The organism is Streptomyces lunaelactis (assembly GCF_003054555.1).
GTDB classification, from domain to species: domain Bacteria; phylum Actinomycetota; class Actinomycetes; order Streptomycetales; family Streptomycetaceae; genus Streptomyces; species Streptomyces lunaelactis.
In genome coordinates this window covers 2,398,628-2,509,840 of record NZ_CP026304.1, presented here as the reverse complement: position 1 = coordinate 2,509,840, position 111,213 = coordinate 2,398,628, and the positions used below count along the sequence as shown (strand labels likewise).

General features: G+C 70.2%; 102 protein-coding genes and 4 pseudogenes (1 of these 106 running past the window's edge). 51 read left to right on the top strand and 55 right to left on the bottom strand.

Translation table 11 applies throughout. The features are described from left to right. Positions 1-1,255 carry the 3' portion of an alkaline phosphatase D family protein gene (locus tag SLUN_RS11315; RefSeq protein ID WP_108148371.1) on the top strand. It extends 380 nt beyond the left edge of the window, so 1,255 of the gene's 1,635 nt are visible here — the last part of the coding sequence; the start codon falls outside the window, past its left edge; the stop codon is at positions 1,253-1,255. Between the two features lie 139 nt (positions 1,256-1,394). Further along, on the top strand, positions 1,395-2,768 hold the full coding sequence (locus SLUN_RS11310) for a Bcr/CflA family multidrug efflux MFS transporter (RefSeq protein WP_108148370.1): 1,374 nt from the start codon (positions 1,395-1,397) through the stop codon (positions 2,766-2,768). 33 nt (positions 2,769-2,801) lie between these two features. On the opposite strand, the gene SLUN_RS11305 is transcribed toward SLUN_RS11310, so the two are convergent. Then, on the bottom strand, positions 2,802-4,124 hold the full coding sequence (locus SLUN_RS11305; protein ID WP_175313533.1) for a hypothetical protein: 1,323 nt from the start codon (positions 4,122-4,124) through the stop codon (positions 2,802-2,804). A 411-nt stretch (positions 4,125-4,535) separates the two neighbouring features. On the opposite strand from SLUN_RS11305, the gene SLUN_RS11300 reads away from it, so the two are divergent. After that, the gene (locus SLUN_RS11300; RefSeq protein WP_108148369.1) at positions 4,536-5,549 is read left to right on the top strand and encodes a small ribosomal subunit Rsm22 family protein; all 1,014 of its coding nucleotides are present in this window, start codon (positions 4,536-4,538) and stop codon (positions 5,547-5,549) included. A 3-nt stretch (positions 5,550-5,552) separates the two neighbouring features. Here SLUN_RS11300 and ddaH read toward each other — a convergent pair whose 3' ends face one another. Continuing rightward, entirely contained in the window at positions 5,553-6,377 is an 825-nt protein-coding gene (gene ddaH, locus SLUN_RS11295) for a dimethylargininase (RefSeq protein WP_371413821.1), read from the bottom strand. Positions 6,378-6,596: 219 nt separating this feature from the next. Here ddaH and SLUN_RS11290 point away from each other — a divergent pair, with 219 nt between their 5' ends. Both SLUN_RS11290 and SLUN_RS11285 read left to right on the top strand, forming a co-directional pair. Then, a complete protein-coding gene (locus tag SLUN_RS11290) occupies positions 6,597-7,202 on the top strand; it encodes a TetR/AcrR family transcriptional regulator (RefSeq protein ID WP_108148367.1) in 606 nt (201 codons plus the stop codon). A gap of 105 nt (positions 7,203-7,307) precedes the next feature. Continuing rightward, a complete protein-coding gene (locus SLUN_RS11285) occupies positions 7,308-8,060 on the top strand; it encodes a bifunctional DNA primase/polymerase (RefSeq protein WP_108148366.1) in 753 nt (250 codons plus the stop codon). Between the two features lie 69 nt (positions 8,061-8,129). Here SLUN_RS11285 and SLUN_RS11280 read toward each other — a convergent pair whose 3' ends face one another. The 5 genes from SLUN_RS11280 to SLUN_RS11260 all read right to left on the bottom strand — a co-directional run bounded on the left by SLUN_RS11280 (position 8,130) and on the right by SLUN_RS11260 (position 13,982). Further along, a complete protein-coding gene (locus SLUN_RS11280; RefSeq protein WP_108148365.1) occupies positions 8,130-9,083 on the bottom strand; it encodes an SCO2278 family lipoprotein in 954 nt (317 codons plus the stop codon). Continuing rightward, positions 9,001-9,978 carry an iron uptake transporter permease EfeU gene (gene efeU / locus SLUN_RS11275; RefSeq protein WP_108148364.1) on the bottom strand — a complete coding sequence of 326 codons (978 nt, stop codon included), beginning with the start codon at positions 9,976-9,978 and terminating at the stop codon, positions 9,001-9,003. Before efeU ends, SLUN_RS11280 begins: the two co-directional genes overlap by 83 nt. A 52-nt stretch (positions 9,979-10,030) precedes the next feature. Then, positions 10,031-11,314, bottom strand: a complete 1,284-nt coding sequence (gene efeB / locus SLUN_RS11270; protein ID WP_175313535.1) for an iron uptake transporter deferrochelatase/peroxidase subunit — start codon at positions 11,312-11,314, stop codon at positions 10,031-10,033. A 14-nt stretch (positions 11,315-11,328) separates the two neighbouring features. Continuing rightward, a complete protein-coding gene (gene efeO, locus SLUN_RS11265; protein WP_108148363.1) occupies positions 11,329-12,471 on the bottom strand; it encodes an iron uptake system protein EfeO in 1,143 nt (380 codons plus the stop codon). 197 nt (positions 12,472-12,668) lie between these two features. Continuing rightward, positions 12,669-13,982, bottom strand: a complete 1,314-nt coding sequence (locus tag SLUN_RS11260) for an NsdA family TPR-like regulatory protein (protein WP_108148362.1) — start codon at positions 13,980-13,982, stop codon at positions 12,669-12,671. Between the two features lie 304 nt (positions 13,983-14,286). On the opposite strand from SLUN_RS11260, the gene SLUN_RS11255 reads away from it, so the two are divergent. The 5 genes and pseudogenes from SLUN_RS11255 to SLUN_RS11235 all read left to right on the top strand — a co-directional run bounded on the left by SLUN_RS11255 (position 14,287) and on the right by SLUN_RS11235 (position 19,642). Continuing rightward, complete coding sequence (locus tag SLUN_RS11255; RefSeq protein ID WP_108148361.1) at positions 14,287-14,592, top strand: hypothetical protein; 306 nt, start codon at positions 14,287-14,289, stop codon at positions 14,590-14,592. 53 nt (positions 14,593-14,645) lie between these two features. Further along, positions 14,646-14,807 (top strand): annotated as a pseudogene (locus SLUN_RS11250) (transposase); the annotation flags it as partial. A 744-nt stretch (positions 14,808-15,551) separates the two neighbouring features. Then, the gene (locus SLUN_RS11245) at positions 15,552-16,961 is read left to right on the top strand and encodes a family 2B encapsulin nanocompartment shell protein (protein WP_108148360.1); all 1,410 of its coding nucleotides are present in this window, start codon (positions 15,552-15,554) and stop codon (positions 16,959-16,961) included. Then, entirely contained in the window at positions 16,948-18,468 is a 1,521-nt protein-coding gene (locus SLUN_RS11240) for a SufS family cysteine desulfurase (RefSeq protein WP_108148359.1), read from the top strand. The genes SLUN_RS11245 and SLUN_RS11240 overlap by 14 nt, the downstream gene beginning before the upstream one ends. A gap of 667 nt (positions 18,469-19,135) precedes the next feature. Beyond that, positions 19,136-19,642, top strand: a complete 507-nt coding sequence (locus SLUN_RS11235) for a hypothetical protein (RefSeq protein WP_108148358.1) — start codon at positions 19,136-19,138, stop codon at positions 19,640-19,642. A 28-nt stretch (positions 19,643-19,670) separates the two neighbouring features. On the opposite strand, the gene SLUN_RS11230 is transcribed toward SLUN_RS11235, so the two are convergent. Continuing rightward, the gene (locus tag SLUN_RS11230; RefSeq protein WP_108148357.1) at positions 19,671-20,081 is read right to left on the bottom strand and encodes a hypothetical protein; all 411 of its coding nucleotides are present in this window, start codon (positions 20,079-20,081) and stop codon (positions 19,671-19,673) included. A 344-nt stretch (positions 20,082-20,425) separates the two neighbouring features. Here SLUN_RS11230 and SLUN_RS11225 point away from each other — a divergent pair, with 344 nt between their 5' ends. Beyond that, positions 20,426-21,100, top strand: a complete 675-nt coding sequence (locus SLUN_RS11225) for a PhzF family phenazine biosynthesis protein (RefSeq protein ID WP_108148356.1) — start codon at positions 20,426-20,428, stop codon at positions 21,098-21,100. Here the strand turns inward: SLUN_RS11225 and SLUN_RS11220 are convergent. Continuing rightward, positions 21,087-21,773, bottom strand: coding sequence for a biliverdin-producing heme oxygenase (locus tag SLUN_RS11220; RefSeq protein ID WP_108148355.1), 687 nt, complete (start codon positions 21,771-21,773; stop codon positions 21,087-21,089). The genes SLUN_RS11225 and SLUN_RS11220 overlap by 14 nt on opposite strands. A gap of 153 nt (positions 21,774-21,926) precedes the next feature. Further along, positions 21,927-22,784, bottom strand: coding sequence for a type I methionyl aminopeptidase (gene map / locus SLUN_RS11215; RefSeq protein ID WP_108148354.1), 858 nt, complete (start codon positions 22,782-22,784; stop codon positions 21,927-21,929). 58 nt (positions 22,785-22,842) lie between these two features. On the opposite strand from map, the gene SLUN_RS11210 reads away from it, so the two are divergent. Further along, positions 22,843-23,076 (top strand): hypothetical protein, encoded by a 234-nt coding sequence (locus SLUN_RS11210; protein ID WP_108148353.1) that lies wholly within the window; start codon positions 22,843-22,845, stop codon positions 23,074-23,076. Positions 23,077-23,188: 112 nt separating this feature from the next. Here SLUN_RS11210 and SLUN_RS11205 read toward each other — a convergent pair whose 3' ends face one another. After that, positions 23,189-23,824 carry a hypothetical protein gene (locus SLUN_RS11205; RefSeq protein WP_108148352.1) on the bottom strand — a complete coding sequence of 212 codons (636 nt, stop codon included), beginning with the start codon at positions 23,822-23,824 and terminating at the stop codon, positions 23,189-23,191. A 95-nt stretch (positions 23,825-23,919) separates the two neighbouring features. Between SLUN_RS11205 and npdG the strand changes: the two genes are divergently transcribed. Both npdG and SLUN_RS11195 read left to right on the top strand, forming a co-directional pair. Then, positions 23,920-24,633, top strand: coding sequence for an NADPH-dependent F420 reductase (gene npdG / locus SLUN_RS11200; protein ID WP_108148351.1), 714 nt, complete (start codon positions 23,920-23,922; stop codon positions 24,631-24,633). Between the two features lie 180 nt (positions 24,634-24,813). Continuing rightward, entirely contained in the window at positions 24,814-25,002 is a 189-nt protein-coding gene (locus SLUN_RS11195) for a hypothetical protein (protein WP_108148350.1), read from the top strand. Here the strand turns inward: SLUN_RS11195 and SLUN_RS11190 are convergent. After that, the gene (locus tag SLUN_RS11190) at positions 24,992-25,795 is read right to left on the bottom strand and encodes a site-2 protease family protein (RefSeq protein WP_108148349.1); all 804 of its coding nucleotides are present in this window, start codon (positions 25,793-25,795) and stop codon (positions 24,992-24,994) included. The two genes, SLUN_RS11195 and SLUN_RS11190, sit on opposite strands and share 11 nt — an antisense overlap. 128 nt (positions 25,796-25,923) lie before the next feature. Here SLUN_RS11190 and SLUN_RS11185 point away from each other — a divergent pair, with 128 nt between their 5' ends. Further along, positions 25,924-29,289 (top strand): AfsR/SARP family transcriptional regulator, encoded by a 3,366-nt coding sequence (locus tag SLUN_RS11185; RefSeq protein ID WP_108148348.1) that lies wholly within the window; start codon positions 25,924-25,926, stop codon positions 29,287-29,289. A gap of 25 nt (positions 29,290-29,314) precedes the next feature. On the opposite strand, the gene SLUN_RS11180 is transcribed toward SLUN_RS11185, so the two are convergent. From SLUN_RS11180 to panB, 4 genes are all read right to left on the bottom strand, one after another. Then, the gene (locus SLUN_RS11180; RefSeq protein ID WP_108148347.1) at positions 29,315-30,163 is read right to left on the bottom strand and encodes an ABC transporter permease; all 849 of its coding nucleotides are present in this window, start codon (positions 30,161-30,163) and stop codon (positions 29,315-29,317) included. Continuing rightward, a complete protein-coding gene (locus tag SLUN_RS11175) occupies positions 30,160-31,152 on the bottom strand; it encodes an ATP-binding cassette domain-containing protein (protein WP_108148346.1) in 993 nt (330 codons plus the stop codon). The genes SLUN_RS11180 and SLUN_RS11175 overlap by 4 nt, the downstream gene beginning before the upstream one ends. Before the next feature lie 122 nt (positions 31,153-31,274). Then, positions 31,275-31,640, bottom strand: a complete 366-nt coding sequence (locus SLUN_RS11170; RefSeq protein ID WP_108154668.1) for a cupin domain-containing protein — start codon at positions 31,638-31,640, stop codon at positions 31,275-31,277. A 136-nt stretch (positions 31,641-31,776) separates the two neighbouring features. Continuing rightward, positions 31,777-32,637, bottom strand: coding sequence for a 3-methyl-2-oxobutanoate hydroxymethyltransferase (gene panB, locus SLUN_RS11165; RefSeq protein ID WP_108148345.1), 861 nt, complete (start codon positions 32,635-32,637; stop codon positions 31,777-31,779). 162 nt (positions 32,638-32,799) lie between these two features. On the opposite strand from panB, the gene SLUN_RS11160 reads away from it, so the two are divergent. The 4 genes and pseudogenes from SLUN_RS11160 to SLUN_RS11145 all read left to right on the top strand — a co-directional run bounded on the left by SLUN_RS11160 (position 32,800) and on the right by SLUN_RS11145 (position 37,835). After that, entirely contained in the window at positions 32,800-34,395 is a 1,596-nt protein-coding gene (locus SLUN_RS11160; protein ID WP_108148344.1) for an MFS transporter, read from the top strand. A 194-nt stretch (positions 34,396-34,589) separates the two neighbouring features. Continuing rightward, positions 34,590-35,207 carry a TetR/AcrR family transcriptional regulator gene (locus tag SLUN_RS11155; RefSeq protein ID WP_257153911.1) on the top strand — a complete coding sequence of 206 codons (618 nt, stop codon included), beginning with the start codon at positions 34,590-34,592 and terminating at the stop codon, positions 35,205-35,207. Positions 35,208-35,489: 282 nt separating this feature from the next. Beyond that, positions 35,490-36,440 (top strand): endonuclease/exonuclease/phosphatase family protein, encoded by a 951-nt coding sequence (locus SLUN_RS11150; RefSeq protein WP_371413907.1) that lies wholly within the window; start codon positions 35,490-35,492, stop codon positions 36,438-36,440. Positions 36,441-36,594: 154 nt separating this feature from the next. Then, a pseudogene (locus tag SLUN_RS11145) lies at positions 36,595-37,835 on the top strand (MFS transporter). On the opposite strand, the gene SLUN_RS11140 reads toward SLUN_RS11145, so the two are convergent. The 3 genes from SLUN_RS11140 to SLUN_RS11130 all read right to left on the bottom strand — a co-directional run bounded on the left by SLUN_RS11140 (position 37,804) and on the right by SLUN_RS11130 (position 41,836). Then, entirely contained in the window at positions 37,804-39,558 is a 1,755-nt protein-coding gene (locus tag SLUN_RS11140; RefSeq protein WP_108148342.1) for an NAD+ synthase, read from the bottom strand. The pseudogene SLUN_RS11145 and the gene SLUN_RS11140 sit on opposite strands and share 32 nt — an antisense overlap. 109 nt (positions 39,559-39,667) lie before the next feature. After that, entirely contained in the window at positions 39,668-41,254 is a 1,587-nt protein-coding gene (locus tag SLUN_RS11135) for a multicopper oxidase family protein (protein WP_108154666.1), read from the bottom strand. A 129-nt stretch (positions 41,255-41,383) separates the two neighbouring features. Next, complete coding sequence (locus tag SLUN_RS11130) at positions 41,384-41,836, bottom strand: DUF6153 family protein (RefSeq protein WP_108148341.1); 453 nt, start codon at positions 41,834-41,836, stop codon at positions 41,384-41,386. A 150-nt stretch (positions 41,837-41,986) separates the two neighbouring features. Here SLUN_RS11130 and SLUN_RS11125 point away from each other — a divergent pair, with 150 nt between their 5' ends. Next, positions 41,987-42,862, top strand: a complete 876-nt coding sequence (locus SLUN_RS11125; protein WP_108148340.1) for an alpha/beta fold hydrolase — start codon at positions 41,987-41,989, stop codon at positions 42,860-42,862. On the opposite strand, the gene SLUN_RS11120 is transcribed toward SLUN_RS11125, so the two are convergent. Beyond that, entirely contained in the window at positions 42,847-43,266 is a 420-nt protein-coding gene (locus SLUN_RS11120; protein WP_108148339.1) for a CBS domain-containing protein, read from the bottom strand. The genes SLUN_RS11125 and SLUN_RS11120 overlap by 16 nt on opposite strands. 108 nt (positions 43,267-43,374) lie before the next feature. Between SLUN_RS11120 and SLUN_RS11115 the strand changes: the two genes are divergently transcribed. Continuing rightward, positions 43,375-43,575 (top strand): DUF5990 family protein, encoded by a 201-nt coding sequence (locus SLUN_RS11115; RefSeq protein ID WP_108148338.1) that lies wholly within the window; start codon positions 43,375-43,377, stop codon positions 43,573-43,575. A gap of 367 nt (positions 43,576-43,942) precedes the next feature. On the opposite strand, the gene SLUN_RS11110 is transcribed toward SLUN_RS11115, so the two are convergent. The 3 genes from SLUN_RS11110 to SLUN_RS11100 are packed head-to-tail and all read right to left on the bottom strand — an operon-like array spanning position 43,943 to position 45,675. After that, on the bottom strand, positions 43,943-44,614 hold the full coding sequence (locus SLUN_RS11110) for a DUF305 domain-containing protein (RefSeq protein ID WP_108154665.1): 672 nt from the start codon (positions 44,612-44,614) through the stop codon (positions 43,943-43,945). Positions 44,615-44,619: 5 nt separating this feature from the next. Continuing rightward, entirely contained in the window at positions 44,620-45,261 is a 642-nt protein-coding gene (locus tag SLUN_RS11105; protein WP_108148337.1) for a thioredoxin-like domain-containing protein, read from the bottom strand. Positions 45,262-45,321: 60 nt separating this feature from the next. Then, on the bottom strand, positions 45,322-45,675 hold the full coding sequence (locus tag SLUN_RS11100; RefSeq protein WP_108148336.1) for a hypothetical protein: 354 nt from the start codon (positions 45,673-45,675) through the stop codon (positions 45,322-45,324). A 288-nt stretch (positions 45,676-45,963) separates the two neighbouring features. Between SLUN_RS11100 and glnA2 the strand changes: the two genes are divergently transcribed. Further along, positions 45,964-47,325: a gamma-glutamylpolyamine synthetase GlnA2 gene (glnA2, locus tag SLUN_RS11095; protein WP_108148335.1), complete on the top strand. Its 1,362-nt coding sequence runs from the start codon at positions 45,964-45,966 to the stop codon at positions 47,323-47,325. Positions 47,326-47,392: 67 nt separating this feature from the next. Here the strand turns inward: glnA2 and SLUN_RS11090 are convergent, their stop codons facing one another. Next, complete coding sequence (locus SLUN_RS11090) at positions 47,393-47,848, bottom strand: carboxymuconolactone decarboxylase family protein (RefSeq protein ID WP_108154664.1); 456 nt, start codon at positions 47,846-47,848, stop codon at positions 47,393-47,395. A 93-nt stretch (positions 47,849-47,941) separates the two neighbouring features. Between SLUN_RS11090 and sigJ the strand changes: the two genes are divergently transcribed. Both sigJ and SLUN_RS11080 read left to right on the top strand, forming a co-directional pair. Then, positions 47,942-48,826 (top strand): RNA polymerase sigma factor SigJ, encoded by an 885-nt coding sequence (sigJ, locus tag SLUN_RS11085; RefSeq protein ID WP_108148334.1) that lies wholly within the window; start codon positions 47,942-47,944, stop codon positions 48,824-48,826. Positions 48,827-49,044: 218 nt separating this feature from the next. After that, positions 49,045-49,386 (top strand): hypothetical protein, encoded by a 342-nt coding sequence (locus SLUN_RS11080; protein WP_108148333.1) that lies wholly within the window; start codon positions 49,045-49,047, stop codon positions 49,384-49,386. A gap of 10 nt (positions 49,387-49,396) precedes the next feature. Here SLUN_RS11080 and SLUN_RS11075 read toward each other — a convergent pair whose 3' ends face one another. From SLUN_RS11075 to SLUN_RS11065, 3 genes are read right to left on the bottom strand one after another with little or no spacing between them, the layout of a single operon-like run. Then, a complete protein-coding gene (locus SLUN_RS11075; RefSeq protein ID WP_108148332.1) occupies positions 49,397-49,834 on the bottom strand; it encodes a VOC family protein in 438 nt (145 codons plus the stop codon). Between the two features lie 12 nt (positions 49,835-49,846). Continuing rightward, positions 49,847-50,278 carry a VOC family protein gene (locus tag SLUN_RS11070; RefSeq protein WP_108148331.1) on the bottom strand — a complete coding sequence of 144 codons (432 nt, stop codon included), beginning with the start codon at positions 50,276-50,278 and terminating at the stop codon, positions 49,847-49,849. A 13-nt stretch (positions 50,279-50,291) separates the two neighbouring features. Then, complete coding sequence (locus tag SLUN_RS11065) at positions 50,292-50,807, bottom strand: pyridoxamine 5'-phosphate oxidase family protein (RefSeq protein WP_108148330.1); 516 nt, start codon at positions 50,805-50,807, stop codon at positions 50,292-50,294. Positions 50,808-51,122: 315 nt separating this feature from the next. Here SLUN_RS11065 and SLUN_RS11060 point away from each other — a divergent pair, with 315 nt between their 5' ends. After that, a complete protein-coding gene (locus SLUN_RS11060) occupies positions 51,123-54,110 on the top strand; it encodes a bifunctional [glutamine synthetase] adenylyltransferase/[glutamine synthetase]-adenylyl-L-tyrosine phosphorylase (protein ID WP_108148329.1) in 2,988 nt (995 codons plus the stop codon). Between the two features lies 1 nt (position 54,111). Here SLUN_RS11060 and SLUN_RS42315 read toward each other — a convergent pair. The 4 genes and pseudogenes from SLUN_RS42315 to SLUN_RS11040 form a co-directional block, all read right to left on the bottom strand. Then, positions 54,112-54,249 (bottom strand): annotated as a pseudogene (locus SLUN_RS42315) (dihydrofolate reductase family protein); the annotation flags it as partial. A 19-nt stretch (positions 54,250-54,268) separates the two neighbouring features. Next, complete coding sequence (locus SLUN_RS11050) at positions 54,269-55,177, bottom strand: phosphatase PAP2 family protein (RefSeq protein WP_108148328.1); 909 nt, start codon at positions 55,175-55,177, stop codon at positions 54,269-54,271. Positions 55,178-55,262: 85 nt separating this feature from the next. Then, entirely contained in the window at positions 55,263-56,294 is a 1,032-nt protein-coding gene (locus SLUN_RS11045) for a LacI family DNA-binding transcriptional regulator (RefSeq protein ID WP_175258334.1), read from the bottom strand. A 25-nt stretch (positions 56,295-56,319) separates the two neighbouring features. Then, positions 56,320-57,984, bottom strand: coding sequence for a glycoside hydrolase family 13 protein (locus SLUN_RS11040; protein ID WP_108148327.1), 1,665 nt, complete (start codon positions 57,982-57,984; stop codon positions 56,320-56,322). A 363-nt stretch (positions 57,985-58,347) separates the two neighbouring features. Between SLUN_RS11040 and SLUN_RS11035 the strand changes: the two genes are divergently transcribed. From SLUN_RS11035 to SLUN_RS11015, 5 genes are all read left to right on the top strand, one after another. After that, a complete protein-coding gene (locus tag SLUN_RS11035; RefSeq protein WP_108148326.1) occupies positions 58,348-59,619 on the top strand; it encodes an extracellular solute-binding protein in 1,272 nt (423 codons plus the stop codon). A 92-nt stretch (positions 59,620-59,711) separates the two neighbouring features. After that, the gene (locus SLUN_RS11030; protein WP_108148325.1) at positions 59,712-60,722 is read left to right on the top strand and encodes a carbohydrate ABC transporter permease; all 1,011 of its coding nucleotides are present in this window, start codon (positions 59,712-59,714) and stop codon (positions 60,720-60,722) included. Positions 60,723-60,783: 61 nt separating this feature from the next. Continuing rightward, positions 60,784-61,710, top strand: a complete 927-nt coding sequence (locus tag SLUN_RS11025) for a sugar ABC transporter permease (protein ID WP_108148324.1) — start codon at positions 60,784-60,786, stop codon at positions 61,708-61,710. Positions 61,711-61,798: 88 nt separating this feature from the next. Then, positions 61,799-63,469, top strand: a complete 1,671-nt coding sequence (locus SLUN_RS11020; RefSeq protein ID WP_108148323.1) for a glycoside hydrolase family 13 protein — start codon at positions 61,799-61,801, stop codon at positions 63,467-63,469. Continuing rightward, the gene (locus SLUN_RS11015) at positions 63,454-64,527 is read left to right on the top strand and encodes a LacI family DNA-binding transcriptional regulator (protein ID WP_108148322.1); all 1,074 of its coding nucleotides are present in this window, start codon (positions 63,454-63,456) and stop codon (positions 64,525-64,527) included. The genes SLUN_RS11020 and SLUN_RS11015 overlap by 16 nt, the downstream gene beginning before the upstream one ends. Positions 64,528-64,752: 225 nt before the next feature. On the opposite strand, the gene SLUN_RS11010 is transcribed toward SLUN_RS11015, so the two are convergent. Beyond that, positions 64,753-64,968, bottom strand: a complete 216-nt coding sequence (locus SLUN_RS11010) for a DUF397 domain-containing protein (protein ID WP_108148321.1) — start codon at positions 64,966-64,968, stop codon at positions 64,753-64,755. Beyond that, positions 64,965-65,339: a Scr1 family TA system antitoxin-like transcriptional regulator gene (locus SLUN_RS41075; RefSeq protein WP_257153910.1), complete on the bottom strand. Its 375-nt coding sequence runs from the start codon at positions 65,337-65,339 to the stop codon at positions 64,965-64,967. Before SLUN_RS41075 ends, SLUN_RS11010 begins: the two co-directional genes overlap by 4 nt. On the opposite strand from SLUN_RS41075, the gene SLUN_RS42580 reads away from it, so the two are divergent. After that, complete coding sequence (locus SLUN_RS42580) at positions 65,309-65,575, top strand: DUF7848 domain-containing protein (protein WP_442759032.1); 267 nt, start codon at positions 65,309-65,311, stop codon at positions 65,573-65,575. The genes SLUN_RS41075 and SLUN_RS42580 overlap by 31 nt on opposite strands. A gap of 127 nt (positions 65,576-65,702) precedes the next feature. Further along, positions 65,703-66,176: a hypothetical protein gene (locus SLUN_RS10995; RefSeq protein WP_108148318.1), complete on the top strand. Its 474-nt coding sequence runs from the start codon at positions 65,703-65,705 to the stop codon at positions 66,174-66,176. A 536-nt stretch (positions 66,177-66,712) separates the two neighbouring features. Here the strand turns inward: SLUN_RS10995 and SLUN_RS10990 are convergent. Next, positions 66,713-67,051, bottom strand: coding sequence for a DUF5958 family protein (locus SLUN_RS10990; RefSeq protein WP_108148317.1), 339 nt, complete (start codon positions 67,049-67,051; stop codon positions 66,713-66,715). A 501-nt stretch (positions 67,052-67,552) separates the two neighbouring features. On the opposite strand from SLUN_RS10990, the pseudogene SLUN_RS10985 reads away from it, so the two are divergent. Together SLUN_RS10985 and pulA are read left to right on the top strand one after the other, a co-directional pair. Next, a pseudogene (locus tag SLUN_RS10985) lies at positions 67,553-68,932 on the top strand (alpha-amylase); the annotation flags it as partial. Between the two features lie 121 nt (positions 68,933-69,053). Next, positions 69,054-74,372 (top strand): pullulanase-type alpha-1,6-glucosidase, encoded by a 5,319-nt coding sequence (gene pulA, locus SLUN_RS10980; RefSeq protein WP_108154662.1) that lies wholly within the window; start codon positions 69,054-69,056, stop codon positions 74,370-74,372. Here pulA and SLUN_RS10975 read toward each other — a convergent pair. Next, entirely contained in the window at positions 74,365-74,874 is a 510-nt protein-coding gene (locus SLUN_RS10975; RefSeq protein WP_108148315.1) for a GNAT family N-acetyltransferase, read from the bottom strand. The genes pulA and SLUN_RS10975 overlap by 8 nt on opposite strands. 91 nt (positions 74,875-74,965) lie before the next feature. On the opposite strand from SLUN_RS10975, the gene SLUN_RS10970 reads away from it, so the two are divergent. After that, entirely contained in the window at positions 74,966-75,316 is a 351-nt protein-coding gene (locus SLUN_RS10970; protein ID WP_108148314.1) for a 5-carboxymethyl-2-hydroxymuconate Delta-isomerase, read from the top strand. Here SLUN_RS10970 and SLUN_RS10965 read toward each other — a convergent pair. The 4 genes from SLUN_RS10965 to SLUN_RS10950 form a co-directional block, all read right to left on the bottom strand. Next, on the bottom strand, positions 75,301-76,041 hold the full coding sequence (locus SLUN_RS10965; RefSeq protein WP_108148313.1) for a TetR/AcrR family transcriptional regulator: 741 nt from the start codon (positions 76,039-76,041) through the stop codon (positions 75,301-75,303). The genes SLUN_RS10970 and SLUN_RS10965 overlap by 16 nt on opposite strands. 139 nt (positions 76,042-76,180) lie before the next feature. Further along, entirely contained in the window at positions 76,181-78,103 is a 1,923-nt protein-coding gene (locus SLUN_RS10960; protein ID WP_108154661.1) for a hypothetical protein, read from the bottom strand. Positions 78,104-78,217: 114 nt separating this feature from the next. Then, the gene (locus tag SLUN_RS10955) at positions 78,218-79,012 is read right to left on the bottom strand and encodes a tyrosine-protein phosphatase (protein WP_108148312.1); all 795 of its coding nucleotides are present in this window, start codon (positions 79,010-79,012) and stop codon (positions 78,218-78,220) included. 151 nt (positions 79,013-79,163) lie between these two features. Next, entirely contained in the window at positions 79,164-82,295 is a 3,132-nt protein-coding gene (locus SLUN_RS10950) for an alpha-N-acetylglucosaminidase (protein WP_108148311.1), read from the bottom strand. Between the two features lie 103 nt (positions 82,296-82,398). On the opposite strand from SLUN_RS10950, the gene SLUN_RS10945 reads away from it, so the two are divergent. Continuing rightward, positions 82,399-82,899 carry a hypothetical protein gene (locus SLUN_RS10945; RefSeq protein WP_175314226.1) on the top strand — a complete coding sequence of 167 codons (501 nt, stop codon included), beginning with the start codon at positions 82,399-82,401 and terminating at the stop codon, positions 82,897-82,899. Between the two features lie 90 nt (positions 82,900-82,989). Here SLUN_RS10945 and SLUN_RS10940 read toward each other — a convergent pair whose 3' ends face one another. Next, the gene (locus SLUN_RS10940; protein ID WP_108148310.1) at positions 82,990-84,528 is read right to left on the bottom strand and encodes a DUF1996 domain-containing protein; all 1,539 of its coding nucleotides are present in this window, start codon (positions 84,526-84,528) and stop codon (positions 82,990-82,992) included. Between the two features lie 213 nt (positions 84,529-84,741). Here SLUN_RS10940 and SLUN_RS10935 point away from each other — a divergent pair, with 213 nt between their 5' ends. After that, positions 84,742-85,275, top strand: a complete 534-nt coding sequence (locus SLUN_RS10935) for a GNAT family N-acetyltransferase (protein ID WP_108148309.1) — start codon at positions 84,742-84,744, stop codon at positions 85,273-85,275. Positions 85,276-85,335: 60 nt separating this feature from the next. Here the strand turns inward: SLUN_RS10935 and SLUN_RS10930 are convergent, their stop codons facing one another. Both SLUN_RS10930 and SLUN_RS10925 read right to left on the bottom strand, forming a co-directional pair. Further along, positions 85,336-85,983 carry a response regulator transcription factor gene (locus tag SLUN_RS10930; protein ID WP_108148308.1) on the bottom strand — a complete coding sequence of 216 codons (648 nt, stop codon included), beginning with the start codon at positions 85,981-85,983 and terminating at the stop codon, positions 85,336-85,338. After that, a complete protein-coding gene (locus SLUN_RS10925; RefSeq protein WP_108148307.1) occupies positions 85,968-87,236 on the bottom strand; it encodes a sensor histidine kinase in 1,269 nt (422 codons plus the stop codon). Before SLUN_RS10925 ends, SLUN_RS10930 begins: the two co-directional genes overlap by 16 nt. Positions 87,237-87,455: 219 nt before the next feature. Here SLUN_RS10925 and SLUN_RS10920 point away from each other — a divergent pair, with 219 nt between their 5' ends. Then, on the top strand, positions 87,456-89,606 hold the full coding sequence (locus SLUN_RS10920; RefSeq protein WP_175314228.1) for an MMPL family transporter: 2,151 nt from the start codon (positions 87,456-87,458) through the stop codon (positions 89,604-89,606). Between the two features lie 122 nt (positions 89,607-89,728). On the opposite strand, the gene SLUN_RS10915 is transcribed toward SLUN_RS10920, so the two are convergent. Then, positions 89,729-90,724 carry an NAD-dependent epimerase/dehydratase family protein gene (locus SLUN_RS10915; protein WP_108148306.1) on the bottom strand — a complete coding sequence of 332 codons (996 nt, stop codon included), beginning with the start codon at positions 90,722-90,724 and terminating at the stop codon, positions 89,729-89,731. 205 nt (positions 90,725-90,929) lie between these two features. On the opposite strand from SLUN_RS10915, the gene SLUN_RS10910 reads away from it, so the two are divergent. Next, positions 90,930-91,463, top strand: a complete 534-nt coding sequence (locus SLUN_RS10910; RefSeq protein ID WP_108148305.1) for a hypothetical protein — start codon at positions 90,930-90,932, stop codon at positions 91,461-91,463. Between the two features lie 45 nt (positions 91,464-91,508). Then, complete coding sequence (locus tag SLUN_RS10905; RefSeq protein WP_108148304.1) at positions 91,509-92,939, top strand: PepSY-associated TM helix domain-containing protein; 1,431 nt, start codon at positions 91,509-91,511, stop codon at positions 92,937-92,939. Positions 92,940-92,959: 20 nt separating this feature from the next. Here SLUN_RS10905 and SLUN_RS10900 read toward each other — a convergent pair whose 3' ends face one another. Next, a complete protein-coding gene (locus SLUN_RS10900) occupies positions 92,960-93,553 on the bottom strand; it encodes a winged helix-turn-helix domain-containing protein (protein ID WP_108148303.1) in 594 nt (197 codons plus the stop codon). 375 nt (positions 93,554-93,928) lie between these two features. Next, positions 93,929-94,948 carry a glutamine synthetase gene (gene glnII / locus SLUN_RS10895; protein ID WP_108148302.1) on the bottom strand — a complete coding sequence of 340 codons (1,020 nt, stop codon included), beginning with the start codon at positions 94,946-94,948 and terminating at the stop codon, positions 93,929-93,931. A gap of 288 nt (positions 94,949-95,236) precedes the next feature. On the opposite strand from glnII, the gene SLUN_RS10890 reads away from it, so the two are divergent. Then, entirely contained in the window at positions 95,237-96,151 is a 915-nt protein-coding gene (locus tag SLUN_RS10890) for a Gfo/Idh/MocA family protein (RefSeq protein ID WP_108148301.1), read from the top strand. A 98-nt stretch (positions 96,152-96,249) separates the two neighbouring features. Here the strand turns inward: SLUN_RS10890 and SLUN_RS10885 are convergent, their stop codons facing one another. Together SLUN_RS10885 and pdxR are read right to left on the bottom strand one after the other, a co-directional pair. Further along, the gene (locus tag SLUN_RS10885; RefSeq protein ID WP_108148300.1) at positions 96,250-96,921 is read right to left on the bottom strand and encodes an SCO2207 family protein; all 672 of its coding nucleotides are present in this window, start codon (positions 96,919-96,921) and stop codon (positions 96,250-96,252) included. Between the two features lie 94 nt (positions 96,922-97,015). Further along, positions 97,016-98,446, bottom strand: coding sequence for a MocR-like pyridoxine biosynthesis transcription factor PdxR (gene pdxR / locus SLUN_RS10880; protein ID WP_257153702.1), 1,431 nt, complete (start codon positions 98,444-98,446; stop codon positions 97,016-97,018). 47 nt (positions 98,447-98,493) lie between these two features. Here pdxR and SLUN_RS10875 point away from each other — a divergent pair, with 47 nt between their 5' ends. Further along, positions 98,494-98,967 carry a carboxymuconolactone decarboxylase family protein gene (locus SLUN_RS10875; RefSeq protein WP_175260259.1) on the top strand — a complete coding sequence of 158 codons (474 nt, stop codon included), beginning with the start codon at positions 98,494-98,496 and terminating at the stop codon, positions 98,965-98,967. 89 nt (positions 98,968-99,056) lie between these two features. Here SLUN_RS10875 and SLUN_RS10870 read toward each other — a convergent pair whose 3' ends face one another. Continuing rightward, positions 99,057-99,419: an arsenate reductase family protein gene (locus SLUN_RS10870; protein ID WP_108148297.1), complete on the bottom strand. Its 363-nt coding sequence runs from the start codon at positions 99,417-99,419 to the stop codon at positions 99,057-99,059. Positions 99,420-99,540: 121 nt separating this feature from the next. On the opposite strand from SLUN_RS10870, the gene SLUN_RS10865 reads away from it, so the two are divergent. Next, on the top strand, positions 99,541-99,822 hold the full coding sequence (locus SLUN_RS10865) for a hypothetical protein (RefSeq protein ID WP_108148296.1): 282 nt from the start codon (positions 99,541-99,543) through the stop codon (positions 99,820-99,822). Between the two features lie 160 nt (positions 99,823-99,982). Beyond that, positions 99,983-101,353, top strand: coding sequence for a glycoside hydrolase domain-containing protein (locus tag SLUN_RS10860; protein ID WP_108148295.1), 1,371 nt, complete (start codon positions 99,983-99,985; stop codon positions 101,351-101,353). Positions 101,354-101,455: 102 nt separating this feature from the next. Here SLUN_RS10860 and SLUN_RS10855 read toward each other — a convergent pair whose 3' ends face one another. After that, the gene (locus tag SLUN_RS10855) at positions 101,456-102,049 is read right to left on the bottom strand and encodes a GNAT family N-acetyltransferase (protein ID WP_108148294.1); all 594 of its coding nucleotides are present in this window, start codon (positions 102,047-102,049) and stop codon (positions 101,456-101,458) included. A 63-nt stretch (positions 102,050-102,112) separates the two neighbouring features. Then, entirely contained in the window at positions 102,113-102,466 is a 354-nt protein-coding gene (locus tag SLUN_RS10850) for a DUF8108 domain-containing protein (protein WP_108148293.1), read from the bottom strand. Positions 102,467-102,704: 238 nt separating this feature from the next. Here SLUN_RS10850 and SLUN_RS10845 point away from each other — a divergent pair, with 238 nt between their 5' ends. Both SLUN_RS10845 and SLUN_RS10840 read left to right on the top strand, forming a co-directional pair. Next, a complete protein-coding gene (locus SLUN_RS10845; protein ID WP_108148292.1) occupies positions 102,705-103,574 on the top strand; it encodes a HalD/BesD family halogenase in 870 nt (289 codons plus the stop codon). A 169-nt stretch (positions 103,575-103,743) separates the two neighbouring features. Then, on the top strand, positions 103,744-105,567 hold the full coding sequence (locus SLUN_RS10840; protein ID WP_175313468.1) for a choline/carnitine O-acyltransferase: 1,824 nt from the start codon (positions 103,744-103,746) through the stop codon (positions 105,565-105,567). A gap of 132 nt (positions 105,568-105,699) precedes the next feature. On the opposite strand, the gene SLUN_RS10835 is transcribed toward SLUN_RS10840, so the two are convergent. Beyond that, positions 105,700-106,200, bottom strand: a complete 501-nt coding sequence (locus SLUN_RS10835) for a hypothetical protein (RefSeq protein ID WP_246339650.1) — start codon at positions 106,198-106,200, stop codon at positions 105,700-105,702. A 218-nt stretch (positions 106,201-106,418) separates the two neighbouring features. On the opposite strand from SLUN_RS10835, the gene SLUN_RS10830 reads away from it, so the two are divergent. The 4 genes from SLUN_RS10830 (at position 106,419) to SLUN_RS10820 (ending at position 107,957) form a co-directional block, all read left to right on the top strand. Then, positions 106,419-106,805 carry a hypothetical protein gene (locus SLUN_RS10830; RefSeq protein ID WP_175313464.1) on the top strand — a complete coding sequence of 129 codons (387 nt, stop codon included), beginning with the start codon at positions 106,419-106,421 and terminating at the stop codon, positions 106,803-106,805. Between the two features lie 23 nt (positions 106,806-106,828). Next, the gene (locus SLUN_RS41070; RefSeq protein ID WP_254708427.1) at positions 106,829-107,053 is read left to right on the top strand and encodes a hypothetical protein; all 225 of its coding nucleotides are present in this window, start codon (positions 106,829-106,831) and stop codon (positions 107,051-107,053) included. Next, positions 107,010-107,306 carry a peptide deformylase gene (locus SLUN_RS41065; protein ID WP_257153909.1) on the top strand — a complete coding sequence of 99 codons (297 nt, stop codon included), beginning with the start codon at positions 107,010-107,012 and terminating at the stop codon, positions 107,304-107,306. The genes SLUN_RS41070 and SLUN_RS41065 overlap by 44 nt, the downstream gene beginning before the upstream one ends. 81 nt (positions 107,307-107,387) lie before the next feature. After that, the gene (locus SLUN_RS10820) at positions 107,388-107,957 is read left to right on the top strand and encodes a peptide deformylase (RefSeq protein WP_254709987.1); all 570 of its coding nucleotides are present in this window, start codon (positions 107,388-107,390) and stop codon (positions 107,955-107,957) included. A 247-nt stretch (positions 107,958-108,204) separates the two neighbouring features. Here the strand turns inward: SLUN_RS10820 and SLUN_RS10815 are convergent, their stop codons facing one another. The 3 genes from SLUN_RS10815 to SLUN_RS41060 form a co-directional block, all read right to left on the bottom strand. Next, entirely contained in the window at positions 108,205-109,701 is a 1,497-nt protein-coding gene (locus SLUN_RS10815) for an IMP dehydrogenase (protein ID WP_108148289.1), read from the bottom strand. Positions 109,702-109,992: 291 nt separating this feature from the next. Then, positions 109,993-110,343, bottom strand: coding sequence for a DUF3846 domain-containing protein (locus tag SLUN_RS39405; protein ID WP_159100222.1), 351 nt, complete (start codon positions 110,341-110,343; stop codon positions 109,993-109,995). Beyond that, entirely contained in the window at positions 110,340-110,468 is a 129-nt protein-coding gene (locus SLUN_RS41060; protein ID WP_257153701.1) for a hypothetical protein, read from the bottom strand. Before SLUN_RS41060 ends, SLUN_RS39405 begins: the two co-directional genes overlap by 4 nt. A gap of 25 nt (positions 110,469-110,493) precedes the next feature. On the opposite strand from SLUN_RS41060, the gene SLUN_RS41055 reads away from it, so the two are divergent. Next, positions 110,494-110,616 (top strand): hypothetical protein, encoded by a 123-nt coding sequence (locus SLUN_RS41055; protein WP_257153700.1) that lies wholly within the window; start codon positions 110,494-110,496, stop codon positions 110,614-110,616. A 255-nt stretch (positions 110,617-110,871) separates the two neighbouring features. Here SLUN_RS41055 and SLUN_RS10800 read toward each other — a convergent pair whose 3' ends face one another. Beyond that, positions 110,872-111,147: a DUF6000 family protein gene (locus SLUN_RS10800; RefSeq protein ID WP_257153699.1), complete on the bottom strand. Its 276-nt coding sequence runs from the start codon at positions 111,145-111,147 to the stop codon at positions 110,872-110,874. Positions 111,148-111,213 lie beyond the last annotated feature (66 nt).

Below are 111,213 nucleotides of genomic sequence, written 5' to 3'. Positions count from 1 at the left end.
CGTCCACGTCGACGTCACCGGCCTCGACAACGACCGGCCCTACTTCTACCGCTTCCGCGCCGGCAGCTGGATCAGCCCGGCCGGACGGACCCGCACCGCGCCCGCCCGCAACGCCCGCATCAGCGAGCTGCGCCTCGGCGCCGTGTCCTGCCAGGCGTACCACGACGGCTACTTCACCGCGTACAAGCACCTCGCCGAGGAAGACCTCGACGCCGTGTTCCATCTCGGCGACTACCTCTACGAGTACGCCGTCAACGCCGTCGGCGGCGCGCGCAACTACCCCGACCGCGTCCTGCCCGCCCACTTCAACCGCGAGACGGTCACGCTCGAGGACTACCGGCTGCGCTACGGCCTCTACAAGTCGGACCCCGACCTCAGGGCCGCGCACGCCGCGCACGCCTTCATCCTCACGTGGGACGACCACGAGACCGAGAACAACTACGCGGGCGACATCCCCGAGAACGGCGTCCCGCCGGAGGAGTTCCTGCTGCGCAGGGCCGCCGCCTACCGCGCGTACTGGGAGAACCAGCCGCTGCGCAGGCCCCAGCGGCCCGCGGGAGCCGATATGCACCTCTACCGCCGGCTGCACTTCGGGCGGCTCGCGCAGTTCGACATCCTCGACACCCGCCAGTACCGCTCGGACCAGGCGTACGGCGACGGCTGGAAGGTGCCGGGCCCGGAGTCCCAGGACCCGGCACGCACCCTGACCGGCGCCACGCAGGAGCGCTGGCTGCTGAGCGGGTGGAAGAGCTCCCGCGCGCGGTGGAACGTCGTCCCGCAGCAGGTCACCTTCGCGCAGCGGCGCGATGTCCCCACGGCCGCGTACAAGGTGAGCATGGACGCCTGGGACGGCTACTCCGCATCCCGCGACCGGGTGCTCGCCGGCGCGGAAGCGGCGGGCATCGAGAACCTCATGGTCCTCACCGGCGATGTGCACGTCGGTTACGCCTTCGACCTGAAGCGGGACTTCAACGACCCGGCGTCCCCCACCGTCGGCACCGAACTCGTCGCCACCTCGATCAGCAGCGGCAAGGACGGCGCCGACAAGCCCGGCAACTGGGACAACCTCACCAAGGCCAACCCGCACATGAAGTTCTACAACGGCCGCCGCGGCTATGTGAACATCACGCTCGGCGAGCAGCAGGCGCGCGCCGACTTCAGGACGGTCAGCGCCGTCACCACACCGGGCGCGCCCATCACCACGGCCGCGTCCTTCGTCACGGAAGCGGGCAGCCCGGGCCTCAAGCCCGCGTAGCCTCCCCCGGGCAGCGGACGCCGATGCGGTCCCGTACCGCGTCGAGCGTCCGCTTCTCGCCCCCGGCCGCCGCGAAAAGGACTCGACCACTCCGGCTGAGCTGAGAGCATGGGGAGGGATTCAAGGACATGGAGACCTGATGCGGAAGCCGGACAGCGGCCAGAGAAACACAGCAGGACACATACCGGCCGCCGACCCGGCATCCGCCGCGGCACCCGCCCTCAGCGTGGAGGCATCCGCTCCCAGCGGGCGGGGCCCCGCCGACCGGGTGGCCGCCGAACAGGTACCCGCACCCCTGGCGGCAGCACGCCGCGCCGGCTTCCTGGTCACCCTCGTCCTCGGCGGCCTCACCGCACTGCCGCCGCTCTCCATGGACATGTACCTCCCGGCTCTTCCCGCGGTCACCAGCTCGCTCGGCTCACCCGCCGCCACCGTCCAGCTCACGCTGACCGCCTGCCTGCTGGGCATGGCGCTGGGCCAGCTCGTCGTCGGTCCGATGAGTGACAAGTGGGGCCGCCGCCGCCCGCTGCTCATCGGCATGATCGTGTACGTCGCCGCCACCGCGATCTGCGCGTTCGCCCCCACCGTCGAGTTGCTGATCGGCTTCCGGCTGCTGCAGGGACTGGCGGGCGCGGCCGGAATCGTCATCGCGCGCGCCGTGGTCCGTGACCTGTACGACGGTGTGGAGATGGCCCGGTTCTTCTCCACCCTGATGCTGATCTCCGGCGTCGCGCCGATCATCGCGCCGCTGATCGGCGGCCAGGTGCTGCGGATCACCGACTGGCGCGGCATCTTCGTCGTTCTCACCGCCATCGGGATTCTGCTCACCCTCGTCGTCGTGAAGTGGCTGCACGAGACCCTGCCCGAGGAGAAGCGGCACAGCGGCGGCGTCGTCCAGGCCCTGCGCACCATGCGCGGACTGCTCGCCGACCGGGCCTTCACCGGCTACATGCTCACCGGCGGCCTCGCCTTCGCCGCGCTCTTCGCCTACATCTCCGCCTCGCCCTTCGTCGTGCAGGAGATCTACGGCGCATCGCCGCAGACCTTCAGCCTGCTCTTCGGCGTCAACTCCATCGGCCTGATCGCGGTCGGCCAGATCAACGGCAAGCTGCTGGTGGGCCGGGTCAGCCTGGACAAGGCGCTCGGCTTCGGCCTTGCCGTGATCACGCTGGCCGCGACCGCTCTGCTGCTGATGACAGCAGGTGTCTTCGGGAAGGTGGGGCTGCTCCCGATCGCGGCCGGTCTGTTCGTACTGATGTCGGCGATGGGTCTGGCGATGCCCAACACCAACGCCCTCGCGCTGATGCGCACCCCGCACGCCGCGGGCTCCGCGTCGGCGCTGATCGGCACGGCCTCGTTCCTCATCGGTGCCGTCGCGTCCCCGCTCGTCGGGATCGCGGGCGAGGCGACGGCCGTCCCGATGGCCGTGGTCCAACTGGTGTGCGCGCTGGCCTCGGTGGGCTTCTTCCTCGGCCTGTGCCGCCCCTGGCAGCGCCGCGCCGAGGCCATCTGATCCAGCTGCCCAGCTACGGTTCGCGGCCCTGGGTCACTCCTCGCGGCGCGGGTACCCGATCAGATGCAGCCGGTCCTTCGCATCCGTCCAGCTGAAGATCCCGACGCCCGCGGCCTCCGCGCCCGGCAGCCGGACATTGGGGGAGAGCGCCTGGGGCACCGCGGTCGCCAGGTCCAGCTCGATCGGGTCGCCGCCGCCGGCCAGGGCGTCCGCCGGGCTGCGCGCGCTCGTCGCGCCGTACGCCGTACCCGCGTCGGTCACCGTGGTCAGGGTCAGCGGCTTGGAGCCGTCCGACTCCTCGAAGCAGTGCGCTTTGCGCTGCTCCAGGTCGAACGCGAGATTCCCGGCGACCAGATAGGCGCCCTCGGGCGAGAGCATCGCCTGCGGATACTCGCCCGGCTCGATCGCCGGCTTGTGGCACCGCGCCTGGACCAGCGGCTTCCCGGTGGTCACCTCGTGCACCGCCCAGATGTCGTACGTGCCGGCGTCCTTGCTCCCTTTCGCGGGCTGCCACTTGGCGAGTACGAACCCGGGGGCCACCGAGGTCGGCACGCCGGAGGCGGGGTCGGTACGGGAGGGGGCGACGTTCGCGCTGTACCAGCCGCCGCGCACCCAGAAGCCGGTGTCCCCGCTCAGCAGCAGCCCCTTCGCGGTCACCCCGCGCACCTCGGTCAGCCGGCGGCAGCCCCTGCAGTCCTTGGGGTGCCCGAGCGAGGCCGGCGGGATCTCGGTCACCTCACCGGAGACCGGGTCGACGACCGCGCTCCTGGTGCCGCCGTCGGAGACGAGGATGCCGGGGCCGGTGCCCGACACGGTCGGGGCGGTGGGCCAGGCGATCTCGAACCGCTGCCGGGTGCCGTCCACCGCGTCGTACACATCGAGGGCGACGAACGTGCCCGCCGTGTTCAGCGCGTCCTCGCCCGCCGTACCGAACGACCAGGTCACGAAGTACTCCCGGCCCTCCTTGGCGACCGCGAGCAGCCGCGGGAACCGGCCGGCGCCGGCCGGCGGGTGCCAGGGCGCGCCGGTCCACCCGGGCCTGCCGGTCGCGGCGTCCAGGGTGCGCAGCCGGAACCGCGACTCCTCGACCCGTTCCAGGTGGGCGATACGGCCGCTCTCCCGCGCGATGGCGTACTCGGGGGAGACGTTGGAGATCTCCCAGCCCTGCCCGGTGTCGTACGCGGAGGGGACGCTGAGCCGGGCCGGCGGAGCCGCGCTGTCCCGTACCGGCTTCTCGGGCCTGTCGTCGGCCGCCTTGCCGCCGCCCTCGCCACCGCCGCACATGCTCAGCAGGAGAAGCAGCGCCAGGGCGGCCACGCAGGCCACCAGTGTCACGCGCACCACCCTCTGTCTCATGGTTCCCCCGTGAGTGACGTGCGTGGCGTGTGCGCAGAGCGTGGTGTGTGCGTGCGGTAGGCAGCGTGGGCGTGCGGTACGCAGCGTGTGCGGCGAAGGCCGTCAGCGTAGCAACTGCCCCCGCACCCCCAGCAGTTCGATTCCGTCGCCGTTCCGTCCCGGTTCCGTGCCACCGCGCGGAGCCCGCCTGCGCCGGCGGCATGCCTGAGCGGCCCCGGGGAAGTCCGGGCGGCGTCGCGGGCCGATGGCTGTCGCCTGGCTGCGTTGTCGTCAGTCGCCGACGCTCCGCGTGGACTCCTTCCTCCGCCTTGCCAGACTCGGCCCTCGACCCTCCCCCGTAGCCCTACGGGCACGGGAGGTACCCCCACCTTCACCCACCCGGACTTCCCCGACACCGCTTAGAATCTGTTGGTGAACGCCACCCTCCCCACCGCGGAAGCCCTGCGCAGCGCCCTCGCCGGGCTCCTGGACGGGCTGCCGCCCACGCAGGCGGCGCAGGCCGTCGAGCGGCTGATCGCCAACTACCGGGGGACCACCCCGACCGACGCCCCGGTGCTCCGCGACCGCTCCGACGTGGCCGCGTACGCCGCGTACCGGATGCCCGCGACCTTCGAGGCCGTACGGTCCGCGCTCGCCGCTCTGCGCGCCGCGGCCCCCGAGTGGTCCCCGGCCACGCACACCGACATCGGCGGCGGTACGGGTGCGGCGAGCTGGGCGGTCGCAGAGGCGTGGGACGAGGACGGTCCGCGCACCACCGTCATCGACTGGGCCGAGCCCGCCCTGGCGCTGGGCCGTGAACTGGCCGTCGCCTCCGGGGTGCCGGCCCTGCGCGCCGTCGAGTGGCAGCGCTCGCGGATCAGCACGGCGCTCCGTATCGAGAGCACTGATCTCGTCACGGTCTCGTACGTACTCAACGAGCTCACCGCCAAGGACCGGGCCGCCATCGTCACCGAGGCCGCCCGCGCCGCCCGGGCCGTGGTGATCGTCGAACCCGGCACCCCCGACGGCTACGCCCGCATCATCGAGGCCCGCGACCAACTCGTCGAAGCGGGCCTGAAGATCGCCGCCCCCTGCCCGCACAGCGCCCGCTGCCCCATCACCGCGCTCAATGAAACGGGCGGCTCGGACTGGTGCCACTTCGCGGCCCGGGTCAGCCGTTCCTCGCTGCACCGCCAGGTGAAGGGCGGCTCGCTGCCGTACGAGGACGAGAAGTTCAGCTACGTCGCGGCGGTCCGCTTCCCGGCCGAGCCGGTGCCCGCCCGCGTCACCCGCAAGCCCCAGATCCGCAAGGGCCTGGTCCTGATCGAGCTGTGCACGGACGCGGAGGAGCTGCGCCGCGAGACGGTCACCAAGCGCCACGGCGCGCTGTACAAGGAGGCGCGTGATGTGGCGTGGGGCGACGAGTGGCCGCCCCACGCCGGGTGATCCTCAGCCGCGGAGCTCCTGCGTGCAGCACTTCACGCTGCCGCCGCCCTTGAGCAGCTCACCGAGGTCCATGCCGATCGGCTCGAACCCCCGCTCCCGCAGCGGCTCGAAGAGCCCGACCGCCGCCTGCGGCAGCAGCACATGGCGGCCGTCGCTCACCGCGTTCAGACCGAGAGCCGCGGCAGCCGGCTCCTCGGCGATCAGCGCGTCGGGGAAGAGCCGGGCCAGTACGGAACGGCTGCCCGGGGAGAACGCGCCCGGGTAGTACATGATCTCGTCGGCCGTGTCGTCCAGAACGCTGAGCGCGGTGTCCAGGTGGTAGTAGCGCGGGTCCACCAGATCGAGACCGATGACCGGCCGGCCGAAGAACTCCTGCGCCTCGGCGTGCGAGAGCGGACTGGACCGGAAGCCGCGCCCCGCCAGGATGTACGTGGCGGTGACGGCGAAGTCGCCCTCGCCCTCGTTGATGTGCCCGGGCTCGAGCACCTCGGTGAAGCCGTGGGCACGGAACCAGTCGAGATGGACCTCGGCCTCGGCGGTGCGCTCCGGATACGCGAAGCGGGCACCGAGCACACGGCCGTCGACGACGGTGGCGCCGTTCGCCGCGAAGACCATGTCGGGCAGCCCTTCCCGCGGGTCCAGCAGCTCGACGGTGTGGCCGAGCGAGCGGTAGCGGTCGCGCAGGTCCTCCCACTGGGCGAGGGCCAGCGGCAGATCCACCGGTTTCGCGGGATCCATCCAGGGATTGATCGAGTACGTGACCCGGTAATGGGCCGGCGGACACATCAGGTAGCGGCGTGGCGAGGCGTCACGAGGGGATGTGCGCAATGAGGGCTCCTCACGTACGACACGTACGGCAATGGGCACGCGGTCTGCGTGAGCCCATGGTGAGGCCTGGGGTGCCCTCGCGCATGAACCGATCGGGTGGTTCATCGTGTTGTACGGGTGGTTCATCGTTTCGTAGGTGACGCGCCCGGTGCCGTATGCCGGTACTTCACAGAAGTCGAGACGATACGTCTCGGTTCTCCCCGTTGGTAGATTGACGCCATGACCGACACCAGGGCGCCCGACTCCAGCCGCCGCAGTGAACGCTCCCGCCGCGCCATCTACGACGCCTCCCTCGCCCTCGTCGGCGAGGTCGGCTACGCCAGGACGACCATCGAGGCAATCGCCGCCCGCGCCGGTGTCGGCAAGCAGACGATCTACCGCTGGTGGCCGTCCAAGGCCGCCGTCCTCCTGGAGGCATTCCTCGACGTCGCCGCGCAGGCCGCCGACGGCGAGGCCGAGATCCCCGACACCGGTGATCTCGAGGCCGACCTCAAACTCGTGCTGCGCGCCACCGTCGACGAGATGAACAGTCCCGTCTACGACGCACCCGCCCGCGCGCTCACCGCCGAGGGTGTGGTCAGCCCGGAGCTCGGCGCCCAGTTCGTCGAGAAACTCCTCGAACCGCAGCTCCAGCTGTATGTGAGGCGGCTGCGAGCGGCCCAGGAGGCCGGGGAGGTGCGCGCCGGGATCGACCCCCGCATCGCCCTGGAACTGTTCACGGGACCGCTCGCCCACCGCTGGCTGCTGCGCACGCTGCCGCTCACCCACGAGTACGCGGACGCCATCGTCGAGTACGCACTCCACGGCATCGCCGCGAGGCGCTGAGCGTACCGACGGGTACCCCGGTTGGGGACTGTGGCCACCCGAGGAGCAGGATGGTGGGACCATGGCAGAGTCCGCCGGGGGCGAGCGTGAGGTGTGAGGGGATAGATGGGCGACGGTAACGGCCGCTACCGCGGCACGGAGAACAGGCTCTCCCGGGAGAGCAGGCTGCCCCAGTGGCTGCGCCGGCGCCCGAAGAACACCGACGCCGATGACTCCCGCCGTGTGACCCTGCTGCTGGCCGCCGCTGCCGCCGGACTGCCGCTCTCGCCCGCCGCGTACCCCGTGGCCTACCGATGTTCCTGCGAGCGCATCGGCTGTCCGACGCCCGGCAGGCACCCTGTCTCCTTCGCCTGGCAGACGCAGTCCACGACCGACCCCGCGCAGATCGAGCGCTGGGCGGTGGGGCAACCGCAGGCGAACTTCATCACCGCGACCGGCATGGTCCACGACGTGCTCGACGTCCCGCTGGAAGCCGGCCGCAGCGCTCTCGACCGTCTCCTCGAGCTGGACATCGAGGTCGGCCCGGTCGCGGAGTCCGGCGGGGACCGGATGCTGTTCTTCACCGCCACCCGAGGCACCCCCGAGGACGAGGACGAGTGGTGGCCGTGCGAGCTCGACTGCCATCCCGAGACGATGGACGAGCACCCGGGGCTGCGCTGGCACTGCCGCGGCAGCTACGTCCCCGTACCGCCGGCGCGGCTGCCCGGTGATCTCGAGGTCAGCTGGCTGCGCGGTCTTGAGTATCAGCTGCCGGATCCGCTGACGCTGCTGGAGACCCTGACGGACGCGTGCGCGAAGTATGCGGGCGAGAACGAGCAGCTGGACCAGCATGAGGTGGCCTGGCCGATAGGCCGCTGATTCCTGTGAGCCCCGCCGGCGTTCGAGGCGCGGGGTCCGGGGTGGAGCCCGGCTCGAAGTCCCTTACCGCTACGAGCCCTTCGCTGCGGTCAGGCCCGTCAGGCGGCCCAGCACCGTGACCTTCCCCGCCTCCGCGCCGCCCGCCGGCGGCACCGCCACCGCCTGCCCGGCGATCCGCTCCTTGGTGATCGTGGACTTCACCTCGCCCGTCAGCAGCGCCTTCACATCCGGGTGGACCTTCGGCCGCAGACCCTTCGCGGCCGTCTGCCGCTCGTAGTTGCGTACGGTGAAGAAGACCAGCGCACCGCCGTCCTCGGTGGCGAGAGCGAGTGGCGCGAAGTCGTCGGTTTCCAGCGGCTGGTCGATGTACTGCGTGGACATTCCCGGCACGTTCGCGTTCTTCTTGCGGTCGGCGCGCCAACCCGAGGTGTGCAGGCCGTCCTTGAAGTGCTCCGGCTTCCCGGTCTGGATGTACGAGGCGTACTCCTCGCTCAGATTGCGGGGAGCGACCGCCAGCGTCGCGCTGTCCGGGGCGACGGGCTCGGCCCAGCCGTCCTTGTCGGTCCTGAAGGCCGGGATCCTGGTGGGGGAGAGGATCGTCAGATACGCCGCCTCCCACAGCTGGTCCGCGCCGTTGCGCAGGAAGACGAGCACCCAGCGGTTGTCCGCGGTGCCGTTGTCCCGGTCGCGGTTGGAGTCGACGTCGGCGACGAACCAGCGCGGCCAGCCGGCCTTCTTCGGGATGGTGTACTTCGCGTCCGTCAGCTCCAGCGGCACATGCTGCGGGTTGCCGTCCGGGTAGTTGACGCTCCGTGCCCTCAGCCCGGCCTGGTTGATCGCACCGAGCGCACCGGTGACCCGGCCCGCGTCCAGGGCCGGGTCATAGGCCTTGTCGGCCGCGTTGTACGCCTCGGTGAACTCCTTGAGCGCCTCGGCGGCTTCAGCCTTCGTCGCCGCCGGTACGACTTCCCGCTCCCCGTGCACCGTCACGCACGCGCTCGCCGTCAAGGACAGCACCGTCATCGCCGCGAACCCCGTCGCCGCCCGGCGCGGACTTCCCACCCGACTCAGCCTTCTCATCGGTTGCCTTCTGCTCCTTGACCCCCACTGACCGTCCGAACCCTACCGGGGCGAGAAACAGCCCGAGCGTCGGGATCAGATACAGCGCCCACACCGTGACCTGGAGGACGGTCGGATCGGGCTGGAAGTTGAAGACGCCCTTCAGCAGCGTGCCGTACCAACTGTCCGGCGGGATCGTCGCGGTGATGTTGAAGGCCTTGTCCGCCAGACCGCCGAGGAAGCGGGCCTCCTGCAGGTCATGGACGCCGTACGCCAGCACGCCGGCCGCCACGATCACCAGCATTCCGCCGGTCCAGGTGAAGAACTTCGCCAGGTTGATCCTCAACGCGCCCCGGTAGAACAGCCAGCCCAGCAGCATCGCGGTGGCGATACCGAGCAGCACACCGACCAGCGGCGCGGACGAGCCGTCGCTGCTGGCCCGTACCGAGGCCCACACGAACAGCGCAGTCTCCAGGCCCTCGCGGCCCACCGCCAGGAACGCGGTGGCGACCAGGGCGCCCGTGCCCATCTGCAGCGCGGCGTCCAGCTTGCCGTGCAGCTCGGACCTCAGATGCCGCGCCGTGCGCCGCATCCAGAAGACCATCCAGGTCACCAGGCACACCGCGACGATCGACAGCGAGCCGCCGAGCAGCTCCTGCGCCTCGAACGTCAGCTCCTGCGAGCCGAATTCGAGCGCGAAGCCGAAGCCCAGCGAGATCGCGACCGCGACCCCGATGCCGATCCAGATCGGACGCAGCGCGTCACGCCGCTCCGTCTTCACCAGATACGCGATCAGGATGCAGACGACCAGGCTGGCCTCCAGACCCTCGCGCAGGCCGATCAGATAGTTTCCGAACACGTCGGGGGTCCTTCCGTTTCCTGGTCCGTCTACCAGTCGTCCACGAGTCCGGCTACGAGAACAGCGCCCGGCCCCACCAGTCGTCCTTGTCCCGGACGCCCGGCGGCACCGCGAACAGCGCGGAACCCACGTGCTGGATGTACTCGTTGAGGACGTCGGCGCGCGCCAGGCTGTTCTGCACCGGGATGAATCCGGTGCGCACATCGCGCTGGTACGCCAGGAAGAACAGGCCCGCGTCGAGGCGGCCGAGCCCGTCCGTGCCGTCCGTGAAGGAATAGCCGCGGCGCAGCAGCTTCGCGCCGTCGTTGGTGTCCGGGTGGGCGAGCCGCACATGCGCGGTCGGCAGCATGGCCTTCAGGAACGGCTCGTCGCGCTCCTTGGCCTTGCCGACCGGGGCACCCTCGCCCTTGTCGCGGCCGAAGATGTCCTCCTGCTCCTTGAGCGGGGTCCGGTCCCAGGTCTCGATGTTCATCCGGATCCGGCGGGCGACGAGATAGGAGCCGCCGGCCAGCCAGCCGGCGCCGTCCTTCGAGGCCACCCAGACATGCCTGTCGAGCGCCGCGTTGTCGGTGCCGGCGATGTTCCTGGTGCCGTCCTTGAAGCCCATCATGTTGCGCGGGGTCTGCGCCTCGGGCGTCGTCGACGACGTCTTGCCGAAGCCGAGCTGCGACCAGCGCACCGCGACCTTGCCGAAACCGATCCGGGCGAGGTTGCGGATCGCGTGCACCGCGACCTGCGGGTCGTCCGCGCACGCCTGGACACACAAGTCGCCGCCGCTGCGCGCCGGATCGAGATTGTCGCCGGGGAACGCCGGCAGCTCGAGCAGCGCCCCGGGGCGCTTGCCCTCAAGACCGAAGCGGCCCTTGGCGAAGAGGGACGGGCCGAAGCCGATGGTCAGCGTGAGCCGCGACGGCTTGAGTCCGAGCGCCTCGCCGGTGTCGTCCGGCGGGGCCTCCTCGAGACCGCCGAAGGCGCCTTCGCCGACCGCGTGGCCCGCTGCCATCCGCTCGGCCGCGCGCGTCCAGTCCTTGAGCAACTGGACCAGCTCGGCGCGGTCCTTGGTCTTCACGTCGAAGGCGGCGAAGTGCAGCCGGTCCTGGACGGCGCTGGCGATACCGGCCTGGTGCGTGCCGTGGAAGGGAATGGCCGCACCGCTGTCGGCGGCGGGCACGGCCTGGTCCCCGGTGCGTACGGCGGCCACCGCGCCGCCGGCCGCTGCCGCGCCGAGCGCGAGCCCGGCACCGCCCCAGCCGAGCAGCGAACGACGCGACGGCGCCCGGCCGCCGGTCTCCGCGGTCACCTGTGTTTCCTCGGCCACCTGTGTCTCCTCGGACATCTGCGGTGCCCCCCTTACTTCGTGACCGCGGCGGCGAGCTTGGAGAGCGGCTCGGCGAGCGCGTTGACCGCGTCGCTGAGCTCCTTGCGCTCCGCCTTGCCGACCTTGTCGTACGAGGTGAACTCGTACGAGCTGGTGTCCTTGCGGTACTTGTCGAGCAGCGTGTTCAGCGCCGCGAACTGCTTGTCCAGCTCGGCGACGAGCTTCGGGTCGTTCTTGGACGCGACCGGCTTGAGCAGCTCGTGCGACATCTGCGCACCCTCGACGTTCGCCTTGAAGTCGACGAGGTCGGTGTGGCTGTAGCGCTCCTCCTCACCGGTGACCTTGCCGGTGGCGACCTCGTCCAGGAGCTCCTTGGCGCCGTTGGCCACGGAGGTCGGGGAGATCTCGGCCGTACCGACCTTCTTCTGCCAGACGGTCAGGTCCTTGATGAGGGTGTCGGCGAGTGCCTTCTCCTCGGCGCCGAGCTTCTTGTCCTGCCACAGCGCCTTCTCGAGTGTGTGCCAGCCGGTCCACTTCTGGCCCTTCTCCACGCCGTCCTCGCGCAGGTCGACCTTCGGGTCGATGTCACCGAAGGACTCGGCGACCGGCTCGGTGCGCTCCCAGCCGATACGGGAGTCGGCGTACGCCTTCTTGGCCGCCTCGATGTCGCCCGCCTTGACGGCGTCCGCGAACACCTGGGCCTTCGGCAGCGTCTCGTCGGCCTGCGTCTGCACGTACTTGCGGTACGCGGCGACGGCGGCGTCCATCTCCGGGCTGCGCTTGGCGGCCTTGCCGGCGCCGGTGACGGTGACCTTCTGGCGGATGCCGTCGCCCTTCATGCCGGGCTTGCAGGCGATCTCGTAGTCACCGGCCTTCACTTCGGCGGTGAGCTTCTGCTTCGTGCCGGGGCCGATGTTCTCGCGCTCGGACACGATGCGGTCGTCCGGGAAGAGGATGTAGACCTCGGTGACCTTGGAGCCCTTGTTCTCGATGTCGAGCTGGACGTGCCCGGCCGGGAACTCCTTCTTCGACACCTCGCAGGCGTCGTCCTTCGCGGTGACCTGAACGGCACCGGCGGAGCCCTTGGCATCGCTCTTCTCGGCGCAGCCCGTGACGGCGGTCAGGGCAGCGGCGGTTGCGGCGGCGGTGACGACGGACAGACGGACGGCTCGCATACGGGCTCCACAAGGACGAGTACGGGGGGTACGGAGGTGAGGCGGACCTAACTTAACCGAGGCTTACCTCACCAATACCCACGGGTCCAGTGATGTAGCTCTCACATCCGGAGTTCGGCCACGGCGCCGTCACAGCAAGGTCAAGCGAACGTCACATTGCCGGACGACCCCTTCTGCCGGGAGCGGGAACGACAGGGCTACATGCCGAGTGAGCGAGGTCCGGTCCGGGCGAAGTGTTCGATCTGCTCCTGCAGAGAGCGACCGGCTCCAGGCGTGCGCCGGCCCGCATCGGCGAGTTGGCGGTGCGCCCGCATCACGCTGACGACAACGTCCTGGTTCCGGCAGCCGGCCGGGAGTTCAAGAACGGGGGCCAGGGCCTCCTGCGCCCCGTCGAGGTCCCCCGTCGCGATCCTCGTCACCGCTTGGTGGGCACGCGCACTCGCCTCGTTCGCGAAGTACCTGTCCCTGGGGGACGCCGCCGTCATCGCGGCAACCGCATAGTCCGCCGATCTCACGGCGTCGGCTGAAGCCGGGTCGAGCAGTACATGGGTCTCGGCGCGGAAGTACGCCTGCCGGCAGTGGGGGAAGTCGAACAGCCCACCCAAGCCGTCGAGGTCGGTCGTCTCATGCCGGTGGGCGGCCTCCTCTGCCGCCGCCAGCGCAGTCACGGCGGACTCGCGGTCGCCCAGTTCGGCATGGGCGCGGGCCTCGACGGCGGGCAAGAAGATGCTGACACGGCCCCCGGTGCCGAGCGAGGCGCCCTGCCGGGCGAAGTCAACGGCCTGCCGTGACCAGCCTGCCCAGTACGCGGTGAGGGCCTGCCAGGAAATTATCTTCGCGGCGAGTTCGTGGTGGCCGGCCCTCTCTGCACAGAGCAAGGCGACCTTGGCCTGGGTCAACGCGGCGCGGGGGTTGCCCAAATCCAAGCTGGCCTTGGCCATCAGCCCGGAGGCCACACCCGCCAGGAAGTGCAACTCCCGCGACCGGTCCGGCCGATGGCGGCCCTCAGTCAGTGTGAAGGTGATGTCCTGGAGGTCGAGAAGGTCCGCGATCAGATTCGGCGCGGGATCGACGGCGTAGGCCAGAGATATCCTCGTGGCTTCGTCGTGGAGTGTCCCGATGGTGTCCGAGGACAGCTCATCACTCAACACCAGAGTCGAGAATCGCAGGGCACGCTGAGCTGCCATGTGGATCTGCCTCTCTGCAGAAGGCCCGTTCGTCTCGCCAGGGGGAAGACCGGGCGCGGTCTCGCGCACCCCTTGGAACAACACGCTGATGGGCTGGTCGAATAGCGCTTCCAGGACGCGGACGACGTCCGGTCGGGGCTGAGTCCGCACCTGACCGGTAAGCCATCGCTTGAACGTCTTCTCCGAGATGGTCAAGGAGGCCAGCCGGGGATCGAAGTCACGCTCGGCGACGACTCGCGCGGCCCGGTGGAATTGGGCGAGGAACGCCGGGTAGGTGGTCCACCGGCGCGCCTGCACCAATTGGCGCAACTTGGTCTCCTGCATCGCCTCTCCTGACCTGTCCGTCGCCCTGTGATCAAACGTAGCCATCAGCTCCGCCACGGGAACCCCGGAGAGGGATATGCCCCCTGGGTGACCCCGGAATGTCCCGCCGGCGGGATATCCGTGGTCCAGGCAGTACCCGCACTCTGGAGTTCCGGGCGGACGCCACCACATGGCCGCACGGGAAGGCAGTCGCCCGTCACACGTGACGGCGGCAGGAATCACGCGCCCCGAGCACCCTCGGCGCCGGGCAGAACCGGTAGCTCAGACCACGGCCGTCTTCACGTGAACTGTCGAAGGAGAACTCATGGCAAGTGAAGCCCAGTTCACGCGTATGGCGGCCGCGATGCATGTCTTTTCGCTCGGGGTCGCAGTGTTCCTCTCGTCGGCCGACCACTCCGTGTTCGTGATCGCGCTGGCGATCCTTTCGAGCCCTCTGTCGATGTCGGTTTCATCGTTATGGACGCGCGGTAGCGGAAACGCCCACGGCGCTGGTCGCGCGGCCGGGCAGTGCCCGGAAGAACGGCAGTCCTGCGAAGCACGATGTGCGCATTGCGGTGATCGCGGTGAGGAGCGGAACGACTTCGCCGCACAGATCCTCGAGGCCGAGTAGGAACAAAGCAGAGGGCACCCATGCCAGGGTCTCGAAATGAAGCCGCCTTGACCCTGATGCCGCAGATGAGGGCGTTCATCGAAGCGAACGAGGACTGGCTGACGGTCTTCCAGTTTCCCTCCTACGCACCCGACCTCAACCCCCAGGAAGGCATCTGGTCGCTGGTCAAGCGGACCATCGGAAACCTTGCTGCCGCGAACCTCTCCCGCATGTCATAGGCGCCCTCGTGGCCGCTGACCGAGGGATGCCGTGCCTTCCACGCGGTGATGACCGGCCGCCCGATAGCGAGCCAGCACCAGGGCCGGCTCGGGCAGTCCAGGATGCGCGAAGCGCATCGCTTCAGCGATGCCGAAGGCGCCCTTGACGGAGCGATCCGGCCCGCACACTGATCGGGGTCCAGCCAAGGTGAGCCCCAAAGGGGCAGTGATCCGACGCCGACCGGCGGGCCCCGTGCCCGCTGTTCTGGACCCACCTGAACCCCTACGGCCGGTTCGAGCTGGACTTGGCCTCCCACCTCGAAATCTCGCTGCCCGTCGTGCCCGGCGCCCGCGCTGCGGGGACGCCGGCCTCAGACAGCCCCGGGGCGAAGACCGCATCGGAAGTAAATACGGGGTCGGTGACGCGGATCTGGCGCGCGGGATCCTCACCGATCAAACGGGGCCTTCGGGCGCTGGTGTGTGGTCCGCGGGTTCCGCCCCGTCACCGGCGACGGATTGGTCACGTCAGGCTTTCGAACGCCTCGTGCGCTGATCCAACTCTTTGAGTGAGTTTCACGGGTACGTGCCCGACTAGGCCCATGGTCCGCGCCGGAGGTGCGATCGAACGGGCCGACGCCTCCGCCATGTTGCCGCAACAATCCTTCCTGGTGAACGCACGAAGAGCGGATGTTCTGCCTGTCGTACGTACTGTTTCGTCTCCTGCGTTCTCCGGATCAAGGACAAGGACCAAGGGGAGCAGCCATGACCACCGAGAGTGTTCAGCACGGTCAGCAGAGCCTGAGTACCTCCGCCGCGAGGAACCTGGCCACGACCACCAAGACAGTGCCGCAGATGATGGGGATCACCCCTCGCTACCTGCTGCGCGCCCTGCCGTGGGTGGAGTTGGAGGCGGCTGTCTACCGGGTCAACCGCCGTCGGCACTTCCTCCTCGGCGACGGATTGATCGCCACCTACACCGACGGCGACGGCGAAGCCCGGGTGATCGCCGAGGACCTCCGCGAGATCGTCTTCCTCCGCGACCTGGACAGCCCGGTGCTGAGCGCCCTCGCCGGCGGTTTCGTGCAGCGCGAGGTCGCTCCCGGCGAGGTCATCGCCGGCGCGGATGCTCCCGCTGGGCAGTTGCACGTCATCGCGTTCGGCCGCGCTGAGAAGCGCGCCACCGGCCAGTACGGCGAGGACGCTCTGATCGGCGTCCTCGGGGATGGAGACTTCTTCGACGCCCGCGCCTGGGCGCGCGGCGAGACGCAGTCGTATCAGGTCAAAGCCGTCACACCGTGTACGGTGCTCTCCCTCGACCACCGGATGCTCTCCGAACTCGCCGACCAAGAGCCTGTCCTGCGCGCCCAGCTGGACGCGTACGCCGCCAACGGCCAGGGCCCCACCGAGCGTGAGCTTCCGATCGAGATGACTTCCGGCCACAGCGGCGAGCTCGACCTGCCGCAGACCTTCGTGGACTACGAGGAGAGCCCACGCGAGTACGAGCTGAGCATCGCGCAGACCGTGCTGAAGGTGCACACCCGCGTATCCGACATCTACAACTCCTCGATCGACCAGGTCCAGGCACAGCTGCGGCTGACATCGGAGGCCCTGCGCGAGCGCCAGGAATGGGAGATGCTCAACAACCCCGGCTACGGGCTGCTCCACAACGTTGTGCCCAGCCAGCGCGTGCACACCCGCAAGGGCGCGCCGACACCCGACGACCTGGACGAGCTCCTTACCCGGGTCTGGAAGCAGCCCGCGTTCTTCCTGGCCCACCCCAGGGCGATCGCTGCGTTCGGACGCGAATGCACCCGGCGCGGGGTACCGCCTCAGATCGTGGAACTCTTCGGCAGCCCGTTTTTGACCTGGCGCGGCGTGCCGCTGCTGCCCTGTGACAAGCTCGACCTCAGGGGCTCGGGCAACTCGGTGCCCGGAACCACCAACATCCTCCTGATGCGGGTCGGCGAGGCCGAGCAGGGTGTGGTGGGCCTGCGTCCGGCGAAGGTACCTGACGAGGTGGAGCCCGGCTTGTCCGTGCGTGCGATGGGTGTCGACCGCCAGGCCATCACCTCCTACCTGATGACCAGCTACTTCTCCGCCGCCGCGCTGGTTGACGACGCCATCGCCGTGCTCCAGAACGTCGAGGTGGCCAACTACTATGACTACTCCTGACGGCTGGCGGCGCAGCGCCGAAGCCAGCCGCGCCCCAGCTCCTCCGGTCGGTCCGACAACTGAGGACCCGGCCCAGGCAGCGGTGCCCACTGCAGGCGCGCCCACGGCAGCTGGTCTCCTCGCGGCACTCCCGCAGGGCGCACTCACGCAGCCTGGTGCCTTTCCGTTGCCGGCGGCGCTGGCCCATGCGGCCGCCGGCTCCCGGTACTGGCTGCCGCGGCAGAACGAGGCCCCCAGGACGCCTCCTTCAGCTCCACCCGCATCGCCACCGGGCGGCTTCGACGTCGAGGCCGTCAGGCGGGACTTCCCGCAACTGCACCGGGACGTGCACGGCCACCCGCTCATCTGGCTGGACAACGGTGCCACCACACTCAAGCCCCGCCAGGTCGTCGAAGCGGTCGCCGAGCACTACGCGAGGGAGACCTCCAACGTCCACCGCGGCGCCCACACCCTGGCCGAGCAGGCCACCCAGGTCTACGAGGAAGGACGCCAGGCAGCCGCCGAACTCCTCGGCACACCCGACCCCGACGAGATCGTCTTCGTCCGCGGAACCACCGAAGCCGTCAACCTCGTGGCGCAGAGTTGGGGTCGCGCCAACCTCGGCGTCGGCGACGAGATCGTGGTCTCCGCCGCCGAACACCACTCCAACCTGGTGCCTTGGCAGCTGATCGCCGAAGAACGCCGAGCACGGGTCCGCCCCATCCCGCTGCTGGCCGACGGACAGCTCGACCAGGACGCCTACCGCGACCTCCTCGGCTCCCGCACCAAACTGGTCGCAATCACCCACGCATCCAACGTGCTGGGAACTGTCCCACCGGTCGCCGAGATGACCGCGCTCGCCCACCGCTACGGCGCCAAAGTCCTCATCGACGGAGCCCAAGCGGTCAGCCACTTCCCCGTAGACGTCACCGCCCTCGACGCCGACTTCTACGCCTTCTCCGGACACAAGATCTTCGCTCCCACCGGCATCGGCGTGCTCTTCGGCAAGCGCGAACTGCTGGAAGCCATGCCCCCATGGCAAGGTGGCGGCAACATGATCGACTCGGTGAGCTTCCAGGAGACCACCTACGCCCCCATCCCGCACCGCCTCGAAGCCGGCACCGGCCACATCGCCGGAGTCGCAGGCCTCAGAGCAGCCCTGGACTACCTGGCTGGACTCGACCGCAAGAGCGCCACCGCATACGAGGAACAACTCACCCACTACGCGACGGGCGCACTCGCGACAGTCCCCGGGCTGCGGCTGATCGGGCAGGCACCCGGAAAGATCGGCGTCCTGACCTTCCTCCTCGAAGGAACCGACCCGACCGCACTGGCCGCCGCCCTCGACCAACAAGGCATCGCCCTCCGCGCCGGACACCACTGCGCACAGCCCGCGCTGGCTTCCTTCGGCCTGAGCAGCGCCGTCCGCGCCTCGCTGGCCCTTTACAACACGGTCCAGGACGTGGACGCCCTGGTAGCTGCCCTCCACAGCATCAAAGCCCCACCCTCCCCGAGCTCGAAGAGCTGAGCCTCGCTGCGGAACAAGGCTGGCTGACTTCGGGCACGAAGTCAGCGGTGTTCGGCCCGGCCAGCGGCGGCGGCGGCGTCATGCTGATCAATTGGTAGCCGTGACTCCCGGGCTGGCGTTGACCTCGTCACGGTCATGGCTACCGCGCCTGACGAGGCAATCTCGGAGGTAGTCGAGGGGGCGGGGAGCTGACCTCGCCACCAGCCAACCTGCGGTCCTCCGGCTGAGAGATCGCCTCTGACGAACCCCAGCCCGGGCCGCCACCACACCCGGTGGCGGCCCGAGCTGTCGTGTGTCCGGGGCCGGCCCCGGACACCCCGCAGGGGTGAATTTACCCCTCGTGTACGCGAGCGCGGATCTGGCGATGCGCCCCGAACTCGCCAAAAACAGGAGCTATTGATAAGAACCGGAATGCTCCGGGATGTTTCCGGCGTGTCCCGGTGGTCGGGCCGCGTACGGGGGCGTGACCGTGGTCCCGCTGTACTCCGCCGTCGACGTCGCCCTGCTGTCGCTGGTGCGCCCTCTGTCCGACAGGCCGCCACGCTCGCCCACGCTTCCCAGCAGACCGCATCCACGCCCGACCGCAAGACCCCGAACCGGACAACAATCCATCAACCCTCTCCAGGGCGCTGAAACTCGCAGAACGCCCTCTGACACCATCGTGGGTATGGAGCACTACCGGTACCCGCCGGTCGAGGCGGACCGCATCGACCCGTTCGACAGCGAGCAGGCCGGGCCGCAGTACGTGATCTTCGGCGGCCCTCGATCCACCTATGCGTTCGCCGACCCGGCGAAGAAGTACGACGGGCATCTGGCGGAATGGATCCCGATGGGCTACATGATCCTTCGGCATGCGCAGAAGGTGGCTGTCTTCAGCCACGGCGAGGTGGCGCGCGAATGGCCGGGGCTCCACCGCGCCCCGCGCGTCGATCCGCCGGAGACGCCGGCGCGCGCGGCGTCGCCCCACGCCGCGACGCTTCGTGAGCTGGCGTCGTCGCACGCCACGTGGCTGCGCAGCGTATGCGGATATCTGGTCAAGACCCCATCTGGTCCGGCGACGAGCTCTGAAGATGCCTACGATCGCGCTGCCGCGTTCGAGCTGGCGGCCGAGGCCTCCCGGAACGAGGGACGGGCGGCACTCTGGTTCGTCCACACGGCCGAGAACTGGCACTGACCCGGCCGGCGGCGACGGCGACCGGTGATCAGGACGGTGGGGTTGCCGGGTGAGCAGGGGTGTCGACGCCGGCGGCTGCGAACGGCTCGATCAGCACGCGGTAGTGCGCCTCGGCACACTTTGCGCGTGTGCGGATCGCCCTTGCCGCGATGCAGCACACAGCTTTGGCGTCCGAGTGCAGCCCGGTGCGGAACGCATCGAGCTGATCCGCGCGCGGAAGCAGCGTCGAACGGACCGCGTGGTCGATCTCGGAGAACTCCGATGCGGACAGCCGGAGCGCGCGGCTCGCCTCACGGCCGCCGCTGCGGTGCAGCCGCAGTGCGTGATCGAACACTGCGACGAGCGTGTCGGGCGGCAGCTTCCCGACAGCCTCGATGAACTGCGCGGTAGCGGAATCCAGCACGAACGTCTCCTCAAGCGGGCCGAGGAAGCAGCGCATCCGCGGGGTTGGACGGCAGGGCGCGACTACTCCCGCGCTTCCGGCCGCGAAGTCCACGGCTGGTACTCCAGCCGGACTTTGATGTCCTGCCTGGTCAGCCGCCGGGTGGTGGGGAGTGTACTGGGGTGGTGCCGAGTGCGCGGTGGGGGTCGCCCGGCCCGTCCGCGAACGAGTGCCCGCGCGGTGTGTTGGGACGGCGCGGAGGAGCGGATCCGCATTAGCCGGCGTCTCCTGTGTCGCCCAGGGGCGGTGGGCCCGGTCCCGTCGTCGCTAGTAGCTGCGGTGGGTTCGGCCGATGCCCAAGGGTGCCGCGGGCCGGGACACCTTGATGCTTGAATGCCGGGGTGAACGAACTCGACGTGCTCCACGTCTTCTGCGGTGGCGACGGCCGCCACGGCAACGCCCTCGGTGTCGTACGCGACCCCCGCGCCTTCCCCGACCAGGCGTCCCGCCAGGCCCTCGCCGCCGAACTCGGCTTCAGCGAGACCGTGTTCGTCGACGACCCCGAGCGCGGCGTCGTCGACATCTACACCCCCGGCCTCCGGCTGCCCTTCGCCGGGCATCCGCTCGTAGGCGCCGCCTGGCTGCTCGATCTGGAGGCGGTGAACCCTCCCGCGGGCGAGGTGTGGGTCCGGCAGGACGGCGAGTTCACCTGGATCACCGCGCGCGCCGAGTGGGCGCCACCGCGGCGGCTCGAGCAGTACGCATCCGTGGCCGAGGTCGACGCGCTGCCCGCCCCGCCGCCCGGCGAGGGCTGGCTCTACGCCTGGGCCTGGCAGGACGAGGCCGCCGGGCGCGTACGGGCCAGGGCCTTTCCGCGCCGGGACGACGGCATCGTCGAGGACGAGGCGACCGGGGCGGCGGCGCTGCTGCTCACCGAGCGGCTCGGCCGGGCGCTGAACATCACGCAGGGCCGGGGGTCACAGATCCTGACCGCCCCCGGCCCCGACGGCACGATCGAGATCGGCGGCCGCGTGCGGCTCGCTATTCCCGTCCCGGTCGCCTCTACGCGGCGCTGAGCGGGCCCCCTTGATCTGACGCAGTGGCCGCGCCCAGCTCCCGGAACACCGCCCCGTTGAGGTCGAACGCCCGCTTGCACTCTTCGATGATCCGCTGCTTCTCCAGATCGTCGGCGTTCACCGCGTCCAGCAGCTCGCGGTAACCGCGCTTGAACGCCGCCGGGTTGGCGATCCCCTCGAAGACGTAGAACCGCACCCCGTCGCCCTTGCGCGCGAAGCCCCAGGTCCGCTCCGCCTTGTCGCGGATGATCTGGCCGCCGGAGAGGTCCCCGAGGTACCGGGTGTAGTGGTGCGCCACATACCCCGCGGGCCAGCTGCGGGCGCACTCGGCGACCCGTGCGGCGTACGCGGCGGTGGCGGGCAGCGGCTCGAGACGCTCGCGCCAGTGGGCACCGCGCAGATGCGCGAGGTCGCGCTCCAGCTCGGCGGTGCGCATCAGCTCCGGCTGGATGAACGGCCCGGCCACCGGGTCGTCCCGCAACGACCCGGCCGCCTCCTCGAGCGCCCGGTACACGAACCACAGCTGCTCGGTGTAGCGCGCGTACGCAGCCACACCGAGCCGGCCACCGAGCAGATCGCTCATGAAGGTCGAGGTCTCCGCCTCGGTGTGCTGCTCGTGCGAGGCGACACGGATGAGCGTCGAGAACGGCGTTCCGGTGGCGGTGGCATCCAAGGCGGGCCTCCAGGGACCAGGGACCAGGGACCGATGGGACGGGAAAGGAAACGGCGACGGCACTCACATGCCAGCACCGATCTTCCTGGTTAGGCTTACCTAAGTCAATGCGTTCCCGACGGCCTGTCGGTAAAAACCTACCCCGTTCGACGCTCAGGGCAACGTGAGAATCTCGGCCCCGCTCTCCGTCACCAGCAGCGTGTGCTCGAACTGTGCGGTCCGCTTCCGGTCCTTGGTCACCACGGTCCAGCCGTCGTCCCACATGTCGTACTCATGCGTGCCGAGCGTGAGCATCGGCTCGATCGTGAAGGTCATACCCGGCTGGATCACGGTGGTCGCGTGCGCGGCGTCATAGTGCGGGATGATCAGCCCGGAGTGGAACGACGAGTTGATCCCGTGCCCGGTGAAGTCACGGACGACGCCGTAGCCGAAGCGCTTGGCGTACGACTCGATGACCCGCCCGATGACATTGACCTGGCGGCCCGGCCTGACCGCCTTGATGGCGCGGTTGAGGGACTCCCGGGTCCGCTCCACCAGCAGCCGCGACTCCTCGTCGACGTCGCCGCAGAGGTAGGTGGCGTTGTTGTCGCCGTGCACGCCGTTGATGTACGCGGTGACGTCGAGGTTCACGATGTCCCCGTCCTTGAGGACGGTGGAGTCCGGAATCCCGTGACAGATGACCTCGTTCACCGAGGAGCAGAGCGACTTGGGGAAACCGCGGTAGCCGAGTGTGGAGGGATAGGCGCCGTGGTCACACATGAACTCGTGCGCGACCCGGTCCAGTTCGTCCGTGGTCACGCCGGGCGAGATGTGCTTGGCGGCTTCCTCCATCGCCTGCGCGGCGATGCGCCCGGCGATGCGCATCCGCTCGACGGTGTCGGAGTCCTGGACCTCCGGCCCGGTGTACGGGGTCGGGGCGGGCTTCCCGACGTACTCGGGGCGCCGGATGTTTCCCGGGACTGAGCGGATGGGAGAGAGCTCCCCTGGTACGAGCAGCGACTGGCCAGACATGTCAGCGAGTCTAACCAGGGGCGATGGGGCAGCATGGCGGGAGAGGAAGGAGCCGACGATGGCCCTGTTCAAGAAGCGCACGGTCGGAAAGCCGGGCGAATGGTACTACTGCCTGGAGCACAAGAAGGTCGAGGAGGGCCCGGAGTGCCCGGCGAAGGACCGCTTCGGCCCGTACGCGTCGCGCGGGGAGGCGGAGCACGCGATGGAGACGGCGCAGGAGCGGAATCTGGAGTGGGAGACGGACCCGAAGTGGCACGACACGTCGGGCGCGACTGACGACGGCCCTGCGTAGGCGGCCCGCACGGCCTTCGGCCGGGTCCTCAATCGCCGGACGGGCTGGATACTCGAGCCTCGCGGCGGCGGTGGTGGCCCGCAGTAACCGTATTTCCGGGCGACAGGCGGCGCTACCAGCGCATCTGCGGCGGGGAAGTCAGCTGGTCCGCCAGGCGCGAGAGCCGGTCGCGGAAGCGGCGGGGGCCGCGCGGCGCGGGCAGGCTGTTCTCGCCGGCCGCCGCGCTGACCAGATGCTGCACGGTGTCCAGGTCCACATCCGCCGACTCCACCCCCGCGGGCACGGTGAGCGCCTCGTGCGCGAGTCCGTGCACCTCCGGGTCCCCGCCGTCCAGCGCCAGCACTGTCACCCCCGCCCGCCGCGCGTCGTGCACCCGCTCGAGCAGACCCGCGTCCGGCCGCTGCGGCGCCACCACCAGCAGCGTCTCGCCGCGTCGCGCCGCCTGCAGCCGGCCCAGGCCGACGGCCAGATGGGCGCCCGCGGCGGAGCCGCTGCCGGACACGGTGCCGGGGCGCGGCCGGTGCCGTACGAGCGTGGGGTTCAGCTCCGGCTGCCCGGACCACGCGGCCTCGTCCACGAGATGCGCGGCGAGATGCCACGGCTCGTACTCCTCGGTCCCCACCAGCAGCAGCCCGCCGCCCTGCGGCACCACGGAGGACCGCAGCACGCCGGCGAACCGCCGGGTCGCCGCCGGCCACTGCGTACCGGCCAGGACTTCGCGGAGCAGGGCGACGCGTACGGCATCCATGGCCCCGCATCCTGCCCCACGGCGGGGCCCGGCGTCGGCCGTTGGCACCGGCTCACCCGTTCAGGGCGCCCATACCAGCAAGTAAGGTCGAGCGCATGACTTCTACTGACAGTGCAGGCACCGCGCCGAAGGCTCCGGCGAAGGATCCCTGGGATCTCCCCGACGTCTCGGGCCTGGTCGTCGGTGTCCTCGGCGGCACCGGGGACCAGGGGCGCGGGCTCGCGTACCGGCTGGCCAGGGCCGGGCAGAAGGTGATCATCGGGTCCCGCGCCGTGGAGCGTGCCGAGACGGCGGCCGGGGAGCTCGGTCTCGGTATCGAGGGCGCCGACAACGCCGAGTGCGCGCGGCGCAGCGACATCGTGATCGTGGCCGTGCCGTGGGACGGTCACGCCAAGACCCTTGAGACGCTGCAGAAGGAGCTCGCGGGCAAGCTCGTCGTCGACTGTGTCAACCCGCTCGGCTTCGACAAGCAGGGCGCGTACGCGCTGAAGCCGGAGGAGGGCAGCGCCGCCGAGCAGGCCGCCGCCCTGCTGCCGGACTCGCGGGTGACCGCGGCCTTCCACCATCTGTCGGCCGTGCTGCTGCAGGACGAGTCGATCGAGGAGATCGACACGGATGTGATGGTGCTGGGCGAGGTGCGCGCGGACACCGATGTCGTGCAGGCGCTGGCGGGCCGTATCCCCGGCATGCGCGGAGTCTTCGCGGGGCGGCTGCGCAATGCCCACCAGGTGGAGTCGCTGGTCGCGAATCTGATCTCGGTGAACCGGCGCTACAAGGCGCACGCGGGTCTGCGCGTCACCGACGTGTAGGAACCGACGTGTAGGAACCGACGTGTAGGAACCGACGTGTAGGAACCGACGTGTAGGAACCGACGTGTAGGAACCGACGTGTAGGAACCGACGTGTAGGAACCGCCGTGCGGGACCGGCGGGGGGATGGGGGACACTGGACGGCGTACGTCATCAGTACCCCCGACAGGAGCCGTACCCCATGCCCCGCCTCGCTCTGTACTCCCTCACCGTCTGCGCCCTCGCCGTCGTCGCGGCCGTGGTCTCCTTCGCGCAGGGCAGCTGGCTCGGGGTCGTCTGGGTGCTTCTCGCCGGGCTCACGTCGAACATGGCCTGGTACTACCTGCGCCGGGCGAAGGCGGAGCGCCGGGCCGTCGGTCCTACTGGTTGAGGACCGACTCGCACGGACCGCCCGTCTGCCAGAAGCGGTAGAAGTCCTGGCCGCAGTACGTCTCCGCCTCACTGACGCCCAGCCCCCGGAGAATCGCGTTGATCGCGTCGAAGAACGCGTAGTTCACCTCCGGGATGAACAGCACGCCGAAGACCGCGAGCAGCCCGAAGGGCGCGTACGGCTCCACCTGCCGGCGGATCTTGTGCGAGAGCCAGGGCTCGATCACGCCGTAGCCGTCCAGTCCCGGCACCGGCAGGAAGTTCAGGATCGCGGCGGTGACCTGGAGCAGCGCGAGGAAGGCGAGCGCGAACCGGAAGCCGAGCGGCACCCCGTCCAGTGCGTTCAGCCAGAACGGCGCGGTGCACACGACCGCGAACAGGACGTTCGCCAGAGGCCCGGCCGCCGAGATCAGGCTGTGCTTCCAACGGCCCCTGATGCGGCCGCGCTCGATGAAGACCGCGCCGCCGGGCAGGCCGATGCCGCCCAGGATCACGAACACCACGGGAAGCACGATGCTCAGCAGGGCGTGTGTGTACTTGAGCGGATTGAGGGTCAGGTAGCCCTTCTCGCCGACCGAGATGTCGCCGCCGTGGAGTGCGGTGCGGGCGTGCGCGTACTCGTGCAGACAGAGCGAGACGACCCACGCCGAGGTGACGAAGAGGAACACCGCCACGCCCAGGCCGGCCGAGAAGTCGCTCCAGACCGCCCAGCCGGTCACCGCCATGACGGCGACGATCCCGAGGAAGACGGGACTGATCCGCCGATCGGCGTGGCGGGTGGTGTCGGTGGTCATGGGCGCGGCTCCTGACGGGGTGGCGGAACGTGCGGATCGACCGTACCGGTGACGTGGGGGGAACGTCCCACGGTTGCGCCTTGGTTCCTGCTGCGCGGGCCGGGCTCGGCACCAGGGACAATGGGCCGGTGCGCTATCAGGTACTCGGCACCACTTCGGCACTTCACGACGACGGCACGCCCGTCGCGCTCGGCGGCGCGCGGCTGCGTGCGCTGCTGGCCGTGCTGGCGCTGCGCCCAGGGCGTACGGTCCCGGTCGGCGTCCTGGTCGACGAGGTGTGGGACGGCGACCCGCCGGCCTACGCGGTGGGCGCGGTGCAGGCGCTCGTCGGCCGGCTGCGGCGGGCGCTGGGGCACGCGGCGGTGGCCTCGGCGGACGGCGGCTACCGGCTGTGCGCGGACGCCGAGGACGTGGACCTGCACCGGTTCGACCGGCTGGCGGGGGAGGGGGCGCGGGCGCTGGAGGAGGGCGACGCGGTGAAGGCGGCGACGCTCCTCGACGACGCGCTCGCGCTCTGGCAGGGCCCGGTGCTGGCGGACCTGCCGGACCGTACGACCGAGACGGCACGCTGGGACACCCGCCGCCTGGATGCCCGCCGTTCGCGCCTCGGGGCGGCGCTCGCGCTGGGCAGGGCGGAGGAGGCCCTGCCGGAACTCGTCGCGCTCTGCGAGGAGCATCCGCTGGACGAGCGGCTGCAGGTGCTGCGCATCCGCGCGCTGCGGGACGCGGGCCGGGCGGCGCAGGCGCTGGCGGCGTACGAGGCCGTGCGCAGGCTGCTGGCCGACAGCCTGGGCGCGGACCCGGGCCCGGAACTCCGGGCGCTGCACGGGGAGTTGCTTTCCCCCACCCAGCCCCTTCCCGTAACCAGGGCTTCGCCCCGGGCCCCCGCGCCTCGATCGCCGGCGGGGCTGGAACATCCAGCCCGTTCGGCGATTGAGGACACGGCCGAAGCCCGTACCCCCCGCCCCGGCAACCTGCGCGCCCGGCTCACCTCCTTCGTCGGCCGCGACGCCGACATCGCGGCCATCCACGGCGACCTCGCCACCGCCCGGCTCGTCACCCTCCTCGGCCCCGGCGGCGCCGGGAAGACCCGCCTCTCGCAGGAGGCCGCCGAGCGCGCCGCCGACAGCCCGTTGCCCGACCACCCCTGGCCCGACGGCGTCTGGCTCGCCGAGCTCGCGCCCGTGGACGACCCCGAGACCGTCCCCGAAGCCGTCCTCACCGCCCTCGGCGCCCGCGAGACCGTGCTGCGCGGCGCCGGTGCCGAGGAGATGCGGGCCGCCGAGCGGTACGCCGACAACGCCCTCGCCCGGCTGACGGAGCACTGCTCACGTCGGCGCATGCTCCTGCTCCTCGACAACTGCGAACACGTCATCGGCGCCGCCGCCGAACTCGCCGAGCGGCTGCTGGAGAGCTGCCCCGGCCTCACCGTCCTGGCCACCAGCCGTGAACCCCTGGGCGTACCAGGGGAGTTGGTGCGCCCCGTGGACCCGCTGCCCGACCCCATGGCGCTGCGGCTGCTCGCCGACCGCGGCGCGGCCGCCCGGCCGGGCTTCCGTATCGACGCCGACCCGGACGCCGCCGCCGAGATCTGCCGCCGCCTCGACGGCCTCCCGCTCGCCATCGAACTCGCCGCCGCCCGGCTGCGGATGCTCACCCCGCGCCAGATCGCCGACCGTCTCGACGACCGCTTCCGTCTGCTGACCAGCGGAAGCCGCACCGTACTGCCCCGCCAGCAGACACTGCGTGCCGTCGTCGACTGGTCCTGGGACCTGCTCGACGACCCCGAACGCGCCGTCCTGCGACGGCTTTCGGTCTTCGCCGGAGGCTGCGACCTGCCCGCCGCCGAGGCAGTGTGCGCTGAGCCGGGCGGCGGGCTCGACGTCGCCGACGCCCTCGGGTCGCTCATCGACAAGTCCCTCGTCACCGCGGCACCCGCCCCCGACGGGGAGATGCGCTACCGCCTCCTGGAGACCGTCGGCGAGTACGCCGCCGAGCGTCTCGGCGAGGCCGCCGAGCGCCCCGCCGTCGAGCGCCGGCACCTCGTCCACTACCGGGAGTTGGCCCGTACCACCGACCCCCTCCTGCGCGGCCACGGGCAGCGCGCCGCTGTCGACCGGTTCCAGCTCGAGTACGAGAATCTGCGCACCGCGCTCCGCCGCGCCGTCGCCGCCCGCGACGAGCACGAGGCGCTCTGCCTCGTCCTCTGCCTGTCCTGGTACTGGCAGATGAGGGATCTGCGTACCGAGGCCCGCCACTGGGCCGATGCCGCGGGCGGGCTCGGCCCCGACCCCTTCGCGCCGCCCGTCGAACCCGCCCCGCCGATCCCCGAACGGTTCACGGACGCGCCGCCGCCCATGTCGCCCGAGCTGTTGCAGGAGGCGCGGCGCGGTGCCGCGCTGATCCGGCTGGTCTTCATGGACTACGACACGGACAACTGGTCCGCGCCGGAGAAGACCGAGCGGCTGCGCGGGATCACCCAGGCTTACCGGCCCGGCCTGCCGCAGACGTGCCGCCCTCCGGGCTCGCTCTGGTTCTTCGCCGTCGTGATGACCGGAGAACCCGGCCAGCTCAAGGACCTGCTCGACAGGACGATCGAGGCCTGCCGCGCGTTCGGATACGAGTGGGAGCTCGCCGCCTCTCTCCAGGCGCGGGCCAATGTCCTCGCCAACCGCAGCGAGTGGGCGGGCGACGCGAACCGCGACGCCGACGAGGCGCTGGAGATCTTCACCCGGCTCGGCGATCTCTGGGGCGCGGCCGAGGCCCTGTCCGCGCGCGGTGAGGCGCGGGAGCGCAGCGGTGCCTACGCGCTCGCCGCCGAGGACTTCACGGCCGCCCTGAAGTACGCCGAGCAGATCGGCGCCCAGGCCCAGACGGCTGTGCTGCGCTCCCGCCTCGCCGGCGTCCTCATGGAGACGGGGGAGGGCGAGCGGGCCGAGGCCCTCATCCGTGAGGTGCTGGCCGAGCACGCGGGCGCGAACAGCGAGCCGTTGGCCGTCGCCCGGATGTTCCTCGCCCTGTGGCTGGGCCGGACCGGTCGCCGCCAGGAGGCCCGCGCGGAGGTCGAGCTGCTGATGGTGCAGTTCGAGTCCGGAACCCTCGCGATCTTCGAGGGCATGGTGAGGGGTTTTCTCGGCTGGCTGGACCTTCTCGACGGCGACTACGAACTGTCGCTGGAGAGGTTGCGCTTCGCGCTGGCCAAGGCGCAGGACCCGCTGACCGTGATGGTCGCTCCGCAGATGTCCTCGGTGCACATGGTGACCGCCGCCTGGGCGTTGGCCCTGGGCCGACCGGAGCGCGTGCGGGACGCGGCCCGGATCATCGGGGCGTCCGACGGCCTGCTGCCGCCCGGTCATTTCGCGCCCCGGTTCGAGCGGGAGAACAGGGCCGATGCCGAGGCGGCAGTACGTGCCGCGCTCGGGGACGCGGCGTACGAGTCCGCATACGCCGAAGGCGGCCGCCTCAGCGTCGAGGAGGCAGCCGCCCTCGTATGACACCTGGTCCGGCACCCAGCCGCGGTCAGGTCTTCTTGCGGAACTTGGCGACCGCGAGCGGTGCCGTGACGGCCGTGATCAGCGCCGCCCAGCCGAGCGTCATCCACACCGAGTGGGCGACCGGACCGCCGTTGATCAGGTTCCGGGCGGCGTCGGCGAGGTTGGACAGCGGGTTGTAGTCGGTGAAGCTCTGCAGCCAGCCGGGCATCGTGGTCGGCGGGGCGAAGATCGACGAGCCGAACTGGAGCGGCATCAGTACGAGCATGGCCACTCCCTGGACGGCCTGGGCCGTCTTCATGGTGAGGCCGAGCAGGATGAAGATCCACATCAGCGAGGCGCCGAAGGCCATGGAGAGGGCGATCGCCGCGGCCAGGCCGAGGACCGAGGTGTGGATCTGCAGGCCGAGCAGGAAGCCCATGGCGAGCAGGACGGTGGTGGCGACCATCATCCGGCCGACCTCGACCACGATCTTGGCGATGAGGACGGAGGACCGGGCGATCGGCATGGACCGGAAGCGGTCCATCACGCCCTTCTTGAAGTCGTCGTTGACACCGGTGCCGACGGCCATGGCGATGTTCAGGCCCATCATCGCCATCAGGCCGGGTATCACATAGTTGACGTACTCCTGCTGGTTGCCCTTGCCGGAGATCGCGCCGCCGAAGACGTACACGAACAGCAGCGTGAAGATGACCGGCATCAGCAGGGCGTCGAACATCGACTCCGGGTCCTGCTTGATCTGCAGGGCGTTGCGGCGCACCAGCGCGCCGATGTGCCGCAGATTGGCCCGCAGGCCGATCCGGCCCTCGTCGGCCGGCGCGCTCTTCACCGGGGCGGGCGCGGGCGCTTGAGCGGTGGTGGCAGTTGCCGTACTCATGCGGCGACCTCCTCGGAAATCGTGCCGGACACGGGTGTCTTCTCGCCGGTGATCGCCAGGAACACTTCGTCCAGGCTGGGCAGATGGGTGCCGATGTGCGCGATACCGAAGCCGCGCGAGCCCAACAGGCCGACCACGGCGGTCAGTTGCTCGTCACTGAGGATCGGCACGTAGAGCAGGCCATCGTCGGGGACGACCGTCGCACCGGCGATGCCGTCGAGTCCGGACTCGCCCAGCGCCCGCGCCATCGCGGGCAGCTGCGCCGGGTCGCTCGGCCGGATCTGCAGGGTGCGGCCGCCGACCCTGGCCTTGAGCTCGTCCACCTTGCCGCTGGCGATGACCCGTCCGCGGTCGATGACCGTGAGCTCGCTCGCGAGCTGCTCGGCCTCCTCCATGTACTGGGTGGTGAGCAGTACGGTCGCCCCCTCCGCGACCATCCGCTGCACCTCGTCCCAGACCTCGTTACGGGTACGGGGGTCGAGGCCCGTCGTGGGCTCGTCCAGATACAGCACGGCCGGCTGCCCGACCATCGATGCGGCCAGGTCGAGCCGGCGCCGCATACCGCCGGAGTACTGCATCGTGGGCCGCTTGGCGGCCTCGGTGAGCGAGAAGCGCTCCAGCAGCTCGTCGGACCGGCGGCGGGCGTCCTTGCGGGAGAGGTCGAGCAGCCGCCCGATCATGTAGAGGTTCTCCCAGCCGGAGAGCTTCTCGTCGACCGAGGCGTACTGGCCGGTTAGCCCGATGGTGCGGCGCAGCTGCCTGGGCTGCTTCACCACGTCGAAGCCGGCGACCGTGGCGTGGCCGGCGTCCGGGGCGACGAGGGTGGAGAGGCAGCGTACGAGCGTGGTCTTGCCGGCGCCGTTCGGGCCGAGGACACCGAGGACCGTGCCCTCGCGCACGTCCAGGTCCACCCCGTCCAGCGCCTTCGTCTCGCCGTAATGCTTTACGAGGCCTCGTACCTCGACGGCGTTCTTGTCGATTCGCGTCATGCCCCGCACGGTTCCAGCCGCCACCGACAGGCTGCCGACAGATCACCGACAAGCCGGTGACAGCCGCACCGACAACGGGGGACGGGCAGGTCAGGTCCCGTGAAACCATGCGGGAGCCAGCGCTACGCGGGCTTGGCGTAGTCCCCGAAACCGGCCCAGTCGAGCACGACGCACGGCTCGTCCCCCACCACCCACGCGTCATGCCCGGGCGCGACGGAGATGAAGTCGCCGGGTCCCGTGTCCACGGAATCGCCGTCGTCCATGACGATCTTCATCTGCCCGCTGATGACGTACCCGACGTGAGCGGCCTGACAACTCTCGGTGCCCGCAATGGGCTTGACGTGCTTGGACCACTGCCAGCCCGGCTCGAACACGGCCCTGCCCACCAGGCCCTGGTCGGTGGTGAGAAGGGCGACCTTCCCCTTGCCGTCCTCGAAGGGCCGGGTCTCGTCGGCCGCGTCGAAGTTCCTGGAAACGATTCCGGTCATGGTCATCCGCCTCCAGGCGGAGAGAGCGGCCCCGAGTGCCAGTTCCAGGCTACGCCGCGGCCCCTCTGCGGTCTCCCGCACGCCGACAGCCCGCCGATGGGGGATGTCGGCGGGCCGTCGTCCGTACCGGGAGTGGTCAGTGGAAGGTGTGCTCCTCCTGCGGGAACGCGCCGCCGACGACGTCCTGGGCGAACTCGCGGGCCGCGTCGCCGAGCGTCTGGCGGAGATTGGCGTACTGCTTGGTGAAGCGCGGCACCTTCCCGCCCGTCAGACCGGCCATGTCGGTCCAGACGAGGACCTGTGCGTCCGTGTCGGGGCCGGCGCCGATGCCGATGGTCGGGATGTGGAGGCTGCGGGTGACCTCGGCGGCGACCTCGGCCGGTACGAGCTCCAGGACGAGCGCGAACGCGCCGGCATCCTGTGCCGCCTTCGCGTCGTTCATCAGCCGGTGCGCGGCCTCGTCGCCGCGGCCCTGCACCCGGTAGCCCATGGTGTTGACGGACTGCGGGGTCAGACCCAGGTGCGACATGACCGGGATGCCGGCCTGGACCAGCAGCTCGGTCTGGGCCAGTGAGCGCTCGCCGCCCTCCAGCTTGACCGCGCCGACACCCGCCTCCTTGACCAGCCGGGTGGCGTTGCGCAGGGCCTGGACGGGCCCTTCCTGGTACGAGCCGAAGGGGAGGTCGCCGACGACGAGGGCGCGCTTGGTGCCCCGTACGACGGCGGCGGACAGCAGCGTCATCTCGTCCATCGTGACGGGAACGGTGGTCTCGTAGCCCAGATGGGTGTTGCCCATGGAGTCGCCGACGAGCATGACCGGGATACCGGCCTCGTCGAAGACGGACGCGGTCATCGCGTCGTAGGCGGTCAGCATGGGCCACTTCTCGCCGCGCTCCTTGGCGGCGGCGATGTCGTGCACGGTGATACGGCGAGTGCCCTTGCCGCCGTACAGCGCCTTGCTGCTGTCGGTGGGCTTCTGGGCAGCCTGAAGCGTCATGGCTCAACGGCTCCTTTTGTCATCTCGTGGCGCCCTGACGGCGTCCCCGGATCTCCTCCATGGTGGCACCTCGTGCCGCCCCTGGGGAAGGGGACCCGTCCGTTCGGTAAAGTGTTCCTATACGAGACGGTCTCGTATCGAAATGACGCTAGGCTGGGGATCATGTCGACTCCGTCCGGCGCAGCTGCCGTACCGCGCATATCCGAAGCCGTCCACCGCCGTCGCTGGGCGATCCTCGTCGTTCTGATGTTCAGCCTGCTCATCGTCGTGCTGGACAACTCGATCCTGAATGTCGCGGTCAAGACGATCGCCACCCCGGAGCCCGTCGGTATCGGCGCCACGCAGAGCGAGCTGGAGTGGGCGATCAACTCCTACACGCTCGTCTTCGCCGGACTCCTCTTCACGGCGGGCCTGCTCGGCGACCGCATCGGCCGCAAGAAGGTGCTGCTCTTCGGCATCCTCGTCTTCGGAGTCGGCTCGGCCCTCGCCGCGATGTCGGGATCGCCCACCGAACTCATCGCCTACCGCGCGGTGATGGGCTTCGGCGCGGCCTTTGTGATGCCCGCCACCCTCGCCGTACTGATGAATGTCTTCGAGCGTGACGAGCAGCCCAAGGCGATCGGCATCTGGGTGGGCGGTGTGGGCCTCGCCATCGCCATCGGCCCGGTCACCGGCGGAATCCTGCTCGAGCACTTCTGGTGGGGCTCGATCTTCCTGGTCAACGTCCCGATCGTGATCATTGCGCTGATCGCGATGATCCTGCTGGTCCCGGACTCCAAGGACCCGAACCCCGGCCGTATCGACCCCCTCGGCGTGGTGCTCTCCGTCGTCGGCCTGGTCCTGCTGGTGTACGGAATCATCCGCGGCGGTGAGCTCTCCGACTTCACCGCGGCCTCCGTGCTGCTCCCGCTGCTCGGGGGTCTCGTCGTGCTCGTCGCCTTTGTCCTGCACGAGAAGCGCAGCAGCCATCCGGCCATCGACATCGCGTACTTCAAGAAGCCGGCCTTCTCCGCGGCCGTCGCCGCCATCGCGCTGGTCTTCTTCGCGCTGATGGGCGTGACCTTCTTCGCCGCCTTCTATCTGCAGAGCGTGCGCGGTTACAGCGCGCTGGAGGCCGGACTGCTCATCGTGCCGCTGGCCGTGGCCCAGATGGTCTTCGCGCCGCGCGCCCGGCTGGTCGTGGACCGCTTCGGGGCCCGTGCGGTCTGCACGGCCGGCATGCTCTTGATCGCGGCCGGGCTCTCGGCCTTCGCGTTCTTCGACGCCTCCACCCCGGTATGGGTGCTCGAAGTGGTCTTCTTCGCCCAGGGCGCCGGAATGGCGCACATCATGCCGCCGGTGACCGTGGCCGTGATGCAGGCGCTGCCCCGCGAGAAGGCCGGTTCCGGCTCCGCGGTCACCAACACCTTCCGCCAGGTCGGCGGGGCGCTGGGCGTCGCCGTACTCGGCTCGCTGCTGTCCACGCAGTACCGCAGCCGGATCGAGGGGCACCTCGAGGTGCTCCCGAGCGGCGCCCGGGAGGCTGCGGGCGAGTCGATCGAGGCGACGCTCGGCGTCGCGGAGAAGCTCGGCCCCGCGGGCAAGGCCCTGATCGGCCCGGCGCACGAGGCGTTCCTGCACGCCATGCATCTGACGGCGCTCAGCGCGGCGGCGGTTGCGCTGATCGGCGCGGTGGTGGTCGCGCTCTTCCTGCCGGGCCGGCCGAAGGCGGAACAGGAGGACGGGAGCGAGCGGGTGGTGACCGGCGCCGGGCGCTGACCGGCGTTCGTACGCCCGTCATCAGCGAGAATCGAACGGCATTGACGACGGCGAGAGGCGGAGTGGACGTGCCCGTGAGGGAGCAGCACGAGAGGGGCCGGCGCGAGGGCGCCGACTCTGGCGCGGGGCGCGCACCGCGGCCGGCAGCGGAGGTCGCGCGGGGCCGTGGCGCCTCCGGTACTGGCGCCTCCGCTATTGGCGCCTCCGGTGCGAAATCCTCCTCGCCCGCGCAGCGGCGCGGGCGGCCCCGCAGTGAAGCCGTCGAGCGCTCGATCGTCGAGGCCGTGGTGCGCCTCTTCGAGGAGGGCCTGCCGCTCTCGGAGCTCTCCATCGAACGCATCGCCCGCACGGCAGGCGTCGGCAAGGCCACCATCTACCGCCGCTGGAAGGGCAAGGAAGCCCTCCTCGTCGACGTCGTCCGCTCCATGGAGCCGGTGGACCCGCCGCTGCCCGGCACGTCGGTCCGCGACGATCTGGTCGCGATGATCGAGATGCTGCGCCAACGCGGCCTCGCCAAACGCTCCTCCGCCCTGCTGCACAACGTCTTCGCGCAGATGCACGGTTACCCCGAGCTGTGGGACATGTACCACCGCACCTCGGTCCTCCCGCGCCGGCAGCTGATGGACGAAGTGCTGCGGCGGGGGATCGAAAACGGTGAGATCCGGGCGGACATCGACTTCGATCTGCTCGGCGACCTCTTCGTCGGCCCGATGCTCGTACGGACCGTGCTGCGGCCGGACGGCACGCCGGGGGAGGGCAGCGCGGAGCAGATCGTCGACGCGGTGCTGGCGGGCGTACGCGCGCCGCGCTGAACTGCCGTACAGAACGGTCTTTTCGCGCCGCCCGAAGTGTGCGGGTTCTGTCACAGCGTCCCCACCTGGCCCGATACGAGGAACCCCACGCGCCCCACTGTCGTCATCGAGGCAGAACGGCCGTCCGGTGACGGCAGGGAAAACGCCCGTCATCGCCTAGGGTCAACGGCGAGGGCGGCGTGACGGCAAGGCAGTGAGGACAGCTTCATGGCGCAGGCGGAAATGACGGAGACCGGGAACGGCGGCCCGGGGGACCGGCGCACCGGACCCCGGGTCCGGAGCCTGCTCGACCGCTGGAGCGGCGACCCCGGCATCTGGAAGCGCGGCCTCGTGCTCGCGGGCTTCGCCGTGCTGATCGCCCTGCTGATGATCTTCCACGCGCAGATCCCGAACCGCATCGGCAACCTGGGCAGCCTCACGGAGACCTTCCTGCCCTGGCTCGGGGTATTCGTTCCGGTGATCCTCGTCGTCGCGCTGGTGCGGCGCTCGGCCACCGCGCTGATCGCCCTGCTGGTGCCGCTGATCGTGTGGCTCAATCTCTTCGGCGGGCTGCTCACCGGCAAGTCGGGCGCGAGCGGCGGCAATCTGACGGTCGCCACGCACAACGTCAACGCGGACAACCCGGACCCGCAGGGCACGGCCAAACAGGTCGCCGCCTCGGGAGCGGACGTACTGGCGCTGCAGGAGCTGCCGGGCGGCCAAGTCTCCACGTACGAGGAGGCCTTGGCCGGGACGTACAAGTACCACTCGGTGCAGGGCACGGTCGGGCTGTGGAGCAAGTACCCGATGAGCGACACCCGCGCCGTGGACATCCGGCTGGGCTGGACCCGTGCGATGCGCTCCACGGTGACGACGCCCGCGGGCGAGGTCGCGGTGTTCAACGCCCATATGCCGTCCGTACGGGTCAAGCTCAACGCCGGCTTCACCGCCAACCAGCGCGACAACAGCGCGGACGCGCTGGGCGAGGCGATCGCCCGCGAACCGATCCGCAGGACGGTGCTGCTCGGTGACCTCAACGGCACGATGAACGACCGCTCGCTGAACGCCGTCACCTCCCAGATGCGCTCCACGCAGGGGGCGGCGGGCGACGGCTTCGGCTTCAGCTGGCCGGCGGGGTTCCCGATGGCGCGGATCGACCAGATCATGGTGAAGGGTGTCGAGCCGGTGTCGTCGTGGACGCTGCCGCGGACGGACAGCGACCACCTGCCGATCGCGGCGCGCATCAAGATGTGACCTGTGGCTCGAAAGCGAGCCACTCCGGCGTTCGAGGCGCGGGGGTCCGGGGCGCGCCGCCCCAGTTGTGTGACGGCAACCACGCGTTCACCGCGAGGAACAATCCGCGTGCGAGGATTTGTTTCGAAGGAGAACTAACTTCGAAAGGCCCTCCATGCCCCTCGCGCTGCTCGCGCTCGCCGTATCCGCCTTCGGCATCGGCACCACCGAGTTCGTGATGATGGGCCTCCTGCCCAACGTCGCCGACGACCTGCACACCTCGGTCCCCACGGCCGGCTACCTCGTCTCCGCGTACGCGATCGGCGTCGTCATCGGCGCCCCGCTGCTCACCGCCCTCGGCTCCCGCATACCGCGCAAGCGGATGCTCCTGCTCCTGATGGCGCTCTTCGTCGTCGGCAACCTCGCATCCGCCCTCGCCCCCGGCTTCGGCTGGCTGATCGCCGGGCGGGTGCTCGCCGGGCTGCCGCACGGCGCGTTCTTCGGCGTCGGCGCGGTCGTCGCGGCCAGGCTGGTCGCGGACGGGCGCCAGGCGCGCGCCGTGGCCACCATGTTCCTCGGCCTGACCGTCGCCAACATCGTCGGCGTACCCGCCGCCACCCTCCTCGGCCAGCACCTCGGCTGGCGGGCCACCTTCCTGGTCGTCACGGTGATCGGCCTCGTCGCGATGGCCGCGCTCGCCCGGCTCATTCCGTACGTACCCGTCGACGCGCACCAGAGCGTGGGCCGCGAGCTGCGCGCGCTGGGCAACCGTCAGGTGCTGCTCGGCCTGCTGACCGCGGTCCTCGGCTTCGCCGGAGTCTTCGCGGTGTACTCCTACCTGGCCTCCATGACCACCGAGGTGATGGGCTTCGGCGAGTCCTCGGTGACCCTCGTCCTCGCCCTCTTCGGCATCGGCATGACGCTGGGCGCGCTGGCCGCGGGCCCGCTCACCGACCGCGCCCTGCGCCCCACGCTGTACGGCTCGCTCGCCGCCCTCGCCCTGGTGCTGGTCGCCTTCCGCTTCACGCGCACATCCAGTGGGCCGCCCTGGCCCTGGTGGTGCTGCTGGGCGCGGTCGGCTTCATGACCACCACGCCGCTGCAGATGCTGGTCATGCAGAAGGCGCAGGACGCCCCGACGCTCGCCTCCGCCTCCAACCACTCGGCCTTCAACCTCGCCAACGCGGGCGGTGCCTGGCTCGGCGGCGTGGCCATCGCGGCGGGCTGGGGCTGGACGTCCCCGGCCCTGGTCGGCGCGGTCCTCGCGGCCGCCGGTCTGGCGATCGCGGTGACGGCGGGCCTGCCGGACCGCGGCGACGGCGGTACGACGAAGGGGGCCTCCCGCGTCATCGCCGCAGGAAGCCCCCGTACCGCTGAGCAGCAGGTCAGTGCGTCGTCTCGCGCCAGCGGTTCGTGATCGGCAGCCGCCGGTCCTTGCCGAAGCCCTTTGCCGAGATCTTGGTGCCCGGCGGGTACTGGCGCCGCTTGTACTCCGCCGTGTCCACCATCCGCAGTGTCTTCGCCACCAGCTCCTCGCCGAAGCCGGCCGCGACGATCGCGTCCTTGCCCTGGTCCCGGTCGACGTACAGCTCCAGGATCCGGTCCAGTACGTCGTAGTCCGGCAGCGAGTCGGTGTCGACCTGGCCGGGGCGCAGCTCCGCGCTCGGCGGCTTGGTGATGGAGGCCTCCGGGATCGGCAGGGTCTGGCCGCGCTGCTCCGCCGCCCGGTTGCGCCACTTCGCGAGCCGGAAGACCGTCGTCTTGTAGACGTCCTTGATCGGCCCGTACGCGCCGACCGAGTCGCCGTACAGCGTCGAATACCCCACCGCCAGCTCGGACTTGTTGCCCGGCGCGAGCACGATGTGGCCCTCCTGGTTGGAGAGCGCCATCAGCATCGTGCCGCGCAGCCGCGACTGCAGATTCTCCTCGGCCAGCCCGGTCAGCCCGAGCGAGCTCATGTACGCGTCGAACATCGGCTCGATCGGTACGGTGCGGAAGTTGAGCCCGGTACGGCGGGCCAGCTCGGCCGCGTCGCCCTTGGAGTGGTCCGACGAGTACTTCGAGGGCATGGAGATGCCGTACACGTTCTGCGCGCCGAGCGCGTCGCAGGCGATCGCCGCGACCAGGGCGGAGTCGATACCGCCGGAGAGTCCGATCAGCACGGACCGGAAGCCGTTCTTGGCGGCGTACGCGCGCAGGCCCACGACCAGCGCGGAGTAGACCTCCTCGTCGTCGTCGAGACGGTCGGCGTAGCCGCCGGCCAGCTCGGCCTCGTACGAGGGCAGCGGCTCCTCGGAGATGACGACGTGCTCGATGCGCAGCCCGTCGTCGACCACGCCGGAGGGGATGTCACCGGCCGCGGGGAGGTGCAGATCCAGGACGACGCTGCCCTCGGCGAACTGCGGGGCGCGCGCGACGACTTCGCCGTCGGCGCCGACGACGATCGAGTCGCCGTCGAAGACCAGCTCGTCCTGCCCGCCGATCATGGCGAGGTAGGCGGTGGTGCAGCCGGCCTCCTGGGCGCGCTTGCGCACCAGCTCCAGGCGGGTGTCGTCCTTCTCGCGCTCGTACGGCGAGGCGTTGATGGAGACCAGCAGCCCGGCATTCGCGCTGTGGGCCGCGGGCACGCGGCCGCCGTCCTGCCAGAGGTCCTCGCAGATCGCGAGCGCGACATCGACGCCGTGCACGCGGATCACCGGCATGGTGTCGCCCGGTACGAAGTAGCGGAACTCGTCGAAGACGCCGTAGTTGGGCAGATGGTGCTTGGCGAAGGTCAGCACCACCTCGCCGCGGTGCAGCACGGCGGCGGCGTTCTGCGGTGACCCGGCGGGCTGCCCGTAGCGGGGCTGGGCCCGCTCGGAGCGGTCGAGGTAGCCGACGATGACCGGCAGCTCGCCGAAGCCCTCGGCGTCGAGGCGTGCGGCGAGCGCGCGCAGGGCGGCCCGGGACGCTTCCACGAAGGACGACCGCAGCGCCAGGTCCTCGACGGGATAGCCGGTCAGCACCATCTCGGGGAAGGCGACGAGATGCGCCCCCTGCTCGGCGGAGTGCCGGGTCCAGTGCACGATCGCCTCGGCGTTGCCGGCGAGATCGCCGACGGTCGAGTCGATCTGATTCAGAGCGAGGCGTAGTTGAGGCACGCGGCCCAGTGTAATCGTCCTTCTGACGCGATGTCCCGGCGGAGTGGTGTGGGGCGCCCCACGTGCCGGTGTGGGGCGCCCCACGTGGCGGCGCGAGGCGCCCCGGCTCCTACTTCTGGTACCCCAGCACCGTCATCATTCCGGCCTCCGAGTGGTAGACGTTGTGGCAGTGGACCATCCACAAGCCCGGATTGTCGGCGTCGAAGTCCACCGTCAGCCTGCCGCGCGGCAGCAGGCTCGCGGTGTCCTTGCGGGCGCCGCCCGCGTCAGCTCCGAGGGCGAAGCTGTGGCCGTGGAGGTGGATCGGATGCCACATCTTCGTGTTGTTGGAGAAGACCAGCCGGACCCGCTCGCCCGCCCTGACCGGGTGGCGCTGATCGGGCGTGTACGGCACGGAGTCGAAGGCCCAGTTGTACTGCTCCATATTGCCCGTCAGTCGCAGTTCGATCGTGCGGTCCGGCTTGCGCGCGGGAAGCGCCACGGACTCGGCCGCCTTGAGCCGGTCGGCGGTCAGCAGCTTCCCGGCGAGCTCCTTCGGCCGTACGGACGCGGTGGGCGCCGTGCCGCCGCCCGTGCGGAGCAGCGCCATCGCGGCCGCCTTCCTGTCCTTCGCCTCCTTGCCCTCGGCGACCGCCGTGAGCGGGAAGACGCCGTCGCCCGCGGTGACCAGCACGTCGTACCGTTCGCCCATGCCGAGCAGCAGCGCGTCCGCCCGAGCATGCTGGACCGGGAAGCCGTCGGTGTGCGTCACCGTCAGCTGATGGCCGCCGAGCGCGACCCGGAACGCCGTGTCCCCGCCGGCGTTGATGATGCGCAGCCGGATCCGGTCGCCCGGCTTGGCGTCGAAGACCGAAGGGGCTTCCGCCGTGCGCCCGTTGACCAGGTAGTACGGGTACGCGACATCGCCCGCGTCGCCGCCGAGCAGCGGGCTGGTCGCGCCCATCAGCACCCTGGACGGCCCGTTCACCGTCCCGGTCGGGGACGCAGCGGCATGGCCCGCGTGGTCGGCCATGCCACCGCTCAGCTCCGCCAGGACCCCGTCCGGAGTGGAGCCGTCGATGCCGTCGACCCAGTCGTCCAGGATGACGACCCACTCCCTGTCGTACTTCAGGGGCTCCTTCGGGTCCTCCACGATCAGCGGGGCGTACAGCCCGCGGTCCTGCTGGACGCCCGAGTGCGGATGGAACCAGTACGTCCCGGGGTCCGGGACCGTGAAGCGGTAGTCGAAGGAGGCGCCGGCCTTGACGGGGCTCTGGGTGAGGCCGGGGACGCCGTCCATGTCGTTACGCATGGCCAGTCCGTGCCAGTGCACGGACGTGGACTGCGGCAGGTTGTTGGCGAGGCTGAGCGCGAGCGTGTCACCCGCCGTGACGCGGACCTCCTGGCCGGGCAGCCGGTCGCCGTACGCCCAGGACGTGACCGTACGGCCGCCGCCGAGATCGAGCGGGGTGGCCGTCGCGGTCAGCCTGACCGAGCGGACCGGGCCCGAGCCGCGCTTCGCCTCGGCGGCGGCGACCTCCGGGCCGTCGGGGGCGACATAGCCCGCCGGGGTCGCCTCCGTGGAGCTGCCGTGGTTCATCGGGCCGTGGTCCGTGCCCGGAGAGCCGGAGGCGTCGGAGCAGGCGGCAAGAACTCCCGTACCGGCGGCGGCGATCGCGGCGCCGAGCACGGCGCGGCGCGTGGGGTGAGTGGACATGCTCGTGTGGTGAAGGGGCATGACTGAGTGCACCTCGTGCTGTGTGGGGTGATGCGTGCAGATGGGCGCGTCTGCTGCTTCTGGTGCACCGCTCGGAGCGCGGAGGGTCCCATGCAGCAGTGCCCGGTTCTAGATCCGCAGTACCGACAGCCGGGCGAGGAGCGTCTTGCGGGGAGGCGGGTTGGGCCGCAGCGCGCGCAGTATCCGGGCCTGCCGGGCCGTGAGCAGGGCGACGGGGTCGGTCCGGAGCAGCCCCGCGGCCAGCAGGACGAGGGTGAAGGTGGCCAGCACGGCGAGACACACGGTCATCGGGTCCGTGCCCGGGCCGGGCAACTCCCTCCCGGCGGGCGGCAGATCGGCGGGATCGGCGGCGGGCTGGTGCCCGAGGGGCGCCATCTCCATCGCCATGTCCATCGCCATGTCCGTCGGCGAGTGCATCGTCGAGGACGCGACCGTGTGCTCCGGCGTCCCGCCGCCGTGACCGAGCACCGGGTGCCCCAGCGTGTGCATCGTGGCGATCCCGAACAGCAGCACCACGAACAGCAACAGCCGTCCGTACCGCGCGCGCCGACCGGTCTCCATGGCCGTCAGCCTACCCCCACCCGGTATATGCCGACGTGCGGCCCACCTCCACCCCGCCGATCATGACCCCATGCGGCTCCACGTGCTCCTCGTGGCAGGCTGGTCGGCGGTACCCGCGCTGTCCCCGGCGCGGGAGGGGGAGGAGAGACAGTGACCTTTGTACGGGTGGGAGGCGTGCCGCACCATGTGGTCGTCGAGGGCAGCGGCCCGGTCTGCGTACTGAGCGCGGGCCTCGCGATGAGCTGGTTCGACTGGGACCAGGTCGTGCCGCTGCTCGCGCCGTACCGCACCGTCGTCCGCTTCGACCGGCCGGGACACGGGCTGAGCGGCCCGGCCGCCGTACCGCCGTCCGCCGCCGGTGAGGGCCATCGCATCGCGGACATCCTCGACGCGCTCGGCCTGGACGGGCCCTCCACCGTCGTCGGCCACTCGATCGCCGGCTTCCACGCCGAGGCCTTCGCCCGCCTGCACCCCGCCCGTACCGCGGCCGTCGTCCTGCTCGACTCGTCCATCGAGGAGCACGCGCGCGTGCCCGCCGCGCCCGCGGTCCGCACCGCCGTGGCACACGGTGTCGGCAGCGCGCTCAGCGCCGCCGGAATCCCCGCCGCCCTGGGGCCGCTCACCCGCCGCGCCGTGGTCCGGCTCTCCCGCACCGGCGGCGGCGACCCGGCCCCGGCCGCACTCGTGCGCCGCTGCTACGCGACCTCCCGGGTGCTCCAGGGCGCCCTGCTGGAGAACACCCACTACCTCGCGGTCGCCGCCGAACTCCTCGCCCTGCGCGAGCGCCACGCCCTCCCCGGCGCCCCGGTCACCGTCCTCGCCGCGACGGCGGGCGGGGCGCGCTGGGTGGAGCGGCAGCGCACCCTGGCCCGGCAGCTCGGAGCCCGCTTCGAGGCGGTCGATCCGGCGGGCCACCTGATGATGCTGGACCGCCCGGACGCGGTGGCCCGGGCGGTCCTGGACGCAGGCGACGCACGGGACGCGGGGGAGGTCGTACGAGAAGAGCGGCCTCAGCCGTTCGCGTAGACCCGCTCCGCCCAGGCGGCGATCTGCTGGTCGCTCAGATGGTGGGCCAGATCGGCCTCGCTGATCATTCCCACCAGGCGCTTGTTCTCGATCACCGGGAGCCGGCGGATCTGGTGGCCCTGCATCTCCTGCAGCACCGCGTCCACGTCGGAACCGGCGTCGATCCAGCGCGGTGTGCCCTTGGCCATGTCGGCCGCGGTGACCTTCGACGGGTCGTGGCCCATGGCGACACAGCCGATGACGATGTCGCGGTCGGTGAGGATGCCACAGAGCCGTTCGTCGGCGTCGGCTATGGGCAGCGCCCCCACATCGAGCTGCCGCATCAGCTGCGCGGCCCGGTCGAGGGTCTCGTGGGCCGGGATCCACTGGGCCCCGGGGTGCATGATGTCTCTGGCGGTGGTCATGGGGTTCGTACCTCCTGAGTGCCGTACGCCCCGAGCCACCCCATTGTCATTGGGCCGTTCGGAGTACGCGACCGCAGCGGGTCGAACGTGTGGAAGGAGCCCTCCGGCATGGCAGAGCTGACCCTCCGGATCACCGGCCGAGAGCTGCCGGGCAGCGCCTGCGGCGAGTACCGGCACATCCATGTCGGCACGCAGCGCGGCAAGGACCCCGACCAGCTGGTGCCGGCCGACGCGGCCGAGGCGGTCTTCGAGATCCCCGTCGAGACCGTCACCGCCTCCGACGGCACCGCCGACTTCCGCGGTGCCTGAGGGCCTGTCTTCCGGATCTTGCCGGGCTCGCGTGCCCTGGCACGCACATCTGCTGCGTTGTCGTCAGTCGCCTACGCTCCGCGTGGACTCCTTCCTCCGCCTTGCATCTGCACGCACCGCAGTGACATCAGCCGCTCCGCGGCGGGCCGCTCCCTGATCCGGCCTGATCCAGAAGACAGGCCCTACGTCCAGGGCCGGCGCGGCGAGCGCTTCGTCTATCTGACCTGGGGCGAGCTGCCGCCGGGCCAAGCCGGTCTTCGGCCGTGTCCTCAATCGCCGGACGGGCTGACTTTGTCAGCCTCGCCGGCGATTGAGGCGCGGGGTCTGGGGCGGAGCCCCAGTTCGGGGAGAGCTCCGCCGGACGGACCTAGGACGTACGGGCCTCCGCGCCGCGCTTGTGCAGCAGGTCGACCATCAGCTCGATCTCCGAGCGCTGGGCGTCGACCATCCCCTGGGCGAGATTCCGCTCCGTATCGACCGTGCAGAGCTTCACACAGCCCTCGGCCATGGAGATCCCACCGTTGTGGTGGATGATCATCAGCTGGAGATACTCGATCTCGGCCTGCTTGCCGCCCGCCTTGCCGAGCCTCTCCAGATCGGTCCTGGTCGCCATGCCCGGCATCAGCGAGCCGTCCTTCACCTGATGCCCGCCGGTTCCGGCATGCGCGCCGTGCCCCCTCTGCGCACCGTCCTGCGCCATCCAGGCCATCGGCTCACTGTCCGTGGAGATCTTCGGCAGGCTCCACAGATCCAGCCAGCCCAGCATCATCCCGCGCTGGTTGGCCTGTGTGTTGGCGACGTCGTACGCGAGCCGGCGCACCTCGTCGTCCTTCGTACGGTCCCGCACGATGAACGACATCTCCACCGCCTGCTGGTGATGGACCGACATGTCGCGGGCGAAGCCGGCGTCCGCGGAACCGGCCGACGGCGTACGGGACGTGGCGTCCCCGCCGCCGCCCGCGGAGGCCACCGTGGCGGCCCCCGCGAAGAGCAGCGCGAGCACGACCGCCGTGATCGCCGCCCAGTGCGTACGGGTCATACCGGTCACTCGCCGGCCACACCGTTGGTGCACGCCGCGCCGGGCTCGGGAGTCTGCGCGCCCTGCACGTACTTGGTGAAGAACTGGTCCACGCGCGGGTCGTCGGCACTGTCGACCGTGACCTGCTTGCCCCAGGCGCTCAGCATGATCGCCCCGGACTGGTCCTTGACGGGGCTCATCAGCGAGTACGGCGTCTTCTTGACCTTCTCGCCGAGCTTGGTCACATCGCCTGCCGGCGCCTTGTCGTTGTACGTCACCCAGACCGCGCCGTGCTCCAGCGAGTGGACGGCGTTCCGGTCGGGGATCGCCTCCTTGTAGACGTCGCCGTTGCAGTTCATCCACGCCTGATCGTGGTCGCCGCCGACCGGCGGCTTCATCGGGTAGGTGACGGCCTTGGTGACATGGGTACGGCCGAGCTTCTTCGCGTCCCAGGTCTTCTCGCCGGTGACGGGAGCCTTGGCCGCGGCGGCCTCCTGATCCTTCTTGTCCGACTCCTTGTTGAGGGCGAAGAGGCCGAAGCCGACGAGGCCGGCGACGACGACGGCGCTGATGCTGATCGTGATGATGCGACTGCGGCGCTCGCGGGCCTGCTCGGCCTTGCGCATCTGCTCTATTCGGGCCCGGCGGTCGTTCGTGCGGGAAGCCATGGTGGTTGTCGTCCTTCGTGAAGTCTGCGGTGATCAAGAGGCTGGGGGAGGCGGGACCTGTTACGTCCGCAGCACTTGAAGAACGTGAAGGTCCGGGGCGCGAGGCTGCGCTCCGGAGCGGGTCGGCCGGCCGGCGGAGGCCGACGGGTCGAGCTGTGAGGGCAGTGCGCCGGCCTCGAGCGGGGCATCGTGCGGCGGCGCGGTGAGCACGGCCGCTTCGACGAGCGGCAGCAGACCGCAGGCGCCGTTGTCGTACGGGCAGGTGTACGCGGTCCGGATGTCCGGCGAGGCGTTGTGGTGCGGGGAGGGCGGGCTCACACAGATGAAGAGCGCGCCGAGGAGCGTCGCCGCGGCACTGAGGAGTGCCATGGGACGCGCGGTGCGCGCGATGTGGTTGAGCGGTGAACCCCCCATGGGCGCAGATGGTAGTGCGCGGCCGCGCTCCGCACCTCATACGGGGCTGCCAAGGCCGGTAAACAGCCACCGCACCGTCCGGGAAGGAGCCGCGGACAGGGTCCAAGGGGGCCTCAGGGTCGTCTCGCGGGAAGCTCTGACCCACAATGGGCTCAGCCGGTACAGCGGGCATCGGCCGGTACGGCGGTATCGGCGCGGTGGCACAGGACGCGGTCCGCAACGCGCCTGAAACTCTCGGATGGCATGCTCGTCCGTAGCAGGCGGCTTGACCAGCAAGGATGGGTGGAAATGGATAAGCAGCAGGAATTCGTGCTCCGTACGCTCGAGGAGCGCGACATCCGCTTCGTGCGCCTGTGGTTCACCGATGTGCTCGGCTTTCTGAAGTCGGTCGCGGTGGCTCCCGCCGAGCTGGAACAGGCCTTTGACGAGGGGATCGGCTTCGACGGCTCCGCGATCGAGGGCTTCGCGCGGGTCTACGAGTCCGACATGATCGCCAAGCCGGATCCGGGCACCTTCCAGATCCTGCCCTGGCGCGCCGAGGCCCCCGGCACGGCGCGGATGTTCTGCGACATCCTGATGCCGGACGGCTCCCCCTCCTTCGCGGACCCCCGCTACGTACTGAAGCGCATCCTCGCCAGGACCTCCGACCTGGGCTTCACCTTCTACACCCACCCGGAGATCGAGTTCTTCCTGCTGAAGAACAAGCCGCTGGACGGCAGCCGGCCCACCCCCGCCGACAACTCCGGCTACTTCGACCACACCCCGCAGAACGTCGGCATGGACTTCCGCCGGCAGGCGATCACCATGCTCGAATCCATGGGCATCTCGGTGGAGTTCAGCCACCACGAGGGCGCGCCGGGACAGCAGGAGATCGACCTGCGGTACGCGGACGCACTCTCCACCGCCGACAACATCATGACCTTCCGCCTGGTCATGAAGCAGGTCGCGCTGGAGCAGGGCGTCCAGGCGACCTTCATGCCGAAGCCGTTCAGCGAGTACCCGGGCTCCGGTATGCACACCCACCTCTCGCTCTTCGAGGGCGACCGGAACGCCTTCTACGAGTCGGGCGCGGAGTACCAGCTCTCCAAGGTCGGCCGCTCCTTCATCGCGGGCCTGCTCAAGCACGCGGCCGAGATCTCGGCCGTGACCAATCAGTGGGTGAACTCCTACAAGCGCATCTGGGGCGGCTCGGCCCGCAGCGCGGGCGCGGGCGGCGAGGCCCCTTCGTACATCTGCTGGGGCCACAACAACCGCTCGGCACTGATCCGCGTCCCGATGTACAAGCCGGGCAAGACGGGCTCGGCCCGGGTCGAGGTCCGCTCGATCGACTCCGGCGCCAACCCGTATCTGACGTACGCGGTGCTGCTGGCGGCGGGCCTGAAGGGCATCGAGGAGGGCTACGAACTCCCGGCCGGCGCGGACGACGACGTGTGGGCGCTCTCGGACGCCGAGCGCCGGGCGATGGGGATCGAGCCGCTGCCGCAGAACCTCGGCGAGGCCATCACACTGATGGAGCGCAGCGAGCTGGTCGCCGAAACGCTGGGTGAGCATGTCTTCGACTTCTTCCTGCGCAACAAGAAGCAGGAGTGGGAGGAGTACCGCAGCGAGGTCACGGCCTTCGAGCTGCGCAAGAGCCTGCCGGTGCTGTAAGCGCGACAGTGCCGGGGCCGACGGCCTGTCCGCCGTCGGCCCCGCCACCGTTGGGTGGCGTTCTCGGCTACCAGGCCGCCCCGGCGATCTGCCTGGTCGTCGCGTTGAGCCGGTTGAAGAGGTTGGTCACGCCGATCAGCAGGACCAGGGCCGCGAGCTGCTCCTCGTTGTAGTGGTCGGCGGCCGCGTTCCAGATCTCGTCGGGCACCGGATCGCTCCGGTCGCTGAGCCGGGTGGCGGCCTCGGTGAGGGCGAGGGCGGCGCGTTCGGCATCGGTGAAGTACGGCGCCTCGCGCCAGGCCGCCACCGTGAAGAGCCGCTCATCGGTCTCACCCGCCTTCTTGGCGGTGCGCGCACCCTGCTCGACGCAGGGGCTGCACCCGTTGATCTGGCTCGCGCGCAGGTGGACCAGCTCGAGCGTCGCCTCCGGTACGCCGCCCTGCTTGGTCGCCTTGAACACGTTGAGGATGGCCGGCATGGCCGCGGGAATGATCACTGCCGGGTTCTTCATCCGTGCTTCCATGATGTCGCCCTCCAGGGGCTCGGGGTGTGTCGTCACATCCGCTGGGGTTCGTCCGTCATAGCTCTGACGTAACGCGACGGGAGAGTGTGACCGATGGACGAGAAAGAGTTTCTGGCGGAGCGCTTCGAGGCCCACCGCACCCACCTGAGGGCGGTCGCCTACCGGATGCTCGGCTCGCTCAGCGAGGCCGACGACGCCGTCCAGGAGGCCTGGCTCAAGCTCGGCCGCTCCGACTCCAGCGAGGTCGAGAACCTGGGCGGATGGCTGACGACGGTCGTCGGGCGGGTGTGCCTCGACATGCTCCGTACGCGCGCCTCGCGCCGCGAGGACCCGCTCGATGTGTACGTGCCCGACCCGATCGTCAGCAGCATCGACGGAGTCGACCCCGAGCACGAGGTGCTCCTGGCCGACTCGGTCGGTCTGGCGCTGCTCGTGGTCCTGGAGACCCTGCCGCCGGCCGAGCGGCTCGCGTTCGTCCTGCACGACCTGTTCGCCGTGCCCTTCGACGAGATCGCGCCCATCGTGGACCGCACCCCGACGGCGGCGAGGCAGCTCGCGAGCCGCGCCCGCCGCCGGGTGCAGGGAGCCGCGCCGGCTCCCGAGCGCGACGTGACGCGTCAGCGCGAGGTCGTCGACGCCTTCCTCGCCGCCTCGCGCGGCGGCGACTTCGAGGCGCTCGTCGCACTGCTCGACCCGGATGTCGTGCTGCGGGCCGACACCGGGGCGATGGGGCCGGGCGTATCGAAACTGGTGCGCGGTGCGCGGGCGGTGGCCGGGCAGGCGCTCATGTTCGCGCGGTTCGCCACGTTCGCCCGGCCGGCACTCGTCAATGGGGTCCCGGGAGTTGTCACGGCTCCCGAGGGACAGCCGGTGTCGGTGATGGGCCTCACGTTCGGCGACGGGAAGATCGTCGAAATCGATATCCTGGCCGACCCGGTGCGCCTGGCACGGCTCGACCTGGAAGTCCTCGACGACTGATGCGACGACCGGAATGCGCCTTTGGACCAGTCCGGGATACCGGAAGGTGCGAGCCTGGACGAGGAGGTCCGACGCCCGGTCGTGGGTCCTCCGCAGCACCCCCGGGCGGCGGCCGTGGCGGGGCTGTCGCCCGACCGGCCGCTCACCGGATGCCGCCCCGCCGGGAAACCGGCAGGGTGGCCCTCACCAGGACTTTCCCGCACAGACGAGGACGGCCCATGTCCGTGACCGATCACCGGCGCCTCGGCGCAGCCGTCGGCGCAGCGCTCCTGACCCTCGCCGTCGCGGGCTGCTCCGGCCTCGGCCGCAATGCGGTGGGAACGATCTCCTACGGGACGGAGAGGGACGCCCTTGTGACCGTGTCGAACCCCTCGGTCAACGGCTGCCACCGCCTGGCGCCCTCGGGCGCGACCGTGGTCGTCAACAACACCATGATCGACATGGTCCTGTACCGGAACCGCGACTGCTCCGGCAGTGAGACGATCTACCTCCCGACCACCCTCACCGACAGCATCGTGCCGGGCGCCCAGCCGTGGCGCAGCTACACGCTCGTCCACTGAGGCGCACCGCTCAGGTCCTGTCCTTGGGGCGCAGCACCTCGTACAGCGGCCGAGTGGCTCGTACGCGGTACTCCTGCACCGCCCAGGCGTTCCCGTCCGGGTCCTCGAAGTACAGGAAGGTCCCGCCGTCGCCCGGTGCGACCTCGATCGGGTCGGAGACCTCCACGCCCCGCTCGACCAGCTCGGCGTGGGCCGCCTTGATGTCCGCGACAACGAGCTGGAGCCCGACGTAGGAGCCGGGCTCCGGGGCGCGGCCGCCAGGGGTGGGGATGCCCTCGCCGATGACGATGGAGCAGCCCGAGCCGGGCGGGGTGAGCTGGATGATGCGGATCTCCTTGGTCACATGGGTGTCGATGTCGACGTGGAAGCCGAGCTTGTCGCTGTAGAACTCCTTGGCCCGGTCCACGTCGGAGACGGGGACCACGATCACTTCGAGCGTCCAGTCCATGCCTGTGTCTCCTCAGCGCTCGGAGAGTGGCGCCGGGGCCTCCTGGAGGACCCAGCCGTTGCCGTCGGGGTCCTTGAAGAACGCGAACGAGTTCCACGTATCGCCCGGGCCGTCCTCCCAGCCCGTCGCGCCGACGTGCTGGACGGGGCTGACCTCCACGCCCCGCTCGGTGAACTCCGCGTGGGCCGCCGCGATGTCCGTCACGCACAGTTGGAGGCCCTGGAGCGAGCCGGGGGTCATGGCCGACTGGCCAGGCGGGTCGGGCAGGCCACTGCCCAGGGAGATCGAGCAGCGGGAGCCGGGCGGGGTCATCTGGATGATGCGGATGCCCGGGGCCACTTCCTGGTCGAGGTCGACGTTGAAGCCGCACCCCTTCTCGTAGAAGGTCTTCGTCCGGTCCAGGTCGGAGCTCGGGACCATGACCACTTCGAGGGTCAGTTCCATCGCGGTGTTCCCTTCACTGGGTGAACTGCCAGCGGGTCTGGGCGTACGGGTCGCCCTTGCCGAAACCGAACGCGGTACGCGGCTCCACCCGGAAGACCAGGGCGGGCCCGCCGTCGCCGGCGAACGCGCCGTCGCGGACCTCGAACGTCCAGTCCGTGCCGTACTTCTCGACGTACGCCGCGGCCAGCGCACGCAATCGCTTCTCGTCGCTCACGCGCGTCGCCGTGCCCTCCACCACCACGTCGTAGCCCTCATTGAGGGCATTGGCTCCGGTGGTGAGGACCACCTCCTGATTGTCGCGGAGATTCTTGGCTTTGCGCTCTTCGGCGCCGGTGCAGAAATGCAGCCCGCCGTCGTGCCAGACGGCGATCAGCGGGGTGACGTGCGGACGGCCCTCGGGCCGTACCGTCGACAGCCAGAAGACCTCGGCGCTGCTCAGGCGGGCGACCGCCTGGGACCAGTCGGAGGCGGTGGCCTTCTCGTCGCTGTACCGGGGGTCCAGCGTGGTCAGGGGAGCGATCGGGGGCATGGCGCGGTCCTTTCGATTCAGGGTCACCGAATGTGTAGACCGCGGCCGGCGCCCCTATTCATCGCTAAGCGGCCCCGGGGAAGTCCGGGCGGCAGTCCAGGCCGGCCGCACCGAGGTGACCCCGCTGTCGATCCCCTCGCCCGCAAGGAGTCGCGGACCGGTCCACGAGCCCCGCGTGGCCGGAACGCCGCGGATCACGGGGTTCCACCGCGCGCCCCTACCCGGCAGGATCGGCCGGACAGGGCCTAGGCTCGAATCCGGACCTTGATCGGTCGGCCGATCGTTCGGGACACGGTATGGACGGGAGACGACGGGATGACGGTGCCGGGGCGCAGAAGCAGTACCTTCACCCGACTGCTCCGACACGGCTTCACCGATCCCTCCGCCGCCGAGCGGCTCCTCGACCTCCCCGACATGTCGTCCGTACGCGGCGACCCGGTGCTCCTCGACGCACTCGGCGCCGCCTCCGACCCCGATCTCGCGCTGCGTGGTCTCGTACGCCTGGTGGAGGCGCAGGACCCCGTCGAGCGGCAGACCCTCCTCGGCACCCTCGTCTCCGCGAAACCGTTGCGCGACCGGCTGATCGGAGTGCTCGGCGCGTCCGAGGCGCTCGGTGACCATCTGGCCCGCCACCCGCGCGACTGGCATGCCCTGGTCACCTACGAGGCGGCCGATCTGCACCCGGGCGTCGAGGAGTTCGAACGCGGCCTCGCGGACGCGACCGACCCGGTCACGCTGCGGATCGCCTACCGGCGGTGCCTGCTGTCCATAGCGGCCCGCGATGTGTGCGGTACGACCGATGTCGCCCAGGCTGCCGCCGAACTGGCCGACCTCGCGACGGCCACACTGCGGGCTGCCCTCGCCATCGCCCGTACAGCCGCCCCCGCCGACGCGGCGCAGTGCCGGCTCGCCGTCATCGCCATGGGCAAGTGCGGCGGCCACGAGCTCAACTACGTCTCCGACGTGGACGTCATCTTCGTCGGCGAGCCGGTGGAGGGAGCCGACGAGAGCAAAGCCATGCAGGCCGCGACCCGGCTGGCCTCCCATCTGATGCGGATCTGCTCCGAGACGACGATCGAGGGCACCATCTGGCCGGTCGACGCCAATCTGCGGCCCGAGGGGCGCAACGGCCCGCTGGTGCGTACGCTCTCCAGCCATCTCGCCTACTACCAGCGCTGGGCCAAGACCTGGGAGTTCCAGGCGCTGCTCAAGGCGCGGCCGGTCGCCGGTGACCCGATGCTCGGCGAGGAGTACGTCGAGGCCGTCTCACCGCTGGTGTGGCAGGCCGCCGAACGCGAGAACTTCGTCGCCGACGTGCAGAAGATGCGCCGCCGCGTCGTCGACAACATCCCCGTCGCCGAGGTGCACCGCGAGCTCAAGCTGGGCCCAGGGGGGCTGCGGGACGTCGAATTCGCCGTACAGCTCCTGCAGTTGGTGCACGGGCGCAGCGACGCGACGCTGCACAGCGGCACCACGCTGAAGGCGCTGCAGTCGCTGGCGGCCGGCGGATACGTGGGCCGGGCGGACGCGGCGCAGCTCGATGCGGCGTACCGCTTCCTGCGCGCGATGGAGCACCGCATCCAGCTGTACCGGCTGCGGCGAACGCATCTGGTGCCGGAGGACGAAGCGGATCTGCGCCGTCTCGGGCGCTCACTGGGGCTGCGTACGGACCCGGTCGCCGAGCTCAACAAGGAGTGGAAGCGGCATGCGTCGGTGGTGCGGCGGCTGCACGAGAAGATCTTCTACCGGCCGCTGCTGGACGCGGTCGCGCAGCTCGCGCCCGGCGAGACCCGGCTCAGTCCGAAGGCGGCCGGGCAGCGGCTCGAAGCGCTGGGTTACGCGGATCCCGCCGCGGCCCTGCGCCATCTGGAGGCCCTGTCGTCCGGCGTCACCCGCAAGGCCGCGATCCAGCGGACCCTGCTGCCGGTCCTCCTCGGCTGGTTCGCGGACTCGGCCGACCCGGACGCCGGTCTGCTCGGCTTCCGCAAGGTGTCCGACGCGCTCGGCAAGACGCCCTGGTACTTGCGGCTGCTGCGGGACGAGGGCGCGGCCGCGGAGAACCTGGCGCGGGTCCTGTCCGCCGGGCGGCTCGCCCCCGATCTGCTGCTGCGGGCGCCGGAGGCGGTGGCCCTGCTCGGCGATCCGGAGGGCCTCGGGCCGCGCGGGAGGGACGCGCTGGAGCAGGAGATCCTGGCGGCGGTCGGACGCGCGGAGACGACGGAGGGCGGGGTCGCGTCGGCGCGTGGCGTGCGCAGGCGGGAGCTGTTCCGTACCGCCGCGGCGGATCTGATCGGCTCGTACGGCACCGAGGACAGCCCGGCGGAGGCCGACCCCGGGGCGCTGGTGGACCGGGTCGGGAACGCCGTGACCGACCTGAACGCGGCGACGCTCGCGGGCGCGCTGCGGGCCGCCGTGCGCGAGCAGTGGGACGACACCCTGCCGACCAGGTTCGCCGTCATCGGCATGGGGCGCTTCGGGGGCCACGAGCAGAGTTACGGCTCCGACGCGGATGTGCTCTTCGTCCACGAGCCGCGCGAGGGCGTGGACGACCAGGAGGCGACGCGGGCCGCGAACACGGTGATCGCGGAGATGCGGAGGCTGCTGCAACTCCCCACGGCGGACCCGCCGTTGCTGATCGACGTGGATCTGCGTCCCGAGGGCAAGAGCGGGCCCATGGTCCGTACGCTCGCTTCCTACGAGGCGTACTACCGGCGGTGGTCGCTGGTGTGGGAGAGCCAGGCGCTGCTGCGGGCGGAACCGATGGCGGGCGACGCGGACCTGGGGCGGCGCTTCGTGGAGCTGGTCGATCCGCTGCGGTATCCGGCGGAGGGACTGGGGGAGGACGCGGTACGCGAGATCCGCCGGCTCAAGGCGCGGATGGAGTCCGAACGGCTGCCGCGGGGCGCGGACCCCACCCTGCACACGAAGCTGGGCCGGGGCGGGCTGAGCGATGTGGAGTGGACGGTCCAGCTCTTCCAGATGCAGCACGGCTGGGCGGAGCCGGGCCTGCGGACGACCCGGACGCGGCACGCGCTCGCGGCCGCGCACGCGGCGGGACTGATCTCGACGGAGGACGCGCAGATCCTGGACGAGGCCTGGGTGCTGGCGACGCGGGTGCGGAACGGCGTGATGCTGGTGCGCGGTCGCGCGGGCGACACATTCCCCTCCGACGGGCGGGAACTGGGGGCGGTGGGGCGGTACTTGGGGTACGGCCCGGGGCGCGTGGGCGACATGCTGGACGACTACCGGCGTACGACACGGAGGGCGCGTGCGGTGGTGGAGGAGCTGTTCTACGGGGCGTAGGTCATCCCGGCGAGGAACCCTCGGCACGCTCGTACCGGAGCAGGACCACCCCGTTGCCGAAGGTCCGGGACTCGGCGAGCCGCAGACTGGTCATGGCATCCGACTCCCGGAACAGGGGTTTGCCCCGTCCGATGATCACGTACTGGAGTTGAGGAAGATCACGTACTGGCGTTGAAACGGGGCAGCAGGCGCCCGAGCCTGTCCGTGTCCTCCACCAGCTTCGGCAGCTGATGCGGCAGCGCCCGGTACCAGGCGTACGAGAGGGCGAAGCCGAACGCCAGGCAGATCATGCCGCCCACGGCGTCCAGCCAGAAGTGGTTGGCGGTGGCCACGATGACCACCAGCGTCGCCGTCGGGTAGAGCATGCCGAGGATCTTCGCCCAGGGCGCGGAGGCCACCGCGAAGATGATGAGCCCGCACCACAGGGACCAGCCGATGTGCATCGACGGCATCGCCGCGTACTGGTTCGACATGTTCTTGAGGTTGCCCGAGGCCATCGAGCCCCAGGTGTCGTGGACCAGGACCGTGTCGATGAAGTTCTGGCCGTTCATCAACCGAGGCGGCGCGAGCGGATACAGGTAGTAACCGACGAGTGCCACACCCGTCGTCGCGAAAAGGACAAGGCGGGCCGCCGCATAACGGCCCGGATGCCCGCGATAGAGCCACACCAGCACACCGATCGTCACAATGAAGTGCAGGGTGGCGTAGTAGTAGTTCATCGAAACGATCAGCCATGTCACCGAATTCACGGCCTGGTTGACCGACTGCTCCACCGCCAGGCCCAGCGAGCGCTCGACATCCCAGATCCAGTCCGCGTTGCGCAGCGCCTGCGCCTTCTGCTCCGGCACGGCATTGCGGACCAGCGAATACGTCCAGTAACTGACAGCGATCAGCAGGACTTCGAACCAGATCCGCGGGCGGCGGGGTGACCGTTGCGTGCGCAGCCGAGTACGCAGAGGTGCGTCGGTACGCAGAGGTGCGTCGGCGGCCTCGTCCACCATGGGATCCACCATGGGTGACGGGGTAGCCGTCCGGCCTTCCATAGTCTTCACGGTCGATTCACCCATGGGACGAGAGTCTGCCAGATACTGCCCACCGACCGATCATCCCCCGGTCGGGTTCCCGACGCACCTGCTACACCTTGCGGACGACTCAAGAACGCCCCACGGCTCCGGGTCCCGACGCCGTAGAGCCGCGAACCACCAGCTCAGGCATGAAGACGAACTCACTGTGCGGGGCAGGAGTGCCGCCGATCTCCTCCAGGAGGGTACGGACGGCGGCCTGCCCCATGGCCTGCACGGGCTGCCGGATGGTGGTCAGCGGCGGATCCGTGAACGCTATGAGCGGGGAGTCGTCGAAGCCCACCACGGACACGTCACGCGGCACTTTCAGGCCCAGCCCGCGGGCGGCCCGGATCGCGCCGAGCGCCATCATGTCGCTCGCGCAGACCACGGCGGTGCACCCGACCCCGATCAGGGCGCTTGCCGCGGCCTGACCGCCTTCGAGCGTGTAGAGGGAGTGCTGGATGAGGTCCTCGGACTCCTCGGGGGCGAGGCCGAGTTGGCTCTCCATGGCCTGCTGGAAGCCCTCGATCTTCCGCAGCACGGGGACGAAGCGCTTCGGGCCGACCGCCAGACCGATCCGGGTGTGGCCGAGCGAGACGAGATGGGTCACCGCGAGGTGCATCGCGGCCCGGTCGTCGGGCGAGACGAAGGGGGCCTTCACCTTGGACGAGAAGCCGCCCAGCAGGACATAGGGGACACCTTGGCCGCGCAGCTGGTCGTAGCGCTGCATATCGGCGGTGGTGTCCGCGTGCAGGCCCGAGACGAAGATGATTCCGGAGACCCCGCGGTCCACCAGCATTTCGGTGAGCTCGTCCTCGGTGGAGCCGCCCGGGGTCTGGGTGGCGAGGACCGGGGTGTAGCCCTGCCGCGTCAGGGCCTGGCCGATGACCTGGGCGAGTGCCGGGAAGATCGGGTTGTCGAGTTCCGGTGTTATGAGACCGACCAGGCCGGCGCTGCGGTGGCGCAGGCGCACCGGACGCTCGTAGCCGAGCACGTCGAGCGCCGCGAGTACGGATTCGCGGGTTGCCGCGGCCACACCGGGCTTGCCGTTGAGCACGCGGCTGACTGTGGCTTCGCTGACCCCCGCCTGGGCTGCGATGTCGGCAAGCCGTGCGGTCACGGGATTGGACTGTACCGGTCGCACGTCAGATTGCCCACCACGCACAGGAATCAGCCGGAATACGGGCTGTGTCACCCGTCGGCTCCAGAGGTGCTGTGTCACCCGTCGGCTCCAGCGGTACGGAGGAGAGCAGCGGCCGTCCCGGCAGCGGCAGTTCGATCTCCGACGCCGTGGTGTTGAGCGTGCAGACGATGCCCGGACGGGACAGGGCGAGCACTCCGTCCGGAGCCGGCAGCCATCGCATCGGGCCGCCCGGCAGTTCACGGCGCAGCGTCAGCGCGGAGCGGTAGAGCTCCAGCGTCGAGCAGGGGTCGCCGGTCTGGGCCTCGACGGAGAGCTCCCGCCAGCTGTCCGGCTGCGGCAGCCAGCTGGATCCGGGGCCGAAGCCGAACGGTGCCTTGTGGCCGGACCACGGGATCGGCACCCGGCAGCCGTCACGGAAACCGTCCTGCCCCGCCGCGCGGAAGAAGGCGGGGTCCTGGCGCACCTCGCTCGGCAGATCGGTGACCTCGGGCAGTCCGAGCTCCTCGCCCTGGTAGATGTACGTCGAGCCGGGCAGTGCGAGCATCAGCAGCGCGGCCGCGCGGGCGCGGCGCAGCCCCCGCTCCCCGCCGCCGTAGCGGGTGGGGTGGCGGACCACGTCGTGGTTGGAGAGCACCCAGGTGGTGGGCGCCCCCACCGAGGCGGTGGCGGCGAGTGACTCGTCGATCACGTTGCGCATCGCCTCCGGGTCCCACGGGCACCGCAGGAACTGGAAGTTGAAGGCCTGGTGCAGTTCGTCGGGACGTACGTACAGCGCGAGCCGGTCCGGGCTGGGCGCCCAGGCCTCGGCGACACCGATCCGCTCCCCGGGGTAGGAGTCGAGGAGCCTGCGCCAGGAGCGGTGGATCTCGTGCACCCCGTCCTGGTCGAAGAAGGGCAGCGTCTGGGAACCGATCAGCCTGGCCTGTTCCTTGTGGCCGATGTCCGGCAGTCCGGCGGCCTTGACCATGCCGTGCGCGACATCGATGCGGAAGCCGTCGACGCCGAGGTCCAGCCAGAAGCGCAGAACCGAGTCGAACTCCTCGTGCACCTCCGCGTTCTCCCAGTTGAGGTCGGGCTGCTCGGGTGCGAAGAGGTGGAGGTACCAGGCCCCGTCCGGCGTGCGGGTCCAGGCGGGACCGCCGAAGACCGACTCCCAGTCGTTCGGCGGCAGCTCGCCGGCCGCGCCCTTGCCGGGGCGGAAGTGATAGCGCTCGCGGGCCGCACCCCCGTCCCGGTCCGCGAGCGCGGCCGAGAACCACGGGTGCCGGTCCGATGTGTGGTTCGGGACGACGTCCACGATCACTTTCAGGCCCAGCTGGTGGGCGCTGCGTACGAGATCGTCGGCGTCGGCGAGATCCCCGAAGAGCGGGTCCACGGCCCGGTAGTCGGCCACGTCGTAGCCGCCGTCGGCCTGCGGGGAGGCGTAGAAGGGCGTGAGCCATACGGCGTCGATGCCGAGCTGGGCGAGATGGGGCAGGCGCCGGGTGGCTCCGCGCAGATCTCCTACGCCGTCGCCGTCGCTGTCGGCGAAGGAACGCACGTACACCTGGTAGATGACGGCATCGCGCCACCAGTCGCTGCTCTTGATGGAAGAGCTTGCAGGGCGCGGCGCCTCGGCTGCGGTGGGGCCGGGGAGACCGACCGCGGAAGTGAGTTCGTGTGTCATATGGGTCCCTCTCGTACGGTGCGGGGGCGGGGGGGACGTACAACTAACGAGGTCAACGTGGGTGCGGGCCCGGGGTGACGGTGCTTCGGGGACCAAAATATCAGCCCTGCAAGACCTTGCGAAAGACGTTTGCAGCACTCTGTGAAGCGCCTGGAGCGGCCGAAGTGGCCGCCGTCAAGCGATGCAATGGCAACTCTCAGGACACGTGGATGTAACGATCCCCCGCTCTTGCAGAAAATTGCCGCAAGGTCTTTCCGCTCTCTTTCATCCTTGTTACGTTCCTGCCGAACCCGGCGCCGCGAGGGAGCGGTCGGCAGGGGGCGTGGTCGCCTCCGCCATCTCGGGCATCTCTAAGGAGTTCACATGCGGCGTGGCATAGCGGCCACCGCGCTGGTAGCGGCACTGGCACTGGCAGCGACGGCGTGCGGCGGGGACGACAGCGGCGACAAGGCCGCCGGCCCGGTCACTCTGACCTGGTGGGACACGTCGAACGCGACGAACGAGGCGCCGACGTACAAGGCGATGATCGCCGAGTTCGAAAAGGCGAACAAGGACATCAAGGTCGAGTACGTCAACGTCCCCTTCGACCAGGCGCAGAACAAGTTCCAGACCGCGGCCGGCAGCAAGGGTGCTCCCGACATCATCCGCGCCGAGGTCGGCTGGACCGCCTCCTGGGCCAAGTCGCAGTTCCTGGCCCCGCTCGACGGCACGGACGCGCTCAAGAACACCGGGGACATCACTCCCTCGCTCCTGAAGCAGGCCCAGTACGAGGGCAAGACCTACGGTGCCCCCTTCGTCACCGACTCCCTCGGCCTGATGTGGAACAAGGAAATCCTGAAGAAGGCCGGCTTCGACAAGGCGCCGGCCACCTGGGACGAGGTGAAGGCCGTCTCCAAGGCGGTCAAGGAGAAGGCCGGGGTCGACGGCTTCGGGCTCCGCGCCGACGCCTACTTCGAGCTCCCGTTCCTCTTCGGTGAGGGCACCGACATGGTCGACGCCGGCGCGAAGAAGATCACGGTGAACTCGCCCGAGGCCGTCAAGGCCGTGGACGCGACCAAGGCTCTGCTCGCCTCGCCGGGTGTCGCCAAGCTCGATGTGACCGCCGACTCCTACGCCCACATGCAGGACGCGTTCACCACCGGCAAGGTCGCGATGATCGTCCAGGGCCCGTGGGAGCTGACGAACATCTACAAGGGCGCCGCCTTCAAGGACAAGGCCAACCTCGGCATCTCCAGCGTCCCGGCCGGCGCCACCGGCAAGGCCGGCGCCCCGACCGGCGGCCACAACCTCTCCGTCTACGCCGGCTCCGACAAGGCGCACCAGGCCGCGGCCCAGAAGTTCGTCGGCTTCATGACCTCGGGTGAGACCCAGGCCAAGATCGCGCTGAAGAACGGCACGCTGCCGACCCGCACCTCCGCCTACACCGCCGAGGTCAAGGCCACCCCGGGCATCACCGAGTTCCAGGCGGTCCTCGCCGGCTCCGCCCGGCCCCGTCCGGAGCTGCCCGAGTACAGCTCGCTCTTCGCCGACCTCGGCACCAACCTCACGGCGATCCTGCAGGGCAAGGTGACCACCCAGAAGGGCCTGGACACCACCGCCGAGTCCTACAAGAAGCTCCTCAAGGACTTCTCCTAAAGCTGCCACCCGTGGTGGTACGGCCCAGAACCCGGGCCGTACCACCACGGCGTCGTGAACCCTCCTGAGAATCTGTCGTAAAGGTGTCGAAGATGACCGTCGCCGTCGAGGGCGGAAGCGATAAGACCCAGCGTGGCGCCGGGCCGCGTCCCGGGCCGCGTCCCGGGCCGATCAGCCGTTTCAGGCAGTCGTACAACCGCAATTGGTACGCCTGGGCGATGGTGGCCCCCGTGGTCGCGGTCATCGGCGCGCTGGTGCTCTATCCCCTGGCCCGCGGCATCTATCTGTCGCTGACCGATGCCAACAGCAGCAACGTCGGCAAGACGATCGGCGTCAACGAGATCCCCGACAGCTTCTCGTGGGTGGGCTTCGACAACTACACGGAGATCCTCTCGGGGGGCGACCACCAGTTCTGGCCCCACTTCACCTGGACCATCGTCTGGACCGTCGTCTGTGTGGCCCTGCACTACGGCATAGGCATGAGCCTGGCCCTGCTGCTCAACCGCAAGCTCCGCGGCCGCACCTTCTACCGGATGGTCCTGATCCTGCCGTGGGCGGTGCCCACCTTCGTCACCGTCTTCGCCTGGCGGCTGATACTCGCCGACGACGGCGGCATCCTCAACATGGCTCTGGAATGGGCCCATCTGCCCACCCCGCCCTGGCTCAGTGAGCCGTTCTGGCAGCGGATCGCCGCCATCACGGTCAACACCTGGGTCGGCGTCCCCTTCATGATGGTCTCGCTGCTCGGCGGTCTGCAGTCGATCCCCTCGGAGCAGTACGAAGCCGCCGAGGTGGACGGGGCAACCCCCTGGCAGCGCTTCCGCCATGTGACGCTCCCCGGCCTGCGCTCGGTCAGCAGCACGGTCGTCCTGCTCGGGACCATCTGGACCTTCAACCAGTTCGTCGTGATCTTCCTGCTGTTCGGCGCGACCGGCGCGCCCGAGGCGCAGATCCTCGTCACCTGGGCCTACCGCCTGGGCTTCGGACAGGACCCGCGCGACTACGCCGGCTCCGCCGCTTACGGCGTCATCATCCTGTCGATGCTCATCGTCTTCGCCTCCTTCTACCGGCGCTGGCTGGCCCGCAACGAGAAGGCCGTCTGACGGCCGCCGAGGCCGTCGAGCAACAGCACCAGCCATGACGACAGAGAGGGCAGCCAACCCCATGAGCACCACAGCAGATCTCCCGGTCGCGGGAGCGGCCGCCGAACCGGCCGCCGTCCCGCCCCGCAAGCGACCGGCGGGCAAGCGGCAGTTGAAGCGCGGAGAGCGCCCCCGTTCCGCATCCGTGCTGATCCACGGCGCGCTGATCACCGCGAGTTTCGTCGCGGCCTTCCCGATCGGCTGGATCGCCTGGATCTCGCTCGGTCCGGACAAGACCGACTACCTTCACCCGGGCGACATCGCCGACAAGATCAGCTTCGAGAACTACACGACGGTCCTGAACGACACCGAGTTCCTGCAGTGGTTCGTCAACTCGCTGATCGTCGCGCTCGGTACGTGCCTGCTCGGCGTCTTCATCGCCGCCAGCTCCGGCTACGCGGTCTCCCGGATGCGCTTCCCCGGGCACCGGCAGCTGATGTGGACCTTCCTGGTCACCCAGATGTTCCCGGTCGCCATCCTCATGGTGCCGCTCTACAACATCCTGGCCGACATGGGTCTGCTCGACACCTACTGGGCGCTGATCCTGGTCTACTGCACCACGGCGATCCCGTACTGCGCCTGGCTGCTCAAGGGGTACTTCGACACCATCCCGCAGGAGATCGACGAAGCCGGCCGGATCGACGGCCTCAGCCCCTTCGGCACCTTCTACCGGCTGATCCTGCCCCTCGCCCGGCCGGGCCTGGCGGTGGCCGCGTTCTACACCTTCCTCACCGCCTGGGCCGAGGTCGCCTACGCGTCGGTCTTCATGCTCAGCGAGGAGAAGTACACCCTCGCCGTCGGCCTGACCAGCTTCATCAGCCAGCACGACACCCAGTGGGACCTGATGGCCGCGACCTCCGTGCTCATCGCCATCCCCGCCGCGCTGTTCTTCTATCTGGTCCAGCGCCACCTGGTCACCGGCCTCACCGCCGGCGCCGCCAAATCCTGACCCGTACGAAACCCGGGCACCCGGCCCGACCGGCCGGGTGCCCCGGTCTTGTCCCGCATCGCCGCACCGAGCCTCAGAGGGATCGAGAATGACCCAGTACCTGGCTGACGCCCATCACACCGCCGACAGGACCGCGGCCCGCGCGGACTGGTGGAGAGACGCCGTCATCTACCAGGTGTACCCCCGCAGCTTCGCCGACGGGAACGGCGACGGCATGGGGGACCTTCCGGGCATCCGCAGCCGACTGCCGTACCTCAGGGAACTCGGCGTCGACGCGGTGTGGCTGAGCCCCTTCTACGCCTCCCCGCAGGCCGACGCCGGCTACGACGTCGCCGACTACCGCGCGATCGACCCGATGTTCGGCACGCTGCTGGACGCCGACGCGCTGATCAGGGACGCGCACGACCTCGGGCTGCGCATCATCGTCGACCTGGTGCCCAACCACTCCTCCGACGCCCACGAGTGGTTCAAGCGCGCGCTGGAGGAGGGCCCGGGATCCGCGCTGCGCGACCGCTACCACTTCCGTCCCGGCAAGGGGGACCGCGGTGAACTCCCGCCCAACGACTGGGAGTCCATCTTCGGCGGCTCGGCCTGGACCCGTACCGAGAACCCCGACGGCACCCCCGGCGACTGGTATCTGCATCTCTTCGCGCCCGAGCAGCCCGACTTCAACTGGGAACACCCGGCCGTCGCCGACGAGTTCCGCTCGATCCTGCGCTTCTGGCTCGACATGGGCGTCGACGGTTTCCGGATCGACGTCGCCCACGGCCTGGTCAAGGCGGCCGGCCTGCCCGACATCGGCGGCAGCGAACAGCTGAAACTGCTGGGCAGCGATGTCATGCCGTTCTTCGACCAGGACGGCGTCCACGAGATCTACCGCGCCTGGCGCAAGATCCTCGACGAGTACCCGGGCGACCGGATCGCCGTGGCCGAGGCGTGGACGCCCACCGTGGAGCGCACCGCCAACTATGTGCGCCCCGACGAGCTGCACCAGGCCTTCAACTTTCAGTACCTGGGCACCCATTGGGACGCGGCCGAGCTCCGTCGGGTCATCGACGTGTCGCTGGACGCCATGCGGCCCGTCGGCGCCCCCGCGACCTGGGTGCTCTCCAACCACGATGTGACCCGCCACGCCACCCGCTTCGCGGGCCCGCCGGCGGGCACCCAGATCCGTGAGGCCGGCGACCGTGAACTCGGCCTGCGCCGGGCCCGCGCCGCCACCCTGCTGATGCTGGCGCTGCCCGGATCCGCCTATCTCTACCAGGGCGAGGAGCTCGGCCTCCCCGACGTCACCGACCTGCCCGACGAGGTCCGGCAGGACCCGGCCTTCGGGCGCACGGAGGGCCAGGACGGCTTCCGTGACGGCTGCCGGGTGCCAATCCCGTGGACCGCGGAGGGTTCGTCGTACGGCTTCGGCGCGGGCGGCAGCTGGCTGCCCCAGCCGGACAGCTGGGCCGGGCTCAGCGTCGAGGCACAGACCGGTGACCCGGACTCGACTCTGGAGCTGTACCGCAGCGCCCTCGCGGCGCGCCGTGAGCACGCCGCACTGGGGGCGGGTGACGCCGTCGAATGGCTGGACGCGCCCGAGGGTGTGCTCGCCTTCCGCCGGGACGGCGGCTTCGTCTGCACCGTCAACACGACGGGCACGGCCGTACGGATACCGGCACCCGGCCGCGTACTGCTGGCCAACAGCGTTGTCCGCACGGCCGAGGGCGAGGCCGAACTGCCCGCGGACACCGCTGTGTGGTGGACGGTGTGACGATTCCCCCGTCGCGGGGCGGCGCCGTCCGGACCGGCGTCGCCGCCCCGCGGCTCGCGGACATCGCCGCTCAGGCGTCGGTCAGCGAGGCGACCGCCAGCCGGGTGATGAACGGCAAACCGGGCGTTGCGAGCGGCACCCGCCAGCGGGTGCTCGCGGCGCTCGACGTGCTCGGATACGAGAGGCCCGTACGCCTGCGGCAGCGCAGCGCGGGCCTCATCGGGCTGCTGACCCCCGAGCTCACCAACCCGATCTTCCCGGCGTTCGCCCAGGCCGTCGAGCAGGTGCTGGCAGGGCACGGCTACACCCCGGTGCTCTGCACCCAGCTGCCGGGCGGCGCGACCGAGGACGAGCTCGTCGAGCAGCTCCAGGAGAGCGGTGTCAACGGCATCGTGTTCCTGTCGGGCAAGCACTCCGACACCTCGGCCGATCACACGCGGTACGCCGAACTCGTGGACCGGGGAGTTCCGTTCGTCCTCATCAACGGGTACAGCGAGCAGATCAGTGCGCCGTGCGTCTCCTGCGACGACCGGGCGGCGATGCGTATGGCCGTACACCATCTGGCCGAACTGGGGCACGAGCGGATCGGACTGGCGATCGGTCCCGGCCGCTATGTGCCGGCGCACCGCAAGACCGAGGGCTTCCTGGACGGTCTCGCCTCCATCCTGGGCTATACCGAAGCCGCGGCCGAACGGCTGGTCCAGCGCTCACTGTTCAGTGTCGAGGGCGGCCACGCGGCGGCCGGTGCGCTGCTGGACAAGGAGTGCACCGCCATCGTCTGCGGCAGCGACATGATGGCCCTCGGCGTGGTCCGGGCGGCCCGGGAACGCGGACTCGATGTGCCGTACGACCTCTCGGTGGTCGGGTTCGACGACTCGCAGCTGGTGGCGTTCACGGATCCGCCGCTGACGACGGTCCGCCAGCCGGTGAAGGCGATGGCCGCGGCGGCGGTGGGTGCGTTGCTCGAGGAACTGCAGGGAAGTCCGGTGCAGAGCACGGAGTATGTGTTCCAGCCGGAGCTCGTGGTCCGGGGCACCACCGCGCAGGCGCGGCGGTAGGTCCGGCGTGGGTTTCCCCTACCCGCCCTTTCCCGTAACTGGGGGCAAGCCCCCAGACCCCCACCGGGGCTTCGCCCCGGACCTCCGTATGCGACCTTCGGCCGCATGTCCTCAAGCGCCGGACGGGCTGAAATGTGCGGCCGAGCCGTACATTTCAGCCCCGCCGGCGTTTGAGGCGCGGGGGTTCGGGGGCGGAGCCCCGGGGGCGTGGCGATCCGCTCTGGGCTACGCGTCGGCGGTGGTGGCGAACTCCACCAGCCCGGCCCACCCCTCGGGGGAGAGCATCAGCACTGGGCCGGTGGGGTTCTTGCTGTCCCGTACGGGGACGACCTGGTGAGCTTTCGCGTAGGCGGGCGACCACTCGACGCACTGCCCGCCGTCGGGCCCGCTGTAGGACGACCGGACCCACTCCATGGCCGTCGGGTCGATACCGTCACTCATGTTGTGTGCTCCTTGGACATGTCCTTCATGCGGGCAACCGAAGCAGCGGGAGACAGAGCATCGGCCCGCAACCGATCGTAGGTCTCCTGGGCGGCAGCCACGGTCTTGGCTGTCTCGTACGGGCGTCCCCCCTGCGGTCCGTCCGCGTGGAGCACGGTAGGCGCGTCCTGGAACGCCAGCAACGTAAATGGCACGCCGAGGGCGGGTGCTCCTGCTGAGAAGGGTAGAAGTTGCAGCGTGACATGGGGCGACTCCGCTTCACCGACCCGACTGCTCGTGAGCGCCTGGTGCCCCGCATCGCTGAGGTCAACAAGGACAGCCGTTGGGGGCGGGGGTTGCTGTGAGTGTTCGTGAGGTGCACGCGTACGCAGAGTGGACGCTCAGCGCGGACAACCGGGAAGGGGTGCCGGTCGCGATCTTCCAAATGATGTGCATGTCATGCCACGTCATGTCTGACGCTGCTGACAACGACGGTTCGCGGCAACAGACTTGGGCGCTTGATCACACGGGCCGCAATCCCGGTCATCAGGGGTTCAAGCTGATCACTGAGACCTATTGGCGGGTGGAACCCGGACGGGGCAACCCCTACCGGGAGGTCGAAGCGTGAGGCGCCGCATGGGCAAGAGGTGGAGCTTTGCCCTACCTGCCCATATGGAGGGGACCCGTATGTGTTGACACGCCCCCCAGTATGATCACTCGAACTCAAGACCGATCGTTCACTTCTAGGGGAGATCATGTTCAGACGTTTCGTTGCCGTCGTTGCCGCCGCCGGCGCCGTCGCTCTGTCCGCCGCACCCGCCTCTGCCAGCCCCACCCACAACTGGCAGCCCGTCAAGACCAACAGCAACTGGGAATGCAGCGCCTACGGACAGCACAGCGCGTACGCAGGCGTATGGGGCGGGGTGAGGTTCAAGACCTGCACCGTCATGGGCAATACCTGGGACACCAAGGCCCAGGGAGTACTGGTGGTTCAGAACCTTGCCAATCAGGACATCTACATCGAGAAGGGCCGGATCGTCTTCGAGTCAAACATGGGCGGCGACGTGTGGTGCGCCGCCTCCAACCTGGCCGCAGGAGCCACCGCCGGCTGCTTCGCCCCATCGATCAGCCCCCTTAACTGCCAGCTCACCACCGGCGTGGATACCGAGCTGACCATCCTGGGCAGGACGGACACTGATTGGGTGCGCGGTCGCGAAGTGCCCTGCTAAGGCTGACACCGATCATGCTTGGCCGGGGTCCTCACCGAACCGCTGCGGCGGAGAAGCTCGGTACACCAACCGCCGACCGGGTGCGACCAATCGGACACCAGACTCTAAGGGCATGGTTCATGCCGACTGAAAGCCGCTGCACTATCGAGCTCTTCAGCTGCTACGCGACCAAGGTTCACGCGTGGGAGATCTTGTGCCCGACCGGTTAGAAGGCCTGACATACCGCGAGGGCCGAGGTTCAGACCTCGGCCCTCGCCGTATGCGCGGCGAGGCCACCAAGCTGTCGGTGGACGAGTCAGGACACGGCCCGCGGCTGGAGCCCGAGTTGTGGAGGCATCATGCAATGCCTCGGCTGGATGCGGCACCCGGAGCACGGCTCGCTTCGGCGTTATGGGCTTCCGCTCCTGAGGTGCCTGGCAGGGGTAACCCGGTGCTGTGATTCCGGGCCGGCGCTCGGCCGACTATCGAACGTCGTTCACGGGACTCTCCCTACCTGAGCGCGGGATCCCCTACTCCGGAAGTCGCGTTTCAGCAGGTCACAGAATTCCGTCGGTGGCCCAGTGGTGCCAGGCGTGGCCACACCCGTCGGCGCAAAAGCACGCCCGCCGCCGCTCATCGGCAACGCCAAGGAGCGCGACCAGCAGCCGGAACGCCTTGATTCGCTCGCCCTGCGGCAAGTTGATGATCTTTGTCAGTTGCTCAGTGAGACGTCCGCGTGTAATCAGCACGGCAGGGGTGTGGGTGGGCCGGATCTCGGCCCTGCGGATGCTCTCCGGTCCATCCTCGATGGTGGCGCGGGCCTGGATGCAGAACCCTGCGATGTCGCGCAGGACTTCGAACTGCCCGGTGTCGGTCAGGCCGTGATCGCAAAGCATGACTGGAGTACTAGTCCCACTGGCCCCGGTCATTGAGATCGCTGCCTCTTCGCCCGGCGTGATGGGCTGCCGGGGGCTCCGCCCCCGACCCGGACGGATTCTGGGGAGTTTGAGAAGCGGGGTCTGGGGCGGAGCCCCAGCTACGGGGCGGGGTGGGGGAGAAGCCCGCCGCAGGCGCCATGGGCCGCCGGACCGGACCGGCCGGCCGGGCGCGTGGGGCCCGGACCTGCCGGGCCCCCGGCCGGCCGGCCCGGAGTCATGGTTGAAAGTAACACCACTGCAAAACTTGCGAAAGGTCTTGCAGTTGGGAAACAGCAAGATTTCCGCGGTGCGACGAGAGTGTGTCCAGGGGGTTGACCGCGGACCGGGAGGCTCGTACGGTCGCGACCGCAATAACTTTCTGCTGCCTTGCAGCAAGAACCCTCATAGGCCTTACGGGCACGGCGCGTTGCCGGACAAGGCTGCACCGTCACCCGCACCTCCCCCCATGCAGGAGGAAAAATGGCCGGCAGATCTCTGGCCGCGGCGCTCGCCCTTGTGGCGGGCGCCGCGGTGAGTGTGGTTGCACCGGTGGGCCCCGCGCAGGCGGCCCCGCCGGGGGACAAGGACGTCACGGCCGTCCTTTTCGAGTGGAAGTTCGCCTCGGTCGCCACGGCGTGCACCAGCAGCCTGGGCCCGGCCGGTTACGGCTATGTTCAGGTCTCCCCGCCCCAGGAGCACGTCCAGGGCGGCCAGTGGTGGACCTCGTACCAGCCCGTCAGTTACAAGATCGCCGGCCGTCTCGGCGACCGCGCCGCGTTCAGCAGCATGGTGAACACCTGCCACGCGGCGGGCGTCAAGGTCGTCGTCGACAGCGTCATCAACCACATGGCTTCCGCGTCCGGTACCGGCACGGGCGGCTCGAGTTACGAGAAGTACACCTACCCCGGCATCTACTCCGGCGCCGACATGGACGACTGCCGGTCGACCATCACCAACTACCAGGACCGCGCCAACGTCCAGAACTGTGAGCTTGTCCAGCTCGCCGACCTGGACACCGGTGAGGACTACGTCCGCGGACGCATCGCCGCCTACCTGAACGATCTGCTCACGCTCGGCGTCGACGGCTTCCGTATCGACGCCGCCAAGCACATGCCCGCCGCCGACCTCGCCAACATCAAGTCCAGGCTGAGCAATCCGGGCGCGTACTGGAAGCAGGAGGCGATCTACGGCGCGGGCGAGGCGGTGTCGCCCAGCGAGTACCTCGGGACCGGGGATGTGCAGGAGTTCCGGTACGCCCGCGACCTCAAGCGCGTCTTCAACAACGAGAACCTCGCGTATCTGAAGAACTACGGCGAGGGCTGGGGGTACATGGAGTCCGGCAGGTCCGCGGTCTTCGTGGACAACCACGACACCGAGCGGGGCGGCGACACCCTGAGCTACAAGGACGGCGCGAACTACACGCTGGCGAACGTGTTCATGCTGGCCTGGCCGTACGGGGCGCCCGATGTGCACTCGGGCTACGAGTGGTCCGACCGGGACGCGGGCCCGCCTGGCGGCGGGACGGTCAACGCGTGCTGGCAGGACGGCTGGAAGTGCCAGCACGCGTGGCCGGAGATCAAGTCGATGGTCGCGTTCCGCAACACCGCCCGCGGCGAGTCGGTCACCAACTGGTGGGACAACGGGGGCGACCAGATCGCCTTCGGGCGCGGCAGCAAGGCGTACGTGGCGATCAACCACGAGGCCGGTTCGCTGACGCGCACGTTCCAGACGTCGCTGCCGGCGGGCGACTACTGCGATGTGCAGAACGGGAGGGGCGTGACGGTGAACGGCTCCGGTCAGTTCACGGCGACGCTGGGCCCCAACACGGCGGTGGCGCTGCACGCAGCTGCGCGCGCCTGCGGCTGAGTCCGGGGCTCCGCCCCAGGCCCCCCGCGCCTCAATCGCCGGCAACTCGAGCCCGTCCGGCGATTGAGGACCCGGCCGACGGCCGTAGGAAACGTCGATGAAGGAGAGCACGTCCATGCCCCGTACCCCCCGCCGCCGCACCCGCGCCGCGGCCATCGCGGCCGCCCTGTGCGCGGCGCTGATACCGGCCGTACCCGCGGCGTCGGCCGCTCCGCCGCCCGCTCCGCCGTCGGACGGGAGACTGGCCGCCGAGCCGGCCAGACACGATCTGACCCGCGAGCAGTTCTACTTCGTCCTGCCCGACCGGTTCGCCAACGGCGAGCGCTCCAACGACCGCGGCGGGCTCACCGGTTCGCGGCTGGAGACCGGGTACGACCCCGCCGACAAGGGCTTCTACCAGGGCGGCGACCTCAAGGGCCTGACGGGCAGGCTCGACTACATCAAGGGGCTCGGCACCACCGCCATCTGGCTCGCGCCCATCTTCAGGAACCGGCCCGTACAGGGCACCGGCAAGGACGCGTCGGCCGGCTACCACGGCTACTGGATCACCGACTTCACCCAGGTCGACCCCCACTTCGGCACCAACGCCGACCTCGAGAAGCTGATCGACAAGGCCCACGGCAAGGGCATGAAGGTCTTCTTCGACGTCATCACCAACCACACCGCCGACACCGTCGACTACGCCGAGCAGAAGTACGGCTACCGCCCCAAGGGCGCCTATCCATACCTGGACAGCAGCGGCCGCCCCTTCGACGACCGGGCGGGGATCGGCAAGGTCGACGCCGACTCCTTCCCGTACACCCCCAAGGCCACCGGCCAGAAGGTCCCCGCCTGGCTCAACGACCCCACGATGTACCACAACCGCGGCGACTCGACCTTCGCCGGCGAGAGCTCCGAGTACGGCGACTTCTCCGGGCTCGACGACCTGTGGACCGAGCGTCCCGAGGTCGTCGACGGCATGGAGAAGATCTACGAGAAGTGGGTCCGCGACTTCGACATCGACGGCTTCCGTATCGACACCGTCAAACACGTCGACCTGGACTTCTGGACCCAGTGGGCCACCGCGCTCGACGCGTACGCCGCCGAGCGCGGCCGCGACGACTTCTTCATGTTCGGCGAGATCTTCGCGGCGGACACGGCGATCACCTCGCCGTATGTCACCCGAGGCCGCCTCGACGCGACCCTCGACTTCCCCTTCCAGGACGCGGCCCGCGCCTACGCATCGCAGGGCGCACCCGCCGACCGCCTCGCCAAGGTCTTCGCCGACGACTACCGCTACACCACCGACAAGGCCAACGCCTATGAGCAGGTGACCTTCCTCGGCAACCACGACATGGGCCGCATCGGCACGTTCCTCAAGCAGGACAACCCGAAGGCCGACGACGCGGAGCTGCTGCAGCGCGCCCGGCTCGCAAACGAGCTGATGTTCCTCTCCCGGGGCAACCCCGTCATCTACTACGGCGACGAGCAGGGCTTCACCGGCGCGGGCGGCGACAAGGACGCCCGCCAGAGCCTCTTCGCCTCCAGGACCGCCGACTATCTGGACGACGACCAGCTCGGCACGGACCGTACGCACGCATCCGACGCGTACGACCCCACCCATCCCGTCTACCGGTCCATCGCCGCGCTGTCGAAGCTCACCAAGGACCACCCGGCGCTGCGCGACGGCATCCAGAGAGAGCGGTACGCCAAGGACTCGGTGTACGCCTTCTCCCGCACAGACGCCAGGACGCGCACGGAGTACGTCGTCGCCGCCAACAACGGCACCGCGCCCAAGGCCGTGACCATTCCGGTGGACGCCACCGACTTCCGTACGCTGTACGGCGGTTCGGGCCCGGTGCGGGCCGCCGACGGGAAGATCACCCTTACCCTTCCCGCGCTGTCCTCCCTCGTGCTTCAGGCCACCAAGCCCCTGGGCGCACCCACCTCCAAGCCCTCGATCACCCTCGACGCCCCGCCCGCCGGGGCCACCGGCACCGTCGAGATCACCGCGGACACCGAAGGCGGCGCACTCAACCGCGTCGTCTTCGCAGCCCAGGTCGGCAGCGGCAAGTGGCGCACCCTCGGTTCCGCCGATCACGCCCCGTACAAGGTCACCCAGTACATCGACGCCAAGGTGGCGGCCGGAACCCCCGTGCGCTACAAGGCAGTTGTGGTGGACAGCGCGGGACGTACGGCGAGTGACCTGGCGGAGACGACCGCCGGGCAGGCCCCGCCCCCCGAGAAGCCGGTGGCCGTCGAGCGGGACTACGCGGTCGTCCACTACCAGCGCCCGGACGGAGAGTACGACGGCTGGCAGCTGAGGACCGGCGGCGAGCAGGCCGTGTTCACCGGGCGGGACGCCTACGGCGCGTTCGCCTGGGTCAAGCTCCCCGAGGGCGCCGCGAGCCTTCCGTACACCGTCGAGAAGAACGGCACCGCCGACGGCCCGCAGCGCACCGTCGACCTCGCCCGCACCGGCCAGGTCTGGATCACCCAGGGCAAGGACGGCCAGTCGGACACCGCGCCCGACGGCGCCTACCCGCCGCAGGACAGGACCAGGGCCGTCCTCCACTACCACCGGCCCGACGGCGACTACGACGGCTGGGGTCTGCACACCTGGACCGGGGCCGCAACGCCCACCGACTGGTCCAAGCCGCTCCAGCCGGTCAGGCAGGACGCGTACGGAGTGACCTTCGAGGTGCCGCTCGCCGCGGGCGCGACCTCGCTCAGCTACATCCTCCACAAGGGCGACCAGAAGGACCTGCCGACCGACCAGTCCCTGGACCTCGCAACGTATACGAACGAGGTCTGGCTGCTGGCCGGGCAGCCGAAGTATCTGCTGCCGCAGACCGGCGGCGCGCCCTCGCTCGACCTCGCCAAGGCCGAGGCCCAGTGGATCGACCGGGACACCGTCGTCTGGAGGGTGAAGGCCACCGACGCCACCAGCCAGCAGCTGGTGTACGCGGCGAGCGGCGGGATCTCTGTCGTCGACGGCGCGCTGAGCGACGAGGGCCGCTGGCTGCGGTTGAACTCCGCCGCCCTGACCGACGCCCAGAAAGCCAAGTACCCCCACCTCAAGGACTATCCGGCCTTCACCGTCGACCCGCGCGACCGGGACCGGGTACGGGACTCCCTGCGCGGCCAGCTGATCGCCACCCAGCGAGCGGCCAATGGCGCACTGCTCGCAGCCACCGGCGTACAGATCTCGGGTGTCCTGGACGACCTGTACGACGCGACCGGGGCGAAGCTCGGCCCGGTCTTCGACCGAGGCCGCCCCACCCTCTCCCTCTGGGCACCCACCGCTCGGTCCGTCAGCCTCGAACTCGACGGCAGGACCGTCGCGATGCGCCGGGACGGCGCGAGCGGCGTCTGGTCCGTCACCGGGCCCAAGAGCTGGGCGGGCAAGCCGTACCGCTACTCCGTCACGGTCTGGGCGCCCAGCGTCCAAAAGCTCGTCACCAACAAGGTCACCGACCCGTACTCGACCGCGCTCACCACCGACTCGGCCCGCAGCCTCGCCGTCGACCTCACCGACCCGGAGCTGGCCCCCAAGGGCTGGTCCGGCCTCAGGAAACCGGCGGCCGTTCCGCTCCGCGACGCGCAGATCCAGGAGCTGCACATCCGTGACTTCTCCGTCGCGGACAGCACATCGAAGCACCCGGGGGAGTATCTGGCCTTCGCCGACCGCGACTCGCAGGGTATGAAGCACCTGCGCGCGCTCGCCGTCTCCGGCACCTCCTACGTCCACCTCCTGCCGGCCTTCGACATCGGCACCATCCCCGAGAAGAAGTCCGAACAGGCCGTCCCCGACTGCGACCTGAAGGTGTACGCCCCCGACTCCGACGAGCAGCAGGCGTGCATCGCCAAGGCCGCCGCGAAGGACGCGTACAACTGGGGCTACGACCCGCTGCACTACACCGTCCCCGAGGGCTCGTACGCCTCCGACCCCGAGGGAACGCGGCGCACGGTCGAGTTCCGGCAGATGGTCCAGTCCCTGAACGGCGCCGGCCTGCGCACCGTCATGGACGTCGTCTACAACCACACCGTGGCGAGCGGACAGGCCGACAAGTCCGTACTCGACAAGATCGTGCCCGGTTACTACCAGCGGCTCCTCGCCGACGGTACGGTCGCCACCTCCACCTGCTGCGCCAACACCGCGCCCGAGAACGCCATGATGGGCAAACTCGTCGTCGACTCGATCGTCACCTGGGCGAAGGAGTACAAGGTCGACGGCTTCCGCTTCGACCTGATGGGCCACCATCCGAAGGCCAACATCCTCGCGGTGCGCGCCGCCCTCGACGAGCTGACGCCCGCCCGCGACGGCGTCGACGGGAAGAAGATCATCCTTTATGGGGAGGGCTGGAACTTCGGGGAGATCGCGGATGACGCCCGCTTCGTCCAGGCCACCCAGAAGAACATGGCGGGGACGGGGGTGGCGACGTTCTCCGACCGGGCCCGTGACGCGGTGCGCGGCGGCGGCCCCTTCGACGAGGACCCGGGTGTGCAGGGCTTCGCATCGGGCCTGTTCACCGACCCCAACCCGGCCCCGGCGAACGGCACTCCGGCCGAGCAGAAGGCCCGGCTGCTGCACTACCAGGACCTGATCAAGGTGGGCCTGGCGGGCAATCTCGCCGGGTACTCCTTCACCGACAGCTCCGGCCGCAGCGTCAAGGGCTCCGAGGTCGACTACAACGGCGCCCCTGCCGGGTACGCCGCCGCCCCCGGTGACGCCCTCGCCTACGCCGACGCCCACGACAACGAGTCGCTGTACGACGCCCTCGCCTTCAAGCTGCCCCCGGCCACCTCTCCGGCCGACCGGGCACGTATGCAGGTGCTGGCGATGGCGACCGCCGCGCTCTCCCAGGGGCCCGCGCTCTCCCAGGCGGGGACGGACCTGCTCCGGTCCAAGTCACTGGACCGCAATTCGTACGACAACGGCGACTGGTTCAACGCGATCCACTGGGACTGCCGGGACGGCAACGGCTTCGGCCGCGGACTGCCGCCCGAGGCCGACAACAAGACCAAGTGGCCGTTCGCCGAACCACTGCTGACGGCGCCCTCGCTCACCGTCGGCTGTCCGCAGATCGACGGTGCGTCGGCCGCCTATCGCGACCTGCTGACGATCCGTACCACCGAGCAGGCCTTCAGCCTGGCCTCGGCGGGCGAGGTCCAGTCCGTGCTGTCCTTCCCGCTCTCCGGCAAGGAGGAGACACCCGGCGTGATCACCATGCGCCTCGGCGATCTGGTCGTGGTCTTCAACGCCACACCGGAGCGGCAGACCCAGCGGGTCCCGGGACTGGCGGGGAAGGTGTACGCCCTCCATCCGGTCCAGCTCGCGGGCGGGGACCTCATCACCAAGTCTGCGGCGTATGAGGGGAGTTCAGGCAGCTTCACCGTACCGGCCCGCACAGTCGCCGTCTTCGCCCGGGGTCGGTTGGCCGGCGTCAACTGACCGGCTTCTCCAGCAGGATCACTCCGTAACGGCTGCCGTCCTCGGCCACCTTGCCCGGCTCCTCGCCGGCGACCCGGTATCCCGCGGCCTCGTAGTACGTCCGCAGTGCGGGATTGCTCGACAGACAGTCGAGCCGGACGAACTCGCGCCCGCTGTCGGCGATGCGCTGCTCGGCGTGGGCGAGCAGCAGCCGGCCGAAGCCGGCAGGGGCCGCGTCCCGGTCGATCATCAGCCGGTGCACGTACCCTGCGACGGGCGGCTGGATCCCCCAGGCGGGCTGGTCCTCCCACCACAGTTCGTACGCCCCTATGGTGTCGCCCTCCGCGGTCTCCGCGATCCAGACCTCCCCCTCCTTGATCCGGTGCCGGAAATGGTCGGCGTCCTTGTCGCCGGGCTTCCACTGGGCGATGCCGTTGAGCTGCATCCAGCGGGCCGCCTCGTCGAAGAGTGCGACAAGGGTTTCCGCATCGGAGTGGGCAGCGAGCCGACAGGTGATCTTCATTCCAGCATTATTGACGGGGTCATGGAGGCCCACGTAAGGGTGGGTCCCGCAACCGACCCATCCATCCTCGTCACCCGTGCTGGAGCGCCCGATGCCGCAGATCACCGTCGACTACTCCGCGAGCCTGGAATCGTCCTTCGACCGCCGGGCCTTCGCGCTCGCCCTGCACCCGCTGATCGTGGAGACGATCGACAGCAAGATCGAGGCCTGCAAGACCCGGATCCGCCGTGTCGAGGAGACGGTCGTCGCAGCGGGCGCGCCCGACGATGCCGTCATCCACATCGGCATCGCCGTGCTGCCCGGCCGTACGCCGGAGCTCAAGGCACGGCTCTCGGAAGCCGTTCTGGACCTGGTGGCCGGCCATCTCAAGGCGGTCGACGGCATGGTGCCGATCGTCTCCGCCGAGGTGCGCGACCTGGAGCCGTCCTACCGCAAGCGCTGAGCGGGCATCTTGCCCACCGTGGACACCTTGCCTTCCCCTGGCACCAGCGCCACGAGCCGGCCGACCAGTTCGCCGAACGGGCCGTCGGCCGGCTCGTCCCCCAGGATGCGGATCAGGATCCCCGCCATCTCCTCGTCGTAGGCGGCACTCACCACGGACAGCGCCGCGAAGTCGTGCACGAGCTGCAACTCCAGCTCGGCGCGCGGGATCTCCCGTCCGTCCAGCCAGATCAGCGCCGTCGACTCGGCGAGCGACACCCAGGACCGTACGACCAACTGCAGCCGCGCCGGGGGCCGCTCGACCCCCAGATGGGCCAGGATCTGCTCGTACGCGGCCTGCCGCACCTCGTCGATCATCGCGTTCGTCGTCGAGGAGCCCACGGCGGGTCCGCCCCGCATCAGCGCGGAGAACCCGGGCCCGTGCTCGTCCACGAAGTCGAAGAACCGCCCCATGACCCGCAGCAGCCGCGCCCCGAGCGGCCCCTCGCGCGGCTCCCGGAACCGCGCGGCCAGCTCATCGGCCGCCCGCCGCAGCGCGGCCTCGTACAGGCTCTGCTTGCCGGGGAAGTAGTGGTAGACGAGCGGCCGTGAGATACCGGCGGCCGCGGCGATCTCGTCGATCGAGACATCGTCGGGGGAGCGGTGGCTGAACAGTTCCAGCGCCACACCGATCAGCTGCTGTCTGCGCTCCTCGACGCCCATCCTGCGGCGTACCCCGGTCGTCATACGAACACCCTACCGACTGGGCGCCGGGCGGCAGTCCTGAGTCGTTCCGCTCCGCCGGATTCTCGCCCGCAGGGGCGGAAATCTCGGCCCGTCCGGCGTTTGAGGACACAAGCCCGACGCAGGCGACCCGCACCCGCGCTCAGTGCAGCGCCCCCACCCGCCGCCCGTCCCGCAGCCGCCCGTTCAGTTCCGCCCGCGCCCCCTCCTTCGCACGGACCGCCAGCAGATGGCCCTTCGCGCTGCCGTCCACCCCTCCCGACGTCGTGAGCGACGCGAACTGCTCGCTGCCCGCCGCGAGTACGTACCAACTCCCCGTCCGCGACTTCCACAGCACACCCGCCAGCACCCGCGGATCCCTCTCGCCGCAGGACGGCGAGTCCTCCGCCCGCGCCGCGATCGCGCCCGGGGCGCCGGCCTGTGCCCCCGGTGCCTGGAACTGGGCCATCACCCGGCTCCCCGTACCCCGCCACGTCTCCGCGCGCGTGCACAGCCAGGACGCCGTGCCGTTCGACTCGGGCAGCGGCTGCTTCGCGTACTCCCAGGAGTTGACGCTGCGCACACCGTGCGCACGCACCCCGGACAGCAGACACGCCGTACGGGCCCACGACGCCCGCGCCGCCTTGCCGCTGACGTCCTTCGGGGCGGAGGGCGGGCCCGAGGTGAGCCGGGCCGGGGTCAGTTCGCCGAGGTCGGTCAGCAGCCGCTCGGCCGTGTCGTCGCCCAGCTCCAGCACGTCCCAGGCCTTGCAGTCCCGCGCCTGCGCCGGGCTCGGCAGCGGGGCCGTGACACCGTCCGCGCCCCGCTCGATCGGCCGCGGGTTCGCCGTCGGGTCGAGCAGGTCCCGTACGGCGGCCGTCCGCACCCAGGGAGCGGTCAGATAGCGGACGTTGCCGTCGGTGCGGCCCGCCACGAGCGCGCCCGACGAGGCGGCGTCGGCCCCGTCCGTACGCGCGAAGTCGAACGCCACACCGCCGGTGCCGTCCTTCGGCTCGGCGTAGCGGACGACCCGCAGCCCGTCGTGCAGGAGCACCACACGCGCCTGGTCGACAACGCCCGCGTACAGCAGCTGCGGCGGGCCGCTCGGCGGTCCGGGCGGGGTGCCCGGGGTCGCGGAGACCTGGACCGCGCTGCCGGGCCTGGCCCAGACGGCGAGCGCGCGGCGCAGCAGGGCGCTGTCGCCGGTGAGATTGCCGCGGGCCGGCCAGACGGAGAAGTCCGTACGGGACGAGCTCTGCCACGCCGTGGGGGAGACCCGCGTCAACCGGGCCGGGTCCAGGGCGGATTCGGCCGCGGGGTTGCGCGCGTACGGCGGCGCCGCCGCACCGTCCGGGCCCCAGCCGTCGCCCGGCAGCCCGAGCAGCGCGCCGCACACGGCGAGGGCCGCGGCCGCGACCAGGGCCGCCTTGACGTGCTGGCGGCGGCGCATCAGATCGGTGGGGCGCGCCTGGAGGGAACACGGGTCGAACTCCGGGGATTCGAGCAGCGCGGCATCCCCCGCCGTGTCCATCCCGTCCGCCTCGGCGAGCGCCGCATGCGGGTCCACCACCCCGGCGGCGGTGAGGGCGTGACGTACATCCGCGTCGCTGAGCCCCTCAAGACCGCGCAGCACGTAGGCCGCCCTCGCGGGGCCGGAGAGTGCGGAAAGCCGCTGGTCCAGGGCGAGTTCATCGGCTCCGCCCGAGCGCGGGAAGACCCGCAGACCCCACACGTGCGGCAGCAGCGGCGGCAGCTGGGAGCGCTTCGGCCAGGCGAGGCGCCTGAGCGGGAGTCCCGCGTCCAGGGCCTGGCGCAGCACCCGCCCCCTCACATAGGCATACCCGGGGTCGCCGTCGCCCGGCGCGCGGCGTGAGGCCGGGATCGCCGAGTCCTCGGCGCCGGCCGGCGTGCTGCGGCCGCGCGGCAGCGAGCGCTGCGCGAGGGCATGCGCGGTCAGCACACGCCGGTTGCGGCCGAGCGACGGCGGCAGTACGAGATACGCGATCCGCACCAGCCGGGGGTAGTGCTCGACGAGGGCCGCCTCGGCCTGCTCGACCTCGACACGGCCGGCGGTGGGGCGGAGCAGGAGGTGACGACATCCTGTGGGCGCACGTTCAGCAGAACGAGCGAATCGTCTTATGGTCACCAGCCCGACGGGCGCGGCCGGTCACCGGGTCGGCCCGTCACCCCTGTCCGCGGGTCAGCCGGTCAGCCGTTCATGGATGCGCTCGATCGCTGCCGCCGGGACGCCGAGCCCTTCGCACACGTACTTCTCCATCGTGCCGTAGCGGGCGTCCACCTCGTCCAGTGCCGCATTCAGATACTGGGGGACCACGCCGATGATCGCGAGGGCGATCTCGGGATCGCCGCCCTCCGCGGTGAAACCCTCGACGAGCGGTGCGAAGGCCTGCCGTACCGCCGGATTGACGGCGAGATACTCCTCCTCGAGGGTCTCGGGCGTCGCGCCGAGAAGGCTGAGGACGACCGTCGCGGCCCAGCCGGTGCGGTCCTTGCCCGCCGTGCAGTGGAAGAGGAGCGGTTCCGCGTCGGGCTCGGCGAGTTCGGTGAGGAAGGCACGGTAGGCGGCGCGCGCGGATTCGGTGGTCACGAAGGAGCGGTAGAGGTCGGCGAACAGCGCCTGCGCCTTGCCGCCGCCCAAGTTCCGCTCGGCGGCGACCGGATCGGCCAGTACCTGCTTGAGCTGGGCAGCGGCCGGGCTCCGGCCGGCGGCGACCTGGTCGGCGAGCACATCGGCGAGGAGGAGCCGCCCGCCCTCCGGGATGTGGTCGGGGCGGGCGCGGCGCTCGGCCTCGGTGCGGAAGTCGACGACGGTACGGATCCCGAGCGCGGCGAAGGCCGGATCGGCGGCGGGATCGAGCCGGTCGAGCGCCCCCGAACGGAAGACGAGACCGGGACGTACGAAGCGGTTGGCGGGCAGCGCGGTGGAGCCGAGGTCGCGGAGGTTGGCGACGGTGTGGGCGGGGATCGCGGTCATGGCGGGGCGGCTCCCTGACTGATCGTGCTGATCGTGCTGATGGGACTGATCGGGCTCGTCGTGCGGTGCGGTCGATGTCCACCGGGCACATCTGCTCTGCCGAGAACGGTAGTCGACGGCTCCGGCCCCGGCCGTGACCGCCGACAGCCGTTCACCCCGCGGTCACCGACCACCCGCTGAACCGCACCGTGCCCCGGGCCCCGCCGCCCCCGTTCGCGGCGGTCATGAACAGGCCCACGTCCTGGCTGGCCGCCGCCCCCGGCACGGAGACCGTGGCGACCATGCGCCACGTGGCGCCGCCGTCCGTGGAGCAGGCGCCGGTGAACGAGGTCCCGGAGTTCCGGGTGAGCCGCAGCAGCACCGGAGCCTTGATGCCCGTGATGCGCTGGTAGGTGTCCAGGGTGCCGTCGGCGTTCGTGTCGTACGACAGCACGATGCCCTGGCCCGGTGTCGCGGCCAGGTTCAGGAAGCCGGCGTCACCCGGCTCGGCGAGGCTGTTGCGTACCGCGATGCCCGCCCGCGCCCAACTGGCGGTGTTCTCCTGGGAGTCCACCCGCAGGACGACGCTCGTGCCCGCCGCCAGCGCGCCCTGCCGGTAGGCGGTGCCGAACTGGGTGGTGCCCCGCCACAGGTCGCTGCCCGCGCCGTTGACCGCGAGCCGGTCGCCGAGCTGCCCGAAGACGGCCGCGTTGCTGGTGAAAGTGCGCCACTCGGGATCCAGCGGGGATGCGAGATGCAGCGCGCTCTTCTGCGTGACCGCCACCCGCTCCTCTCCCCGTGGCCCGTACCGCGTGCACAGCTCGTACGGCATGGCCTTCAACGGTTCGGTGAGAGGTTCCGAAGGGGCCGTCACCCGCCAGGAGACCGTGCCGGTGCCGCCCGCCGGGACGCGTCGCAGGACGGGCTCGCCCTGCGGCTCGGCGTCCAGGCCCGTCAGGGCGAGGTCGACGCGGCCGGTGGAGCGCAGGCCGTTGACATTGCCGAAGGTGGCGGCGACGGTGCCGGTGCTTCCGGGGGTGAAGGCCGGCGGGTCCACGGTGACGGTGACGAAGCCCTGGTACGGGGCTGCGGCGAGCGTGTCGTACACCCGCCGCGCCGTGCGGTACGCGTCCCCCGTCGCCCGCACCGGATAGGCGCGCCGGTCCTTCGTCCACGCCTCCTCCGCCGGATACCAGTCGAAGGACCTGGGGGCGCGGCCCTCGGCCATCGCGGCCGCCTGCTCGTCCAGATACGCCTCCCACTGCGGCACATGGACGTCGTTGATCAGCCCCTGCCAGTCGCGGTTGGCGTAGTTGCTGAGCTGGTTGGCGGCGGCCCGGTCCGCCCAGGTGGTGATCAGCACACGGGCGGTGCGCTCCAGCTCCACCGCCTCGTCCGGGCTGGTGGCCAGCCGCTTGGCATCCTCCAGCCAGGGCCCGAGCAGGAACTGGCGGTGGCAGCCGGCCATGGTGTCGCTCAGCCGCATCAGCTTCAGCCAGAGCGCGGACACGGCACGGAAGGTGTCCACGTCCTTGTCCAGATGGGCGGCGCGCAGGGGGCGCTGGAGGGTGCGTGAGCGGTTGGCGAGGGCCTGCCGGGCCAGGTCGGTCACATCGTGGCGGTAGGCGTCGGAGTCGCGCAGCGACGGCCGTACGCCGAGCAGTGCCGCGAAGGCGCGGTCGAACCCGGCCGGGTCGAATGCGGTGCCGATGGAGGAGGTCATGCCCGGGCGGCGGCAGAAGAGGGAGTCGTAGGGGCGGCCGTCGCTGCTGGTCAGCTTGTAGGCGGTCGCGGCGAGCGCGGCGAAGGCGGTACGCGCCGAGCGGTCCTCGCCGCCGTAGCGGAGCTCCGCGTACTCGGCGAACCACGCGTCCCGGTCGATCTTCTCCTCGCGCCAGGCGAGCTCGCTGAACAGCTCCAGGGCGGCCGGGTCGCGCTCGGCGGCCTCCGGCATGTATGCGGTGCCGGCCAGTGCGCTGCCCGGCTTGTCGCGCCAGGCGGTGAACTTCTCCGTCCACCGGTCGGTGTTCGCGCCGATCGTCGTACGGCCGCCGAAGTTGGGAATGGTGCCGAAGGCGTACGGAGCCCCGCCCCACGCCGTCTCCCGGTCGGTGACCGTGTCCAGATCGGAGAGCCCGTCGACGATCAGCACCCGGCCGGTGTCGATCGCCCCGAGCAGCGCCGGGCGCGGGTTGGCCTGCCAGCCCAGGATCACCCAGGTCGCGCCGGGGCGTGCCCTCTGCAGGGACGCCTCGACCGCACGGGCGGCGTCCGGCACCGGGACATCCCCGGCGGTGCCGCCCTCGTGCAGCAGATCCATTTTGAAGTGGGCGACCTCGCCGAAGAGTTCCCCCTGGTGCCGGTAGTAGGCCGCGGCGACGTCGGTGAAGCTCTGGGTGCGGGGGTCGAGCCAGTCGGGGCGGCGCTTGCCGTTCCAGGAGCCCTGCGGGATGACACGGGCGCCGGGGTTGCGTGCGACGAAGCCGTCCGGGACGGTCCCGAAGTAGCCGGGCAGGACCGGGTGCATGCCGAGCTCGCGCATCCGGTCGGCGATCCGTCTGCCGAGGGCGGTGCGTCTCTCGATGAGCTCGGGGCTGAGCGGGCCGCCGTACTCGCTCATGTTCTGCAGCAGCCACCACGGCTGGTGGGAGGGCGCGGGCAGCCAGGTGCGCGCCTGGGTGTCCGTGTAGCCGAAGTCCTGCAGGAGCCGGTGGTAGACGGCCTCCTGGCCGGGGGTCACCAGCACCTCGTTGCAGCCGTGCAGGGCGAGGACGTCGAGCAGTCGCTCCCAGCGGGGCCAGTCGGCGTACGGGCCGGTGTAGCCGTCGTGCGTGTCGTTGTACGCGAACCGGTGCGGGACGGTCGCCGATCGCTCCAGCGCTTCGCGGGGCGCCGGCAGCCGGCCGGGCAGGTCGAGCCGGCTGCCCGACCACGAGATGTGGGCCCGGCAGACGTACTTGAGGTACCAGTGCACCCCGGTGAGCAGGACGGCCGCGCTGGTGCCCGCGACCTCGATACGGCCGGTGGAGCCGGTGACCCGGAAGCGCTCGGGGCCGTCCAGCGCCCGCAGCCCGAACTGGCCGGCGTGGCGGGGGAGCAGCCGCTGGAGTGCCGCGTACGCGGGTGTCGTGGCGAATCCGTCCGCGGCGGGAGCCGGGGCCCGAGCAAGGGCCGGAGCGGGGACCGGAGCCGCGGCCGCCAGGGTCCCTCCGGCGGCGGCCGCGGGGGTGGTTCCGGCGAACGCCGCACCGGCGCCGATCGCTCCGGCGGTGCCCAGCAGAGTACGTCTCGACAGCTCGTTCATCAGCGCTCCTCCGTGTTGCTCGAGTGACAACAGGTGCGTGGCGGAGCGCAGGTTACCCGGCGTTCGCGCGCGCGAGAGGGGGGTGAGAGGGCACGATGGCCGGATGAGTACGCGTACGAACACCGGAGCGAAGCGGACAGCCCGGACAGCACTGGCAGTTCTGGCCCTGACCCTGGCCGCCGCCTGTGGCTCGGGCAATGACGGCGATGGGCGTGGCGGCGACGCCGACAAGGCACCCAAGCCGCCGGAGACGGCGACGGGCAGCCTGGAGCAGATCGCGGAAAAGGCCGAGTGCAAACCGAACATCCAGACGGATGCGGCCGAACTGCGGCAGGCCAACTGCACCACGGGTGATGGCAGGTATGTGCTGGCCACCTTCGCCACCGACCGCGGGCAGCGCGAATGGATCAACGAGGCCAACGACTACGGCGGCGCGTATCTCGTCGGCAGGAAGTGGGTCGCGGTGGGCGAGCCGAAGGTGGTCACGGCGCTGCGCGGCCGGCTCGGCGGGACGGTGGAGACCGGCGCGCAGCACCACTCGGGGAGCAGTGGTGACACCGGTGCGAGCGAGGAAGGCCACACCCACACGGGGCACGGGGGCTGACCGCGCGGCTACTTGGGGAGGGGGGCCGGCTGAGCAAAGCGGAGCGGCCCCCCACTCAGGGAGGCCGCTCCGGTCGGTTCGTTCAGTCGGTCAGGTGCACTTCTTGCCGCCGTTGATGCAGTTCACCACCTGGTTCATCAGGTTCTCGTCGAAGACGTTGATGAAGTCACCGTGGTCGGTGACCGGCTTGTGCAGCTGCTCCGGGAAGGAGTCGACCGCGAAGCCGGGGCCCGGCGGTACGTCGTACACGATCCGCTGCACCAGCTGCGGGATCGCCTGGAATCCGTTTCCGCAGTTGCCGTTGCCGTCGGCGAACGCCACATGGGTGCGGTGATTCGCACTGTCGGTGTTCTGGCCGTCCCAGCAGCTCTGGAACTTGAAACTGCGTACCACCTGGCTGCCCTCGGGGCAGATCGGGTACTTGTCCTTCAGCTGACGGTCCTCGAATCCGGTGCAGCTCCAGGAGGCATTGGCGTTCGCGTCGCCGTTGGTCAATGCCTTGGCGTCACCGGTGATGATCCGCAGGAATCGGGGCATGGCGGTGACCTTGCTCCGCGGATTGCCGACGAAATTCAGCGTGACCTCGGACGGAGTCTGGATCTCTCCGACGTTCTGGTCCTTGCCACCGCCGTCCGCATTGGCGTCGTTCTCGGCCTGTCCGTTCTGCAGTCGCAGGACGGGCCAGTAATAGGTCGACTTGTCGCCCTCGTTCTGGCAGGTGGTGTCACCGTTCGCGAGATCGTCGTCGCTGGCGAATGCGTCATTCGCCTGGTTGCCGACGTAATCGTGCATATGGTGCGCGCCATTGCTCACACCGGGCGCGACGATGACATTGTCCGGATTGAACTTTCCGTTCTCGTTCGTTCCGCACGCCGTGGCGAACGATCCCCTGGAGCCGCCCCGGCGCTGCTGGGGCTGCTGGACGTTGGGCTCGACGGACTGGATGTCGACGAAGTCGGCTGCTTCGGGCCCATTTCCGCCCTGCCCGCGCTGGTCATTGCCCTGACCGTCGTCCTGACCGCCATTCTGGCCATCATCCTGACCATCACCCTGGCCGTCATCCTGACCGCCGTCCTGGCCGTTGCCGTCCTGTCCGTCTCCTTGTCCGTCGCCGCCGTTGTCACCTTCGCCGGCGTTGACGTTGTCGTCGGGGCGCAGAGCGCAGGGGGCGAGGGAATCAAGCCCCTTCGGCTGCTGGCCGGCCCGGCCGATGGACACGGAAATACGGTCGATGCTCGCCAGCCGCTTGTCCTTCAGCGGATTCAGAATGGCGTTATTGGCCAGTTGGGGATCCTGTTCGATCTGCTCCTTCTGATCCGCGAACTTCTGGTACGCGTCGGTGATCTGGCTGTCCATCGCCGCCAGTTCCCGGTCGACTTCCGGACGTGCCTGTTCGGGGACGTCGGGCAGATCGTTCGCGACCTCGGGGCAGTCGATGGTGGACACGTTCTGTCCCGCGCCCTTTGTCTGATTCTGCGTCTGCTCGTTCTGCTGGCCGGACCAGGACCAGCCTTCGCCTGCGGAGGCATACGTATTGACCGCGACCAGTCCACCCCCGCCCAGGATCAATGCGGCCGAGGCGACTATCGCCCGGTTCGCCAGCGTCGAGCGTTTTCTGTTGCGTCCCATGGAACTCCTCTGCTTCGTTGCCGGGTGTGGGTTAGGGGGGTCCCGGCAGAGGGAGAAGCGCGACGTTCCCCGGCAGAGGGAGAAGCGCGACGTCCAATACGGCTGGGGCTCATGGGGTGTTCAACCGCCGTTGGAATTCGTAGAAATCTCCATGAGTAAACCCGGCGCATTGCGCTGAAGTCGGACGGCTGTGGGGATGGCAGGATGGGCGCCATGACCGAGATCCAGACTCCCCGACTCCTCCTCCGCCGCTGGCACGACGACGACCTTGTACCGATGGCCGAGATCAACGCGGACCCGCAGGTCATGGAGTGGATCGGTGACGGCTCGGTGCAGGACCTCGACCAGACGGCCGAGGCCATCGAGCGGTGGGAGGAGGAGTGGGACGACGAGGGCTTCGGCCTGTTCGCCGTCGAGCTGCTCGCCTCGGGCGAACTGATCGGCTTCGTGGGCCTGTCCGTCCCCGAGTTCCTGCCGGAGGTGCTGCCCGCGGTGGAGATCGGCTGGCGGCTCGGCCGGCAGTTCTGGGGCCAGGGGTACGCGTCCGAAGCCGCCGCCGCCACACTGGAGTTCGCGCTCCAGGACCGTGGCCTGGACCGCGTGATCAGCATCGCGCGAACCGGCCACGAGGCGTCCGAGAACGTGATGCACAAGCTGGGCATGGAGCTGGAGCGGCAGACGACGCACCCGCGGTACGGCTCCCTGCTGAGCGTCTACGCGATCGACCTCACGGAGTACGAGGCCTGAGGAGAATCCAGCCCGTCCGGCGATTGAGGACAGCACGGCCACCGGACGGCCCCGGAACAGCTAGCCGCGGTCCAGGTACGCCAGCACCGCGAGCACCCGGCGGTTGTCGTCGTCCGACACCGGCAGCCCCAGCTTCGCGAAGATGTTCGAGGTGTGCTTGGCCACCGCCCGCTCGGTGACCACCAGTTGCCCCGCGATCGCCGCATTGGAGCGGCCCTGCGCCATCAGCTCCATGACCTCCAGCTCACGCGGGGTCAGCCCGGCGATCGGCTTGTCCTGGGCCCGTCGCGACAGTAGCTGGGAGATCACCTGCGGATCCATCGCGGTGCCTCCCGCCGCCACCCGCCGTACCGCGTCGATGAACTGCTCCGCGTCGAGGACCCGGTCCTTCAGCAGATAGCCGACCCCGCCGTTCCCGTCGGCCAGCAGCTCACGCGCGTACAACTGCTCCACGTGCTGCGAGAGAACGAGCACCGGCAGCCCGGGTCTGGCCCGCCGCGCCGCGAGCGCGCACTGCAGGCCCTCGTCCGTGTGGGACGGCGGGAGCCGGACGTCGACGACGGCGACGTCCGGCTCCAGCTCCGCGAGCGCTTCGGTGAGTTCCGGCCCGCTCTCCACGGCGGCCAGGATCTCGAAGTCGAATGCCTCGAGCATGCGGACCAGGCCGTCGCGCAGCAGGAACAGGTCTTCGGCTAGGACAACGCGCAAGGGATCTCCATGGTGACCATGGTGGGACCGCCCGCGGGGCTGCTGACGGCCAGGACGCCGTCGAATGTACCGAGTCGGCGTTCGATGCCGCTCAGGCCGGAGCCGGTTCCGATCATGGCGCCGCCCTTGCCGTTGTCCGTGACCGCGATACGCAGAGAGCCGTCCGCGTACGTCACGTCTACCCAGAGCCGGTCCGCGCCGGAGTGCTTGACCGCGTTGGTGAGTGCCTCGCTGACCGCGAAGTACGCCGCCGATTCGACCGGGGCCTCGACGCGGCCGGGAAGCTCCACCTCCACCTCGGTCCTGACCGGCAGCCGCAGCGCCAGGGCCTTGACCGCGTCGCCTAGGCCGCGCTCCGCCAGGACCGGCGGGTGGATGCCGCGGACCAGGTCGCGCAGCTCCGTCAGCGCCTCGGCGGAGGACTCCCGGGCCTTGGAGATGAGCTCCTTGGCCTGTGCCGGGTCCTTCTCGATGAGCGCCTCGATGGTGCCCAGGTTCATGCCCATGGCGACGAGCCGGGCCTGCGCCCCGTCGTGCAGATCCCGCTCGATACGGCGAAGTTCGGCGGCCGAGGTGTCCAGGGCGTCGTGCCGGGTCTCGGTGAGCCGGCCGATGCGCTGCTCCAGCTCCACCTCGCGGTTCGGGGCGAGTACGGAGCCGGCCAGCCGGAAGTGGGTCCGTATCAGGAACTGGTTGCCGTACAGCGCGACCTTTATCCAGACGACTCCGAGCAGCGCGGCAAGACCGGCCGTGCCCCATCCGTCGACCGGTATGAAGGAATACCAGTACGTGCCGTCCGCCTCGACGATCGGCTGCCACAGACCGGCGAGGAGCAGCAGTCCGAAGATGCCCTCCAGGATCAGCGCCGGCGGGAGGATCGCCACGATCGCCCCCGCGGTCATGTCCACCAGCAGCCACTGCATGTCGCGCCAGGTCGCCGGATCCTTCAGCATCAGCGTGCACCGCTCGACCTGCCCGGTGATGCCGGTGCGCATGTCTGAGGGGAAGGGGCGGTACGGCACCGGAATACGTACGGCCGACCACTGGGCCGCCAGCAGCCGCCGCTGGTTGGCGTGTGCCCGCACCAGGTGCAGTACGGCGGGTGTGGTGAGGACACCCACACCGATCGGGATGAGGGCGATGGAGACCACCGCCAGGACGAAGGCTGTGATCGACCCGACCAGCGCCATCAGCGCCAGCGCGAGTCCCTGTGCGCCGGCCACCACCGCATCGCGTGCCTTCGTCGTCTTCATGGGGTTCCCCTCGTTGTCCGGTCTCGGGCACCAGTGTGGCCGGACCGTACGGGCGGCGGCACTGGCCTCCGACACCGTGTGGGGGTGTACCTGGCACCACCCCTGTGAGCTCGCCTTTCGGCTCCACGGGAGGGGGCCTTGACGGTTGGGGCGCGAGCCCGCGGGTTTCTAGCGTCGTACTCGACTTATTCGGCGCTTACCTCTGGGGGCGAAAACGCCATGAGGCGTAACCTCGCGGCACGTATGGGTGTGTGGAGCGCACACCATCGCAGAACGGCGATCATCGGCTGGCTTCTCTTCGTCGTCCTGGCGACGGCGGCCGGCGGTGCATCCGGGATGGTCGAGATGTCCGCGTCCGAGCAGGGCACGGGCGACTCCGCGCGGGCCCAGAAGATTCTCGACGACGCGCGCCTCGATCAGCCCGCCGGCGAGCTCGTCCTGGTCAGCAGCGGGACGGCGGGCGGCTGGAAGGCCGCCGCGGCAGAGCTGAGCGAGGCGATCGGGAAGACGGGCGAGGCGCAGAAGATCGAGCCGCCGCTCGCTTCCCAGAACGGCAGGGAGGCGCTGATCCGCTTCCAGATCAAGGGCGACTCGAAGACGGCGGCGGACCGGGTGCAGCCCGTGCTCGACGCCGTACGGGACACGGGCAAGGCCCAACAGGGCGTCGAGATCCATCAGTTCGGGCAGGCCAGCTCGGAGAAGTGGCTCGGCGATCTGCTCTCCGAGGACTTCCAGCGGGCCGAGTTCACCGCCGTACCGCTGGCGCTCGGCATTCTGCTGGTCGCCTTCGGGGCCGTGGTCGCGGCGCTGCTGCCGGTCGGTCTCGCGCTGACCGCGTGCATGGCCGCCTTCGGGCTGCTGTCGCTCGCCAGCCACCAGCTGCACCTCTTCCAGACGACGTACTCCGTGATGTTCCTGATGGGGCTCGCGGTCGGCGTGGACTACTGCCTGTTCTATCTGCGGCGCGAGCGTGACGAGCGGGCCGCGGGGCACGACGCCGAGACCGCGCTGCGGATCGCGGCCGCGACCAGCGGGCGGGCGGTCCTGGTCTCCGGTGTGACGGTGATGCTCGCGATGGCCGGGATGTTCCTGTCCGGGCTGATGCTCTTCAAGGGCTTCGCGCTCGCCACGATCATCGTCGTGTTCATCGCGATGCTCGGCTCGGTGACGGTGCTCCCGGCGCTGCTGGCCTGGCTGGGCGACCGGATCGACGCGGGCCGGATCCCCTTCCTGAACCGGCGCGGCAAGAAGGGCGCGCACGAGAGCGGCGCGGTGGCGGGTGCGGTGCTGCGGCCCGTCCTGGCGAAGCCGAAGCTGTTCGCGTTCGGGGCGGTCGCGGTGCTGCTGGTGCTGGCCGCGCCGGCGCTGGGCATGAAGACCGAATCGCTCGGGATGGAGAAGCAGTTCGGCTCGGACGCGTCGCTGTCGGTCGCGTACAAGAAGGTCACCGAGGCCTTCCCGGGCGGCCCTGAGCCGGCGCGCGTCGTCGTCAAGGCGGACGACATCGACTCGGAGCGGATGCGGGGCGCGCTGGCGCGGTTCGACCCGTCCGATGTGACCGTGCACCGGGCGAAGAACGTCGCGGAGATCGAGGTGGTGCTTGCGGGCAACGGCAACGACAGCGCCTCCAAGGACGCGCTGGCGGATCTGCGCGACAAGCGGGTGCCGGCGGCATTCGGCGGCACGGGGGCCCAGGTGTTCGTGGGCGGCGAGCTGGCCGAGTCGGTCGACTTCAACGACCAGTTGAAGCGCGGCATCGTGCCGGTGTTCGCGTTCATCACGGCGGTGACGTTCCTGCTGATGCTGTTCTGCTTCAGGTCGTACGTCATCGCGGTGACGTCGATCCTGCTCAACCTGCTCTCGGTGGCGGCGGCCTACGGCGTGATGGTGGCGGTCTTCCAGCACGGCTGGGGGGCTTCGGCCCTCGGTACGGAGGCGGTGGGCGCGATCGAGGGCTGGATGCCGCTGTTCGTCCTGGTGGTGCTGTTCGGTCTCTCGATGGACTACCACGTCTTCGTGGTGTCGCGAATCCGCGAGGCGCGTGACCGGGGGACGGACACGCGGGCCGCGATCAACGAGGGCATCCGCCGCACGGCGGGCGCGGTGACGGGCGCGGCGGCGATCATGGTGGCGGTGTTCGCGGTCTTCGGGACGCTGTCCATGCAGGACATGCAGCAGATGGGCGTCGGCCTGGCGGCGGCGGTGCTGCTGGACGCGACGATCGTCAGGATGGTGCTGCTGCCGTCGGTGATGGCGCTGCTGGGGGAGCGGAACTGGCGGACGCCGAGGGGGCTGGGGTGGTTGCCGCGGATGGACCACGGCGAGGCGGAGGTCCCGGCGCCGGGCAACTTGAGCCCGTCCGGCGTTTGAGGACACGGCCGAAGGCCGTACGGGGGTCTGGGGGCGCAGCCCTCAGTTACGGGAAGGGGCGGGTAGGGCTGCATCCGATATGCGGCCCCGCCGCGTGGGCCCGCCGCAGGCGGCCCGGCCCCTCACCCCGCCAGGACCTTCGCTTCGACCGCCGGGTCCAGCCCCACACCCGGCCGGTCCCCCCGCCGCGGCGCCACCCCTCCGATCGACCGCAGCCACGCCCACGTATCCGTCACCGTCTCCCCGACCCCCCGGCAACTCAGCCCCGCCCCAAGCGCCTTCGCCGCACTCAGGCCGTACACCTCGTTGTGCAGCTCCGGCAGCTCCGCCCGCGGGACCCAGATCGGGAGCTCCGTCCACGGCTCGATGCCCGCCGCCAGGACCCTCTCCGCGGCCGTCCAGCGCAGCTCTGCGGCGGAGCCTGTGACCCGCGCGCACAGCTCCAGCAGCTCGCCCATCGTCGTGTGGCCCTGCTCGCTCACCAGGTTGTACGGGCCGCTCAGACCCCGTTCCGCCGCCTCCACCATCCACTCCGCGAGGTCGCGCACATCGATGTACTGCAGCGGGGTGTCCCGCGGGCCAGGCGCCAGCATCGGGCCGCCCCGGGCCGCCCGCCCCAGCCACCACGGCAGCCGGCCGATGTTCTCCCACGGGCCGATGATCAGCCCCGCGCGCACCAGCAGCGAGCGGGCCTCGCCGATGGCGTCCAGCACGGCCAGCTCCCCGCCCCGCTTGGCCTCCGCGTACGGGACGTCGCCCGCGTCGGGCGAGCCTGCCACCACCGGGCCGGTCTCGTCGTAGCCGACCGCCCGCGGCCAGGCGTACACCGAGCAGCTCGATACGTAGACATAGCGACCGGCCCGCCCCGCCAGCAGCCGGGCCGCATCCCGTACGGCCGACGGCGCGGCCGACCAGGTGTCGACGATCACGTCCCACGTACCCTCGGCCAGCGCCGCGAGGCCGTCAGGCGCGGTGCGGTCGCCGAGCAGTTCAGTGACACCCGCCGGTGCTTCGTGGCGGCCGCGGTGGAACACCGTGACCTCCCAGCCGCGCGCGAGGGCCGACTCGACCACCGCACGGCCCACGAACTCCGTGCCCCCCAGAATCAGAAGTCTCATACCTGCCGACTCTGCCCGCCGATGCGCCACCGGGGACAGGGATTCTGCTGCCAGGCGAACCGAACAGGAGCCCCCTCTCCCGCATCCGGCCGCGGGATGGCAGCATGTGCGGACCATGACAGATGCCCGGTCGCCGATACGCGCCTTTCGGGCCGCGCTTTTCGCGGCGGTGTGCGTGACTTTGGCCGCCGTGGGGCATTCCTCCATGTCTGCTCATGACCTTCCGCTCCCGGCGCTGCTCGCCGCCTTCGCGGTGACCGCGACCGCCGGCTGGCTCGCGGGCGGGCGCCGCCGTGGCGTACCCGCCATCGGCACCGGACTGCTCGCCGTCCAGGGCGCGCTGCATCTGATCTTCTCCGGAGCCGGACCGGGCGGACAGTCCGCCGAGCACCACCAACACCAGTACCAGTACCAGCAGTACGAAGCCGCCACCACGGCGATGGACACGGACGCCGGCATGCTCGCCGCCCACCTCCTCGCCGCCGCCGTCTGCGCGCTCTGGCTGGCCCGCGGCGAGGCCGCGTTCTTCCGGCTCGCGCAGGCCATCGGCACCCTCGCCTTCGCCCCGCTGCGGCTGCTGCTCACGGCCGTCCGGCTGCCCGAAGCCGTACGGCCCCCGGTACGCCACCGGTCCCGTACCCCCCGCTTCCACGGCGTCGTACTCGCTCACACCCTCGTGCGCCGCGGCCCGCCCGCGCTCCCCGCACCCTTCGCCACGGCCCCCGGAGCAGCCGTCTGACCTGGGGCCGACTCCCCATGTCGACGCCAACTCCCTAGGACAGCCATGGCCATTGACGACGCCCCGTCCCAGAGCACCGAGAGCACCCAGAGCCCCGAGAGAGCCGACGAGACCAGGTCCGGATCGACCTGGAGCTCCCTGCGGCCCCTCGTACTCCGGCTCCACTTCTACGCCGGCCTGCTGATCGCCCCGCTGCTCCTCATCGCCGCCACCAGCGGACTGCTCTACGCGCTCTCCTTCCAGGCCGAGAAGATCATCTACAGCCATGAGCTGGAGGTCCCGGTCGGCGACCGCACCCTCCCGCTCGGCGCCCAGGTCGAGGCCGCCCGCAAGGCCCGCCCCGACGGCACCGTGACCGCCGTCTGGCCCTCGTCCGAGGACGGCGCGACCACCCGCGTACTGATGACCACCCCCGAGGTCGAGGAGGGCAAGTCCCTCGCTGTCTTCGTCGATCCGTACACCTCCGAGATACGCGGCGAGCTGCCCTCCTACGGCAGCTCCGGCGCCCTCCCGCTGCGCACCTGGCTCGACGGACTCCACCGCGATCTGCACCTGGGTGACCTCGGCCGCAACTACAGTGAAATGGCCGCCAGTTGGCTCTGGATCGTCGCCCTCGGCGGTCTCGCGCTCTGGCTCGGACGCAGGCGCGGCACCAAGCGCGCCCTCGTCGTCCCCGAGCGCGGGCCCAAGGGCCGCCGCAGGACGCTCTCCTGGCACGGCTCCGTCGGCCTGTGGGCCGTGACCGGACTGGTCATGCTCTCCGCCACCGGACTGACCTGGTCGCGGTACGCGGGCGAGAACTTCGGCGCGGTCCAGGACCAGCTCGGCGGCGCCACGCCCACCGTCTCCGCGGCTCTCGAAGCGGGCAGCGGCACGGGCGACGGACACGAGGGGCACGCCGGCACCGGCGGCGGCGCCCATCAGGGCGCCGACGTCGGCATCGACAAGGCCGTCGAGTCCGCGCGCGCCGCCGGCATCGACACGAAGATCGGCGTGACCCTCCCGGCCGAGGGCAGCGGCTATGTGATCAAGGAGCGGGACGCCCAGTTCCCCGTCCACCTCGACTCGGCCGCCGTCGACCCGTCCAACGGCAAGGTCATCGACGAACTGCGGTTCGCCGACTACCCGCTGCTCGCCAAGCTGACCCGCTTCGGCATCGACGCCCACATGGGCGTCTTCCTCGGCCTCGTCAACCAGCTGGCCCTGGCCGCACTCACCTTCGCCCTCATCCTCCTGATCCTGTGGGGCTACCGGATGTGGTGGCTGCGCAGGCCGACGAAGGAGCGGAAGCTGAGCGCGGGCAGGCCGATGCCGCGTGGCGCCTGGCGCAAGGTGCCGCTGCCCGCCCTGCTGCCGCTGGCCGCGGTCACGGTCCTGGCGGGCTGGTTCGTACCGATGCTGGGCATCAGCCTGCTGGTGTTCCTGGCGGTCGACCTGACGCTGGGCGCCGTGGCCCGGATCCGCGCGCGGGCGTAGGCCCTGCCCGACCGCCCGCCTCAGGGCGCGTACTTGTAGCCGACCCGCCGTACGGTCTGGATCGTGCGGCGGTGCTCGGCGCCCAGCTTGCGGCGCAGCCGGGCGACATGGACATCGACGGTCCGGCCGTCGCCCACATGCCCGTAGCCCCACACGGTGGTCACCAACTGGTCGCGCGTGTGCACCCGGTGCGGATGCGCCACCAGATGCGCGAGCAGCTCGAACTCGAGATACGTCAGATCCAGCGCCTGCCCGTCGACCAGGGCGGTGCGCTGCTCCGGGTCGATCCGCACCGGACCGTCACCGTGGTCCGGCTGCGGGTCGGGCAGCGGGCCCGACTGCGGCCCGGACCGCTGGTTCGACCGCCCGTCCGGCTGCTGATCGGCCGGTACGAGCACGAGGTAGCCGACCATCGGCGGCCGGCCCGGCAGGGCGGGCAGGGTGTGCTGGGGCGCGGGCAGCCAGGTGGCCCCCGGCGGAAGGAAGTCGGCCACCTCCACGAAGCCGCGCGGCGGCGCGACGACCTCGTCGAGGTCGACGGCTCGGAGTCGGTGCCGTGCGGCGGTCGGCCGGGCGGTCGCGGAGACGGCGGAGGAGGAACGGGAGTTCGCCATGAGAGGTCAGCTCTTTCGCGCGGAGGAGTCGTCGAGTCGTGAGGACGGACGTACGTCGTGCGCGCTGGCCGAAGACCGGGGTGAGCGGCTTTAGAGGGCCTGCGCGTTCACCGCGCGGCAACACACCCGGTCGAAGTCATGGTGCTGCCGGGACGGCCAGAACGGCTCAAGGTCGCTGCGACCTGTCGCGATGTGCTGGTAGCTGGCCATGACCCCATTGAAGCAGATGCCATCGCCCCGCAGCAGGGGGCTTCCGTGCCTTGCTGTGCCGGATCAGGCCTGCCTGACGGTCACTTGGCGCGATTCGGGCTGTTCACGCCGAAGGGCGCCCACCGGCCGGAGACCGGTGGACGCCCTCTCGTAGTGATAGGCGGATCAGACCTGGCCGGCCTTCTCCAGCGCGGTGCAGCACGTGTCGACGAGCAGCCGGGTCACCACATACGGGTCGACGTTGGCGTTCGGGCGGCGGTCCTCGATGTAGCCCTTGCCGTCCTGCTCGACCTGCCACGGGATACGGACCGAGGCGCCACGGTCCGAGACGCCGTAGCTGTACTCGTTCCACGGGGCGGTCTCGTGCAGACCGGTGAGGCGGTCGTCGATGCCCGCGCCGTAGTTCTTGACGTGGTCGAGCGGCTTGGAGCCCTCACCCAGCGACTCCGCGGCGGTGATGATCGCGTCGTAGCCCTCGCGCATCGCCTTGGTCGAGAAGTTGGTGTGCGCGCCCGCGCCGTTCCAGTCGCCCTTCACCGGCTTCGGGTCGAGCGTCGCGGAGACCCCGAAGTCCTCGGCGGTGCGGTAGAGCAGCCAGCGCGCGACCCACAGCTGGTCGGAGACCACCAGCGGCGCGAGCGGTCCGACCTGGAACTCCCACTGGCCCGGCATGACCTCGGCGTTGATGCCGGAGATGCCCAGGCCCGCCGTGAGGCAGTTCTCCAGGTGCGCCTCGACGACGTCACGGCCGAAGATCTCGTCGGCGCCGACACCGCAGTAGTAGCCGCCCTGCGCGGCCGGGAAGCCGCTCTCGGGGAAGCCCAGCGGGCGGGAGCCCTTGAAGAAGGTGTACTCCTGCTCGATGCCGAAGATCGGCTCCTGTGCGGCGAACTTCTCGGCGACCTCGGCGAGCGCGGCACGCGTGTTGGACTCGTGCGGCGTCATGTCCGTGTTGAGGACCTCGCACATCACCAGGACGTCGTCGCCACCGCGGATCGGGTCCGGACAGGAGAAGACCGGCTTGAGCACGCGGTCGGACGCGTGGCCCTCGGCCTGATTGGTGCTGGACCCGTCGAAGCCCCAGATGGGCAGCTCGGCGCCGTCCGTCAGGATCTTCGTCTTCGAGCGAAGTTTGGCGGTCGGCTCGGTGCCGTCGATCCAGATGTACTCAGCCTTGAAGGTCACGGGGCCTCATCCTTTGCGGGTGCAGCGGTATGTCGCGCAGCTTCGCAATCTGTGATTTCCCGGCCATTGCCCATTTGTGAACCCCACGTTACGCAGGAGGTGCGGCCCTCCAGATTCCCGCGATTCACGCGCGCCCCGTGCGACGCTGTGGGGCTGAGCAGGGACGAAACCGTCCGTGTCGTATACAGGGTTCACGAGCACCCGCCCCTGCTTCGGTCCGGTCGCGGGTGGTGCGCCGCCGGACCCGTTCGCCTCCCCCAGCTTTCTGCGAGGGGCAGACTGGGTGGCATGACGAAGCCCGCGAAGCAGCCGCGTATCGGACTCCTCGGTGCCGGACCCTGGGCGGCGCGCACCCAGGCCCCCGCGCTCGCCGCCCACCCTGATGTCGAGTTCGCCGGTGTGTGGGGGAGGCGGCCCGAGGCGGCCGCCGCCATTGCCGCCGCCCATGACACGACGGCGTACTCCGGCGACGACGGCATCTACGCCCTCTTCGCCGCCTGTGACGCGATCACCTTCGCGCTGCCGCCGGACATCCAGGCGCCGCTCGCGGCCCGGGCGGCGGCTGCCGGCTGCCACCTGCTGTTGGACAAGCCGGTAGCGACGACGGTGGCCGGGGCCCGGGAGGTGGCGGAGGCGGCGGAGCGCGCCGGCGTCGCTTCGGTCGTCTTCTGCACGCTGCGCTACGCCGCCGACACCGCGCTCTGGATCGCCGAACAGGCGGCGGTGGGCGGCTGGTTCACGGCCCACGCGCAGTGGCTCGGTTCGCTGTACGCGCCCGGCTCGGACAGCCCGTACGCGGATTCGCCGTGGCGGCGCGAGAAGGGCGGGCTGTGGGACGTGGGCCCGCATGTGCTGTCCGTACTGCTTCCGGTGCTCGGCGATGTGACGGAGGTGACCGCGGCGCGTGGCCCGGTGGACACCGCGCATCTGGTGCTGCGGCACGCCTCGGGGGCGTCGAGCACGGCGACGCTGGGCCTGAGCGCGCCGGTGAAGGCGTCGGGCGTGAGCATCGCGCTCGTCGGCGATCAGGGATCGGCTGTGCTGCCCGACTGGGGTGACGCGGTCCGCTCGTTCGGGGCGGCGGTCGACGCGCTGCTGGAGTCGGCGAGCACGGGGAAGGCACACGACTGCGACATACGGTTCGGGCTGCGGCTGACCGAGATCCTCGCGGAGGCGGAGGCGGAGCTTCTGCGGCGGGGGTAGCGGGGGCGCGGGTAGCGGGCGCGGGCCCAGGACGGTGCCGTGCTCCTCCCGGGGAGGATGCGGGCGGGAGAACGGCGCCGTCCTGAAACCCGTCAGGGTCAGCCGACGCGCTCGATACGCGCCTTGCGGATGAGGAACTTGCCCGGCTCGCGGACCTGCTCGAAGGCTGCGTTGTTCAGCAGGGCGCAGCTGCCGGAGGTGGAGGCGACCTTGACGGTCGTCGACTTGTTGTTGTCGAGGTTGGTCACCTTGAGGGTGGTGCCGATCGGGAACTGGTTGCTGGAGGCGGCGGGGGCGCCGCCCTCGCCGGAGAGGGTCACGGTCGAACCGGCGCAGACGACCTCGCCGGCGTTGCCCTGATCGCCGCCGCCCTGGTTGCCGCCCTGATCGTCGGCGGGAGGCTGCTCTTCGGCAGGCGGCTGCTCCTCGGCCGGGGGCGCTGCCTCGGCAGGCGGCTGCTGCTCGGCGGGCGGCTCGGCGGCCTCACCTCCCCCGCCTCCGACCTCGCACCCGGAAGCGGCCTGCTGCACCTTGATCTGCTCGATGACGGCCTGCCGGTTGGCGATCCGCGCCGCGGACTGGGCGTCCGGATTGGCGCGCTGGCCGGCGATGAAGTTCTCGTTGTTCTGCAGGGCGGTGACCAGTCCGTCGCAGGCTACGGACGCATTGCTGGTGCCCGTCATCGCTACTGCCGTACCGCCGATCGCGACGGCGGCGCCGACGAGCAGAGCGATCTTCTTCTTACCGCTGAGGGTCCTCTTGCGCGACACGTGGGGCTCCTGTCGGGTGGATTCCTGTGCCGTTACGTACGAGTAGGACTCCCGGCTTTCTCAGCCGCTCCACCCACAACATCCTTAACTTTTCTTAAGGCAACGCGCGGCAGAGCGCGTCCAGCGCCCCGCCGTAGGTGTGCTCGGGCGGCGTCGCGTATCCGACGACCAGCCCGTCGCGCCCGTCGCGTTCGCGGTGTCCGGCGCCTTCGCCCGCCGGGCAGTCCGGGTGGCGGTAGTCGGCCAGCCCCTCCACCGCCAGGCCCTGCCAGGCCGCCGCCTTCACCACCGCCCGCTCGGTCCCCGCCGGAAGTTCGAGCACGGCATGCAGCCCCGCCGCGATCCCGGCCACGCGCACCCGCGGCGCCCGCTCCGCCAGGGCCGACACCAACTGGTCGCGCCGGCGGCGGTGACGCTGCCGCATCGTGCGTACATGGCGGTCGTACGCCCCTGAGGCGATGAAGTCCGCGAGCGTGAGCTGCTCCGTGGCGCTCGACCACTGCTCGCGCTCGCCCTTCGCCGCCACGACGTCGTCCACGAGCTGCTCCGGCAGCACCATCCAGCCGATCCGCAGCGTGGGGGAGAGGCTCTTGCTCACCGACCCCACCAGCACCACCCGGTCGGGATCGAGGCTCTGGACGGCGCCCACGGGCTGACGGTCGTAGCGGAACTCGCCGTCGTAGTCGTCCTCCAGGACCAGCCCGCCCGTCGAGCGCGCCCAGTCCACAACGGCCGCCCGCCGCTCGGGATGCAGCGGCCCGCCGGTCGGGAACTGATGCGCGGGGGTCAGCAGCACCGCGCCCACCGCCCCCAACTCGCCCACTCGGGCACCGTGTTCGTCGACGGCGAGCGGCACGGTGCGGATGCCTTCTCCGGCCAGGAGTGCGCGGTGGTAGGGCAGCCCGTACGACTCCACCGCCCAGCGGCCCGACCCCCCGCCCGCGACTGCCGCCATCAGCCGCAGCGCGTGCGCGGCCCCGGAACAGACCACGATCCGCCGGGGGTTCGTCCGCACCCCGCGCACCCGCGCCAGATACCCGGCCAGCGCCTCCCGCAACTCGGCCCGCCCGCGCGGATCGCCGGGCCCGAAGGCGTCGTGCGGCGCGGCGGTCAGCGCCCGCCGGGCGGAGGCGAGCCACGCCCCGCGCGGAAAGGCGGAGGGGTCCGGCTGCCCCTGCACCAGGTCGTACGTCGGCCGTGTGGGCCTGGCCGGGGTGCGCTGTCCGCGTACGGGAGCGACCGGCGCCACCTGCTGCGCGACCCGGGTCCCCGACCCCTGCCGTGCGGTGAGCCACCCCTCGGCGACGAGCTCGGCGTACGCGTCGGCGACGGTGTTCCGGGCGATCCCGAGGTCGGCGGCGAGGGACCGGTAGGGCGGCAGCCCGGTACCGGGGGCGAGCCGCCCGCTCCGGATGCCGTCCCGCAGGGCCCTCATCAGAACGGCACGCCGGCTGCCCGGTCCTGTCAGCTCCAGATGCAGATCCGCACCAAGACTCTCGGCCGAATTGACCCATGCTTCTGCCACTGAAATGCACCCCATTGCCGGTCGCCTGCGCATCTAGATTCGTACACATGACGACGACAGAGATCAACTCGAACGTGACCCGGATCAACTTCGCCAAGCTGGCCCCGAAGGCCTTCCGCGCCGTGATCGGCCTGGACGCCGCCGCCCGCGAGGGCCTGGACCCGACCCTCGTGGAGCTGGTGCAGGTCCGCTCCTCGCAGCTCAACCACTGCGCCTACTGCCTCCACATGCACACCGCGGACGCCCGCAAGGCGGGCGAGAGCGAGGAGCGCCTCCACATGACGGCCGTCTGGCAGGAGGCGAAGCACTTCTTCACCGAGAAGGAGCAGGCGGCCCTGGCCCTCACCGAGGCGGTCACCCTGATCGCGGACGGCGGAGTCCCGGACGCGGTGTACGCCCGGGCGGCGGCCCACTTCGAGGACGAGGAACTGGCCCGGCTGCTCGCCCTGATCTTCGCGATCAACACCTGGAACCGCATCGCGCTGGCCACGGGGAAGGTCGCGGGCACGGACGAGCGCTGACCTCGTACGAACCGGTCCTGGCCGGCTGGCGTAACGTACCCGCGTGCAGGGTCGAGCCGCTGACGCACCGCCGCTGGTACGCCGTACCGCTATGAGCGGGCCAGAGCGTCCCGTATCGCCTCGTCCGTACGCGCCACCACGGCCGTCCCGTCCTCCGCGGTGATGATCGGCCGCTGGATCAGCTTGGGATGCCGCGCGAGCGCCGCGATCCACCGCTCCCGGGAACTGTCGTCCCGCGCCCACTCCTTGAGCCCCAGCTCCTTCGCCGCGGCCTCCTGGGTCCGTGTGATGTCCCACGGCTCGAGCCCGAGCCGTCCGAGAACTTCCCGGATCTCCTGCTCGCTCGGCACGTCCTCCAGATAGCGGCGGACGGTGTACGAGGCGCCCTCCGCATCGAGCAGACCGATGGCGCTGCGGCACTTGGAACAGGCGGGATTGATCCAGATCTCCATGCCGTCACGGTACCGCTCTCGCGCCCCTCAAACACCGTCTGGCCAGCGGTGATTGTCAGTGCCCGGCAGTAGAATGAACAGTAGTTCGGGATGGTCCCGCCACCGCGCCAGGAGGTTGCCGATGGCCGTTGCCACACTCACGACGAAGCCCCTGTTCGAGCCCCTGCACAAGCCGCTGAAGAAGAAGCCACTGCCGGCCGGACAGCCGCGCGAGTGGTACGTCTCCCACAACCGCCGCCTGAAGGCGATGCGTTTGGCGATCGCCCTGCTGGACTCGGGTGTCTACCACCCGGCGACAGCCGACAACCGCAAGATACGGGCGACGGCGGAGGACATCGGGGTGCACCCGCCGTCCGACACGACGTGCCGGATGGTGCGCGCGCTCATCCGCTACGGCCGCTGAACGGAGCGGACAGGCCCGCCGCTGTCACCCGGGGTGACAGCGGCGGGACTTTCACGTCTTCGGGGATGCACTGCCAACAAACTCGATCGGCGCGGGGTGCAGTTGGCCCACAGTGGGGCATTCTGGACCCACACGGTTCGCGTCGCCCCGGGGGGCCGTCATGTCGCACTCGCACCGCACCCTTCGTACTCTCCACACCCTTCCTACGCTCCACGCCCTGCGCAGATTCGCCGTCCTCGCGGCCGCCGCCGTACTGGGCGCCGGCACCGCGCTGACCTTCGCCCCGCCCGCCGCCGCCGAACCGGCAACGGCGGTCGGCTTTCCGTCCGGAGCGAGCGCGACCCGCTACTCCGGACTCGCCTTCGACACCTGCACGGCACCGCCGCTGACGGCGATCCGGGCGTGGAGCGCGTCGCCGTACCGCGCCGTCGGTGTGTACATCGGCGGCATCAACCGCACCTGCGCCCAGCCGCAACTGACCGCGTCCTGGGTCACGTCCGTGTCGGCGCTGAAGTGGCGACTGCTCCCCATATACAAGGGCCTGCAACCGCCGTGCGGCGGCCGGCCCACCGACGCCAAGATCAGCTCCGCCGCGGCGACCGCCAGGTCCCAGGGCACCGCGGCGGCAGCCGACGCCATCGCCAAGGCCAAGGCGCTCGGCATGCAGCCCGGCAGCGCCTTCTACAACGACATCGAGAACTACGTCCAGACGGACAACACCTGCCGGCTCGCCGTGCTGTCGTACGTCTCCGGCTGGACGAAGGAGCTGCACCGGCTCGGCTATGTCTCGGGCGTCTACATGAACCTCAACCTCGGGGCCAGGCAGCTCTCCGACGCCTATACGTCAACGTCCTACGCCCGGCCCGACGCGCTGTGGATCGCCCGCTACGACGGAACCGACTCGCTGAAGGGCTGGACGAACATCGCCGACTCCAAGTGGGCCTCCCACCAGCGGGCGAAGCAGTTCAAGGGCAGCCACGACGAGACGTACGGCGGTGTCACCCTGAACATCGACACCGACCGTCTCGACACCCCGGTCGCCACCGTCGCGTACACCTACACGGTGACAAGTTCCACCGCGCTCAACGCCCGCACCGGCCCCACGACGGGCTACCCCGTCGCCAAGTCGTACGCGCCCCGCTCCGCCCTGAAGGTGGTGTGCCAGGCGCCCGGTTCCACCGTCGGCAGCACCAGTGTCTGGGACAAGCTCTCCGACGGCACCTACGTCACGGACCACTACGTCAGCACCCCGTCCAACACCACCTACAGCGCCCCGCTGCCGCGCTGCACATACCCGTACCAGACCACCGCCCCCGGCGGCCTCTCCGTACGGACGGGCCCCGGCACCTCGTACGCCGTCGTGGGGACCTTGCCCAACGGAGCCCTGGCGTGGGTCTACTGCCAGCGGTCGGGCTCGACGGTCGCCACCACCAAGATCTGGGACCGGATGGACAACGGCCGCTATGTCTCGGACTACTACGTGGCCACGCCCAGCAACACGACCTACAGCAAACCGGCTCCCCGCTGCTGACGACGGCGGATCCGGCACGGGCCGGCTTCAGAACCCAGTGCATGAGGCTGTGGCGAAGGACCGGATGCGGTGGCCGGACTCGGGCGGCCGGGCTCGGGGTGGTCAGATCCGGGCGCTGAGGCGTGCCTTCGCGGCCGGCCACTCCTCGGCCAGCAGCGAGAAGTAGACGGTGTCCCGCCACGTGCCGTCCGGGCGTCGGCGGTGGCGGCGCAGCACACCTTCGCGCTCGGCGCCGAGGCGGGCGATCGCGGCCTGCGACCGAAGATTCATGTGGTCCGTCTTCAACTGCACGCGCCCCATGCCCCGTTCCTCGAAGGCGTGGGCCAGCAGCAGCAGCTTCGCCTCGGTGTTGACCGCCGAGCGCCAGAACGCGCGGCCGTACCAGGTCCAGCCGATCTCCAGGCGCTCGTTCTCGGCGTCGATGTCCATGTACGTGGTCCAGCCGACGGCCTGCCCGGTCCCGAGAGCGATGACGGCGAACGGGATGTACGTACCCTGCTCCGCGGCCTTCAGCAGCTCGGCGAGCTTGAGCCCGAGCTCGTCCTGCGTGTGCGGGGTCGGCCCGCCCTGCCAGCGCCAGACCTCGTCGTCCCCGCCGCCCGCGGCGAAGAGGCCGCTCAGGTGGTCCATGGTCAGCGGTTCGAGGCGTACGTGGCGGCCGGTCAGGGTGACGGGCGACGGTGTCTTGGCAGGCATGGCCCGAACGGTAGCCCGCACTCTGCACTAGCCGCAATCTGATTTTGCACTAGCGCAATAGGTCTAGGACGCCGGAGCATGCACAGTGACGACGTCCCCCCGCGCATCGACCGTGAGGGCGACCCGCTCGACCCTGTTCGTCGCGATCAGGATGAGCCACACCACCACCCACAGCAGGCAGGTGGCCAGGCTGAGGACGGCATGCAGCACATGGTTCACCGGCTGGCCGCGGACCATGACCGCCTGCGTCTCCGAGCGGGACTCCACGCGCCACCCACTCGCGATCCGCTGATTCACCGCCCAGTCGAGGATGAGTCGCCGCCGCGTCTCGTCCGGCGGGCCGGCCTCCGAGCCGAAGTAGCCGGGCGGGGGCTGCAGTGGTTCCGCCCACCCGGTTGGCACCTTGCGGAGCTTCATTCCTCCAGGGTGCGGTGGATCGCCCGTCGCGGCACGCCGGGCCCCGGTCATCACCGATGCGCAGTACATCGATGCGAGTGCACCGGGCCGCGCGTCGTGCCCGGTGGCGCGAGGAGCCCTCACGGATCGAGTGTGCCCCTCCGCTCAGTGTGACGTGTCACAGACAACCGGGCGACGCTGTGGGAGCTTCAACTGCGTTGCGTCTCAGTGGAGTTGCTGATGAGCCGAGAGGATCGAAATGAGCACTTTGGAAGCCATGATGCTCGACCAGGTGGTCGACACGGCTCGGTATCCCCTGTCGGAACTCGAGAGCGCCGAGGGGCGGGCTGTAGTTTCCCGTGCCCGGCGCGAGCTATTGACTCTCGGTTGCACCGTGCTGCCGGACTTCATCCGTCCGTCGCTCCGCGATGTCCTGCGGCAGGAGTGCTCGGCCATCGCCCCCCGAGCGCACTTCGACGTCGAAACGGTCAACGTCTACAACATCCCGGTGGACTCCGCTCTGCCGGAGGACCACCCCGGCCGGAGGAGCTTCCAGCGGGGCAACGCGTTCGTCGCGCGGGACCGCGTCCCCGCCGACTCCCTCATTAGCCGGCTCTACTCCCACCGGGTGTTCCAGCGCTTCATCGCCCGCTGCTTCAGCCTGCCGCAGCTGCAGGAGCTCGCGGACCCGCTCTCCGGGCTGGTTCTCAACGTCGTCGGGCCAGGCATGGAGCACCCCTGGCACTTCGACACCAACGAGTTCACGGTGAGCATGCTCACCCAGGAAGCGCAGGCCGGCGGCGTCTTCGAGTACTGCCCGAACATCAGGTCAGCGCACGACGAGAGCTTCGACGATGTCCGGGACGTACTGGACGGCCGGGGCGAGCGGCTGACCCGGCGCCTTTCCCTGCAACCTGGTGACCTGCAGCTGTTCAAGGGCCGCTACTCGCTGCACCGGGTGAGCCCCGTGCAGGGCGAGGTCGCGCGCCACTCCGCGATATTCGCCTACAGCGAGCGCCCCGGTGTCATCGGGAGCGTGGCACGGACCCGGCAGCTCTTCGGCCGGGTACTGCCCGAGCACCTGGCGGCCGAGGGCCGGGCCGTCCGGGGCGACCGACTGCTGGACTAGGCCGTGTCTGACAAATCCCGCCTGGCAGGATTTGTCAGACACGGCCCAGGCCCTGCGGGGTGGCCGCACGGGGCCCGGAGGCGGAAGGCTGGCTCTACGCACAGCTCTACCTTTCCCGTCCGCATGCCACCACAGATCCCAACGATCCGAATCGAGAGCAGAGTTGAAGATCAGTCAGGATGTACCGGGCAACGCGACCTTCGCCCAGGAGGACAGCCTGCCGCGCGTTCCGCTGCCGACACTGGAGGCGAGCTGCGAGAGGTTCCTCGCCTGGTGCGCGCCGCTGCTCAACCCCGACGAGCGGGCGGCGACCGAGGCGGAGGTGACCGCCTTCCTCCGGCCCGAAGGACCCGGCCGGGTGCTGCACGGGGCGCTGGAGGCGTACGACGCCGCAAAGGGCGTGCACAGCTGGCTCGACACCTTCTGGCCGTACCGCTACCTGGGCCGCCGGGACCGGATCGCGCTCAACGCCAACTTCTTCTTCCTGTTCAAGGACTCCGGCCAGCCGCAGGTGGAACGGGCGGCAGGGCTCATCGCCGGGGCCGTCAACTACAAGCGGCAGCTCGATCAGGGGCTCATTCCGCCGGTGGTGCAGCGCGGGCAGCCCCAGTCGATGGTGCAGAACAAGTTCCTGTTCTCCGCCACCCGGATCCCCGGCGCGCAGCAGGACACCGTCCGCAGCCCCTACACCGAGGAGTGGCCCGGCCCGTCCGAGGCCCGGCACATCGTGGTGTTCTTCCGGGGCGGCATGTTCAAGCTGGACGTACTCGGCCCGGACGGCGTCCCGCACAGCCTGGACGACCTCGAGGCGGGGCTGCGCGCCGTGCTGAAGGCCGGCGCCGAGCCGACCGGCGCGGCCACATCGGTGGGCCACCTCACCACCATGGCGCGCGCGGAGTGGGCGGCCGCCCGTGAGGCCCTGCTCGCCTGCCACCCCCGCAACGCCGACGCGCTGGACGACGTCGAGACCGCACTGTTCTGCGTCGCACTGGAGGACTTCGCACCGGCGGACACCCAGGAGACCTGCGACCAGCTGCTGTACGGGGACCGCGGCAACCGCTGGTTCGACAAGGCCGTGTCCTTCATCGTCTTCGCCGACGGCCGGGCGGGCATCAACGTCGAGCACTGCGAGCTGGACGGGACCACCATCCTCAGCTTCACCGACGCCTTGCACAGCACCCCGGCCGAGGAGCAGTCCCAGCAGTCCGGAGCCCGTTCCCAGGGTCTGCCGACGCTGGAGCCGATCGTGTTCGAGCTGGACGACGCCCTGCGGGCCCAGGTGCGCTCCGCAGCCGACGCCTTCGCGGCGTACGGGGCGGCCACCGCGACCAGCACGGTGTCGTTCGAGGACTTCGGCAGCAAGGCGGCCAAGACGCTGCGGGTCTCGCCGGACGCGTTTGTCCAGGCCGCCTACCAACTTGCCCACCAGCGGGCCAAGGGGCACCTGGGCGCCACGTACGAGTCGATCGCCACCCGGCAATACCGGCACGGGCGGACCGAGGCCATGCGCGTCGTCACCCCCGGGATCCGCGATTTCGTCACGGCGATGGAGGACCCGGCAGCGGACGCGGACACCCGGCGCGCCGCGTTCCGGGCCGCCGCCGAGCAGCATGTGGCGCGCGCGAAGGAGTGCCAGCTCGGACAGGCACCCGAGCAGCACCTCTGGGAGCTGGAGCTGATCCAGCGTCGGCGCGGGGCGGAGCTGGGAGTGAGAGAGCAGCCCGCGCTGTACCGGACGCCGGGCTGGCTGACGATGCGGGACGACTACCTGAGCACCAGCTCCGCGCCGTCCGCCAACATCCAGTACTTCGGCTTCGGCTCGACCAGCAGCCGGTGCATCGGCGTCGCCTATGTGCTGCTGCCCGACCGGTTCAACCTCTACCTGAGCACGCCGCTGGCGGTGGCCGACCAGATGCGGACGTTCGCCGACCGGCTCCGCGAGGCGGTGGCCGAACTGCGGGAACTGCTGGGGTCCGAGCGGCCCGGGGACTGAATCGCGAGGCCGCCACCCGCGCCGTGGCCGGCCACACGGCCAAGTCGTTCACCGAAGAGGCCACTGCTCGTACCCACTCCGGGCAGTGGCCACGACTCGCGAATGGACAACTCGGTGCCATTCGCCCTTGATCTACATCTCCGTGCTCTTGCAGCACCCGTATCCGTTCACCCAGCAGTAGTAATGGCCGCGCAATAGCTTTCGTTTACAGTCTGGGCAAACGGCGACGGTGACAGGGTTGACGCGAATAACAGAAGTGTTCTCGAGCGCCAAGACTGATCCCACCGCCTCCCGTCCGTGCTCGGCAATTCCTTGCTGTACGAACTCAAAAGCCCCGTATACGCGCCCACACTCACACGGAATGCGGTTGGAGTAGAGGGATCCGGTGTCCTTGACTCCCAACTCGGACTCAATCCTGGCTTTCTCTTCGCTCGTGACCGGCTCCATTTCTGCTTCCTTGATCCGCTGAGGAGTCCAGTACCACGCGTTCACCGCCGCAGCTTGGGTATGGGAGACGTAGAACGTCGCGGACCTGCCGTTCCTCAGCGCCTCTTGCACCGCGGCCACGACGTTGGTGTCGTCCGCCGAAATTACGGCTTTCCCGTTATTGATGACAGCCTCGATAGAAGCCAAAAAGGAACTATCCATGGTGCATCTCTCCAAACGCGATGATCCGACTCAACCGCCCGGGTGGCGACTGTTCTCCTGGTGCGATGCTCGCCTGCTGGGATATCTTCCGCCAGCCAGGAGCCCCATTGGAGGGAACACCTGGGCAATGGGGTTAACTCGCGTCCGTGGGGGATTTCATTGCATGCGGCGAACGATCAGCGCCCCGCCCAGGGGTAGGTCGCGTGTGGTTCGGTTGTCCGGGCGCGGCTGACAACGAACACGGCCGCTTCCCGCTCTACCCCGGCGAGTCCGTGTGGATCGAGTACGCCTACACCGTCGGCGACAACAAATGGGGCAACTGGTTCCAGCGAGCCGTCCGCCTGCCCACCGAACAACTCGAAGTCCAGCTCGCCTTCCCTGCCGCCCTCGACCCCGTCGTGTGGGGCACCGAGACCTCCATGACCGCCGAAGCCTCCCCGCTGCGAACCCCTCCCGTCCGCAGCGACGACGGTGAACTACGGCAATTCACGTGGATCACGACTACACCCGCCCTGCACGCTCGGTACCGTCTGGAGTGGCGGTTTCGGGCACGGACCGAACGCGACACAGATCAAGGGGAGTTCAGGTGATTGACGTGCGGCCCAGTCAGCGAATGCGAGACCTCGGCGTCGTCCAGCACGGTGCAGGCATTCTCGGCGAACCGGCCCGCGCCTTTGACCTGCCCGCCGAGCGCGACGAGGCCGAACGCGTCACCGACGAGCTGTTCGCCGCCATGGAGCGGATCGGCCAGGTCCACCCCTTCGCCAAGGGCATGGGCATCGCCGCCCCCGCAGATCGGCATCGGCCGTGCCGCCGCCGTCGTCCAGCCGCCTGGTGACGCACCTGCCATCATCCTGCTCGACCCGCGGATCACCGACCGCTCCGAGGAGACGGACGAGCAGTACGAGGGCTGCCTCAGCTTCTTCGACGTGCGCGGCCTCGTCCCCCGCTCCCTGAAAATCACCGTCGAGACCACCGCCCTGACCGGCGAGACCGTGACCACCGAGTACGCCCGCGGCCTCGCCCGCCTCATCCACCACGAGATCGACCATCTCTTATCCGGCGCTGCAGCGTTGGCTCGTTCGGTTTGACCTGTTCCAGCGTCGGCGGCATATCGCTGACGTCAGCAGTGGTGGAAGATCTGAACCTGGTTTGGGCCAGGAGGCGAAGGGATGCCGATGTCAGCGGGAACTCTCACCGAGCTGATGCGAGCAGCCGGGATCGTGCAGGAGGGCGATCCGGCGCTCCTGGAGGTCGCCCGTGACCTCGTGCTGCCGGACGAGGCGGATGAGGCATTGGGAGTGGTTGAAGCACTGGAGGCTGCTGCCGAGCGTGTGGCGGCTGTTCACGTCTTCGCGAAGGGATTGGGCGTCGCTGCCCCGCAGATTGGGATCAGAAGGGCCGTTGCCATCGTCCGTCTGCCGGAGGGCGGGTCCATTACGCTGTTCAATCCGGTAGTCGTCGAGCAGTCGACACAGACCGACGAGCAGTACGAAGGCTGCCTCAGCTTCTTCGACGTCCGCGGACTCGTCCCACGCCCCCTGGCTCTCCACGTCGAGCACCAAACCGTCGAAGGGCCCCGCCACGTCTCGGTCTTCGAGCGAGGGCTGGCTCGCCTGGTCGCCCACGAGATCGACCACCTTACGGGGACTCTGTACCGAGAGCGCATGCGCCCCGGAACCGAACCGATCTCGGTAACGGAGTACCGCGGGTCGGGCGCGGCGTGGAAATACACCGGATAGTCGATTCTGGGGGGACCTCAACCTCACCATCAAGACCGTGCGCCGGCCCGCGGTGTGAAGGGCTTCGTCATCCTGTCTCGCAGGTGGATCATCGAACGTCGTGGATGATGCGCGCCCGCCGCAACTGCCGGGACTTCGAGCGCACCTACCAATCCAGGATGCCCTCATCACCTTGGCCGGCGGCGGCAGGACAGACGCTTTCCAGCGGCTGCCCTGCCTCACCTTGGCATCTTCAGGCGAAGCGGTGTCAGGCGACCGTCGTCGGAGTGTCCCGCAAGGTGACGTTGGCGTGGCTCTCCTGGAAGCTCTGGTCGGAGACCAAGGTAAGTCGGGCGGTGGACTGGAACTCCGGCAGCGTGGCGGAGCCGCAGGAGACCATCGTGGTCTTGAGCTTGGCGATGGTCACGGAGAGTCCCTCGTTGAGGTCACCGGCGTAGGGGACGTAGCCGTCGACGCCTTCCTCGAAGATCAGGCCCTGGCCGCCCTGCCCGTAGCGCTGCCAGTTGCGGGCCCGGTTCGAGCCCTCACCCCAGTACTCCTTCACGAAGCCGTCACGGGTGGGGAGTTTCGCCCCGGCGGCCTGGTCGAAGCGGGCGAAGTAGCGCCCCATCATGACGAAGTCGGCGCCCATCGCCAGCGCCAGGGCCACGTGGTAGTCGTGGACCAGGCCGCCGTCGGAGCAGATCGGCACGTAGGCGCCCGTGCGCTCCGCGAAGGCGTCCCGGGCCGCGGCGACATCCAGCACGGCGCTGGCCTGGCCGCGTCCGATGCCCTTCTGGTCGCGGGTGATGCAGATGGAGCCACCGCCCACCCCGACCTTGACGAAGTCCGCGCCGGCCTCGGCCAGGAAGGTGAACGCCTCGCCGTCGACCACGTTGCCGCCGCCGATCGGGATCTCCGGATAGTGCTTCTTCACCCACGTCAGGGCCTGTGCCTGCCAGTCGCTGTAGCCGTCGGAGGAGTCGAAGCACAGGACGTCCGCACCTGCCTCCAGCAGCGCGGGAACGCGCTCGCGGTAGTCGTGGGTGTTGACGCCGGCACCCACGCGCAGGCGCTTGGCCGCGTCCACGACCTGGTTCGGGAACCGTTTGTTGTCCGCGTAGTCGGACCGGAACACCAGATGCTGCAGACGGCCCTCGGCGTCCAGCACGGGCAGGCAGTCCAGCCGCTGGTCCCACAACTGCGCGTTGGCCTCGGAGAGCGTGGTGTCGGCGCCGGCATGGGGCAGGTCGGCGATGGGGGTCATCCGGCCGCTGACCGGTCCGGCCAGGTCGTGACGCTGGGGATGGAAGTCACGCGAGGTCACCAGGCCCAGGAGACGCCCGGTTCCGGTCCCGTCGTGGGTGACGGCCGCGGTGCTGTGGCCGGTGCGGCGCATGACCTCGACCAGCTCGCTCAGACTGTCGTCCGGGCGGATGTTGGTGTCGCTGGTGACGAACCCGGCCTTGAAGTTCTTGACCTCGCGCACCGCCGCGACCTGGTCCTGAATCGACTGGTTGTGGTGCAGGAAGCTCAGGCCGCCGTTGCGTGCGAGGGCGATCGCAAGCTCCGGCGTGCTGACGGCCTGCATGATCGCGGACGTGAACGGGGACTGCAACTCGATCGCCGGCGTCTCACCCACCAGGTGCCGCACCAGGGGCGTCCGCAGGTCAACCGTGGCGGGCGAGCAATCGGTGCGGGTCCGGTTCGGCAGCAGCAAGAACTCGTTGAACGTCCGCGAGACCTCGGCCATGATCTGTGCCACTGTTCCTCCTGACCCGTCGGCCGGGGCCCGACTGCCCGGCCGTGAAGACCGCCCCTCATGTCAGAAGGTCCAGGCGGTCAGGGGCCAGCTGGCAGGCGTGGTGGTGCCACGAGCCGCAGCAGGGCTCCGACCAGCACGTCGATCCGGCAGGGTACGGTCGTGACCTGGCACCCTACCGATTGCCCCGTCAGCGCACGAATCCTCACCACTCATCGGCGACCGGCAGCCGATCTTCCCTGGCACGTCCCTACCTCCCGATCAGCTTGTCGTTCATGCGTCACAAACAGGCACTCAACAGCGCGGCGCGTCCGTGGCTCTGCAGCGGAGCGTGTCGATCTGATCAGGAGAGAGGCCGACGGAGACGTTGGCACCCCGGTCCGCTCCGACGATGACAACGGTTCCGCGGAGTCTGACCCTGGCCCCGTAGTCGTGCGCGAGCCGTGTGGCCGCTTCATTGAGAGGCCGCCTCCTCACCCCGCTCTCCTCATCGAGCCAGGCGTCCCATCTGTCGGTGACGGCGACGCATTCGACGCATTCGGCGCCGATGATCGCACGCAGGGAGCGGAGGAACCTGGAGCCGCCGTCGTCGCCGAGGTCGACAACGGTCGGCCTACCGTTGACAGGGATGGACAGGGCCTTCACTTCGGGCTCGCTGACTGGTCGTCTTGGAGGCGTCGGCGCAGGACCAGCAGTTCGCCGTGGGCGGCCTCCAACGCGGCGCGGAGTTCGGTGATCTGCTCCCTGTGCTGCTTGCGGATCTGCGCCAACTGCTGTGTGAGCCTCCTGATCAGCGTGCTTTCCGCAGCCTCGGCGTCGGCGTCGGTCCTCGCGCGGCTGCACCTCGACAACTGCGGTGGTCCCCGTGCCGGGCTGCCAGTCACGGTGCCGCAGGAGGAGGGCCTCGGCAAGCCGTAGACCGGTCTCTTCGAGAAGGCTCCAGAACAAGCGGAACCGCAGGTCACCGGACCATTGCCCGTTGTCGAGTCGTGCTGCGTCGTCCTTGATGACGGTGATCTGCCGTGGCGACAGGAACGGAGGCGGGCTGTGCGGGCCACGACGGCGGCCGACTACTCGGCGGTCCTGGCCTCCGCCGACGTGACCCAGGAAGGACGCGTACTGGCCACGCGACTCCAGCGTCGGTGCTCTGGACAAAGACAGTCAGCCCACCGGCTACCTTTTCAGGTGCCGCGCCTGCGGCAGGTACATGGCGTACGCAGACTTCACGTAGCCGCAGTCAGGCGGCCGCGGCCGGGCCCAGCCGTTGGCGAAGTCGCACTTGAGGTCGGTCCAGCGGCGTTGCTCGTCAGGGGTGTAGCTGGGGTGGTCCCGGAGGCGGACCAGGGCACGGACCCAGCGGCCCCAGAGGCCGCCGGGCTCGGTGAAGCGTTCGGCGTGGTGGGCGTCGAGGCGGAGGAGGGCGCCGAGGGCCTCGGGTTGGTCGTCCACAATGCAGGCGACGGCCCCGGAACGCGCGATCGGCGCCACAGCTGAGGGCCGCCACCCCTGGTGGGT

What these genes read in the sequence shown, in the direction of transcription:
- SLUN_RS41070 (WP_254708427.1), top strand. Translation starts at nt 106,829, where the DNA reads ATGCGAGACCTCGGCGTCGTCCAGCACGGTGCAGGCATTCTCGGCGAA.
- SLUN_RS11035 (WP_108148326.1), top strand. Translation starts at nt 58,348, where the DNA reads ATGCGGCGTGGCATAGCGGCCACCGCGCTGGTAGCGGCACTGGCACTG.
- efeO (WP_108148363.1), bottom strand. Translation starts at nt 12,471, where the DNA reads ATGCGAGCCGTCCGTCTGTCCGTCGTCACCGCCGCCGCAACCGCCGCT.
- SLUN_RS11170 (WP_108154668.1), bottom strand. Translation starts at nt 31,640, where the DNA reads ATGACCGGAATCGTTTCCAGGAACTTCGACGCGGCCGACGAGACCCGG.
- SLUN_RS10925 (WP_108148307.1), bottom strand. Translation starts at nt 87,236, where the DNA reads ATGAAGACGACGAAGGCACGCGATGCGGTGGTGGCCGGCGCACAGGGA.
- SLUN_RS10850 (WP_108148293.1), bottom strand. Translation starts at nt 102,466, where the DNA reads ATGAAGCTCCGCAAGGTGCCAACCGGGTGGGCGGAACCACTGCAGCCC.
- SLUN_RS11260 (WP_108148362.1), bottom strand. Translation starts at nt 13,982, where the DNA reads ATGCAGGAGACCAAGTTGCGCCAATTGGTGCAGGCGCGCCGGTGGACC.
- SLUN_RS10945 (WP_175314226.1), top strand. Translation starts at nt 82,399, where the DNA reads ATGAGTACGCGTACGAACACCGGAGCGAAGCGGACAGCCCGGACAGCA.
- SLUN_RS11195 (WP_108148350.1), top strand. Translation starts at nt 24,814, where the DNA reads ATGCCCCGCCTCGCTCTGTACTCCCTCACCGTCTGCGCCCTCGCCGTC.
- sigJ (WP_108148334.1), top strand. Translation starts at nt 47,942, where the DNA reads ATGGACGAGAAAGAGTTTCTGGCGGAGCGCTTCGAGGCCCACCGCACC.
- SLUN_RS11290 (WP_108148367.1), top strand. Translation starts at nt 6,597, where the DNA reads ATGACCGACACCAGGGCGCCCGACTCCAGCCGCCGCAGTGAACGCTCC.
- SLUN_RS11060 (WP_108148329.1), top strand. Translation starts at nt 51,123, where the DNA reads ATGACGGTGCCGGGGCGCAGAAGCAGTACCTTCACCCGACTGCTCCGA.
- SLUN_RS11115 (WP_108148338.1), top strand. Translation starts at nt 43,375, where the DNA reads ATGGCAGAGCTGACCCTCCGGATCACCGGCCGAGAGCTGCCGGGCAGC.
- SLUN_RS11255 (WP_108148361.1), top strand. Translation starts at nt 14,287, where the DNA reads ATGGCAAGTGAAGCCCAGTTCACGCGTATGGCGGCCGCGATGCATGTC.
- SLUN_RS11205 (WP_108148352.1), bottom strand. Translation starts at nt 23,824, where the DNA reads ATGGATGCCGTACGCGTCGCCCTGCTCCGCGAAGTCCTGGCCGGTACG.
- SLUN_RS11190 (WP_108148349.1), bottom strand. Translation starts at nt 25,795, where the DNA reads ATGACCACCGACACCACCCGCCACGCCGATCGGCGGATCAGTCCCGTC.
- SLUN_RS10955 (WP_108148312.1), bottom strand. Translation starts at nt 79,012, where the DNA reads ATGACCGCGATCCCCGCCCACACCGTCGCCAACCTCCGCGACCTCGGC.
- SLUN_RS11065 (WP_108148330.1), bottom strand. Translation starts at nt 50,807, where the DNA reads ATGCCCCCGATCGCTCCCCTGACCACGCTGGACCCCCGGTACAGCGAC.
- SLUN_RS11010 (WP_108148321.1), bottom strand. Translation starts at nt 64,968, where the DNA reads ATGAGTGACGGTATCGACCCGACGGCCATGGAGTGGGTCCGGTCGTCC.
- SLUN_RS11210 (WP_108148353.1), top strand. Translation starts at nt 22,843, where the DNA reads ATGGCCCTGTTCAAGAAGCGCACGGTCGGAAAGCCGGGCGAATGGTAC.
- SLUN_RS10900 (WP_108148303.1), bottom strand. Translation starts at nt 93,553, where the DNA reads ATGGCGAACTCCCGTTCCTCCTCCGCCGTCTCCGCGACCGCCCGGCCG.
- SLUN_RS10940 (WP_108148310.1), bottom strand. Translation starts at nt 84,528, where the DNA reads ATGGGACGCAACAGAAAACGCTCGACGCTGGCGAACCGGGCGATAGTC.
- SLUN_RS11180 (WP_108148347.1), bottom strand. Translation starts at nt 30,163, where the DNA reads ATGAGTACGGCAACTGCCACCACCGCTCAAGCGCCCGCGCCCGCCCCG.
- SLUN_RS10915 (WP_108148306.1), bottom strand. Translation starts at nt 90,724, where the DNA reads ATGAGACTTCTGATTCTGGGGGGCACGGAGTTCGTGGGCCGTGCGGTG.
- SLUN_RS10820 (WP_254709987.1), top strand. Translation starts at nt 107,388, where the DNA reads ATGCCGATGTCAGCGGGAACTCTCACCGAGCTGATGCGAGCAGCCGGG.
- SLUN_RS11135 (WP_108154666.1), bottom strand. Translation starts at nt 41,254, where the DNA reads ATGTCCACTCACCCCACGCGCCGCGCCGTGCTCGGCGCCGCGATCGCC.
- SLUN_RS11305 (WP_175313533.1), bottom strand. Translation starts at nt 4,124, where the DNA reads ATGAGACAGAGGGTGGTGCGCGTGACACTGGTGGCCTGCGTGGCCGCC.
- SLUN_RS11285 (WP_108148366.1), top strand. Translation starts at nt 7,308, where the DNA reads ATGGGCGACGGTAACGGCCGCTACCGCGGCACGGAGAACAGGCTCTCC.
- SLUN_RS10905 (WP_108148304.1), top strand. Translation starts at nt 91,509, where the DNA reads ATGGCCATTGACGACGCCCCGTCCCAGAGCACCGAGAGCACCCAGAGC.
- SLUN_RS10870 (WP_108148297.1), bottom strand. Translation starts at nt 99,419, where the DNA reads ATGGAGATCTGGATCAATCCCGCCTGTTCCAAGTGCCGCAGCGCCATC.
- efeB (WP_175313535.1), bottom strand. Translation starts at nt 11,314, where the DNA reads ATGTCCGAGGAGACACAGGTGGCCGAGGAAACACAGGTGACCGCGGAG.
- SLUN_RS11130 (WP_108148341.1), bottom strand. Translation starts at nt 41,836, where the DNA reads ATGGAGACCGGTCGGCGCGCGCGGTACGGACGGCTGTTGCTGTTCGTG.
- SLUN_RS11080 (WP_108148333.1), top strand. Translation starts at nt 49,045, where the DNA reads ATGTCCGTGACCGATCACCGGCGCCTCGGCGCAGCCGTCGGCGCAGCG.
- map (WP_108148354.1), bottom strand. Translation starts at nt 22,784, where the DNA reads ATGTCTGGCCAGTCGCTGCTCGTACCAGGGGAGCTCTCTCCCATCCGC.
- SLUN_RS11245 (WP_108148360.1), top strand. Translation starts at nt 15,552, where the DNA reads ATGACCACCGAGAGTGTTCAGCACGGTCAGCAGAGCCTGAGTACCTCC.
- SLUN_RS10855 (WP_108148294.1), bottom strand. Translation starts at nt 102,049, where the DNA reads ATGCCTGCCAAGACACCGTCGCCCGTCACCCTGACCGGCCGCCACGTA.
- npdG (WP_108148351.1), top strand. Translation starts at nt 23,920, where the DNA reads ATGACTTCTACTGACAGTGCAGGCACCGCGCCGAAGGCTCCGGCGAAG.
- SLUN_RS10910 (WP_108148305.1), top strand. Translation starts at nt 90,930, where the DNA reads ATGTCTGCTCATGACCTTCCGCTCCCGGCGCTGCTCGCCGCCTTCGCG.
- SLUN_RS11105 (WP_108148337.1), bottom strand. Translation starts at nt 45,261, where the DNA reads ATGGCTTCCCGCACGAACGACCGCCGGGCCCGAATAGAGCAGATGCGC.
- SLUN_RS11175 (WP_108148346.1), bottom strand. Translation starts at nt 31,152, where the DNA reads ATGACGCGAATCGACAAGAACGCCGTCGAGGTACGAGGCCTCGTAAAG.
- panB (WP_108148345.1), bottom strand. Translation starts at nt 32,637, where the DNA reads ATGACGCTTCAGGCTGCCCAGAAGCCCACCGACAGCAGCAAGGCGCTG.
- SLUN_RS10970 (WP_108148314.1), top strand. Translation starts at nt 74,966, where the DNA reads ATGCCGCAGATCACCGTCGACTACTCCGCGAGCCTGGAATCGTCCTTC.
- SLUN_RS10920 (WP_175314228.1), top strand. Translation starts at nt 87,456, where the DNA reads ATGAGGCGTAACCTCGCGGCACGTATGGGTGTGTGGAGCGCACACCAT.
- SLUN_RS11075 (WP_108148332.1), bottom strand. Translation starts at nt 49,834, where the DNA reads ATGGACTGGACGCTCGAAGTGATCGTGGTCCCCGTCTCCGACGTGGAC.
- SLUN_RS11110 (WP_108154665.1), bottom strand. Translation starts at nt 44,614, where the DNA reads ATGACCCGTACGCACTGGGCGGCGATCACGGCGGTCGTGCTCGCGCTG.
- SLUN_RS10865 (WP_108148296.1), top strand. Translation starts at nt 99,541, where the DNA reads ATGGCCGTTGCCACACTCACGACGAAGCCCCTGTTCGAGCCCCTGCAC.
- SLUN_RS11020 (WP_108148323.1), top strand. Translation starts at nt 61,799, where the DNA reads ATGACCCAGTACCTGGCTGACGCCCATCACACCGCCGACAGGACCGCG.
- SLUN_RS11030 (WP_108148325.1), top strand. Translation starts at nt 59,712, where the DNA reads ATGACCGTCGCCGTCGAGGGCGGAAGCGATAAGACCCAGCGTGGCGCC.
- SLUN_RS10950 (WP_108148311.1), bottom strand. Translation starts at nt 82,295, where the DNA reads ATGAACGAGCTGTCGAGACGTACTCTGCTGGGCACCGCCGGAGCGATC.
- SLUN_RS10995 (WP_108148318.1), top strand. Translation starts at nt 65,703, where the DNA reads ATGTTCAGACGTTTCGTTGCCGTCGTTGCCGCCGCCGGCGCCGTCGCT.
- SLUN_RS10890 (WP_108148301.1), top strand. Translation starts at nt 95,237, where the DNA reads ATGACGAAGCCCGCGAAGCAGCCGCGTATCGGACTCCTCGGTGCCGGA.
- glnA2 (WP_108148335.1), top strand. Translation starts at nt 45,964, where the DNA reads ATGGATAAGCAGCAGGAATTCGTGCTCCGTACGCTCGAGGAGCGCGAC.
- SLUN_RS10935 (WP_108148309.1), top strand. Translation starts at nt 84,742, where the DNA reads ATGACCGAGATCCAGACTCCCCGACTCCTCCTCCGCCGCTGGCACGAC.
- SLUN_RS11235 (WP_108148358.1), top strand. Translation starts at nt 19,136, where the DNA reads ATGGAGCACTACCGGTACCCGCCGGTCGAGGCGGACCGCATCGACCCG.
- SLUN_RS11025 (WP_108148324.1), top strand. Translation starts at nt 60,784, where the DNA reads ATGAGCACCACAGCAGATCTCCCGGTCGCGGGAGCGGCCGCCGAACCG.
- SLUN_RS11230 (WP_108148357.1), bottom strand. Translation starts at nt 20,081, where the DNA reads ATGCGCTGCTTCCTCGGCCCGCTTGAGGAGACGTTCGTGCTGGATTCC.
- SLUN_RS10975 (WP_108148315.1), bottom strand. Translation starts at nt 74,874, where the DNA reads ATGAAGATCACCTGTCGGCTCGCTGCCCACTCCGATGCGGAAACCCTT.
- SLUN_RS11240 (WP_108148359.1), top strand. Translation starts at nt 16,948, where the DNA reads ATGACTACTCCTGACGGCTGGCGGCGCAGCGCCGAAGCCAGCCGCGCC.
- SLUN_RS11100 (WP_108148336.1), bottom strand. Translation starts at nt 45,675, where the DNA reads ATGGGGGGTTCACCGCTCAACCACATCGCGCGCACCGCGCGTCCCATG.
- SLUN_RS11070 (WP_108148331.1), bottom strand. Translation starts at nt 50,278, where the DNA reads ATGGAACTGACCCTCGAAGTGGTCATGGTCCCGAGCTCCGACCTGGAC.
- pulA (WP_108154662.1), top strand. Translation starts at nt 69,054, where the DNA reads ATGCCCCGTACCCCCCGCCGCCGCACCCGCGCCGCGGCCATCGCGGCC.
- SLUN_RS11050 (WP_108148328.1), bottom strand. Translation starts at nt 55,177, where the DNA reads ATGGGTGAATCGACCGTGAAGACTATGGAAGGCCGGACGGCTACCCCG.
- SLUN_RS10860 (WP_108148295.1), top strand. Translation starts at nt 99,983, where the DNA reads ATGTCGCACTCGCACCGCACCCTTCGTACTCTCCACACCCTTCCTACG.
- SLUN_RS11120 (WP_108148339.1), bottom strand. Translation starts at nt 43,266, where the DNA reads ATGACCACCGCCAGAGACATCATGCACCCCGGGGCCCAGTGGATCCCG.
- SLUN_RS10875 (WP_175260259.1), top strand. Translation starts at nt 98,494, where the DNA reads ATGACGACGACAGAGATCAACTCGAACGTGACCCGGATCAACTTCGCC.
- SLUN_RS11040 (WP_108148327.1), bottom strand. Translation starts at nt 57,984, where the DNA reads ATGACACACGAACTCACTTCCGCGGTCGGTCTCCCCGGCCCCACCGCA.
- SLUN_RS11160 (WP_108148344.1), top strand. Translation starts at nt 32,800, where the DNA reads ATGTCGACTCCGTCCGGCGCAGCTGCCGTACCGCGCATATCCGAAGCC.
- SLUN_RS10990 (WP_108148317.1), bottom strand. Translation starts at nt 67,051, where the DNA reads ATGCTTTGCGATCACGGCCTGACCGACACCGGGCAGTTCGAAGTCCTG.
- SLUN_RS10845 (WP_108148292.1), top strand. Translation starts at nt 102,705, where the DNA reads ATGAGCACTTTGGAAGCCATGATGCTCGACCAGGTGGTCGACACGGCT.
- SLUN_RS11310 (WP_108148370.1), top strand. Translation starts at nt 1,395, where the DNA reads ATGCGGAAGCCGGACAGCGGCCAGAGAAACACAGCAGGACACATACCG.
- SLUN_RS10965 (WP_108148313.1), bottom strand. Translation starts at nt 76,041, where the DNA reads ATGACGACCGGGGTACGCCGCAGGATGGGCGTCGAGGAGCGCAGACAG.
- SLUN_RS11090 (WP_108154664.1), bottom strand. Translation starts at nt 47,848, where the DNA reads ATGGAAGCACGGATGAAGAACCCGGCAGTGATCATTCCCGCGGCCATG.
- SLUN_RS11280 (WP_108148365.1), bottom strand. Translation starts at nt 9,083, where the DNA reads ATGACGGTGCTGTCCTTGACGGCGAGCGCGTGCGTGACGGTGCACGGG.